A 115,343-nucleotide genomic window follows, 5' to 3' on the forward strand; every position below is an offset into this window, starting at 1 on the left:
TCTGGCATCGGAGATCAAGGCACCGGAAAGGAAGGCCTGGGCACTGGCGCAGTGTGCGCGTCAGGCCTTCGTTTCCGGGCATCGGGATGCAGCGATGAAGTGTCTTGAGGCAGCGCGCGAGCCCATCTCCGGATTGATGGATGCCGTGGCACGCGGGGGGCTCGATCATGATCGGCGCTCCGAGATCGATACTGCTCTGGGTGCCGCGGCGGACGCAGAATCGCTGGCCGGTGACGATGCGGCGGTCGCCGAAATCATCGAGGTGTCCGGACTTTACGGCCGTGGCATGAGTGACCAAATCATCGTTGCGCATGTAGATGCCGGCGAATATACGCTGGCGATGCTGCTGGCGTACCATGAGCGCGACAACTTCAGACGGGCGAAAGCACTGTCGTACCTTGCACGCGCGCTGGCAATGCAGGAGTTCCGCGGAGACTGAGTCTCTTTGCTCCTCTCGCGCCCTAACATCTTCACCGTGTTGCGGGTCCGATCCAGGTTAGGCACCGCGATCTTACAGCCGGTTACACGGTCGGCCATTAATGCCGCGCAAGCACACGGTGATTTGGTCCGCATTGCCTCCATCTGATGGTAAGCCGACTATAGGATGCAGCGAATGATGGCTTTGGCGGGCTGCGCCGAGGCTGCATATCAGCAGATGAATGACCGATCTGGGACGATTGAGGCGATCAGGCGCCAGCCAAGGTCAGGACCGGGATTGCTGTACCGCGGCAAGCCCGCTTCAAGCCATAACGGCAGCTGATATATGATCCGGAATTGGTTGAAGGATCCCCGGTTTGCGCCAGAGCCGGACGTTTCGGTCAGTGATCGGATCTCTAAATGCTCCACTGTTCACGCTATCGCCGGGGCACATCAGCTGCCTGGAGATTGTCTCTAAGCGCCTCAACGAATTCAGGCGTCAGCCGGCTTTTCGGCAGCGCATAAAACCTACCAGGGAGGAAATCCGGATAAATCAACCTAGTACTGTCGTCTTCAGAGAAAGCTTCAAGCTCGCTCCATCTGGCAGTGGTTTGTCTGTGCTTGCTTCGTTGAGTTAAACACTTGGGCTGAATTTCATATGTGAACTCATCCCTTAGAACAGGCTGTGTCTTCATAGCAAGCCTACCATTCATCGCTATTGAGCCTCTTTGAGACAGCCAACAAACGCCACGCTCGGCGACAGTCAGCAGCCACAGGTCTGGCTGACGACCCTGTCCCGATTCCTCTGCTTCAGGTCTTCCGGATTGAGGCGGCCACCTCCTCGCTTTTCAAGCCACTTCGTTTTCGCGAAAAACTGGCGCCGCTTTCCCACGGCCTCCGCCATCGGGGGTCGCATCTTCAGGCCTGCATCTCCAGTGTTTCGAAAAATACTCCAGGTGTGAACACGTTCACATCACGCAACGGAAACATTTGTTACGCAAGAGCCATTGCCAGGAGGAAAGATGTCTACCGAAATATGGTTTGCCCTTGCGGCGACAAAATTTGCTTCATCGATTGCGCCTGGGCAGAACGTTGCCTTTGTCAGCGCCGCGACAACCCGCTCAGGTTTTCTGGGCGGCGTTGCTTCGCTTACCGGCATTCTTGTTGCCGAGTTCGTATGGGTGGTTCTGGCGGTTTTCTTTGCGGTCAGACTACTGGAAGTCAGTCCTTTTCTTATTCACACCATGCAATTGGCCGGTGGACTCATGCTTGCCTATTTTGGCTTCAGCATTTTGCGGGAAATGAATTTCAGCAAGATGGCACACGCCCCCACTTGCCGCTACGCCCATTATGCCGTGAAAGGGGCCTGGATCGGTCTGGCAAACCCGCTTGCGTTCATGTTTTTTGCCGCCCTTTTTCCCGGGTTCCTGTTTCAGATGACAGACGAGCCCGACACCGCAAGCCTGATTTTATGCATACCCGTTGTCCTGACCTCCTCCGCATGTGGCCTCATACTCTGGATGGTGGCCACCAGAGTTTTGTCCGTAAACAAAAGTATTGCCAACGTCGTAAACTATATTTCTGGCACAACACTATTGATTTTGGGCGCGCGCGCATTCCTGAAGTTCTTCTAATACGCCAATATTTATACTCATCAAATCGTCTGAATGCTTGAAACGGTATCGCAATACCAGGTCCCGGACCAGATCAGAACCAAGTCGTTGAACGACGTGATTGGAGACAAACAAGGGGTGAGCGCCGCGTGGGTGCTCACTGACAAGACAACATCACCGGCCCCAAAGGCAACCTGGAAGAGTATGATTGATATGATCAATACAGCTAGTCATTTCCAAGAGAGAAGTACCATAAGAAATCGCTCTTCAGGCGGCTGCCTCGTGAAAGTGGTCTCTTATCTCCTCAAGATTGTCATTCCAGTTCTGTTGCTCGGACAGGTGTCTATCCATTCCGCGCAAGCCATGGATCCGAGCGATTACGAGAGAGATCTTCGTCGACAAATTGCAAACACTAACAACGCAATTCAGGAGTCTGAAAGGCGCATATCTGAAATACAAAGAAGAATGAAGACAATCGATGATAGATATCGGGAGACGATAAAAAGAGAAAAACTATCAGAACAAGAACAGAAAAATCTTCTCAAGAAAACAAATCAGGAAATGAATGCCCTTAGAACACAAGTCGGAATCGGAAGACAACATCTTAAGGATCTTCAAAACAACCTGAATTTCCAAATCGCCAAACACAAAAGACATTTACTAAAAAACCAGCCTCAAGGTGCAGGTGCCAACAACGGCTCATCAGCAAGCTCGAGCGCTGCAGCACAACCACCAGCGAACCGTCCAAGAGATCAAAGGCCCCCCGCCCAAGCACGAGTGGTCGCCTCGGCACCTCAGCCCTCCAGACCACCGCAACAACCATCGAAGGCGGCCAAAACAAATCTCAACCGGCCTCCTCAGCGGCCGCAGCCAGGTCCGGGCAACGCGCATTTTGGCAAATTGCCCGCACGACCGCCCGCCACGACGCGCGCCCCGGCGCCCCTGCCTTCAGCTCATAGGCTACCCGATGTTCCACCCCATCTCGCTCAAGGTGGAGCGGGTCAGACGACAGCGAAAGGGCAAGCAGCACCTGGTTATACACGCCCTCCTCCGCCCTCCACGCCACCCCAAACCGGCGCTGCGCCCCCCCAAACCGGCTCTGCGCCATGGTTGGATCAAATTGACAAGACAGTTAGGGGCGTGACCCGGGCACGGCAGGGGGACCCTCAAGGGATTTCCTCTCAGCAACGACGAACGTTGGGAGCAAACAACGCCCCATCTTCTGCCTCGGCGGCAAGCTCATCTGGACAACAGACAGGCAGCAGAGGGCGCGCTTCATCCGGACCCCGCAATGCCCAAGGCAACGCATCGCCTTCCACGCCACTGGCGCAGCCACGGGGTCAGGCCAGCCAACCGGCCCGCGGACCGCAGGCAAGCGGCAACGTCTCCAAGATGGTTGCAAATTTGGGCGCGCTACAGAATCCCGGAGGCAAGCCCAAACACCCTGGCAAAGGCCCCAGGTAACCTTAGGAGCGGAGGAAAGGGTAAAGGTCTTTTCCTGGACCCTTCCTTCCATAATTCGTGGCCACCGGATCAATTTCATTTTGGAAAAGAAGGTTTCTCATGCGATCTCAGTTTCTTCCCCTTCTCGGCCTGATTTCGGGGGTCTTGCTCTCCCAACCCGTGTTCGCGCAACAGACACCAACTGGTGCCATCATACAGGAGGTCGAAGGTGCTGCGACCGCGGCGACCGGAGCCACTGACGCAGAACCAGCGCCCGAAACGACGATGGAAGTCACGTTCGTCAACGACGGGGAAAGCGCTATCGACCTTTACGTCCGAGGTGCCGAACCGGATGCGGAACTGATCTCTACTGGCTTTTCCCTGCCCCCCTTTTATGAAGTGGCACTGAACCTGAAGACCGGTGACCGGGTCTTCGCCTACGAAAGTGACGCGGCTGCAGACGATGCCCGCGACAATACCCATTTTTTCGAATTCACGATCGGCGCCGATGCAGCGGACCTGCCTCTGCACGTCCCCGATGCACGGTATTTCCGCCCCGTGGAACTTCAGATCACCAATACCTACACAACGGATGTGGTGGTTTTCCTGCCAGATCCGCAGGAGCAGACGGATCAGACCGAGATCGACCGCATCCCTTCCGGAGAAACCGCGCGCTTCGACCTGCTACCTGGAACAGAAGTCTTCCTGCAGACGGACGACAAGTCCCTGTTCACAGTCTATACAGTCGGCTTGGACAAGACGCAGACCTTCTCTCTGGACAAGATACTCAGACCGGCAGAAGGCCTGGCGCCTGTTGAAGTATTCAACTTCTTCGACTTGCCGATCACCATAGACGAGGTAACGGATACTTCCTTGATGCGGCTCGCCAACCTCGATCCGGAAAAGAAGATCGAAATCAAGGCCAGGGCGGGTGCGGAGCTGAGAATTCTCTCCGGTGCAGAGTTCGATCAGGAAATCGGCACCTACCGCGTTCTCGACAGCAATGACCAGACCGTCGCGATCTTCGGTCCGGAAGATGACACTGTTGTTTCTCTGCCGCGCGGGATCGATCTGTCGGTCCTTGATGAACCCGACCGGACAAGGGCGGCCAAATTCCTGGAAGCATCAAAGCAACTCGCTGAAGACAAGACTGCCGGTGTGCTGCCCTACATCGGCTACAACCGCAGTGACGAAACACTCTGGTTTTCGGGTTTGAAAGGGACCGAACTCGTAGGCCCGAAACAGGTGAAGCCGCATTCCACCGTTAATGTGCTGGCGCGCCTGGGAACGAAATCAATCGTCTGGCCTGGAGATATCGATCCGGAAGACGTGACCGTTCGTGATATTTTCACATCGATCGATGTCACGAGAAAGATGAACCGGGTTGTCGATCTTTCCCGGCCTCGCGATGTCACGTTTCAATTGGCCAATTCCGCTTGCAAGCCTCTGGATGTCTATGCCGTTACGCCTTTGGGAAATGAAGAACTCCTGACCCGGCTGGAACCGCTTGAACAGCTCGACAAGAACTTCAGCCGGCCAGAGAACACGGCCCTGATTGCCCGCGCTGGCTCCGAAAGCGTCTTTGCAGGTCAGAGGATCTGGAGCACCGCACTCGGGGGTGAAGATGGTCAGGTACTGAACATCAACCTGAAAATGACGGCTTTCGACGACCCGCTTCTCGTTTCGACACCGGACGAGAACGACAAGAAGGCGAAGAACGTCCGTTTGTACAACTCGTCGAGCCGCGCGCTGGAACTTTATTATGTCGACACGGAAGGCCGTGAAGTTGCCATCCCCGAAGGCGCGATCGAGACCGGCAGCAACATTCCATTCAAACTCTACAAGGGCGACCTGATCGTCCTGCGTCGTCCAAATGTGCCCCATTCCATCAGCGAATACGCCCGCTTTCGTGTGACGGAGGACGTCAACCAGGAAATCGACACCAAAGACCTTGCCAAGTCGGTTGCAATCACAGGGACCTGGATTGATGAAAAGAACTCTGCCATTCCGGAACCGAACATGATCGGCACGAGATACGTGACCTTTGTCGAAGAGGGCGATGGCAAGATTGCCGGTTCGATGAATATTGGCGACGGAGCATTCAATGACGCTTCGGCTTTCAAGGGCTGTGCCGACCAGAGAGAAGCTTTCGGCAGGTGGATCCCTGTTGGAGACGGCGGTTACGAGTGCAAAGACGGGTTTTCGCCCGAACCTGGCAAGAAATTCGCCGGTGGTTTGTTTTCCGCACGGCGGGTGGGCGAAAACGGTCTGGTGTTAAAGCGCGGCATCTGCAGCGCGGCCCCCCGCTATGAAAGCGAGTGGTACAATCTGCCGCTCCACTTTGACGACATGGACCCCTCCAAGGCCGCCTTCGAACGGGGGATGTTCAACCTGACCTGGGCGCCACCCAGCTTTGATTGGCTGGGACGAGGCTACAATCTTCTGAAGACCGACCCTCTCAACTTCGGCTCCGGCGAAGCCGGCATCAACAGCGACGCGCCCCTGTTCAGCTTTGTCTATCAAGACGCAGCCGGACAGGCGGTCGAACTCAATTCCAAGAAGATCTTCGGGGTCAACAACCAGAACGAGGGCGGCAGTTCGGGCGAGTGCACGGTCGAATCCAAGATGGTCAAGACCATGGACGACTTGCGGGACTTTTCCAGCACAAGCTACAGCGGGTCCGTCGGTGTCCCGAGCGTCGGCTCCTTCTCATTGAGCAAGTCTCACAAGGAGGTCAACACTGCAGCCACCGGCAGCGAGAAACTCTATATTCTGGACCGCTGCGACGTACGTCTGCACGTCCTGAAAATGCAGATGCGCTGGCTGCAATTCGGCAATGATCTTCTGCGCCAAAGGCTTTCCCCCGATTTCCGCAAGGCCGTGGAGCAACTTCCCGTCAATTGGCAGCCCGATGACCTTCTCGCCTTTCTGGAGAGGTTTGGCACCCACTTTTCCGAGCGGATCGAATATGGCGGTACGTTTTTCGCGAAGACCGAGGTTACCAAGGATATCTATCAGCGCGGCACCCAGGTGGGCGACACGCTTGCCGTGGAAGCATCGGGGACGCTCAAGAAGGTGCAGCTCGGTGGCGGCCTGAAAAAAGAAGACGAAAGCGCCGCCGAGAACAAGGACATCAACGAGGTCGCGAACTACGAGAAATGGACTGTCGGTGGAGACCTGTCCGAAGTCTACAGCTCCTGGATCAAGACCGTGCCGGAACGCCCGGCACCCGTGAATATCTCCTTTCGGCCGATATACGACATTCTGACCCCGGTCTTCTTTCCCGACGACCCGGAAATCGGGCTCAAGAACGCAATCTTGAGAAAAGCGGTCAGCGCCTATTTCAAAAGCTTTGGCGTCGAAGAAGTGACCTCCGACCCCCGGCAGCTCGACGTGCTTGATCCATCGAAGGAACGAAAGATCTGTTTTCAGATGGACTTGCTGGAGGTCAACCTGGGCCCTGTGGGAGATATTACAAGGGCGGACGGCGAACTGTTTCTCAGCGTTGCCGGTACGAATGGAAAACCGCTCAACAGCGAGGCTTATTCTGTCGTCGACCTGAACAACTCGCAGTTCAGCAAAAATCTGAAGTACATATTTTTGGACCAGAACCCTTATCACTGCCTGCCAAAAACCTCGGCAGACTATATCCGCAATGGTTCACTGTATCTCCATGGGCAGGTGTCACTGAACCGCGGAAACGCCGGCCGGAAGAGATTCAGCAAGAACATCCCGGAGAAAACCTTCCCCCTGAGCGAGGTTGTCCCGGGAGAGGTAACCTTTTTTGAAGGCAAAATCCCGCTTGAGGGCAGCCAAGCTCACTACGAGCTTTCGATCTGGGAGGAATAGGCGAGGCATTCATGTCCTCCTCGCACGATGGAAAAGAAGGATTGCAGGCGCCCCCCGCGCGCCTGCATGAACGCCAACCGCCTTTGTCGTGAAAGTGTTTGGTGCGGGAGCGCCCGGTTGCCAAGCGGCCCGCCACACGCCCTTCCTCAGGCAGGGATCAACGTTTCGGCAATGGACTTTGCGGTTCTGGAGGCAGCCGGCATCCCGCGCACCTGGGCCGTTGCGATGGCACCTTCCTTCAAAAGGGCGAGCTGCTCAGCAAGGGCCACGGGATCTTCCGCCCCCGCCTGACGGCAGAGCGGCTCCAGATAATCGACGATCCTCTGCTTGTGCTCGGCCGCGGTGCGGTGGATCGGATGCTGATGGTCGCCGAATTCGCTCGCGGCATTGATAAAGGCGCAGCCATTGAAGCCCAGCCCCTTGAACGCACGGCCGTTGAACCAGTCCTCAAGCGCATCGAACATCGCCAGAAGCCGCTCCCTTGGGTTGGCTGAGGCTTTTTCCATTTCGCTCATCAGCCAGTTGCGAAATTGCTCGTCCCGGCGGTTGAGCGCGGCCAGGATAAGTTCCTCCTTCGAGCGGAAGTGTTTGTAGAGCGTCATCTTGGCCACCCCCGCCTCGGCGAGGATCTTGTCTATTCCGGTCGCGTTGAACCCGCGGGTGTAGAACAGCCTGAGGGCGGTATCCACGAGCTCGTCTCGGCGTGATTGCACCATCTTCTCCATATACAGACAGGTTTGTCTATTTTCTTATCTCATTCGCCGCCTGCTCGTCCATCCTCACACGAGCGTATCACAGCATATTGACAACTAGACAGACCTGTCTGTATAAATTCTTTAACGTCACGATTTCGGTCAGAAAGACGGGAGGGGAACATGTCGGGAATCCAGATCGCAATGCGTACCGGCACAGGTCCGGAGTGCTGCCTTTCCTGCCCAACACCCCCCGTTTTCTTCCGGGGCCCTGTCCTGGCTCACCCTCCCGCACAAGGGGTTTGACGATGCCCAGTGTCATTGCAGCCTTTGCCCGTGCCATGGCCACCACCGCCGGCCTGACCATGACCAGCGACGGCAAGCTCGTTTCAGCTGATGGCACCGTTCGCTACGTCCTTCGCACGGAGGATGACCGGATACCGGACACGGCCCATTTCGATCTGCTCACCTGGATTCGCAGTTGGTATCCGGACGAGACCGGACTGGTGTTTGCCTATGCGCAGAAGATCAAGCCGGACGATCTCGGTGTGCTGGGTCTTGCCGTCAAGACCGCCCCCACCCTGCGCAACACGCTGCAATTGATCGAGCGTTACTTCCGGCTGGTGACCGACACGGCCGTCTATTGTCTTGAAACGGACGGCCCGCTTGCCGTCTTCTCCATTGCCGGGCAGACCTCGCCCCAACCTATCCTGCATCTTCGCAATGAATGTGCCCTTGCCGGCTTTGCCCATAATCTGCTGTCCCAGATTGGCCCGCGCCTGCAGTTTGAGGCGGTCACCTTTCGCCACCCCTGCCGGGGTGAGGCGGAGCGCTACGCGGCCTTTTTCGGCTGCCCTGTCCACTTCGGTGCGGCAAAGGACGCGATCTTGATGAGGCGGCCGATGCTGGACCTACCGAACCGGCTTGGCGATAAGGGCGTCTGCAGCTTCCTGACGGATCATCTGGATACGGAAATCGACGCGCTGCCTGCCGGCAGCGCCTTGACGCGCGATCTTCTGAACCGCCTGTCGAAAACCCTCAGCAGTGGAGTGCCTTCAGCGGCCGCCATCGCCCAGGACCTCGGCATGAGCGAACGCACCTTGTATCGCCGCCTGGCAGAAGAAGGTCTGACCTATCGCGACATGCTGCGCGAAGCGCAGACGAAACTGGCCCGGGAGCTGTTGGCCGGCAGCAGCTGCTCCATTGCCGAAATCGCCTTTCTGACCGGCTTTTCCGAACAGAGCACCTTCACCCGCGCCTTCAAGCGCTGGGTCGGCCAGCCTCCGGCGCAATTCCGCCAGCAGTCTGCGACCGCCTGAAACTATCGGCTACCACCGGCTGTCACCAAGCCCCCGCGATCCCCATTAGATCCCTCCCCTGCAGGACAGGAAAAGACCCGGCCAAGACTGGCCGGGTCTTTTCCTGTTTACCTGCTTTTGGCAGGTTTTGCCCGGCTTGGCAGATAGGGCCAAAACAGTGGCAGGCCGGGCCGATACCGCACAGGCCATTCCAGCTTATTCAAGGGTCATCGAACGACGGAGCGGTCACCCCCGGGCAATTTCCCGCAGCGCTCCAGGGCTTTTGAGACAAGGAGCGCCTCATGTTTATCGAACAGATCACGGCCCGCAGTCCGGCCACCCTTGATTTTGCAACTGCGCCGGGCCCGGCGGTACGGACCCTGCCCGACAGGGCCACCGATAAATCAGCCGACAACAATGCCTACGGCAGAACGCTTTCCATCGTCGCCCATGATCTGAGAGGACCGCTGGCAAACCTCTCGCTGCTGATCGAGGACATTGCCCAATGCGCCACGTGGGAAGGTCAGCCCGCAATTGCCGAAAACGCTGCCAAGGCCGACCGCATCCTAGACCATCTGACAGCCAGCCTCAGTGCCCTGGTCAGGCGAGGTTCGGAAGGCCGCGACCCTCTGTCCTGCGTGTTGCGTCCGGTCGATCTGGCCGAGGTGCTGTCACTGGCCGCCTCCGTCAACCAGCCCCTTGCCCGCCGCCATGCAGTCACTCTGGAGATAGCTTCCCTTTCGCCCTGCCTGATCTGCGGCGATGCGGAACTGTTGTTCGAGGCACTCGACAATCTCATCGTCAACGCCGTGCGCCACAGCCCGGAGAACGGAACCGTTCTTTGCGCTATCGCTACGGACGAAGATGGCACGGTCACCATCCGCATCAGCGATCAGGGCCAGGGCTTCACCGCCGCCGATCTTGCGCGGGCCTTCCGTCCCTTCACCCGGTTGTCCGCAAAAGCCACTCGGCCCGGCCCCTCCTCCGGCCTCGGGCTTTGGATCGCACGGCTGATTGCCGAACAGCATGGCGGCAGGATTTCCGCCAGGAATGGTGGCAGCGCTAACAATACGGGCGCCGTTTTGACGGTGCGCCTGCCGGCCCTGCCCGCCAATGACGCGAAACCGGCATCGATCCGCCGAAAGCTTCCCGGGCGCGCCGCCAAGGCGCAGGACCTCGCCGCACTCTGATTTCAACTTCCGGCACCGGCGCGCCGGTGCCGCTTCCCCAAGGAACGTCGCCCCCACCCGACACCGCCCCGGCTCCCTTGCCGGGAACGGGAGAGCCGTGCCTTCGGGCACCCGGAGACCGGCAACGGACCTGACAGCGTTTCAAGGCGATGCGCTGTCCAACTCAAACCTCGCCAACCCCAGTAAAGGAGACTCACATGGACAACGAAAAGGACAAGGCCTGCGGTTGCTGCGCGACCCCGGAAACGGTCGACCACGCCCGCCGCCGGCTGCTTGCAGGTGCTGCAGGTGCAGCAACGGCAGGTGCCGTCGCCATGGCCACCGGCCCTGCCACGGCCGCAACCGAAGAAGCCCGTGCGCTTTACGCCGATCCGGAAAAGCCCGGCCTGCCGCAGATCGACATGGAAATTGCCGCCGGGCGCACCGCACTCGTGGTCACCGACCCGCAGATCGACTTCCTGTCCGAAGATGGCGTTACCTGGGGTGTTGTTGGCGAAAGCGTCACCGAGCAGGGCACGGTCGACAACATTGAACGGTTGTTCAAGGCGGCAAAGGCCGCGTCGATGCCGGTGTTCATCTCGCCTCACTATTACTATCCGCACGACCACAAATGGCAGTTCGAAGGCACGCTGGAAAAGACCATGCATTCCATCGGCATGTTCGACCGCCCGGGCCCGCTTTCCCTGGAGAATTTCGAAGGCTCCGGCGCCGACTGGATGCCGCAGTACAAGAAATACATCGAGGACGGCGAAACCGTCATCTGCTCGCCGCACAAGGTCTACAGCCCGGCGCAGAACGACTTGAACCTGCAACTGCGCAAACGCGGCATCGACAAGGTGATCCTGGCCGGCATGTCCGCGAACCTGTGCACACAAGCCCATCTTTATGAACTGCTGGAACTCGGCTTCGAAGTCGCAGTGGTTCGTGATGCGACCGCAGGCGCCAAGGTGCCCGAGGGCGACGGCTATCTCGCCGCCATCATCAACTTCCGCATGGTCGCCAACGGCGTCTGGTGGACCGACGACGCGATTGAGCGCATCGGCCGTTCCGCCTGACCGTTCTCTCTCTCTGAAACCTTACTTTCTCCAAACCAAGACTGGATCAAACCGATGAAATTCAAATTTGCACTTCCGGCCCTGGCCGCAGCCCTTGTTCTGTCCACCGCCGCCCTCGCCTCCGATGAATACAACGTCGCCAATGGCCTGACCCTCAACGGCAACCCGCTGGGCATGCATGGCGTCGACCCCGTGTCGATGTTCGCAGGCACCGCGCCGGGCACGGGGGATGCGGTCCACACCTCCAGCCATGATGGCGTCGACTATTACTTCGCCACCGCCGAAACCAAGGAACAGTTCGACGCTGCACCGGAAAACTTCCTGCCACAGTTCGGCGGCTTCTGCGCCTTCGGCATCTATGTTGGCAAGAAACTGGATGGCGACGTCCGCTTCGCCGACATCGTCGACGGCAAACTGTACCTCTTCGTCAATGCCGTCATCTTCGACAAATACCTGGAACAGAAGGACGAGGTTCTCGCCGGCGCCTACGCCAAATGGCCGGAAATCCGCGAGACCGCGATCAGCGATCTCTGATCGGCCATTGCCGCTTCAAAAAAGGACGGGCCCCAAGCCGGGGCTCGTCCTGCATGGCTTCAAACCGAGGTTGGCAGCGCGCCTGCTAGCTCGCGGCACGCAGCCTGAAAGCTTCATAGGTCAGCACGTTCACGCTGCTCTTCTTGGCTTCATACATCGCCTGATCGGCATGGATGATCAGTGACTTGGCGTCATCTGCATCATCGGGAAAGAACGATATGCCGACGCTGATACCGATATTGATCCTGTTGCCCTTGATGTCCATCGGCCTTGAGACTTGCCGGACAATGCGCTCCGCACAGGCCAGGACGTCCTTTTCCTGTTCGTAATTGCCGACAATCACCGCGAACTCATCTCCGCCGAGCCGGGTCACAACGTCCCCCTCGCGTGTGCAGCGCTTGATGGTGGAGGCAACGACCTGCAGCAGCGCGTCTCCCACCGGATGTCCGTGGCGGTCGTTGACCGGTTTGAACATGTCCAGATCCAGCATCATCAGCGCAAATTTGCGGTCTTCCCCGACTGCGACAGCAATGGCGTCCTCAAGGCTCTCATTGAAATGCGCCCTGTTCGAAAGTCCGGTCAGATGATCCGTCATCGCCAGGCGCCTGACAGCCTCTTCCGTCTTCTTCAGACGTGTTATGTCCGTGTGAGTTCCCGACATGCGCAAGGGCTTTCCGTCCTTGGTCCACTCGACCACGCGTCCCCTGTCCAGCACCCAGACCCACCGGCCTTCCTTGTGTTGCATACGGACTTCACTGTCGTAGGCTTCCCTCTCGCCGGAAATGACTTCAGCCAGTTTCTGTTCCGATTTTTCAACGTCTTCCGGGTGGGTCAGCCTCCGCCAGGTCTCCGTGTTGACCGGGCGCAGTTCCGCCAGCGTGTAGCCGACGATCTCTGCCCAGCGTTCGTTGTAGATCGCCTCTCCGGTCTGCAGGTTACGCTCCCAGGTGCCCACGTTGGTGCCGAAGATGATATCCCGCAAACGCTGCTCGGAAGTCCGCAACCTCTTGTGTGCGGTATGGCGCTCAAGCAACAGGAAACAGACACCAACGAGCAACACACCAAGCGTGGCGACCAAACCGAGCATCCACTGGTTATGCGCCTGATAGGCAGACGAGAGTTCCGCGCTCTTGCGGTCAACCATTTCCTCGAGGCGGTTCTTGTAATGCCACAGCTCCTCCTGCCGCTCCCGGTCGGCAGAGATGTCGTGCACCACGGAAAGCAGTGCCTTCTTGCCGGCGTAGTCGACCGGCGTCGAATGAACCTCCACGCTCCGGACAGACCCATCTGCCAACTTGTGGCGGAAGATGAAGAAATTGCGGTCCTCGCTCTTGGCAAGCTGGCGCTCGGCTTCAACCTGTTCGGGTGTTAGCTGGTTGATTTTCTGAATGGACATGCTTCGCAACGTGTCCCTGTCGAACCCGTAGAATTGTGCCGCCGCGTTGTTGGCGTCGAGAATATTGCCGGTTTCCGGATCGATGAGCATCATCGTTGCGCTGTGACGCAGGAAAAACTGTTCATAGGACAAGGACGCACGTTTGGCCTCGGCAGGCATGGCCAACCAAGACAAGCAAACGAACAGAGCCGAAGAAAGCAGTCTTTTACAAATTGCCGTCAACATTTACCGCCTTTTTCTGCAGTTAAACCTTCACTGATTAAATTTTAAACAACAAAAAAAACGCAATTGGCCCATTTCCCCAACGACAGAAGACTCAGAATTCCCTTAAGGAAGGAAACCAGCTTTCTTTATGCCGTATTCCGGTCCCAGTCCGTGGGTATTCCCTCTTCAAATTGTCGAGAGGTCTTAAATGAAACGGCGTACATTCCTGATCGGGTCCGGATTGCTGTCATCGGGCGGTGTTCTCGCGGCTTACGCCCCGCCCGTCTATCAGCTTGAAACCGGTTTGAAGCTGGTCAGTACGGCGCTTGCCGGGCCTTCCTCTCCGCCGCCGTCGGTTTCAGGGGCGAATGGTTTCGCCACTCCCGAGGCATGGGCCGGAGAACTCATCGCGGCGGCGGAAAGCCAGATCGGCGTCACCGTGATCTACGACCCGGCCTACGTCTCGCTGCCCTTTCCCGATGGCGATCTTCCGCGCGAACGTGGAGTCTGCACCGATGTGGTTGTCAGGGCCTATCGCGATGCCTTCAGCTATGATCTCCAGTCGGCCGTCAATGCGGACATGAAGTCGAATTTTTCTTCCTATCCCCAGATCTGGGGCCTCAAGCGACCGGACAAGAACATCGACCACCGCCGTGTGCCCAATCTTCAGGCCTTCTTCCGGCGGCAAGGAGCTGCGCTTCCGATCACCGAAACCGCCGAGGACTACGCCCCCGGCGACATCGTTTCCCAGATGCTGCCAGGCAACCTGCCGCATATCGCCATCGTCAGCCATCGCGCGTCCCGCGACGGCCAACGGCCGATGCTGGTACACAACATCGGAGCGGGCACGCAACTTGAAGACCGGCTCTTCGAATTCCGGATCACCGGCCATTACCGCTTCAGACCCGCCTGACGGAGCAAGGCTCTCGTTACTGTTCCGTCAGGGTCATGAGAATATCGGCATACCAGGCGCAGTTGAGGCCCAGCGCTTCATCCAGCTCAAGATCACGCGTACCGACATCCAGGCGGGCGGAGTGGACACCCAGCAGTTTCCACGGCAGGTCGCCAAGCGCCTCGTCACTGTTACGCATGACCACCGGTGCGCCACTTGTGCCGCGGTGCGTCCGGCCATCGGTGAGAAAATAGCCCATCCCTTGAAAACGAAAACCGAAGGACGAGGCAATGACGGCTTGGCGGACCACCGGCATGTGGTGCAGCGTGTCATGAAACCCGAGCGGAAACCCGACGACCAGAATGGAAGACCCTATCTCCACGTGCTCCTCGGGATCGCTGAGGTGCTCCGGTCCAAAGGCCCGGTAGAGGATGTTTTCAGGCAAGGCTGATCGTTCGATCTCGATCACAGCCACATCGATATCGCCAGCAGTATCCCCTCCCTGGCGCCAAAGGCTCTTGCCGTCCCGGAAAAGCGGGATCGAAAAGCCGATCGACTTGGCAAGGTTTTCAGGGTCGTTGTGCAGCTCGATTTCGATCCGGGACGGGTGGTGCCCACTGGGATCATCCACCATCACATGCCGGCTGGTGACCAGAAAAAGGCGCTCGTCACGCTCGAAAAAGAAACTGCTGGCGTTCGTCAGATAGGTTTGATCGTCAAACGTGGAAATGCGGGGGGACGTCAAAAGGACAGCGTCGATCATCTTCAGTAGGTTCTCCGGAAAAGAGGGAAGCCCTGCCGAGGATCGACAGACTGCCTGCGGAACCACCATAGGGCAGTCGTGGGTAAACGATACAGCCGCGTGTTTTGTTCCGCGCAAGTGTTGCCTAATCGGAAAAATTCACGAGGGTGTGACGGCACCGGCCGTATTTCCCGACGGCCTCCCAACTTGCGGGCCAAGAAAGCAAAACTGCGTCAAGGAGATGGCGGAAGGCACTGCGGTGGCCGTGAAGCGGCCCAGGCGCCACTGTCGCGAAGATCCAGAATGACATCGCGCAGCACGCTGTGCACGGCCTCAACCGCACGCGTGACCGGCCGTCCGCCGGGCGACATCAGGTGCGCGCCCCGCCAAAGCCCCGGTGCCGCGATACGGCTGACACAAAGAGCGCCAGCCGCCACCTCCTCCGTCACCGCATAAAGCGGCAGGATCGACGGGCCGAACCCGGCAGCAACCAGACGTTTGATGTTGTTGAAGGAATCGATTTCAATCGCGATATCGGGCGCAAAGCCCAGCGCCTGGAATGTACTGTCGATCAACACCCTGAGACCATGCGCGCCACTGGGCAGAACCATCGGCACCGATTCAAGATCGCCAAGGCTCATGACAGGCGGGCATCCGGCCTCGCCGGACCACAGCACCACAAGCTCTTCTTCCAGCAGCAATTCAGACCGGATGCGCTGCTCCTTCGACCGGCTGTAGAGCACGGCAAGGTCAACCTTGCCTTCGCTCAGCCAATCCCCCACGAAGCCGCTCATGGCCTCATTGATGTTGAGCGTAATCCGCGGATAGCGCTCACGCGCTGCCATTATCAGCGGCAGGGACACCATGGCGCTGATCGTGCCCGGAAGGCCGATGCGCACGATGCCGGACGGATCAGCTTCCAGATTGCGGATATCGTCTTCGGTGCGCGCCAGATCCTCAAGGATCGTCCGCGCCCTTTGCAGCAGCAGGTCACCTGCTTCCGTCGGCGTGACGCCGGAACGACTGCGCGTCAGCAGCCTGGTGCCCAGTTGCTCTTCCATGTTCTTCAGGTGCAACGACAGGGCCGGCTGTGCCACATGCAGGCTTTCGGCGGCCCGTGTCAGCGAGCCCTGCGCAACGATTTCCTGAAAGTAGCGGAGTTGGCGGATATCCATTCCCACAAACTATCATATCAAAATTGTATGGAAACTATCCAAAACATATATTTGTTCAATATCAGTCCACCGGCTTAACTGAGGTCACCAAACACCCAGATGAAAAGCCGACATGACTAGCCAAACCGACACCTACCAGGAAATTCGCGACGGCATCCGCGCGCTGTGTGCCCAGTTTCCCGCCGAATATCACCGCAAGATCGATGAGGCACGCGGTTATCCGGAGGAATTTGTCAACGCTCTGACGCACGAAGGCTGGATGGCGGCGCTGATCCCGGAAGACTACGGCGGCTCCGGCCTCGGGCTCACCGAGGCCTCGGTCATCATGGAGGAAATCAACCGAGCGGGCGGCAATTCCGGTGCCTGTCACGGCCAGATGTACAACATGAACACACTGGTGCGGCACGGGTCGGAGGAACAACGGCGGACATACCTGCCGAAAATCGCCAGAGGCGAGCTGCGCCTGCAGTCCATGGGCGTGACCGAGCCGAGCACGGGCACCGACACCACAAAGATCAAGACCACCGCCGTGAAGAAGGGCGACCGTTATGTCGTCAACGGCCAGAAGGTCTGGATCAGCCGTGTGCAGCATTCCGACCTGATGATCCTTCTGGCGCGTACGACGCCCCTTGCCGATGTACAGAAAAAATCGGAAGGCCTGTCGATCTTCCTCGTCGATATCAGACAGGCCATGAAATCGGGAATGGAAGTGCGCCCGATCCTGAACATGGTCAACCACGAGACCAACGAGCTGTTTTTCGACGATCTGGAAATCCCGGAAGAAAACCTCATCGGCGAGGAAGGCATGGGGTTCAAATACATCCTCACCGGCCTCAACGCAGAGCGCACATTGATTGCTGCCGAATGCATCGGCGACGGTTACTGGTTCACCGACAAGGTGACAGACTATGTGCGAGAGCGGAAAGTCTTCGGCCGTCCGATCGGCCAGAATCAGGGGGTGCAATTCCCCATTGCCGAAGCCTTCATCGAACTCGAGGCGGCCAATCTCATGCGCTACAAGGCCTGCAGCCTGTTCGACGCAGGCGCGCCCTGCGGAGCGGAAGCCAACATGGCCAAATATCTGGCCGCGAAGGCAAGCTGGGAAGCAGCCAATGCCTGCATCCAGTTCCATGGCGGCTTCGGCTTTGCCTGCGAATATGACGTCGAGCGCAAGTTCCGCGAAACGCGGCTTTACCAGGTGGCACCTATCTCCACCAATCTGATCCTGTCTTATGTCGCCGAGCATGTGCTTGGCCTGCCGAGGTCGTTCTGATGGTCCTGCCGCTGGAGGGCGTGAAGGTTGTCGCCATTGAACAGGCGGTCGCCGCCCCCTACGCCAGCTCCCGGCTGGCTGATGCCGGGGCCGCAGTCACCAAGATCGAACGGCCCGAGGGTGATTTCGCAAGGGGGTATGACGATGTCGCCAACGGACAGTCGAGTTATTTCGTCTGGTTGAACCGGGGCAAGGACAGCCTCACGCTGGACCTTGCCTCCCACAAGGGCAAGCAAAAGCTGGCGAGCCTGATCGCGGAAGCCGATGTTCTGATCCAGAACCTCAAGCCCGGCGCCCTGGCCCGGCTCGGTTTTGATCCGGACCGGCTGGTGCGGGATTATCCGCGCCTGATCACCTGTTCCATCAGTGGCTTCGGCGAAACCGGGCCGATGTCCGGCCGCAAGGCCTACGATCTGCTGATCCAGGCGGAAACCGGCCTTTGCTCGATTACCGGCGGACCGAACGAACCGGCCCGTGTCGGCATCTCCATCGTCGATATCGCCACTGGCGCAACGGCCTATACCGCCATTCTGGAAGCTCTGATTCAGCGTGGCATCACCGGCAAGGGCACGCAGATCTCCGTTTCCATGTTCGATGTTCTGGCCGACTGGTTGACTGTGCCGCTTCTCAACCATGAAGGTGGCAAGAGCCCGCAGCGGGTCGGCCTCGCCCATCCCTCGATCGCACCTTACGGTGTCTTCCGGCCGAAAGAAGGCCCGGCAATCCTGATCGCCATTCAAAGCGACCGCGAATGGCGAACCCTTTGCAGCGACTTTATCGGAAAACCCGAACTTGGAACCCACCCCCGGTTTGCAACCAATGTGGCACGGGTGAACAACCGCAAGGAAACGGACGCCGCGGTTGCCGAAGCCTTTGCGAAATTAGACGCAGCAACGGCCATCAGGCAGCTGACAGACGCCAACATCGCATTGGCCTCCGTCAACGACATGGAAGGCCTGTCGACTCATCCGCATCTGAGGCGGATCACCGTGGACAGCCCGAACGGGCCTGTCTCCTTCCCGGCCCCCGCTGCCCTCTTTTCAGGTGAACAACGCAGCTACGGCCCGATCCCGGCCCTGAAGCCTCTGGAGGCATGACCATGCACCTCGACATTGACCATCTGCGCGGCTGGATCGGACACGACGACAGGTCCTCGGAGGTGCTGAGCCCGGCACTGGTTCGCCAGTTCAATGCAACCTTCGACAGGACGTCCGGCGAGCCCCCCACCGAAAATCCAGGCGACGTCGCGCCGCTGCTGATCCATTTCTGCCTTGCCCAGCCCACGGTCCCGACCGCTGGTCTTGGGCCGGACGGCCACGCCGCCCGCGGCGGGTTCCTGCCCCCCGTGCCTCTGCCCCGACGCATGTGGGCTGGCGGTGCGTTTACCTTTCACGATGACATCCGCATTGGCGAAGAGATCAGACGGGTCTCGACCGTCAAGGACGTGGTCCTGAAACAGGGGCGCACCGGCCCGCTCTGTTTCGTCACGGTCAACCACGAACTCACGTCAAATGGCCGTCCTGTCTTGAGCGAGCGCCAGGACATCGTTTATCGCGAGGCGCAGGGCGATGCCGCCGCCAAAACAACTCCGGAGGCTGCCCCGGCTGGCGAGCACGCTGTCCAGATCACGCCGTCGGCTGCCTACCTCTTCCGCTACTCGGCCATGACCTTCAACGGCCATCGCATCCACTATGACAAGGACTATGTCCGCGACGTCGAAGGTTATCCCGGCCTCATCGTTCACGGGCCCTTGCAGGCAACGCTGCTGTGCCAGTTCGCGGCAGATCTCAAAGAGCAAGCGCCGAAAACGTTCCAGTTCCGCAGTCTCTCGGCCATATTCGACACGGCAGATTTCACGGTGAATGCGCAAGCGGAGGGCGAAACCATGAAGCTCTGGACCGCGCAACTTGGCGGCCCGGTTGCCATGGAATCGGTAGCCACATGGTGACGGCAGTAAAGGCACCGCTGTTCGTTCCGGCAAACCGGCCTGACAGGTTCGCAAAAGCTGCCGAGACACAAGCCGACGCGATTATCCTGGACCTGGAAGACGCCGTCCCCGCGTCCAAGAAGGACATTGCCCGCGCCAATCTGACGACGGGCTTTACCGGCAAACCCGTCTTCGTCCGCATCAACGCAGCTGGGACCGCATGGCATGAGGAAGATGTGCTTGCCCTTCGCCAATCGATGCCCACTGCCGTCATTCTGCCAAAGGCGGAAGACCCGGATGAGATTGTGGCCCTCCACGCCTCTCTGGGTGGCGCGGTGCCGATCATCGCGCTCGTTGAAAGCGCCAGGGGGCTTGCCAATGCTCGCCGCCTTGCGAGCACCGATGGGGTCGTTCGGCTGGCCTTCGGCTCCATCGATTATTGCGCCGACCTCGGCTGCGCCCACTTGAAAGACGTGCTGCTGCCAGTGCGCTCCGAACTGGTTCTGGCCTCCCGGCTAGCCGGCATTGCCGGCCCGATAGATGGCGTCACGGCTCAGCTCGACGATCCTGCGCAGACTTTGGCGGACGCTGCCCATGCGCGCGATCTCGGCATGACAGGCAAGCTCTGCATTCACCCGAAGCAGGTTGCCGAGATCAGACGCGCCTTCGCCCCGAGTCAGGACGAAATCGCGTGGGCCAGACGTGTTCTCGCCTCGGGAGACGGCGCTGCCAACGTTGACGGGGCGATGGTTGATGAGCCTGTTCGCATCCGTGCCCGCACGATCCTCGCCGCCACGCAGGAAACCGATACCTGAGCCTGCCGGGAGAACCGGACAGCAGCACCACGCGCGTCGGCAATGCCATGTCAGCAACTGGCAGCAGTCCCCTAAATTGGCGCGTGCGTCTGCGGGCCTGTCCTTATATCTTTCCTGGAATCACTCGGGAAAGCACACGCAATGCCAACGATTTACCAACTGAAATCCCGCTTTCAGGACCTGCTTCGGCCGTTGTGCAGATCGCTCGCGGCAAACGGGGTGACCGCCAATCAGGTGACGCTGGCAGCTCTTGGGCTTTCGGTAGGCGAAGGTGTGCTGCTCTGGATGTTTCCCGGCGCTTTCCTGCCCTTGATCCTGCTGCCGCTGGTTCTCTTCATCCGCATGGGTCTCAATGCCATCGACGGAATGCTGGCGCGCGAGCACGACCAGAAATCCGACCTCGGCGCGGTGCTCAACGAGCTGGGCGATGTTCTGTCCGACGCAGCGCTCTACCTGCCCTTCGCGCTCCTGCCCTTTGTCGATGGACCGATTGTCGTCGGGGTGGTGGTGCTGGCACTCATCGGCGAGATGACCGGCGTGATCGGCGTCCAGATCGGTGCAAGCCGGCGGTATGATGGTCCCTTCGGCAAAAGTGACCGGGCGGTTCTTTTCGGCCTCTGCGGATTTCTGATCGCACTCGGGCTTACCGCACCTCTGCTTTACCAGATCCTCTTCAGCGCCGGACTGGTGCTGTCCGCAGTGACCGTCTTCAACCGTGCAAGAGCCGCGATCAGGGAGAAACAATCCGCATGAACCTCCTGACCATCCATTGGGCCCTGATTGGTATCTGGGGCGTGCTCTGCCTTGCCAGCCTCATTGTCTTCGTGATCTCGAAGCGCTCCGCCAGGAACATGAGCGAACTGGTGCAGCGCACCGTCAGCTGGTGGGTGATGGTGGCGATCTTCACCGTCTCGTTTCTTGTCAGCAACACGGTCTCGATCATCGTCTTTGCGCTGATCAGTTTCCTCGCGCTGAAGGAATATTTCTCGATGATCCCCACCCGCCGGGCCGACAGGCGGGTGCTGTTCTGGGCGTATCTGTCGATCCCCGTCCAGTATTTCTGGGTCTATGACAGCTACTACGGCATGTTTGCCGTGTTCATTCCTGTCTACATGTTCCTGTTCCTGCCCTTTGTCAGCCTTCTCACCCAGCAGACCGAAGGCTTCCTGCGGGCCGTCGGCACACTCAACTGGGGCCTGATGCTGTGCGTCTTCTCCATCAGTCATGCGGCCTTCCTCCTGATCCTGCCGGCGACCGAGACCAACAGCACCGGTGGGCCGGGCCTGCTGCTGTATCTCCTGTTCCTGACGCAGTTCAATGACGTGGCCCAATACACCTGGGGCAAACTGCTCGGCCGACACAAGATCATTCCGGGCGTCAGTCCCAACAAGACCTGGGAAGGCTTTCTGGGCGGCGTCGCGACCACCTTCGTGCTGGCGCTTCTGACCGCGCCGCTTGTCACGCCCTTTGACATGATCCACGCTGCCGCCGCAGGCCTGCTAATCCCGGTGGCCGGTTTTGTCGGTGATGTCACCGTATCGGCCCTGAAGCGCGATCTCGGCGTCAAGGACACTGGCAGCCTGATCCCCGGCCACGGCGGCATTCTCGACCGTATCGACAGCCTGACCTACACCGCACCGCTGTTCTTCCACTTCACCCGTTATTTCTATTACTGAAGAGGATGTCAGGATGACCGCTTTCACGCTGCGCACGCAGTTGACAGGCTTCTCTTTCTCTCTTCTCCATGCTCACGCTCCTCTCCTCTCGTCATCCCGGCCAAGCGCAGCGCGAGCCGGGATCGGGGAGCCGTTCAATCGGCTGAAAGGTGCAGCCACTGATCATGCGCCTGGGTTCCCCGGCCCCGGATCTCCGCTTCGTTGCGTCCGGGGTGACCATAGAGAGGACGAACCTGGAACAAGCGCTCGATTGTCAGCATTCAGGAACCTCCACTGATGCTCCAGAAGATCTTCTATATCTTCGTCAAGATCGCCGTCCTTTTCCTGCTGGGGCTGAACGTGCGCCGCAAGGAGCTGCTGCCGGCGAGCGGTCCGGCCATCATCGTCGCCAATCACAACAGCCACCTCGACACGATGGTGCTGATGGCCTTGATGCCGCTGTCGAAGCTGAAGGACATCAAGCCGGTGGCCGCAGCCGATTATTTCTTCTCATCGCCGCTCAAGGCTTGGCTGTCGGAACATGTCCTCGGCATCATTCCGGTGGAGCGAGGCCGGAAGGAGAAAAATATCGACCCGCTGAAAGGCTGCTACGAGGTCCTGCGCCAGGGCAAGGTTCTGATCCTGTTTCCGGAAGGATCGCGCGGCGAACCGGAACAGATGACGGATCTCAAGAAAGGTGTTTCCTTTCTTGCCGAACGGTTTCCGGAAGCACCGGTGGTGCCCGTCTTCACCCATGGCCTCGGCAAGGCCTTGCCGAAGGGGTCGTTCCTGCTGGTCCCGTTCTTCTGCGATATTTTCGTCGGGGAACCAATAACTTGGAATCAGGACCGGACTCATTTTATGACCGAATTGAAGGAGCGCTTTAACGCGCTCTCGACGGAGAAGACCTTCGCGCCCTGGGAGTAGCCCAAGGGCGTGGCCCCATAAAGGAAGATGAAACGGTTTGAGGCGGATTGGTCTTCGTCAAGGCGCGAAAGCGCAGGAGATGTGACTCATTTTCAAGCTTTCGCAACGCTGAGGAGGACCAATCCGGTCAAATCCGAAAGACATCAAATGGCTTCATCGCGTGTCGTCAGCATGCATGACCGGGGATCAAGCCCGCTCCGCGCCACCTCCTGACGCGGTTTCGCCATGTCTCATGCGTTTTCGTCGTCCTTTATGGGTCCACACCCTAACCTATCTGAGACAGAAACACGCCGCCGAGCGCTGCGGTCAACAGCACCCAGATCAGACCGACATGGAAGCGCAGCAGCAACAGGCCGCACAACGCCGCCAGCACCGGCACGCGCCAGTCGAGACTGGCAAGGTCCGGGATCCAGAGCGTCACGACACCCCACTTCGTGGCGGTGACAACCTCAAAGAAGACATGCAGCGCGAACCAGACCGACAGGTTGAGCACGACGCCGACCACCGCTGCCACGATGGCCGACAATGCCGACTTGAGCCTTGGCTGCGCAGAGATCCACTCGATGTAGGGTGCGCCTACAAAAATCCAGAGAAAGCAAGGAGCGAAGGTCGCCCAGAGCGCAACCAACCCGCCAGCAAGACCGAGGAGCAGGCCTCCCTCGTGAAAGGCCGCCAGAAAGCCGACGAACTGGGTCACCAGAATGAGAGGCCCCGGGGTCGTTTCCGCAAGGCCGAGCCCGTCCATCATTTCACCCGCGCTCAGCCATCCGTGAATGGCGACCACATCCTGGGCCATATAGGCGAGCACCGCATAGGCGCCGCCAAATGTGACGACTGCGAGCTTGGAAAAGAACCAGCCGATATCCGCCAGCAAAGGCACGCCACTTGCCAGACCCAGCACTGCCAGCGGCGCGATCCAGATGAACAGCCAGAGACACACCGTCCGAAGCGTTTTCGCAAACGGTGTGGCAATAACAACAGCAGTCTTCCCGCCGCTTGCCGGCCGCGCCCCGCTGAACGCCGCGCCGTAAAGTCCGGCAACCAGAACAATCAGGGGGAAAGGCAGAGACAGGAAGAAAATGCCAACAAAGGCCAGGGCCGCAATCACCCATTGCCGCCTGATGGTGAGCGCGCGTTTGGAAAGGCGCAGCAGAGCCTCCAGAACCACAATCAGAACGGCCGCCTTGATGCCCAGAAAGAGCTGACTGACCAGCGGCACATTGCCGAAAGTTCCGTAGATAGCAGCAAGAGCGAAGATCGCGAGTGCGCCGGGCACGACGAAAAGGAGCCCCGCCAGCAGCCCACCGGGAACACCGCGCATTTTCCAGCCGGAATAGGTCGCAAGTTGCATGGCTTCCGGCCCGGGCAGCAACATGCAGAACCCGAGCGCGTTGACGTAGCTTTTTTCGGAAAGCCAGCCGGTCTCGTCAACCAGCTTGCGGTGCATCAGCGCGATCTGTGCAGCCGGACCGCCGAAAGACAGCAGACCAATGCTGCCAAAGACGGATATCAGCCGCCGCCAGGATGCCTCCTGGTCGAAAGCTGTTGCATCCTTGCCCGGAACACCTTCACCAGATGCATGATGTGCGGTCAACGTGTCAGCCCTTTTCGTCGCAGACAGCCTTTCGTGACCTTCCTCTAGCGCATTCAGGATGGAAGGGTAACTGCAATCCTCATCCGAATGCCGTCAGAGCTGAACCGGCGCAACGCAGTGGCAGGCGGCAACGCCCAAGGCCTGTATCAAGTGCTATCCCTTGACCGGATAGCGGTCAGGCTCCTCGAAGACATCAATCACCTTGGTTCCGGCCTTGATGACCGCACTGTGCTCCGCCCCGCTGGGAATGTCGTAGATAGCGCCCGGCCCCATCTTCCTGGTTTCACCAGCGATGGTAAATTCGATCTCGCCGCTCAGGACAGTGCCCCATTGCGCCAGATGCGAATGCGGAGGCAGGTCCATGTCTTTCACGAAATCGAAAAAAACGACCAGCCCGGTGTCCGAGCGCACTGCGTAGGATCTGACAACGTCCTCGGGAAAGGGAACATCGAGAGCGGGAAACTTTCGGATGAAATCTGGAAGCTGCATGGACTTCTTGCCTCGAACGGATGGTGTTGAGGCAAGTCTGGACCAGATCGACCTATCCGTTCAAGACATCCTTTACGGTCGTCGCCAGCTGCTTCAGCGTGAAGGGCTTGGGCAGGAAGAAGAACTTTTCGCCCGGAGGCAGGTTTTCCTCGAAGGCGTCCTCGGCATAACCGGAAACGAAGATGATCTTCAGATCCGGGCGCGTCTTGCGCAGCTCGACCAGAAGTGTCGGCCCGTCCATTTCCGGCATGACCACATCGGAGACCACCAGATCGATCTTGCCGTCAGTCTCTTCCATGACCTCAAGCGCCTCGTTGCCCGAGCCAGCCTCGTAGACCGTGTACCCGCGCGAGGCGAGCGCACGGGCGCCGAAGGCCCGCACCGCCTCCTCGTCCTCCACGAGAAGGATGGAGGCTGAGCCGGTCAGATCCTTGACCTTTTCCGGTTCGCTTTCCTTGGGCTCCGGCTTTTTCTGCTCCACAACCTTGGGAATGTAGCGCGGCAGGAACAGGCGGAACGTGGTGCCGACACCGACTTCGGAGGTGCAGAAGATGAACCCGCCCGTCTGTTTGACAATTCCGTAAACCGTCGACAGTCCGAGGCCCGTGCCCTTGCCCACTTCCTTGGTAGAGAAGAACGGATCGAAGATCTTTTCCATCACGTCCGGCGGAATGCCGTGGCCGGTGTCGTCCACCTCGACCAAGGTATATTCGCCCGGAGGCATGCCGCGCGTGTTCTCGAACTGGGTGCTTTCAGCTTCACTGACGTTGCGCGTGCGAATGGTCAGACGGCCGCCGTCGGACATCGCATCGCCGGCGTTAACCGCCAGATTGACGATCACCTGCTCGAGCTGGTTGAGATCGGCCATCACCGGCCACAGATCGCGACCATGGATCACCTTCAGCTCCAGCTTCTCGCCCAGCAGGCGATCCAGCAGGATGGAGAGATCCGCAAGAACGTCGTTCAGCTCCAGTTGCTGCGGACGCAGCGTCTGACGGCGCGAGAAGGCCAGCAGCTGCCGCACCAGGCCGGCGGCGCGGTTGGCGTTCTGCTTGATGTTCATGATGTCCTGGAAGGACGGATCGGTCGGCCGGTGGCTGGCCAGCAGCAGATCGGAAAAGCCGATGATGGCGGTCAGGACGTTGTTGAAGTCATGCGCGACGCCGCCGGCCAGCTGACCAATGGCCTGCATCTTCTGGCTCTGGGCGAACTGGGCTTCCAACGCCCGCTGCTGGGTGGTTTCCAGCGCATAGACAATGGCCGCTTCGCCGTCGCCCTCGCCTTCCTGCACCGCGGAGACATAGAAGGTCGCGGAGCGCGGATCGTTGCCCTCGACCAGCGGAATGTCGATGGGGGCTATCTCGCCGATACCATTTGCTGCGGCCTGCAGAGACTTCGCCAGTTCCCGGCGCCCGCTCTCGGCAACATAGGCCTCGAGCTTGGGAGATTCGTCATCCGAGTCGACGGCACCGAACAGTTTCAGGAACGGCGCATTGGTTCTCAGAACCCGGCCTTCCTTGTCGAGCGAGGCAATGGCAATGGGGGTGTTGTTGAAGAAACGGGCAAAGCGAACCTCAGCCGCCCGTAGCGCTTCGGAGGCTTCCTCACCGCGCGACCTGTTGAGCACCAGTGTCCGGCTGTCGCCCGGCTGACCGTTCTCGCCGAAAGGCACACGGTGGAGCAGACGCACTGGCAGACCCCGGCCATTGCGCGTCACGAAGTCGAGATCGAAGGTCTCGCTCTTGACGTCTCCTGCCTGTCCCTTGATGGAACGGATCAGCTCGGTGCCGTCGCCGCGCACGATGCTCGACAGATCCAGATCGCCAGCATCGAACTGGGCAAGATCGTAACCGAGCCAGTCGGCAAGCGTTGCGTTCAGATAGACGATGCGCCCTTCCGCATCGCAGGAAAAGAAGCCGGCCGGGGCATGATCCAGGAAGTTGATAACCCGTTGCAGTTCCTGGAACGAGTTCTCCTGTTCGGCCCGGTCGCGGGTGATGTCCGCCAGTTGCCAGACCGCCATGGGCTTGCCGCCACCGCGCTCCTTGGACACTTGCAGCGGCCGCACCGACACCCGGTACCAGCGCGCCGTGCCGTCCGACCGGCCGAGCGGGAACGGCATGCGAATTTCTTCCTGCGCCCTGCGGCTGTCGCGCATGGCCTGCGACAGGCGGAAAATGGCGTCGGTGGCATCCGGGTCGGACGAAAACACGCGCTCGACCACGCGGATGTCGGCAGCGGTTTCAGCGCCGGTCAGATCCGCATAGGCCTTGTTGGCATAGACGAGCCTGCCATCCAGATCGGTAATGAGCGCCCCGTCCTCGAGCGTATCGACAAAAGCGGACGCCAGCGGGTTGGCTTCGCCCGGGCGGGCGGACAGACGCAGAAACCCGATGGCTCCGGCAAACAGGCAGAAAACGCCGACGACGGCCAGGATACCGAGCAGCGCAAGAATAAACGGCTGCGCCACTTCGCGGTCCATGACCGCAAAGGCAGCAGCAGCGCCGACGAGCAGCAGTGCGAGACCTATGAGAAGGCCTATATTCCCGGAACGTTCCGGGCGGCTGATCATTGGCCCGCTCGGCGCCCCGTCCATGTCACTCATCAATCCTGTCTCCCGGGCCCGATTCGGTTCTTGAAGGGGCCGTTCATAAGCATTCTGTGCTTAATAACCGATTTCAACTGATATGCGACCAAGTCCTGTTGAAATTCACTTGTTTGCTGCGGACTTTTTCAGTCCGCTCTCCTTGAGAGCAACTTAGTTGGAGCGCCAGGACGCGCGCTTGCGCATGCGGAAGACGAAGCCGATGACTTCGGCAACCGCCTTGAAGTGCTCCTCAGGAACTTCCTGATCGATGTCGACCGTCGCATAAAGTGCTCGTGCAAGGGGCGGATTTTCGACGACCGGAATATCGCTTTCCTTGGCAACTTCACGAATTTTGAGCGCGGTCGCGTCCGTTCCCTTGGCAAGACAGAGCGGTGCACCCATGCCCTCTTCGTATTTCAGCGCCACAGCATAGTGCGTCGGGTTCGTCACCACCACTGTTGCCTGCGGCACGGCAGCCATCATGCGCTTGCGCGAGCGCTCCATGCGCAACTGACGGATCTTGCCCTTGACCTGCGGATCGCCCTCGGTCTGCTTGTATTCTTCCTTGACCTCTTGCAGCGACATCTTCTGCTTGTTGAACCATTTGTGGCGCTGATAGATAAAATCGGCTCCGGCGACGACGGTCATCACCGCCAGAACGGCGGACAGAAGCTGCAGGATAAGAACCCTGGCTTCCTCCAGAATGATGTGCGTATCGGCAAACACCATGACTTCCGCTTCATCGCGGTGTGGCCACATCACGGCCACCATGATGGCACCGACGACTGCTATCTTCACCATGCCCTTGGCGAAGTTCACCAGGCTCTCGGACGAAAACAGGCGCTTGAACCCCGACGCCGGCGAGACCTTGGACAGTTTCGGCTTGATCGTCTCCGCCGTCAGCAGTGGCTGGTGCTGCACGAGATTGCCCGCAACAGCCATGATCACCAGGGCCAGAAGCGGAAAGCCGACGATAAGGGCGACCGACTGACCTGTGTCCCGCCACAAGGCCTTGAGCGCATATCCGTCCACCGCGATCTGGTGCGCATGCTCCAGGTAGCCTTTCATCATGCCCCCAAGCGACACGGCGGTGCTGGGTGCGAAAATCGCAATCATCAGCGTTGCCCCGGCCAGAGTGAACCAGGTGCTGACTTCCTGAGATTTCGGTACGTCCCCCTTGTCATGCGCCTCTTTCAGGCGCTTGTGCGTGGGGTCCTCTGTTTTTTCAGAGTCGTCGCTATTGTCTGCCATTGCGCAGCGCTACCCCACGATGAACTTGCCGAGTGCTTGCTGAAAATGATCCAGATAGAACATCATCAGGGTCGTGATCAGCACCATGAGCATGAAAAGCCCGATCGCGATATTCACGGGCATGGCGATAAAGAAGATCTGCATTTGCGGCATCAGCTTGTTGAGCAAGCCAAGGCCGAAATAGAAAACCAGACCGACAACCAGAAAAGGCGCGCTCATGCGCACCGCTATGGAAAACACATGCGCGACGGTTTCCGCCGCGTTCTGGGAAAAATCGCCGACAGGCACACCCAGCCCCGGTGGAAAGAGCGTAAAACTGTCGTGGAGCGCGGCAATCACCAGGTAATGGCTGTCGCTGACGAAAACGAGCGTGATGCCGAGGATCGACAGAAAGTTGCCGAACAGAGCGCCCTGCTGGCCCTGGTTGGCGACATCCGTGCCGAGCGCAAACGCGAGGCCGGACTGGTTTGCCATGATCATGCCCGCGATCTGCAGAACGGATGTGATCATCTTGGCGCACAGACCAATGCCGAGGCCTATGGCCACTTCCCCGAACAGAAGCGCAATCATGCGGTAGGTGTTTGACGTCACGTCGGCCGGGTAATACTGCGACCCTACGGGATAAAGAACCATGGTCAGCGCCAGGGCGATGGTCAGCCGGAACCGGGTCGGGATCGTGCTTTCGCCAAGCGCAGGCAGCAGCATGACCATTGTGCCCAGACGCGCGAACATCAGCATGAAGATTGCAGCGACGTTCGGCAGATAATCCAGCTGAATGGTCATGAAGGGCCACGTCCTAACCGGTGGTCAGGATCATTTCGGCAACCCTGCTCATGAAGGCCTCCAGAACCTGACTCATGAACGGCAGCGAGATCAGGATTGTCACGAAGATCGCAAGGATCTTGGGCACGAAAACCAGCGTCATTTCCTGGATCTGCGTCAGAGCCTGGAACAGGGCAATGACGACGCCCACCAGAAGCCCGACAATCATCACAGGCCCTGCCACCAGGATCATGGTCCAGACGCCTTCCCGTGCGAGATCGAGAACTTCACCACCGGTCATGACAGCCCCCTGCGCCGCTTCATATCAGATCGGCATCCGCATGATTTCCTCATAGGCGGAGATCACCCTGTCGCGCACGGCGACCATCGTTTCCAGGGCAACTTCGGTCTCGGCGATGGCGGTGACCACGTCGACCACATCCGACTTGCCCTCGATCATGCCGACAGCCTTGTCATCGGCCACACGGCCCTTGTCGACAACGCCTCCGACGGCCTCATTCACCAAAGCACTGAAATCGAGACCGGCAGCTTCCGGAGCACCCGCCTTGTCCTCGATCGCCCGCGCCTGCTGCTGCAGCTTGGCGGCCATCTGATAGGCGTTATTTGCGATCGATGGAGTAGACATGGTTTTGGCTCCCTTGCCGAATTATGACTGCCGCTCAGGCACGCAGGATATCGATGGTCCGCTGCAGCATCTTCCGCGTGGAATCGATGACGTTCAGATTGGCTTCGTAGGACCGTTGCGCCTCGCGCATGTCCGTTGTTTCGATCAACGTGTTGACGTTGGGCTGAAGCACGTAGCCATTGGCATCGGCAGCCGGGTGGCCGGGCATCAGCACCGAGCGGAAATCCGTATTGTCTTCGGCAACCTTGCCCAACTCGACCACATCCGCGCCCATTTCCTTGTCGAAATGGCTCTTGAAGGTCGGGATCTTGCGCCGGTACGGCAGTTCATCCGGGGTCTTCGCGGTGGAGTTCGCGTTCGCGATGTTCTCCGCGATGATGCGCATGCGCCCGTTCTGTGCTCTCAGCCCGCTTGCCGAGATGAACAGGGATTTGATCAGGTCCATGTTATCGGTCCTTTAGCTTGTGCTGCCTTGCCTCATACACTTTTGGAAAGTGCCGTCCGGATGAGACCCAGTCCCTTGGTGTAAAGCGTCGTTGCGGCCTGGAAGTCCATCTGGTTCTCGGTGATTTGCATCATCTGCTCTTCCAGATTGACACTGTTGCCGCTCGGCGTGACTTCGAAGCTGTTTTCTTCCTCGACCTTTGCCGAATTCGTCGCGCCAAGACTGCCGCGAATATGCCCGGACGCCGTCGTCTCCGTTGACAGGTTAAGCGACTGGCGGCCGATATGGTCCTTGAAGGAATACTCCTTGACATCCCGCGCCAGGTAACCGGGCGTATCCGCATTGGCGATGTTCTGCGCCAGCACGCTCTGTCTCGTCTGGTGCCACTGCATCTTGGATTTCAACGCCTGGAACAGCGGCAGATCCGTTATGGCCATTCCGATTCACCATTCGTTAACCAACTCGGCAATGATTGCCGCTCAAATGGTTAATGAAAGGTTAACAGCCATTTACCACTTGCCGCACGAAACCTTCAAAAACCAGTGGAGGAGGCAATATTCCTTTGCATTTCGCAAAAAGAGCCGTGCCACCAACAGGCAAAATTTGCCTGCTTCTGTTAACTTCAAGTCCTAGAGAGATTCGAAGCGGATCAGCAAGCTGCCGAACCGGTGCCGGCGCGCCAAAACAGACACGCCACAGCCGGGAAACACGAAAAAGCCGAGAGGTTTGCGGCACAGGAGCCTGCACCGGCACAGCGGCCGGAATTACTGGGGATAAAGGCAAAGCTCCCCAATAGAGGCAAAAAGCCGGAGTAACCGGCAAACGCGATTACACCGCAAGCGGGGCGGCACGAGGATAAGATGAACAATTGGATTGAGACCACATTCAACGTGAGCGGGGGTATCACGCAGGCAATCGCAGTTATACTGGCATTGGCCGTTGTGCTGCTGCTGTTTGGCCTCTTCATTTTCATTCTGAAGCGCCTGATGGGCGCCAATGCCCCGCAGAGCCGCAACCGGCAGCCCCGGATCGCCATTATGGACAGCGCCACGGTCGATGCCCGGCGTCGTCTGCTGCTTGTGCGCCGGGACAACATAGAACATCTCATCCTCGTTGGCGGACCGAGCGACGTGGTTGTGGAGCAGAACATCGTCCGCAACACGCCCCTGCCCCAGGCCCGGACCGGGCACCACGCCCAGGCACCCTCAGGCATGGCCATGCCGGTGAAGGCCCCACTCGCGCCCGGGCCGGAAATTCCGGCGCGGCCTGACGAACTGCTTCCGGACGAGGAAGCCGCCGCTCCCGCCGTTCAGGCCCGCACACCTGTGCAGGCTTCCGAACCCGTACCGCAACAAGCCTCGCCAGCGCCGCAGCTGGCTGCGGCCTTAGCGGCGTCGCCTGCCCCGGCTCCACAGCCTTCAACGCCAGTGGCACCTGCCTACAAGGCACCCGTCGCCGCTGCTCCTGCTCCGTCTGCCGCGTCGGCACCGTCCGCAGCGAGCCCGACCCCGCCACCGGTAACCACGCCGACAGCCCCATCGCGCAATTACTCCGAACCCACGGTTTCCCGACCATTGGCAGCGCGTGCAGCCCAGACAGCTCCAGCACCAGCAGCCCCGTCCGCTCAACCGGCGACCGCGCAGACGACCACTCTAGAAGCAGGTGGGGGCTTGAACCGCGCGAGCGACCTCTTGCGCGCCGCGACGCAGAACGGCTTCAACAAGGCGATGCCAAAACCAGCCGCGCCTGTTCCTCCGGTGCAGGAGGTTCAGGTACCCCAGGATGCCGGTGAAGCAAAAGTGGAAATCACCGCTAGCTTGCAGCCCGAAATTCAGTCGGGCGAACCTGCCATGGCGGCAAAGGCACCAGAGGTGCGCCCAGACGTCTCGGCGGCATCAGCGCCGCAGGAAAGCAAGGCCACATCCACCTTGAAATCCCTCGCACGTCCTTTCACAGCCCGGGACCGTCCGTCTTATGGCGGCACCATTTCGCCGCCGGCGTCAGGTCCCGCAGCCCGAGCCAAGACCGCACTTTTAAAACCTGTTGAGCAGGTTCCACAGGGTCAGAAGGTGGAACCGGTGCTCGCGGCGGCCACGGTGACAGCGGCAAGCATCCAGCCCGCCGAGGAAGACACCCCCCCGCCTGAGGAAATCGCAACGACACCGGACCAGACCGCTTTTGCCGCGCAGCTGCCGGAAGACACATCGGATGCGACTGACCTGACACTGTCTGCGCACCAGACAGCAGACGACACTGCAGGAACTGACGAGGCTGCCTCATCCGAAGTCAGCGCGGATGCGACGGAAGAGACAGTGCAGGCCGCAGGAACGACGATCGAAGAGACCGCTGCGACCGAGGCACAAACGGCCGAGAAGGAAAGCCCGTCCCCCGAGCTTACTCTGGATATTGGCGATCTTCTGGAAGATGTTCCGGAACCCTCTGCCCCAACCTTGGCAATGGCTCCGGAAACGGCGCCCGTGGTGCAGGCACAGGAACAGGCGCAGGCTGAAAGCTTCAGCACGCCGGAGCAGCACGCCGAAGATCCAGAAGAAGACAACACCTCGGGGGCAACGATAACGCCCGTCCCGTCGGCAACGGTGACACCGCCCACACCGGCAGCAGGCAATCCCGTGACGACCTCCGCCCCGCCGGTCAAGGCACCGGTCAGACCATCGGCCAGTCTTGGCGACAGGAACCCGATCGAGGAAGAAATGGCGAAGATCCTGGACGAACTGGGTGGACAGTCAAACGGATGATACGCTTCCCATCGCTCCGGAGCCCTGGCGGCCTTCTCCGCCTGCTACTTATATTGACCGCACTCTTTGCGGTTTTCGCCGGGCCGGCTGCCGCGCAGGAAATCTCGGTTGGTTTTGGCGAAGACACCACCTTGACGGAACGCGCCGTCCAGATGGTCATCCTTCTGACCGTCCTGTCGCTGGCGCCGTCCATTCTCGTCATGGTGACCAGCTTTACCCGCATCGTGGTGGTGTTGTCGCTGCTGCGATCTGCAATCGGCTTGCAGACGGCTCCACCCAACATGGTGATGGTTAGCCTTGCCCTGTTTCTGTCGGCCTTCATCATGATGCCGACACTACAGGCCTCCTACGACGCCGGCGTTCAGCCGCTGATTGACGGGGACATTGAACTGGATCAGGCCTTCGAACGCGCCTCCGACCCCTTCCGCACCTTCATGCTGTCCCAGGTCCGTGAAAAGGATCTCGCCCTGTTTGAGGAATTGTCGGGAGCTGAGGAAGCACCGGAAGGCCCGGAAGACCTGTCGATGGCCACACTGATTCCCGCCTTCATGATTTCCGAATTGCGGCGCGCTTTCGAAATCGGCTTCCTTCTCTACCTGCCGTTTCTGATCATCGATCTGGTAATTGCATCCGTGTTGATGTCCATGGGTATGATGATGCTGCCGCCAGTGGTAATCTCTCTTCCGTTCAAGCTGATTTTCTTCGTACTCGTCGACGGATGGAACCTCGTGGCCGGTTCTCTGGTCAAGAGTTTCGGTGGCGGCTGACACAGCAAGCCAAGACGTTAAAAGTAGAAGAAAATTAAGATGAAACTGTAATAGTTACAGATGAGAGCGCGACATCTGCGCCCCATCTTTTATATCGGCAGGACAGTGTTAAGAGACCAGTTAGAACAGCTCGCCCGGATCAAAGAGCCGGAGGCGAGATCCAAGCTCATCCGCACCCTCGTCGGTGAATACGCGCGTTCGGAAGAAAACGAGCCGAGCGAGATGGAGCGGGAACTGTTCTCTCATATCGTTCTTTCGGTATTCGATCAGCTCGACCGCGCCGCACGCTACGAACTCGTGGTTCGCCTGGCAAAAACAGACCGCATCATCCCGGACCTTGCTGACAGACTGGCCCAGGAAGACTACGAACTGTCGGAACCGGTGATCGAATGCTCGCCGATGATCAGCCAGAACGGTCTCATGCAGATCGTAAAAGGCGGCGGCAACGACAAGCGCAAGGCCGCTGCAAAAAGGTCTGATCTTTCCGAAGAAATGTCCGACACCCTGATCGCTCGGGCCAGCCGCGATGTGGTGCATGAACTCCTCCACAATATGGAGGCTCCTTTTTCCGTCCGCGGCACGCTTGCCCTCCTCATCTTTGCAAACACCGAAGCCGACGTGCTCGCCGGCATCGCAAAGCGCGCGCTGGAAGACGAGGAATTCCTTCAGACCCAGATGGATATTCTGGAGTCGAATTGTCCGCTGATCCCACCTCCCCTCAAGAAGGCGTTGGAAACGGGCGAGCTTCAGCGTCTGGCGAAAACCATCGAAGAACGGCACGACGGCAGTATCGATCTCGACGGCGTTACCTATTCTCGCCACGAAGCCAGCATCCAGATTGCCAATGGGGAACTGTCCTTCGATGCAATTCTGCGGACGCTGTTCGAAGAAGGTCGTCTCGATGCGGCGATCTGGCTGATCAGTCGCAAGATCAACCTGGCTGACGAGGTTGTTTCAGACACTCTGAAATCCGATGCGGACGGTGCGATCATGCGCCTGATGCTGCAAACCGGCATCCACGAAAAGACCTATCGCGATTTTCTGAAGGCGCGCTGCGAATGGCTGGACCGGAGCACCCGCTCTATTCCAGAACTTGTCATGCGCTACAAGTCCGAACTCAAGAAGCCGCGCATGAACCCTGACGAGCCGCAGTCGCAGTCCCTCCTGGGAACGGCCACCTGATACACGTACATTTTCGCACCTTGTGATGGTTCCGCCTGTGCTCGGCACAGGTAATAGCGCTGAGCCACAGCGAACGTCTCCGCCCCGAACTCATCACGATCCGAGCAGGTGCCTGTCCAGAAACGACAGCAGATACTCGTGGTGCACGTTTTCAGCAGCACTGCTTGGAGTATGGTCGGCCATGCCCCGGCAACGAGAGCAGCATATTGCGCCAAATCTTCGTCAAATGGGCTGAGCTTCAGCCCGCCGCCTCATCCGTGACAGGACCAGCCGCGGACTGATCCGGGCTGCGGTCAGGCGACATATACTGGCGCCGGTATTCCTTCAGGAATGTTTCGAGGGAGTCGACATCGGCCAGACTGTTGGCAACTTCGAGAAACTCGACGCCCTGCGCCTCAATCGGCCGGGTGACGACCTCAAAGGCCATGGCCTCCGGGCTGTCGGACATCTTCTTCATGTATTTCGTTTGCAGCCGCTCCAGGCTGAGCTGATCGCCCGCCAGAGAATAGGCAATAGCGGCCCTCAGGATGTCGCGGCGTTCCAGCTCGTCCAGCGGAATATTGTCGGACCAGCGTGAGCCGTGCATGGCTTCAAGTTGTTCACCGGCGTCCCTCCAGCTTTCAGCTGCCCAGAAGGTATCCGCCCGCAGCCGGTCGACATCCGACCCGCGCATGTTGCGAACCAGCTCAAGCGCAAGATCGGGACGTCCGCTTTCGGTCAGCGCACGGGCCTCAACGATGTTGCGCTGGCGCTCCAGTGTCGAAGGCAGGCTCGCCTGCCGCGTCCGGTTGAGCACCCGCAAGGCTTCTTCGGCCTTGCGGTCCATCAGGTAGATCGCGGCCAGATCCGCTGCAATCTGCGCCCGGGCCCCACCTTTCAACCGATTGTCGACCTGGTGGCGCAGCAATTCAGTCGCCTGATCCAGCAAATCGACTTCCACCAGCTTTTTCGCCAGAAGGCGGACCATCTCGTCGCCCTGACGACCGATCGGCACCAGCTCACGGAAATCATAAAACAGTGCCAGCGCCTTCACTGGCGGCATTTCATCCGCCTTGCCGTCGAGGAACAGCGCGCTGAAAAGGCCGTTCATTTCTTCCTGCAGCAACCGCGTGGTGTCCGCATCGGGCTCGGCCTGAACCGCCGATTTCATGGCTTCGAACGCTTCGCGATACTGGCCCTGTTCGGCGTAGAGCTGCGCCAGAAACCGCAGGGTCTTCAATTCGATTTCATCGCCGCGCCAGGACGTTGCCAGTCCGGCAAGCTGGTCGATGGCCTCATCGACGGTAAGTTCACCATCCCGGTACCGGATCCTGAGGGCGCGGTATTCCGCTTCGGCGGCGCGCGGCCGATCCTCGGACTTGGTCACGAGGTCAAACACGGTCAACGCTTCCTGCGAGCGGCCGGAAGCATCGGCAACGCGGCCACGCAGAATATCGTAGCGGGCGGCCTGCGTCCGCGTCACTTCGGAAGGCTCGATCTCCGCCAGCATACCGTTGGCAACGCCGAAATCGTTGACTTCAACCATGGCCTGGGCGGCGGCGAGCTTGAATTCCGTCTGGATCGCCGAAGGATAGTTGCCGACAACGGCCCGTCCTCTGGGCATTGCAATGCGGGCGGATGTCCAGTTGCCCAGTTTGACATCGACAATCGTCTGCCAGACCGCAGCATCGGGGCTGTTCTTCAGGTCCGGCCGGTTCAGATGCGCAAACGCGATGTCAGGCCGGTTTGCCAGGGTCTGTGCAGCCCCCATCATGAGGTTGAACGAGCTGTCTTCGGCCAGGGCAGGTTCTTCCTCCAGCGCAAGCTTCATCAATCCCAGCGCTTCCTGCGCAAACTGATGCGCCAGATAGAACCGCGAGAGTGCCATCAACGCCTTGCGCCGCTTGCCTGGCTGAGCCTTCGCCAGTTTATCCTGAAGCTCCAGCAGGCGGGTGCGATAAGCGCCCGGGCCTTCCGTGCTCAGGGAAACGAATTCAATGAAGTTGCTTTCCTCCGGATCGACGATCGTGCTTCTCGAACCGGTGCCGCCGCGCAAACGATCGCTGGAAAGCGCAAGACCGCCTTCCTTTTCGATGATCACATCATCCCCGATGATCTTCATCTTCAGACCATCGGACTTGGGCACGACAGCAATGCCCTGAGCGGAACTCAGCGCATCCAGATCTACAAACGTCTGGGGCTTCAACAGACCCCGCGGCGGACCAAACCCGGTGACGAGCGAAATCGTGTCGCCCACGAAGGGGTCCGTCACCTGACGGATATTCTGCGGATCCTGATAGAGGACGCGCAGCACGGAGCCACCGTCGCCCCGCACGTTCCGCTCCAGTTGAAGCGGAATGGACGGCTCCAGGATCAGATCGCCAATCACAAGCGACCAGGCGTTTCCATCAACCCCCACGGTGGCCAGCACCGGATCGGTCATATCCATACGCAGGATCTGGTAATCCTCGTATTGCTGAACATCGATGGTTTCTGCTGTTTCGGCCAGCGCCGAAACCATCCCTCTGGTGTCGATCGTGGCATCGGTGTCAAACACCAGCCAGATGCTGTCGTTGCGGCGGAACACCGCGCTGGAGACCGGCTCGGAAAACGGAAACACCACCCGGACTGTGTTGCCGATGCGCCGAGCCTCGGCGGAAACGAAATTGCGGACTTCTTGGGCAAAATTTTCCGGCGGCTGTTCAGGTGACGGGCGCTGCTGGTTCAACTCCTGCCCACCGGTGGCACGCCAGGTTTCGGGCTCAGACTGCTGCTGGTCGGGAAGCTGTATCCCGGCCGGAACCTCACCGCTGCCGAGTGTCGGAGAGTTGAGGATCTGAACCGGCGCCGTACCATCAGGCGCATCGGGCTGGCTGCCCTGGTCCATCGCCTCAACCGGTTCCAGGGTCGGAATACCGTTATTCTCGGGCGCTGCTTCCTGCTGCTGGTCATTGATCTGCCGGGTCGATAGATCCAGCATCGGTGCCTCCCGGACGATTTCGCCATCTTCCGGAAGCACTTCGTTCAGTGGCAAAGCACCGGGATCTGTCGCCTGGGCAACAGTTATCGGGCCGTCGCCGGACTGGGTTTCGGCCGCGGTCTCGCCTGGTGCCTCCGTTGCAGGAATGGCAGCTGTCGTCAGCACATCTGCCAAAGCGTCAGCCGATACCGGCAGCACGGCGGCAACAAGCTCGGGGGCAGGAAGCGTTTCGACCGCCGAAGCGGTCGGGAGTGCGTCAACACCAGCGGCTGCGATCTCGATCCCGCCGTCCAACCCGGGCGGCGGATCGTCCTGCAAGCGCGGCTTGGCGCGCGGAACCATGGCAAGCTGTGTTTCAGCAGGCGCTTGAGCGCGGCCCGATTCCGGATCCGGCTCGGCCTGCAGCGACGCGGACGGGCCTGGAACCTCACCAGGCGACGGCTGCGGTGTTTGTGGAGCCTGCGCGCCTTCGTCGGGCTTGCTGCTTTCAAGCGGAACCACGATATAGGCCGGCGATTCATCGGCCCTGGATTCCTTCAACGCCCCGCCACTCGCCGACGAGGCTGCCTTGGTCTGCGGATTTCCGCGCGGATTCTTGACTTCGCGCATGTCCCGCAGGCCCGGCGCGGTAATCATGTTCTTGCGGTTTTCATTGTCCTCGACGGACAGTTCCTTGTTGATCAGCGCATTTGCCGGATCGTTGACTTCCATGTTCTCCGGCGTCACGTCGATGACATAGGTCTGTTCCTCACGGAACGCCCGGATGTCGACCGACGGCTCGACGCGCATCAGGAACTTCAGCTTCCCCTGGTCCAGGAAGGACGTCGCGTCGATCACGCCCTGGGGCAGATGCGCGCGCAAATGGGCAATGTCGAGCTGTGCAGGGTGATTGAACGTCACCTTGATGATGTCGTTTTCACGCACGAAAGCGGTGTCGAACCTGATCGACCAGTCGAACACCAGACGGGTAAACGTCGGATGCTCGCCCACATGCAGCGTTACCTCGGGACCTTCCTGGGCCTTCAGGCGCGCCTGCTCAAGCGCACGAACCTTGCGCATTGCCTCTTCGGCGCGCTTGGCAAGATCGCGCACGACGTCATCCGGAAGCCCCGGCGGCAAGCCCTGCCAGTTCAGCGGCAGCAAGTCGATAAACAGCTTTTCACCGGCTTCCAGCGTATTGATCTGGAACTGGTTCTTCAGCGCAAACCGGATGGCACTGCCGTCCGGGTCACGGCGGGCGATGGTCACGTAATTGCCGAGGTCCAGCGGAACGTCGTCGACATTGATGTCGATCGGATCTTCGAACGAGATCCGCAGGACCCCGCCGGTAATGACCGCGTCATAGATCGGTAGCAGGGTGCGATCCTTGAAGGTCAGGACGATACGGCCATAGCCCTCTTCCTGGGAAACGCTCAGATCGACCGGTTCAAGATTGTCGGATTGGGCCAAGGCGACCCCGGTCAGACAGACAAGGCCAAGCCAGACAGCAGCCAGCAGATGAGCGAAAACGCGCACCCCGTCCGCAAACGCGGGAATTCTGCCGGTCTGGTATGTCAGGATAGGTCCTGGCAAGATGCTCTGTCCTCGGATGACGCCAACACACTATTGTTAGTCAGGTCTTGTTAACGTGCCCTTACGCGGTACGCGGGAATCCGGCCTTTCCGGTCAGTTTGACGGAATTTTCGGCAGCGCCTCCGGCACTTGCGCCTGAGCCTGCGTCGGTTCTGTGTCCGCGGAAGGCATCGGAGAGGCATTGGCGATGGCCACAGTCATGCGTTCGGCTGCTTCCGGATCCATTTTTCCGAGGATATCCGCCATCTTGCGAGGCTTCATCTGCCGCACCACCTTCAGCAGGACCGGCAGGCTCAACCGATTGAAGATCCGCGCGGCATCCTTTGGCTTCATGCTTTCATACATGGTCACCAGGCCGGCGATCTCGCTTTCTTCCTGCTCCTGCTTCTGTCCGACCGCTGCCTCGATGCGTTCCTCAAGCTTCTTCAGCTCGTTGACCCGCTTTTGAATGCGCTCTTCCGTGGCCTGAAGCAGCTTCTCGCGAAGGTCCAGCTGGCCTTCCTGCTCCTGCAGTGTTTCACGCCGCCTGCCAAGGCTTTCCAGAACCGCGCGCTCGGCGGCCGAACCACCGATTTCCAGACTGTCCGGCAAGGCCGGTTCACCAGGAACTCCGCCACCAGGCGGCGGCGGCGGTGGCGGTGGACCGTCCATGGCCGCCTCCCCGGTTGGCTCAGCCATGTTTCCGTTGCCGTCTCCCGGCGTTTCCTGTGCGACTGCGCCATTGATGGGAAGGTTGCTGCTTTGCGGACCCAGCGCAAAGCCAAGCAGCTTCAGGGCCAGCAGAGCGCTTGCCGAGATTCCCAACAAAGGCAGCAGTCTCAGGTTCATGCAGCAGCACCGTTCCTCTTACGGAATTGTTCCAGCCGCGCCGTTGCCTCCGCCGCTGCACTGCGGATATCGGAAGCCCGGCTGCTTCTGCGGCGCTCCGGCTCCACGGCCGGAGCTGCCTGGGCATAGGCAGCAGCCTGAGGCGCATATTGTTGCGGCGCCGGTTGCGGCTCCAGTTGCGGCGGGGCCGCATAGGGATCGCTTCTCGTCACCGCTTCTCTTTGCGGTGCGGCCGAACGGGCCGCCTCTGCAATCTGCGATATCCTGGTAAACACTAACTCACCTTCGCCGACTTGTTCGGCGAGAGTATGAGACATGGTTTCTGCTTGCTTAAGACGGCTTCCGAGAGTCTTGTCAGCCTCCGCGGCGGTCGTCTTGAGGCCGAGAATGGCACGCTCGGCAATTTCCGTTGCCGTCATCAGCTCCGAAATGGTTGCCCGCAGGACCTCTTCATCGGCTCGCAACCGTTGCAGGCGGCTGTTCAGCGTGAAGCAATAGCCGATGGTGATCACCAGAAGAACAGCAACCAGTCCTTCAATGATCATTCCGAGTGGCAATGTGCTCATTGGTCCCCCATTTCGCTTTGCATGGCGCGTTCGAAGGCGGCCAGCGTCATTTTTGGCTTGCGCAAATTCTTTGCGACACGGATGGCAATGGCATCGTCCACCTTGCCGAGTGTGCCCTCGGTCAGGGGAATGTTGCCGCATTTGATCGTCACCGGATCGGCCGGCTCCTTGTCGAAGACAAGCGTCTGACCGACGTCCAGACTGAGCACCCGTCCGAGTGGCAGGTAAGTTTCGTAAAGAACAGCATCGACTTCGACTTCGGCGGCGTGAATTTCAGTCGCCAGGTGGCCTTCCCAGATCGGGTCGCGGCCAAACTTTTCCCCCATGAACATTTGCAGCAGCAGATCGCGGATCGGCTCCAGCGTTGCATAGGGCATCATGATTTCGACGGACCCGCCCCGATCTTCCATGTCGATTCTGAGTTCGACGAGAATGGCGGCGTTGGCGGGCCGGGAGATCGCGGCAAAGCGCGGGTTCGTCTCCAGACGTTCCAGGTTGAAGTGAACCGGCGACAGCGGTGCGAAGGCGTGCTCGGCGTCCTGCAGGATCAGCGCCACCATCTGCTGAACCAGACCGGTTTCGATCGTGGTGTAAGGCCGGCCTTCGACACGTACCGCAGAGGTTCCCCGCCCACCGCCGAGAAGCACGTCGATGATCGAATAGATCAGACTGGATTCGACTGTGACCAGGCCAAAACCGTCCCATTCCTCGGCCTTGAAGACACCGAGAATAGCCGGCAGCGGAATGGAGTTCAGGTAATCGCCGAACCGGACCGAGCTGATGGAATCGAGCGACACTTCCACGTTGTCGGACGTGAAGTTGCGCAAAGATGTGGTCGTCAGACGCACCAGACGGTCGAACACGATTTCGAGCATCGGCAGACGCTCGTAGGAGACCATCGCCGAGTTGATCAGAGCGCGGATGCCGCTCTGGTCTCCCGCAATCGTGTCCTCGATGTTGAAGCCGAGGAGGTTGTCGATTTCTTCCTGGTTCAGAACACGATCGGCACCGCGCGTGGCGTTTTCCAGATCCGGCTCGCTGTCGTCGATCATGGCCGCCCACTGGGCCGCCATGTCGTCGGAACTGCCAGCGCCCTGCTCCTCTAGAGCAGCACCCCACGCCGCGGCGAGGTCATCGTCGTCGTCACTGCCCGCACCCTGCTCTGCAAGAGCGGCTCCCCAGGCATCGGCCATGTCCTCTTCGGACAGGTCGTCTTCGTCGTCGATATCAGACATCTATAAAGTCACTGGACAAGGATTTCCTTGAACAGCACCCCTTCAACTTTCGCCGGATAGACCGACAGATTGATCCGCCTGAGCAATTCTTCCTTCAGGCGGAACAAACCGGCAGACCCTTCCAGGTCCGCAGGGCGAAGCTCACGCAGATAGATCTGAAACGCATCCAGGATCCTCGGCAGATACGGCTGGATCTGATCGATCATCGCGCGGTTTTCGACTTCCAGGGCAATCCTGACCTTGAGATAGGTCGTGCGCCCTTCCGTCGCCAAATTCACCGTCATTTCCGGCAGATCGTAGAAGACCACCGGCTTTTGCACTTGCTGAGGCGCCTCGGGGTCTCCCGGAACCGGCGCAGGCGCGCTAGATCCCATCAGAAAATAATACCCCGCCCCACCCGCTGCGAGCAGAACCACCAGACCGATGCCGCCGAAAAGGATCAGCTTCTTCTTGCGGCCACCGCCACCAGCTTCAGCTCCATCCTCGCCGTCTTCTCCGGCTGCGGCATTTTCATCCGTCATTCCGCACTCCGATCCGCAGGCGCTCGCGCGCGCTTATTTATTACTAAAGTGTTAATGGTTAACGAATGGTTACCAGCCCATTAACGCGAGTCACTAGGCAAAAATTGCCAAGTGGTTAACTTCTGCCGGAATCTCTTGCCGCATGCACCCGCCCCATTTGCTTTTTACCCAGATTTCCCAAGGACTTAAAAACTGGCACACCTCGTGCATTAACCTTAACGAGCCAGCGGATCTGGGGAGATTGGCCGGCTCAATCGGGGAGCACGAAGGGAACCGTTCACTATGGAGAACGCTCAACTAGTTGCCTTATCAAGGCAATCGATCCTGCGGAACCATCTGGACGTGATCGCCAACAACATGGCGAACATCAATACGTCCGGGTTCAAATCGCAGAATCTGCATTTCGCGGAATACATCATGCCGGTGGCGGACGGCTCGGCCTTTGAGCCGCAGGACCGCGCCATTTCCTACGTCGACATGTTCACGACTCGGACCGACTTCACGGACGGTCCGGTCCATATGACCGGAAACGAATTCGATCTGGCCCTCAACAGCGAGGGTTTTTTCGCCGTGCAAATGCCCGACGGTACCGAAGCCTATACGCGCAGCGGCGCATTCAAGCTCGATGCAACCGGCCAGTTGATCTCCGCAGACGGCAGTCCGGTCATGACCGAAGCCGGTCCAATCACTTTTCGTGCCGAGGACGGCCGCGTCGAGATAGCCCAGGACGGCACGATCTCCACCCGTCTGGGCATTCGCGGGCGCATCAAGGTCGTTGATTTCGAGGATCCCCGGACGCTGGAGAAGATCGGTAACACGATGTTCAAGGGTGAAAACCCGATACCGGCCCAGGAAGTGCGTCTGGTGCAGGGCGCCGTGGAAGGATCCAACGTCTACGGCATCACCGAAGTCACGCGCCTCATCGAAGTGACGCGCGCTTACGACTCCACATCCAAAATGGTGAAAGACCTGGATGAGTTGCGCCGGCAGGCGATCTCGACCCTCGGCAAACTGCAGGCCTAAGAGCCTCTAAGGGATCACGACCATGAAAGCACTTCACATCGCCGCAACCGGCATGAAGGCCCAGGAACTGAACGTCGAAGTTATTTCGAACAACGTCGCCAACATGCGGACGACGGGCTTCAAGAAGCAGCGCGCCGACTTCCAGGACCTGCTCTACCAGAACCTTCGCCGCATGGGCACGGAAACATCCGATACCGGCACCATCGTCCCGACCGGCATCCAGATCGGGTCCGGCGTCAAGATCGCGGCCACCGGCCGTATCATGTCCCAGGGCTCTCTCGAACAGACCGGCAAGGAACTGGATGTTGCCATCCGCGGAGAAGGCTTCTTCCAGATCGACATGCCCGATGGGGGGACAGCTTACACCCGCGACGGTTCGTTCGAGCGCGATGCCAACGGGCAGCTCGTGACCATTGACGGCTATACCGTCAATCCGGGCATCAACATTCCGCAAGCGGTGAAGGACGTCACCATTTCAAACACCGGTGTCGTCCAGGGTGTCGACCAGGCCGGGAACACGGTGCAGCTCGGTCAGATCCAGCTTGCGCGCTTCGTCAACAAGGCCGGTCTCGAAGCCATCGGCGACAACCTTTACCTGGAAACCGACGCCAGCGGCGCCCCGGAAACGAGCAATCCGGGTGACGAGAGCTACGGCACGGTGCAGCAGTATTTTCTTGAAATGGCCAATGTGGATGCAGTGACGGAAATCGCAGACCTGATTTCCGCCCAGCGCGCCTACGAGATGAACTCACAGATCATCCAGGCCGCCGACGAGATGTATTCCACCACCACGAACCTCCGCTAAGACCGAGGCTTGAGACGATGATGAGACATCTGCTGAAAGCCGTATCCGGACTGTTGCTGGCGGGCGTCCTTGCCCTTCCGGCCCAGGCGGGTAACAAGGCGGACGAAAAGCCGGTCTTGCGGTCGCAGGTCATGACCCTGTCGGACATCGTGACCGTTGGCGACTTCTACTCAAACGCCGGGCTGCTGGCTTCCAAGCCTTTGTTCAGGTCTCCGGACATGGGGACTTCCGGCAATGTGCCGGCGGATGTCGTCGCCGAGCGGGCCCGCGCGGCCGGACTGGAAACGGCAGGCACCGACGGCCTGAGAACAGTTGTTGTCCATCGGGGTGCAACACGGCTGAACCATGACCAGCTCGCCGGGCTTGCCCGCCAGGCGCTGGCGGAGCGCAATGCCGGCCTCGACGCCGAGCGCCTGGATATCCGCCTGTTGCAGGCACCTGATGAGGTTCTCGCCGACCCCAAGGTGCACGATCCGATCCGGATTGACCGTGTTGAGTGGAACAAGTCGAGCGGCCGCTTCACGATCCAGGCAACCGTGGCTGTCGAAGTCGGCACCGAGCCTCTGACCTTGAGCGGCGTTGCCACCGAGATGGTCGATGTGCTGGTTCTGGTGCAGCCCGTGCGCCGGGGCGACATTGTCCGCGAAGAAGACGTGAACATCGTTCGCCAGGCACGCACCAAGGTTCCTGCAGGCGCCCTCACCGAGTACGAAGACATCGTCGGCAAGCAGGCCCGCTCCACCTTGCGCGCAAATGCCCCCCTGTCTCGCAACGACCTTCAGCGCCCGATCCTGATCGAGCGCGGTGAGAAGATAACCGTGACCTACGTCATGCCGGGCATGAAGCTGACCTCTCGGGCGCAGGCCATGGATCATGGCGCAAAGGGCGACGTGATCGATGTCATGAACCTGCAGTCGCGGCGCATCGTGCCCGCGATGATTACCTCCCGCGGCCAGGTCCGCGTTCACGCCGCCAATCCAATTGTTGCAAGCTTGAACAGCGAGAAAAAATAAAATGCTGAGCACCTTTCCCAGACACCTGCTGGCAAGCATCGCCCTTTCGACCCTCGCTGCAGGCTGCGGCACTGCCGACAAACTTGCGAATGTCGGCCAACAGCCAGCCCTGAATGCCATTCAGGATCCGACGACCACTCCGGGTTACCGGCCGGTGCAGATGCCCATGCCCGAACCGCAGCAGGCCCATTACAATCCGAACTCCTTATGGCAGTCCGGCAGTCGCGCGTTCTTCAGGGATCAGCGCGCCAGCCAGGTCGGCGATATCCTGACTGTTGTCGTGACCATCGATGACCAGGCCGAGATCGAGAACAAGACAGAGCGCAAACGCAGCGAAACCAGCGGCGCAGGCGTCGGTGGCGCCCTCGGCACCGCGATCGACACCATCTTCCTGCCGGCAAGTACTGCTGCCAGCGATCTGGCCAACGTCAATAGCGACTCCAGCTTCTCCGGCGACGGAAGTGTCGACCGCAACGAAACCCTGCAGACCACAGTCGCCGCCGTGGTGACCCAGGTTCTGCCGAACGGCAACATGGTGATCGAAGGTCGGCAGGAAGTGCGCGTGAACTTCGAAGTCCGCGAACTGATCGTCGCCGGTATCGTCAGACCAGAGGACATCACATCCGACAACCGCATCGCCAGCGAGCAGATCGCGGAAGCGCGGATCGGGTATGGCGGCCGTGGCCAGATTACCGACGTCCAGCAGCCCCGGGTCGGCAACCAGGTCCTGGATATCCTGCTGCCGTTCTGATCCCCAGCCTTTATCAGTCCCCCGGCCGAAGCCGGCGGCGTGTTCTAGAAGCGCCACCGGACCGGCTGATGACGGGCACGATGTCTCGCTCCCCGAGCATCGTGCCCGTTCTCATTTTCAGACCGGAACAGACCAGTTACAAAAGCCTTGTGTGATTTGCTGTTCCACCCGGAAGGTCCGACCGCGTGACCACAACCCTGATCGTTCTTGCCCATCCTGCGCATACCTCCTTCAACGCCGCCTGGGCGCACGCCACCGAAGCGGCATGCCTGTCTGAAGGTGGCGAGGTTCTTTGGTCAGACCTCTATCAGCTCGGTTTCGATCCGGCGGAACGGGCGGAGCATTATGCTGCAGACATCGTCAGCGATCCCTACGACATCCTGAAGACCCAGGAGGCCGCCTCCCAGGCCGATGATCTTCCGGCGATTGTCGGGCACGAAATCGAAAAGCTGCGCAGGGCCGACCGGATCGTGTTTCATTTTCCGGTCTGGTGGTTCGCGCCCCCTGCCATTTTGAAAGGCTGGTGCGAGCGTGTTCTGACCAACGGCGGCCTGCACGATACGTCCAATCGCTTCGATACCGGCCGCTTCCGGGGCAAACCTGCGCTTTTCTGCGTCACGATGGGCTCCAGGGCGAGCGAAAGTGCCAACAACGGCAAGGAAGGCGACATTCAGATGCTGCTTTGGCCGATGGCCTATACGCTGCGCTATCTGGGTTTCAGCGTTCTGGTGCCCCGGATTGTTCACGGTGTTCACGGCTATCACAAGGGCGCGGCAAAAGAAGAGCTGGAAACGCGCCTTCAAAACGAGCTCGACCACCACCGGGACACAATCGCCAGGTTCGAAACTCTGCCGAAAATCGCATTCAATGCCGACAGCGACTTCGACCGGGACGGAACCCTTCACCCCGACGCCCGCTCTTACACCCCCTTCATCCGGCACGAGCCGTGATTTTCCGGCGACGGGAAAAGACGGGGCCGGGTTTGTCCTCCGATAGATCTCTTTTTCCTCTATCTCCCCGATGACGCTACCGCTTTTTCGGATAGAATGGTGATTATCTTATATTGGCCCAGCGGGGATTCGATGCGCCTCCTTTCAGCAGTCGTCTTTGGTTTTGTTCTTCTGTCCGCCCCTTCCGCCTGGAGTGCTTCATGCGGCAACGGCCCGGGCGGTTTTGACGCCTGGAAACAGGCTTTCATTGCAAATTCTCAAAGCTACGGCCTCAAGAAAAGGGTCGTGGAATCGGCTCTCAAGAACGTGAAATACAACAAGAAGGTCATTTCGCTGGACCGGAACCAGAAATCCTTCAAACTCAGCTTCAAACAGTTCTATGCCAAGCGCGTCAACAACGCGATGATCCGGCGTGGCAAGCAACTCGGCAAGACCTACGCCCGCATGTTCCGGGGCATCGAAAAGAAATACGGTGTGCCCGCCCCCATCATCCTGTCGATCTGGGGCCTTGAAACCAACTACGGCAGTTTCTCCGGCAACATGCCGGTTCTTCGCTCTCTCGCAACGCTCGCCTACGATTGCCGTCGGTCGGCTTTCTTCACCGAGGAGCTGGTCGCCGCGCTGACGATCGTTCAAAGACGGGACATGCAGCCGGCGGAAATGAAGGGGGCATGGGCGGGAGAACTCGGGCAGACCCAGTTTCTGGCAACCAGTTATGTCCGCTATGCTGTCGACTATGACCGCGATGGCCGCAAGGACCTGATCCGGTCCATTCCGGATGTACTGGCCTCCACAGCCAATTACCTGGCAAAAAAAGGTTGGCGCCGCGGCCAGGGCTGGGGCCCGGGCACGGCCAACTACAAGGTTCTCAAACAATGGAACAAAGCCAGCGTCTATGTGGAAACGATCTCGGTCATGGCTGAACAGATCAGCGAATGAGCCTGCATTGACCGCAGACGATCCAGCTTGACAAAACTGCCGTTCCGGGCAGCAATTCCTGTCATACATGTGACACTCTTGCGGACCAATACCGTTAGTTGCGAACACATGGCGCACGGCTGGCACGGGCGGCTGCCGGCCTGTCTTTGCGCTGTTTCGCCAGGCAACATAGACACCAACCATTGAGCGGCCGAACAGGAGCCAACTCATGTCCACTCTCAAAGACTTTTCGATCTCGCGGCGCACGCTCCTGATGGGCGCAGCGGCAACAGGCTTCACGGCTGCGCTTCACCCTTATTCCGTTCTGGCCAAGGAAGGCACGGCGCACCTTCGTCTGATGGAGACCACGGACCTCCACGTCCATGTGTTTCCTTACGACTATTACAGCGACAAACCGGTCGATACCGCCGGCCTTGCCCGCACAGCCACACTGATCCGCGACATCCGGAATGAAGCGACCAATTCCGTTCTGGTGGACAATGGCGATTTCTTGCAGGGCAACCCGATGGGGGACTATGTCGCCTATGAACGCGGCATGCGCGAGGGCGACCTGCACCCCGTGATCAAGGGCATGAACGTTCTCGATTTCGACGCGGCAACGCTCGGCAACCATGAATTCAACTACGGCCTGGACTTCATGACGAAAGTGCTGGCCGGCGCCAATTTCCCGGTTGTGTGCGCAAACCTCGTCAAGGGAAGCACACTTGCGGGCAATCCGCGGGACGACACCCTGTTTTTGAAGCCCTATGTGATCGTCGAAAAGCAGGTCACGGATGGTGCAGGACAGGCTTATCCGATCAAGATCGGCTTCATCGGCTTTGTGCCGCCACAGATCATGAACTGGGACCGCCGCCATCTGGAAGGCAACGCCAATGCGCGCGACATTGTCGAGACCGCCAAGGCCTTCGTCCCGGAAATGCGCGAACAGGGCTGCGACCTTGTGATCGCCCTCTCCCACTCGGGAATCGACGCCAACGATTTTTCCGAAGGCATGGAAAACGCCTCGCTGCACCTTGCCGGTGTCGACGGCATCGACGCCGTCTTTACCGGTCACCAGCATCTTGTTTTCCCCGGCCCTCAATACGAGGGCCTGCCGGGTGTCGACAGCGAAAAGGGCACCCTGTTCGGCAAACCCGCCGCCATGGGCGGTTTCTGGGGATCGCATCTGGGCGTCATCGACCTGATGATCGAGCGCGACGGTAACGGCTGGCGTGTTGCCAATTTCATGACCGAAGCCCGCCCGATCTATGAAAAGGAAGGCCGCACCGTCACGCCGCTGGTGGAGAGCCAGCAAGATGTGCTCGACGCCGTGCAGGAAGACCATGAGGCAACCCTTGCCTATGTCCGCCGCCCCGTCGGCAAGACGTCCGCCCCCTTGCATTCCTACTTTGCCCTGGTGGCTGACGATCCGAGCGTCCAGATCGTGTCAAAGGCTCAGATCTGGTACATTGAGCAGATGCTGAAGGGCACCGAATGGGAGGGCCTGCCAGTGCTCTCCGCCGCTGCCCCTTTCAAGGCCGGTGGCCGTGGCGGCCCGGACTATTACACCGACGTTCCAGTCGGTGATGTCGCCATCAAGAACGTGGCCGATCTCTATCTTTATCCGAACACCGTACGCGCGGTCGCCATCAAGGGCAGCACGGTTAAGGAATGGCTGGAACGTTCTGCCGGCATTTTCCAGCAAATCGAGCCGGGCAAGACCGACCAGACGCTGATCAACCCGGAGTTTCCGAGTTACAATTTCGATGTGATCGACGGCGTCACCTATCAGATCGATCTGAGCCAGCCGTCGAAATATGACTCCAAGGGCGAAGTGATCAATCCGGATGCCAACCGCATCGTCAATCTGCAGTTTGACGGCGCTCCGCTCGACCCGGAAGCCACCTTCGTTGTTGCGACCAACAACTACCGCGCAGGCGGCGGCGGCAATTTCCCCGGTATCAACGACGACGTCGTCATATTTGTTGGCCCGGACACCAACCGCGACGTTCTGGTCCGCTACATCGTCGAACAGGGCACCATCAACCCGTCAGCAGATGCCAACTGGTCTTTCAAGCCGATGCCTGACACCACCGTTCTGTTTGAAACCGGCCAGGGCGGCACGGAACACGCCGCATCAGTAGAAGGGGTCAAGATCGAACCGGCCGGCGACGGCGCAGATGGCTTTGCCCGTTACCGGATCACGCTCTGACGTTCGCGACTGAGGTAATCCTGCTTTAACGAGCAAGCGTCCCCCAACCTTATCCTTAGGAAACACGAAGCACTGTCTCGAAGGATCGGCCGCCTGCACCTAGGTGTGCCAGCCATCCTTCGAGACGGATCTGACGGTCTTGTTCAGGATGACGTTGCGTGGGACTGTCCGCACGAGATGTCAGGCTGCAGACATAAAAAAACCTTCCCACAAGGGGAAGGTCTTGAAAGTCGTTACGGATCTGCCGTCTGTGCGGCAAACCGGCCGTTTCTGGAAATCAGTCGTCGCGATACACTTTTTCCCGACGCTCGTGGGCTTCCTGAGCCTCGATCGACAAAGTTGCGATCGGGCGCGCCTCGAGTCGCCGAAGAGAGATCGGCTCGCCGGTCTCTTCGCAATAGCCATAACTCCCGTCCGTAATGCGTTCCAACGCATCATCAATCTTCGAAATCAGTTTCCGCTGCCGGTCCCTGGCACGCAGTTCAATGGAGCGGTCTGTTTCGGACGACGCACGGTCGGCAAAGTCTGGGTGGTTCTGGCTTTCCTCCTGAAGATTGGCGAGGGTTTCCTTGCTTTCCTTCAGGATCTCTTCTTTCCACACAAGCAGCTTGTTGCGAAAGTACTCGCGCTGCCTGTCGTTCATGAACGGCTCGTCTTCCGAGGGTCGATATTCAGACTCAATTTCTACCGTCATCGATAGCTCCGGATTACCGTTATGCCGGGCGCAATATATAGACCGTTCCCCCAGCCGACAACGGTTCATTTGTTAAAAATGGCATCAAGGAAAGTTTATACCTTTCAAGACGTTGCGTTAATTTTAGTCGTTGTGATGGCAAATTTTACCGATATTCAGCTACGCTCAGTCCTGGAATCGCCCAAGCTTGGCGAGCTCGACTTTGACCCGCAATTCGATCTCTTCCAGCACTGAATCGACCTCCGGATCGCCGCTCGACTGGCGTTTGGAAACCTGCCTGGCAAGCAGTTCCAGCCTGTCTTCCGAGACGTGCCCGGCAAGCAGGTCGGTCCGAACGGATTCCAGCGTGTCCAGAAGATTGTGCCCGTGCTTGGCAGCGCGAGAGCGACGCTCGGCGCGGTCGTCGACCTCCTGCAAGGCCAGCAAGGCATCCATGCCCTGTATGGAGGCGCCGCCTGCGGTCTGGGAAGACTGCGAGACCTCTCCCCCCAGATCCGGCGCGAACTGGTTGCCGCCAGAGGAGACGCCCTTCTTGGCATCTCGGCCCCGAACGCCAGTAATGGGTTTGTTGCCTGTAATACGCATGATCGATCTTTCAGTCGGACTGACGGTAATTCTGGCGTACGGAGCAGCTCAGCCCGTCAGATTCTGCCGGTAAGGGTAAATGAGTCCTTGGGGGTGAGGCAATATTTGCCGACCGGCAGGTCCATTTCTTTAACCTCAAACGACAGTTTTACGTGGACATGCTGGCCATCATACCAGCAAAGAGCGCAGAATTCCGTCACTTTGATACAAAGACCCACCGCTTTTGCAAAAGTGGCACGGCTCTCGCATTGCACATTTCAAGAAATTGTCTCCCGGCACCTGCGCCGGAAACACAAAGACGGACCGGATCAGTAATGCGACAAGTTGGTGACATGATCTGCAGAGGGTTCAAGCGGGTGGCGCTTCTGGGAGCTGCCGCCGCAATTGCGGCAACAGCCTTGATGGCGCCGGCTCAGGCCGCGTCCCGCATCAAGGACATTGCCGATTTCGAAGGCATTCGCGAAAACCAGCTGATTGGCTACGGCCTCGTGGTCGGCCTGAACGGAACCGGCGACTCGCTCAACAACTCGCCTTTCACCCAGCAGAGCTTGCAAGCCATGCTGGAACGCCTCGGCGTCAACACCCGCAATATCGACCTCAACACCAACACTGTCGCCGCTGTCATGGTGACCGCCAATCTGCCGCCCTTCTCCACTCAGGGAACCCGGATCGACGTCAACGTGAGCGCGCTTGGGGATTCTGACTCGCTTCAGGGCGGCACACTGCTGGTCACGCCTCTGGTCGGCGCTGATGGCGAAGTCTACGCCATCGCCCAGGGGTCGATCGCCATCGGCGGCTTTTCCGCCCAGGCTGACGCCGCCTCCGTGGTACGCGGAGTTCCCACGGCAGGACGCATCGCAAATGGTGGCCTTGTGGAACGTGAGCTGGATTTCAAGCTTGCCTCTCTGACCACACTCCGCCTCGCCCTCCGTAATCCGGATCTGACCACAGCACGGCGCGTTGCGCTGTCCGTCAACGAACTGATCGGTATGCCGACCGCTGAGCCTCTCGATCCAGCCACCGTGCGCATCGATCTGCCCCAGCAGTACGACGGCAACATTGTCGATCTCCTGACCGACATCGAACAATTGATCGTCGAGCCGGATCTGGCCGCCCGTATCGTCATCGACGAGAATTCAGGCATCATCGTCATGGGCCAGGACGTGAAAGTGTCCATGGTCGCCGTTGCCCAGGGCAACCTGACCGTGACCATCGCCGAATCTCCGCAGGTCTCGCAGCCGCTGCCTTTCGCCAACGGCCAGACCGCCGTCGTACCGCGCTCTGACGTGAGCGTTGACGAGGACGGTTCCAAACTCGCCATCGTTCCGCAGACCGTGACACTGAAACAGCTTGTCGATGGACTGAACGCTCTGGGCATCGGTCCGCGCGACATGATTTCTATCCTGCAGGCCATCAAGGCCGCAGGCGCCCTCCAGGCCGACATCGAGGTGCTCTGATGGCCGAACTGGTTTCTCCCGCATCCTTTCAACAAAGCCCGCTGGACACGCTGCGCGGCGTTGACCGGACAAACAAGACACGGGTTCGCGAAGCAGCCGAGGAGTTCGAGGCCGTTTTCCTGAACACCATGCTCCAGAACATGTTCACGGGTCTTGAGAACGGCGGCACCTGGGGCAAGGGCCACGGGGCGGATGCCTGGCAGAGCCTTCTGGTTGACGAATATGCACGCAACATCGCCGCATCCGGCGGCATCGGCCTGGCCGACAGCGTGGAACGCGAACTGCTCGCATTGCAAGAGGGGTCAAGATGACCGCACAAGCCAACGCCTCCACCTTTCCGTTTTCCCTGGACCGGCCTGCCAGCCAGCAGGAAGCCGAGCAGTTCTGCTCTGCCCTGTCGAGCACGATGGAAGCCCTGTTGTCCGTGATTGAAATGGAAACCGATCTGGTCAGGGCAGGAAAACTCCGGGAGGCCGGCGAACTTCAGCCGGACAAGGCCCGTCTGATCCACGAGTATACGCGTGGTATGATGACCGCCAAGGAACACGCGGTTGCCCTGGGCAACCTGTCTCCGTCCTCCACCCAATCACTCCGTCGGCAGCATGCCGAGTTCCAGCCTGTCCTGCGCATCAACCTTGCTGTGCTTTCAACCGCAAGAGAGGTTGCCAACAACATCGTCGCATCAGTGGCCAAGGCGGCCGGTGCGAAAAACGCCAACGCACCGACAACATATGGACGCAACGGCTCCGCACCGGTTGGCCCACAGTCTGCCCGTGGCATTGCGGTCAATCAGTCGCTTTGAAGGTTACGACCAACCTTTAACGCAATCGAAGCAAAACCCTTCGAGAAGAAAAGCTCCCTTTTTGGGAGCTTTTCGTGTATTTACCAGACACGCTCAGCTCATCTGATTTTCTATTTTCGCGCCTGAACCTGCCTGCGGCAACGAATCAGGAACAGCGACAATCGGATAGATCGCAACCCTTAAAAGTCTAATCATTTCGTTAACGGAGGATTCATTCCCTTACGTTAGTCTTCTCCATCTATCGGGTAAAAGTTGTTAGTCACCCGGAGGAAAAGATGTTGGACACGGGATTGGCCCGGCCGCCATCGCCGACATACACGGCGATAACGCCGGTTACACGGGCTCCGGAGCGCAATGCTCCCTCTGTTGAGACGGACCTTCCGGTCGAAGAGACCGTCAGACCGTCCACCGAGACGCAAAACGGACAGCGTAGTGCGAACAACGAACGCGACCAGCGTTCGCTGAGCGAGCGGTTTTCTTCCACGGTCGAACGGCAGAATGTCTTCGATCAGGAATATGAAAGCCTGGTCTATGTCGCGACCAATACCGAAACCGGTCAGGTCGTTCGCCAGATTCCCGCTGAAACGCTGTTGCGGCTACGGGCTTACAATGAGTCCATCCAATCGCAACAGAGCCAGGCGACCACGGAACCGGTGCAGCGCGTCATCTGACCGGCACCTACCTGACGCTCGTCCCTCGCCTGTTTGCGACGGCAGGCATGCCCTTGGTAACTGTCTGCCGGTCATTTTCTGCTCTTTCCAGTGCATCCGGGTCACAAGCATCACCTCCCCTTGATGCACGTCAGGCCACGCCCCCTTCTTCAGCACACCGAACTGCGTTCTTCCCTCCCCCGGCGCCTCTGGCCCATTGCCTTGCGAAGCTCGCTCTTGGAAACTTGACGGCAATCACCTCCTGCAGATCTGCCTGACAGCACAGTAACGACAGTCTGTTGGTTCCCCCTTGTTTGCGCTGTTCCCGGCACTTTCATTGGCCGCACCTGGACCGCGGGTTAACAACTTTGTCAGGCTACCGGCAAACCGACTTTCTTCAGGGAAATTTGCAAGACCGAAGCGCCCTTTCAAACCGGGTCGTCAAGTATTCGACTTGCGCCGTTAAGAGTTTCACTTCAGTTGAAATATCTATTTAAAAACAATGAACTCAACTCTTTCTGGCAATGATTTTAGTTGCTCGGCTTAGGGCGCTGTTAAGGTTAATTCTCGCTAACCATCTTTGTTTAGAAGTTGTTACAAGAAACCGCCGATAGATGTTCCTCGGATCCAGGAAGGGTCCTCGTACCTAGTATTCCTAGAAAGGAAACATCATGGCTGATATTACTCTGTCCAGTGGGGTTCGCGCGAACCTCAACACCCTCCAGTCCACCGCTCAGTTCATGTCTGAAGTCCAGAACAAGCTGGCGACCGGCAAGAAGGTGAACTCTGCTCTGGACAATCCGAACAGCTTCTTCACGGCTTCCGGCCTGACCTCCCGTGCAAACGACCTGTCCACTCTTCTGGACGACATGGGCCAGTCCACACAGACGCTGAAGGCTGCCGATCAGGGCATCCAGAGCATCACGAAGCTCGTTGAATCTGCAAAAGCAAAGGCCAACCAGGCCCTGCAGACCCAGAGCCAGTATGAGCGCAAGCAGTTTGCCTCTCAGTACAACGACCTGCTGACGCAGATCGAAGACCTGGCGAAGGACTCCGGTTACAAAGGCAAGAACCTGCTCGCAGGTGAAGGCAACGACCTGAGAACCATCTTCAACGAAGACTCCACTTCGAAGCTCGACATTGAAGCTGTTGACTACACCGACACCGCCCTGTCCACCGGTCTGAACCTCTCCGACCTGGCAGAAGGCGAAGGCGCTTCCTCAACCCTGCAGCTCCAGGGTGGTTCAGCCACCTTCACCCTGCAGGATGCAGGCGGCTCCGCTCTGAACACCAGCTCGACTCTCTCCGAATCCACGCTGGTCGCTTCTACCACGAGCTCCCTTAGCTTCATCGACGACACCGCTACCACTCCGGCCGTTATCTCCGGTACGAGCGGCGTCTCCGGCGGGGCAACTGTTCAGGACCTCGTTGATGGCCTCAATGCCATTTCCGGTGTGCGCGCCGAATTCGACAATGACACCGGCGAACTGAGCATCTACTCGGATGAAGACTTCTACATCAGCAACGACTCGACAACGACTGTCCTGACGGGCTCCAATGTCGACGCAACGGCCTTCACTTCGACGACCGACTCGCTGATCGAATCCGGTTCGTTCTCTGTCGGCGATACGCTGACACTGACCGACGGCAACGGCTACGAACTCGGCTCCTTCGAGATCGAAGACGACAGCACCGTTGATGATCTGGAGAACTTCATCAACGACTTCAACGGCATTTCCGCCAACTTCGACACCGGCTCGGGCAAGATCACCATCACGTCCGAAACCGACCTATCGCTGACCAGTGACAACGCAGACTTCGCAAGCTCCGGCTTTGCGGCGGATACCGACGGGATCAACATCTCGGCGATTTCCGACAGTGGGTTTGCAACGGACAGCGACATTAACCGGGTCGTTGATCGCTTGAACACAGCTCTTGGCAACCTGAGAACACAGGCTTCCTCCTTCGGTACCAACCTCTCCATCGTTGAAAACCGTCAGGACTTCACCAAGAACCTGATCAACACGCTGGAAGAAGGTGCAGGCAAGCTGACGCTGGCCGATACCAACGAAGAAGGTGCAAACCTGCTGGCACTTCAGACACGTCAGCAGCTGGCTTCTACCTCGCTGTCCTTCGCAGCACAGGCAGACCAGAACGTTCTGCGTCTCTTCTAAGCCGAAAACTCCGGTTAAAACGACATTGGAAAGCGGGCTTCGGCCCGCTTTTCTCTTTTTAGGCGGAGCAAACGCGCTCGGCAGGTCGCCCTGATGACACGCTCGCCGGTCTTTGCGCCTCCTCCCTCTCTCCCATAGTCATGGCTGCCCTTCCCCTTCCATAGAACCGGCAACGCCGCTCACGGCCCGTTCGTTAAGGTTCTGCTGCGGGCAGATCAAAACCTGACTCGCAATATGCGCAGGCTCACTGGTTTGATTGCGGCCAGCACAGTCCATCCGAACTTCTGCCCACCTCCCGTCATCTGTTTCGGTGACCTTGATCACCACGACGAATTTTTTTCCGATTGCTTCGCCAAACGGGATGCAGACAAGTCAAACACCGCCAAATTCGGCGTTTTCTGCGCCTGCGGACCGCTGCTAGACTGCTCCTTCCGCAGTAAAGACACTGATATTTGTGGGCACCGTCACCCGGTTGCGCAGGACAATCTCACTGCCATTTCAGACAAGGTCCCGAAGGGGGTTAACGTCCCGATAACCAAATTTTTCAAGCATTTAACCATTGATTAAGGTTAACGCTCGATCATCGAACCCAACCTGCTCAGGAAGAGCAGATGAAATTTGACCCAGGAAAGGGATAATTCGATGCGTGACATTACGCTGTCAGCCGCCGTGCGGCAAAACCTCCTCACACTTCAATCAACCGCAGACCTGATGTCGGGTGTTCAGAACAAGCTGGCAACCGGTTTGAAGGTGAACTCCGCGCTGGACAATCCGAACAGCTTTTTCACGGCGTCCGGCCTGAACTCCCGTGCAGGCGATCTCAGCACCCTGCTGGACGACATGGGCCAGTCCCTGCAGACCATCAAGTCTGCAGACAAAGGCATTCAGACGATCACGGATCTGGTTGAAACTGCGAAAGCAAAAGCCAACCAGGCGCTGCAGACCCAGAGCCAGTACGAGCGTAAGACCTACGCAGCACAATACAATGCTCTGCTGGAACAGATCGAAGATGTCGCCAAGGACAGCTCGTACAAAGGCAAGAACCTGCTCGCAGGTGACGGCAACGACCTGACCACCATCTTCAATGAAGACGCAACGTCCAAACTGACTATTGAAGCGGTCGACTACACGGACACCTCTATTTCCACCGGTCTGAACCTTTCCGATCTGGCTGAAGGCGTGGGCTCTTCGACCACCATGCAGCTTCAGGGTGGTTCAGCCACCTTCACCCTGCAGGATGCCGGCGGTTCCGCTCTGAACATCAGTTCGGCCCTCGTCGACTCCACTTTGGTAGCCTCAACCACCAGCTCCCTCAGCTTCATTGACAACACTGCAACCACTCCGGCCGTTATCTCCGGTACGAGCGGCGTCTCCGGCGGGGCAACTGTTCAGGACCTTGTCGATGGCCTCAATGACATTGCAGGCGTACGCGCTGAATATGACAACAACACAGGCGAGCTGAGCATTTACTCGGATGAAGACTTCTACATCAGCAACGACTCGACAACGACTGTCCTGACGGGCTCCAATGTTGATGCAACAGCATTCACTTCGACGACCGACACGCTCGTCGATTCCGGTTCTTTCGCGGTGGGTGACACTCTCACGCTGACGGACGGCAACGGCTACGAACTCGGTTCCTTCGAGATCGAAGAAGACAGCACCGTTGATGATCTGGAGAACTTCATCAACGACTTCAATGGCGTTACCGCCAACTTCGACACCGGCTCGGGCAAGATCACCATCACGTCCGAAACCGACCTGACATTGACCAGTGACAACACGGACTTCGTCAGCTCCGGCTTTGCTGCGGATACCGACGGGATCACGCTCTCCGCGATCTCCGACAGTGGGTTCGCAACCGACACGAACATCAACCGTGTCATAGACCGGTTGAACACCAGTCTGTCTAACCTTCGATCCCAGGCTTCCGAATTCGGTACCAACCTCTCCACTGTAGAGATCCGGCAAGACTTCACGAAGACCTTGATCAATACTCTGCAGGAAGGTGCAGGTCTTTTGACCCTGGCAGATACCAACGAGGAAGGTGCAAACCTGCTGGCCCTGCAGACTCGTCAGCAGCTTGCCTCAACCTCTCTGTCCTTCGCCTCGCAGGCGGACCAGACCGTGCTATCCCTCTTCTAATTCACAGAGAATCAGTCGGACGCACGACTCACAAACAAGCAACGGAAACGGCGGGCCACTGGTCCGCCGTTTTCGTTTTTGGCCTGAATTACTGTCGAAAAGTGATATTTTTTATCGTTGAAAATCAAAGCCTTAAAAGAAAGCTTTTGGTAACTTTTATTTACAGCACGTTAATACGTGCATCAGCGATTAACTTTCCATTTAGATTTACGACAAAGGTGCATGCTCGACTTGAAATACCTGCATGATGCCTTTGGCGAGACCTGAATAGGGAAAGCGGTGAAGTCTGATGCCTGATATTGTTCTCTCCAGTGCTGTCCGGGACAATCTCCTGTCGCTGAAACAAACGGCTGATTTGCAGTCGATCACGCAAACGCGCCTGGCAACCGGTTTGAAGGTCAACACGGCGCTCGACAATCCGAACTCTTATTTCACCTCCCAGTCGCTCAACGACAGGGCAAGCGATCTCTCCAACCTTCTGGACAACATGGGCCAGGCGGTTCAGACGATCCGGGCCGCGGACAAGGGCATCACGTCCATCACCAAGCTGGTAGAATCCGCAAAGGCCATCGCGAACCAGGCCTTGCAGACATCCAGCGAGTATGAACGCAAGCTGTTCACCAGCCAGTACAACGATCTGCTTGAGCAGATCGAAGACATGGCGCGGGACTCCAGCTACAAGGGCAAGAACCTACTTGCCGGGGCCGGAAACGAGCTCGAGGTTATCTTCAACGAGGACAGCACCTCGAACCTCACCGTCAATCCGGTCGACTTCACCGACACATCTCTGGACGACGGGCTTAATCTTGACGATCTCGATGCAGGCGGGACCGGCACATCGTCGTTCAATCTGTTCGGCGGTACGAGCACCATTTCCCTGTCGGGCTTGCAGGCCTCCTCGAACCTGACGGATCTGGGTGACTGGGCGACCGGCAACATTGTCAGCATCACGGATTCCTCCGGCACCACCAACCTGACTGTCGGTACCGACATCACCACGGTGCAGGACTATGTGGATGCGTTGAATGATCTTAACGGCGTTCAGGCCACTTTCGACGAAGCAACGGATTCCATCACGATCACCTCCGGCCTCGATAACGCGCTGTATATTTCCAAGGACAATACTGGCGGCGGCGCAGCGACGGACGGCGGCGATACCGGTGGCACCACGACAACCATGACTGTGTCCGCACTCAGTTCGACGGCGACACTGGTCACGTCCGGCGGTTTTCAGGCCGGCGATACGATCACGATCACCGACGGTAACGGCTTCGAGCCAGCCTCGCTGGAAATCGATGAAGAAACCACGGTCAGCGATCTCGTGACCTTTATCGACAATGTGAAGGGTCTGGATGCGACCTTCTCCGGCGGCAGCATCAGCCTTATCGGCGAAGTGTCTTTCGACATTTCCAGCAGCAACAACGACTTCAACAGACTGACGCTCGGATCCTCATCCGGCACCGTGTCGCTGACGGCCGCAGCATCCGAGTTCAAGTCGGATACAGATATCGATCGAACGCTGCAGGCCATCAACGCGGCGCTCGATGAGCTTCGCAGCGCGGCCCGCTCCATGGGTACGGCGCTTTCAACTGTGGAAATCCGAACCGATTTCACACAAAATCTGATCAACACGCTGGAGGTTGGCGCAGGCCACCTAACAATTGCGGACATGAACGAAGAAGGTGCTAACATGCTTGCGCTGCAGACCCGTCAGCAGCTTTCTTCGACTGCTCTGTCTCTGGCCAACCAGGCAGATCAGAGCGTCTTGAGCCTCTTCGGTTAACACCGGAGGCGATTATCATTAAAGTATCGGGGGCAAACCGTTAACGGTTTCGTTAACGTTTCATGGCGATACTTCTGCGTGGAGGTCACGGAATGGCGCTCAAGGTCGAGCTAAAACCGGGCGAGCGAATTATCATTGGGGAAAGTGTCATCACCAATGACAACCAACGTACTCGCCTATTTATCGAAGGCCAGGCCCCCATTCTGCGAGAAAAGGATATTCTCACGCCGGCCACTGCGGATACGCCAGCCAAACGGGTCTACCTGGCCGTTCAGCTGATGTATCTGTCAACTGACTTGGAGAAGATTCAGGAGAGTTACTTCAGCCTCGTCAATGACATAGTGAAGGCCGCGCCGAGTACGATCCCTTTTGTCACCAGGATTAGTAACGCCATACTAACCGGCGCCTTCTATAAAGCACTGAAAGAAGCACGTAAGCTCATCGAGTATGAAGGGACGCTGATCGGTCATGTACAAACAGGCAGCGCAGGCTTACCAGAAAACGAGCCAGGTGGCGATGTCACCGAGGGAGCTGGAAGCGAATCTGCTGATGAAAGCCGCAGCCCGGCTTCAGTTGATCAAGGATGAATGGGCGAATTCCTCGCTTGCGGAAAAAGATGACGCCCTGGTTTACAATCGCAAGCTCTGGACAATTCTCGTGACGTCCGCGACCAGTGCTGAAAGCGAACTGCCTCAGGAGATCAAGAACAATATCGCCACGCTCGGCTTATTCGTGTTCAAGCAGACAATCACAATCATGTCGACTGATGATGAAACCAAGCTCGGAACCATCATCAACATCAACCGATCGATTGCCGAGGGTCTGAGAAGCTGATCCCGGCACTGCCGGTTCAAGAACAGTCTTGGAAAACACGACCCGTTATCAAGAAAGGCCGCCAGGGTAACCTCGGCGGCCTTTCTCTTGACTGCAACGTTCCAACTGCCCTCCCCCAGTAGAAACGGAGGAAGTCTCCGCCGGGGATCAGCGGATCCTCAAGCTGCGGGCAGAAATTGCAGCCGAGACAGGTGCATCACTTCCGGAAATACCTGCGTTCCATCGAACGCAGGCAACCGTTTCCGAACCTCCGGGGTGACCGGCCCCTGAAAACGCACGCTCCCGGAAGCCGGCCATCTCAGGACTACAGATTGCCGGCACTCATCTCCCGGGCGATGTGATCGGCCTGACGGATGGCCAGCGCCACGATTGTCAGGGTCGGGTTTTCAGAAGCTCCCGTGGTGAACTGGGACCCGTCCGACACGAACAGATTGGCAATATCGTGGGTTTGCCCCCAGCGATTGACCACACCGTCACGCGGGTTTTCCGACATCCGGTTGGTGCCCAGGTTATGGGTCGACGGGTATGGCGGTGTCGGGAAGGTCCGGGTCGCTCCGACCGCGTCATAAATGGCTTCCCCCTGCCTGTAGGCGTGATTGCGCATGGCAACGTCGTTCGGATGATCGTCGAAGTGAACATTCGCCACCGGCAGGCCCAGGGCATCCTTCACGTCGTGATTGAGCGTGACCCGGTTCGTTTCTTGAGGCATGTCTTCACCGACGATCCAAAGCCCGGCCATGTTTTCATAGCCGTCGAGTGCACTGGTGAATTCCCGGCCCCACGCGCCCGGATCAAGAAACGCCGCCATGAACGGCAGTCCGAGCGACAGGGTTTCAAGTTCATATCCCCCGACGAAGCCGCGGGAGGGGTCGTGACGGGCTTCATCCTGGATGATGCCGGCCATGGTGGTTCCACGCCACATCTTCACCGGTTTGTCGAAAATGGCGTAAACCGATCCGGTGGTGTGACGCATGTAGTTTCGTCCCACCTGGCCGGAGCTGTTGGCAAGGCCGTCCGGGAACATCGAAGATGCGGAATTCAGCAAGAGCCGCGGGCTCTCGAACGAATTTCCGGCAACACACACGACGCGGGCCTTCTGAAGCTGCAGGTTACCGTCCTTGTCGAAATACTCGACACCGGTCACCTTGCCCGTGTCGTCATGAAGGATCCGCGCGACCTGAGCGTGGTCGCGAACCTCCAGGTTTCCGGTTGCCTCGCCGCGTGGAATATCCGTGTAGGCGGCCGACCACTTCGCTCCCCATTTGCACCCCTGGAAACAGAAGCCTGTCTGCTGACAGGAGATACGCTCGTCATAATCGTCCGAGTTGATGGCCATCCGGCCCGTGTGGACTTCCTTGTAACCGAGCGCCTTGGCGCCTTTTTCGAAAACAAGGTAGTTGTTGTTGCCCGGCAAACCGGCCCGGCCACCTGTCCGCGTGACACCCAGCTTTGTTTCGGCAAGCGTGTACCAGGGGTCCATTTCCTCCCCATCGATGGGCCAGTCCAGCAGATTGGCACCCTGAACGTTGCCGTAGGTCGTTTTTGCCTTCCATTCGTGCGGCTGGAACCGGATCGAAGCCCCCGCCCAGTGAATGGTCGTGCCGCCAACCGCCTTGACGATCCAGGCCGGCAGACCGGAAAAGTCCTTGGCCACCCGCCAATCGCCAGATGTGGTTCTGGGATCGACCCAGGCAAGCTGCCCGAAGCTTTCCCACTCGTCGTTGACATAGTCTTCCGGAAGGTAGCGTCCGCCCGCCTCCAGAGCCACGACACTCACGCCTTTCTGCGCAAGTTCGTTGGCAAGCACACCGCCGCCGGCGCCTGTGCCGATTACAACGACAACCGTGTCGTCATTCAGGTCAAAAGGTGCAGCCATTGGTTTCCTCCCTCAGGCTCAAAGCCAGTTTATGTCGTTGAAGCCCCGGTCGATGTAGCCGCCCGACTCGTAGGAGGCCCCCTCGTAGCCAAACAAGGGCCAGACCGCTTTCTGATTGTAGAGACCGGTCACAAGACCGCCCCTGATCCGTTGAAAGAACGGGCTGTCCTCCATGGACCGCAGCAAATCGGCTCTGTCGCGCTCCCAGCCGATTGCAAGATAGGAGTCATACCCTCTCCCCTGGGCTGCTCCGTTCAGGGCCTCGATACCAGCTTCGATGTCCTCGGCATGGTCTGGCGTGTCGTATCCCTTGACGGCGATGACGTAGTATTCGTCGCCGACGTGGTCATGCGGATAGATATCCCGCGCCATCTGCACCAGCGTGGCGAAGCTGTCCGGCTTGAGTGCACTCAGTTCCGTCGCCCAGGCTCCGTCCCTGGCCGCCAGAAATCCCGATCCGGTCACGAAGGCAGCTCCCGCCGCCGTCGCCCGGGCCAGAAGCTGCCGTCTTGTCAAACCTTTCGGACTGTTTTCGGTTTTCATGCTCTCCTCCCATTCAAGTCACTCGTATCGACCGCCGCGCTGAAGCACCTCGATCTGATAGCCATCGGGATCCGCAACGAAGAAGAAACGTGCAATGACGTCCCCTCCCGGAGCGAAGTCGACCAGTTTTCGTGGATTAAGACCTGCAGCCTCGAAGCGCGCGTGCTCGCTGTCGAGATCATCGACGCTGAACGCCAGATGGCCATAGCCATCGCCAAGGTCGTAGGGTTCCGTCCGCCCCTTGTTGACCGTCAGTTCCAGCTCAAAGCCGGATTCGCTGTTACTGAGGTAGATCAGGGTAAAATCGGGAAAGTCCAGACGATCCGCTACGGTCAGTCCGAATGCTTTTTCATAAAAGGAAACAGACCTGTGTTCGTCCAGAACACGGATCATGGAATGAATTGCTTTTGCCACGCGTTACTCCGCTCTGCTTGAATTGGCATGCGGGAAGCGTATCGCGTGGCAACTATCGCCCGGGTAGTATGCTTATACTGCGAGCGGCAAAACTTGCGTTGCAGCGCAAAATATCATTCGGCGGCAATCGAAGCCGCGTGCTGGTTCGCCGAAATCTCAAGGAACTTCAGACAGGCGCAGCGCAGCAGCGATGTGAAGTTCTTCGGCTCGCCCCGCAGTTCAATCACTTCCGAATGCAAGGTCGAGATGAAATGGGGCGTCGTCACCCCTTCCGATGCGGCGATCTGATCCAGAATCGCCCAGAAGGAATTTTCCATACGAATACTTGTGCTCTGTCCGTTGAGCCGCAACCGCCGCGTCTGGCTGGCGTAGCGTTCCGGATCCTGTCCGGCGAATACATGACACATCGGCTCTCCCTCCCGTGGTGTCGATCTTTGCGCGGTATTCCGCGATCCGTTTTTTGAAAAGGGATAATGAAAAGAACGTGCCGTTGCCAAAAACCCCAACCGCCAACCGGTTGGTTCTGGACACCAGAAGATATCCGTCGGGGAAAAAGGCTACAGGGAGAGTGTTTCCCCAAAGGGGAAATATTTCAAGGCCTTTCCCCGCCCGGACCGGCAGTCCAGAGAGCCATGGGAGAAGACCATCCCTGAAAACGCTTGAAGTTCCGGGTGTTCTTACAGGTAATCGGACAGGGTCAGATTGAAGACGATCGACGAAGCCCTGTAGGAAACCTCGATATTGGTCTTCAATTGCAGGATCTCGGCCGCGACCTGATCCTGGTCAATGCCCTCGATATCCGCAATCGTGCCTTCGTAGCTGCTTTTCATCTGCACATGCCGGTCGTCGGTCAGAGACACTGTCCGGTGTGTGATGGCGATGTCCGTTGCAATGTCGGTGATGCCCGACTGATCGACACCCGGCGGCTGAAGGGTGGTCCGCAGGTTCGTCGACAAGGCGTTGTAATACTCTTCATCGAGCGTCGTACCGCCGGAAAAGTCCGCGGCAATGAAAGCCGAGAGGGACTGTACCAGCTCTCGCAAGGGCGTTTCGTTGGCCCTTACGCCGTATTCTACCGTCAGATTGCTGTCGATCACCGCGTTCTTGTCCGTACGCGGATCGTCCGTTGCCGTGTTGCGGCCGGTATACCAGGCGACAGTGGTCGATCCGCCGCCGGTCAGTGCGGTTGCGCTATCGAAGGGCGGTCCGTCGACCCGCTGCGGCTCCTCGCCGCCGAACGTCTTGAAGAACTCTTCCGCCGCCCATTCGTCAGACACCGATCGAAGAGTTGTCTGGGCCTGATGCTCGATCTCCGCCGCCAGGGCATCGCGCAGATTCTGCGCGGTTTCCTCAAGATCGGTCCCGATCGCAAATGTGCCCTCTTCAGCAGTGCTGTTTGCCGCCGTCAGCTCGATGGAAATCGTTTCGCTGTGGTCGGGAGGCAGGGAGAGCTCCACCGTGATGGTCTCGCCGAGTTCCGGTTGTCCGGTAAACTGCACATCGAAACTGTCCGGGTCCGTGGCCGACGGCCCGGTGATGGACACGTTGGTCAGGGTCGTGACGGCTGAGGCAATATCGAAACCGAAATCATGCGCCCCATCCTCGGCAATCGTGAAGGTGGAATCGGTCGGCACCAGACCTGCATAGTTGGTCGTCAGCGCTGAGGTGGTGGTGCGGCCGTTGTTGCCCGCCCCCAGGTTTGCCTGGGAATATTCGCTCATGACGGTTTTCAGCCCGTCGAGACCGTTCGCTCCGTCCAGAATGGCGTCAATCCTGGCAACCGGATCCTGAACGGCATCCGTGCCGCCAAAGACGTAAAACCCGGCGACTTCCGTGTTCAGAATGTTGAGAGCTTCGTTCAGCAGCAATTTGGCGCGAGACTGGGTCTGTGTCTGTCCGTCGTCCTGCAGCACGAAATCGTTAGTGTCGAGGGCCGATTTTGCATCCTGGCGGATGTCCTCAAGGCGTTCCAGAGACATGGTCGAGGTTTGCAGGTGCAGATTGGCTATGGTGATCGTTTCCTGATAGCTCTTGATCATGTTGACCTTCTGGGTCAGCTCGATATCCAGAAGCCGGCGGTCGCCCACCTCGCCGTAGGTCGTGCCGACCTTGCCTCTGGCGAGCTGAGTTGTCTTGCTTGCCAGCAGATCGTTGAGCTCGCCAAGCTGGCGGGTCAGATAAGTCCGGGAGGTGGTGATATTCGAAACTGCCATAACGCACCCAACCTTAAACGATGTTCAGGAGCTCTTCGAAGAGATCCTTGATGGTCTGCATGACGCGGGCATTGGCCGCATAGGCGTTCTCAAGCTGAACCATGAAGGCCAGTTCGGCGTCGAGATCGACCGAGTAGCTCTCTTCGTACCGGATGGCGAGGTTCATGGTCAGCGCTTCCTTTGAATCCGCATAGGTCGCTGCGTCTTCCGCCTGGTTGCCCTGAAACGCGACTGTCTGATTGACGTAGTTTACGAGTGTCCCCTCGAACGGGGTAGACGCACTGCCGATCCCTGACCCCGGATCATAATGTTTGGTCCCGACACTGAGCGCATCCGACAGGAACTTGGCCCGTGCCGGATCGTTGGATGTGTTCGCGGTTGGCGTGGTCTGGTAATTTACCAGAAGCGCGCTGTCGGCAAGAAGATCCGGATTGACGCTGATCCCGGAGGCATAGCCAAGCCGCTGACCACCACCTTCAAGCGCATCGGTGAAGATATCCGTTCCGACCCGCTGGTCGACGAAGATCGCAAGCCCGAGCCCCTGATCGGAATTGGCCGTCACGGTGACATTCGCGCTCAGGCTCTCCACGCTGGTCGGCGCAGTGTTGTCGCCCAGAACGCGCAGGTTGTCCGAGCCGTCGTTGCTGACCAGAAGACCGGTCCCGGACAGTGCCGCGGCGATGTTGGTGATGTAAGTCGCCGGAACGCCGCTGGAAATATCGATCCCGAAGACCGTATCTCCCGGCTTGGCGGTTGCGGAATTGTCCAGCGGCAGCAAGGTGGGATCGTCCACGGCCACCAGGGTGACGGTCTGCGGATTGCCGCTGGTATCGGTATAATCCAGCGTGATCGTGTTGCCCGGTTGAAGCGCGGACACATCGAGGTCGAAACCGCTGTCCAACCCGACCGTCGCAGCCGTGCTTTCAACATCCACATTGGAAAAGGCGAGCGACAACTCGGCGGCGATTGTGTCGAGCTGTGTCTGCGCCTCGACCAGAATATCGTCGCGAAGTTCAGCGGACGCCAGCATCGAACCGGATTTCGACGACTGGAAGAGATCATATTCGGTCCCGCCCGGCGTTCTCACCATCACCGAGTTGCCTGCCTGGCCAGGCTGCAGCAGATGCGTGGCATCGAATGTCAGTGTCGAGGCCTGGTTGTCGTCATAAAGCTGGTCACCGTTGGCGGTGCGAATGGAAATCGAACTGTCGCCGTTCTTGGTAACGTTGATATCGAGATAGCCTGACAACTGCTCAATCAGCCGGTCGCGCTCGTCTTCCATGTCAGCGGTCGAAACCCCGGACTGGGCGGCGGCCTGGATGGCTTCGTCAATGTCCTTGATGCTAGAGAGCAAGCCATTCACGCTGTCTGTCTGTGCGACCAGCGCATTGTCCGCTTCCTGACGCAGACCCGCGATCTGCTCATGGGACGAGTTCAGTTCCCGAGCGAAAGCTTCCGCAGCCGAGACCACATCCTTTTGCACGGCATAATTGCCCGGATCGTTCACCAGGCTGGCAAGAGAGGAGGCCAGGTTGCCTGCAAGGGACGACAAGGAACTCTTGTCGTCGATGGTGCCGAAAATATCGTCCAGCCTGTCGGTAAAGTCCGCAATCTGGCGGGAATAGCTGGTGTCGGCGAGAGAGTTGAAATAGTCGGACTGGATCTGCTCGTTGACAACGCGGCGCACTTCAGTTGCGTTCAGTCCCGCAACATTGCCGTTTCCGTCGAAATAGACATTCGCCGAAACTATTTTCTTGGAATAGCCGGCCGTATCCGCGTTCGCGACGTTGGACGCAGTTACGTCCAGCTGACGCTGATTATAGGTGATTCCGAAAACCGCGGTATTGAGGGCGCTTGTAAGACCCATGGCGGCTTCTCCTTCGTACTACGCGAAAAGGCCAGGCTGGCCGGCGGGTCTAGACCCCGCCGGCCAAGGCGGGATTACCGAACCATATTCAAGGCATCATCGAGCATTTCGTCCGCAGAGGTGACGATCCTCGAGTTCGCTGAATAGGCTTGCTGGGTGATGATCAGTTTGGAAAACTCGTCCGCGATATCGGCGTTGGAGAGTTCCACCTTCTTGGCCAGGATCTGCCCGCCACCGGAAAGATCAGCGTCCCCCGATCCGGCGGTTGCCGCAAACGCGGCACCGTCAACACGCTGCAGGTCCTGCTCGGCCTCGAACGTCGCGAGCGGGATCTGGTAAACGGGACGCTGCTGGTTGTTGGAATAGCTGGCGATCACGCGGCCGGAAGCATCTACAGCCACCCCGATCAGTTCACCTGCCGGATAGCCATCCGGATCCAGCGACACGGAGCTGGCCCTGCCATCCTTGTCGGAATACTGGGTCAGGGACCCGTCGGCGAAGGAAAACTCGACGTCCGTAGCGGTAGTACCACCGATGGTGAGCGAGGAAATGGTGAAACCGTCGCCCGAACCGTTCACCGCTGAACCTGTCATGGCACCAGCAGTCAGGGTGGTCATTTCACCTGTGTCGTCAAACTGGATGGTTCCCACATCGTACCAGGCATCGGTCGCATCGCCGCCAGTGCCGATATACATCGACCAGGCATCCTCCACGATGGGGGGACCGGCGTCATAGTTCGCGGTCTTGGCATACCGGATCTCGACGGCCATCGCTGTGCCGTTCTGGTTATAGATCGTGGTAGACCCGCCCGAAATGGAGCTGTTTATGAAGTCGCCTTCGTCCGCAACAGCAACGTTACCGGCCCCGACGGAGGCATTCAGAAGAGCCGTGGATTCATCAGTGCCATCATAGTCGGTAGTCGCAGGAACACGCGGCAGGTTGGCCTGGTAATCGACTGTCGTGGTGGCGGACGCCGCCAGAGGCTGGTTCTCGATCTGGACCACGGTCGGGTTGTCGCCGATCGCATTGCCGGTGTTCGGGTCCAGCGGAAAACCTTCCAGGTAGTAGCCCGAGCTGTTGATCAGATAACCTTCCTTGTCACGCTCGAAGTCGCCGGCGCGGGTATAGTAGGTTTCGTCTGCGAAGGTGGTTGAGCCATCGACAACATCGGACGCCTTGGTCACGACAAAATAGCCCGGACCATTGATGGCCAGGTAGGTGTCTACATCGACCGACGTGATGTCGCCCTGCACCGTATTGGTGGCACGGGATGTAGCGAAAGTGGTTCCGGACACCTGCTGAGCCTGCTTGGACCCGCCACCGGAAACCAGATCGGAAAAAGTGGTGTCGAGACGCTTGTAACCGGTCGTCTGCGAGTTTGCGACGTTACCGGAAATATTTTCCAGAGCCTTAGCCTGCGCAGCCAGTCCTGAGACAGCCGAGTTGATAGCCCCATAAATACCCATTTTCGGTCCTCTTTATAGATCGGGCACTGCGACGCGGGCTTCCGCCCATGATCGGCCTTCCTCCGCAAAGGCCGTGCCAGTTTGAGGAATTCTGACATTCTCTTTTTATTTCAGATACTTGGTTAGATTTGCTCTCACCAAAAGGGAAAAACCAACCCGGCAGGTCATGACCCAACAGGCAAAATCTACCGCGCCGACCAGCCACAGAGGTTCAAAATTGCCGCGCGCCGGTGCTCCTGCCTTTTACGGGCTTGCACAGCCGCGCGCGGCCTGCCACCTTGCGCCCGACTGAGGAAAAACGGACGGCCAAATGCGCTTCGAAGGAACTGAAAGCTATATCGCCACGGAAGATCTGCGGGTTGCGGTCAATGCCGCAGTCGCCCTGGAGCGACCGCTACTGATCAAGGGGGAGCCCGGCACCGGCAAGACCGTGCTTGCCGAACAGGTTGCGGCTGCCCTGAAAGCCCCGTTGATCGAATGGCATGTCAAATCCACCACAAAGGCTCAGCAGGGTCTTTATGAGTATGATGCGGTCTCGCGCCTGCGCGACAGCCAGCTCGGCGACGAGCGCGTCAAGGACATCAACAACTACATCCGCAAGGGCAAGCTCTGGGAGGCGTTCGACGCAGCGCAGCGGCCGGTTCTGCTGATCGATGAGGTCGACAAGGCCGATATCGAGTTCCCGAACGATCTTTTGCTGGAACTCGACCGCATGGAGTTCCACGTCTACGAAACCGGCGAAACCGTGCGCGCAAGGCAGCGCCCGATCGTCATCATCACGTCCAACAACGAAAAAGACCTGCCCGACGCCTTCCTGCGCCGGTGTTTCTTCCATTTCATCAAGTTCCCCGATGCCGAAACCATGACGGAAATCGTCGAGGTGCATTTCCCGGGCATCAAGCAACGCCTCCTGTCGGAGGCCCTGCGCCTCTTCTATGATGTGCGAGACGTTCCGGGGCTGAAGAAGAAGCCGTCCACCTCTGAGCTGATCGACTGGATCAAGCTGCTTTTGAACGAAGACATCGACCCTGAAACCCTTCGTCAACAAGATAGCTCCAAACTGATACCACCGCTGCACGGCGCGCTGCTGAAGAACGAGCAGGACGTGCATTTGTTCGAGCGCCTGGCGTTCATGGCGCGCCGGGAGCGGTCGTGAAGTCCGGGCTGCGACCAGGATAGCCAATCGACCCTGATCGCTCTTTTGCCTGGCGGCAAGACGGCGATCTTCGGGATCGGGTGACGAGGAGACTGACTTGGCGAAACAGGCCGCCGCCCTTCTAGTGCTGGCGATGCTCGTACTGCCGACGGCCACGGGTGCGCCTGTTCGTGCGCAGGTGCCGCCCGAAAAGGACGCGGGCTGGCAAAGCGACGTCGGCGGATTGCGTCATTTCACCGGCCTGCGCTGCCCCGACATGATTGGCGATTACTACCGCATCAAGGTGATGGAGGGTGATGCTGTCAGCCAGGCGGGATGCATCTACACCGGCCGTGACGGCATAACCGCGGTCCTGCGCAAGCATCTTCAGGGCACCGGCCGCAGAGAAGCGCTGACCTTTTCCCGCAATTACAAAGCGGCCGGCTTTGAACCGATCAAGCTGACCGGGGTAGCAGGTTCCGGCGTATCCTTCCGGACCCGTAGCTGGACACCGACGAGCCTGTGCGAAACGCTGTGGTACTTTTCCGGTGCCACATCGGACTATACATTATGGCTGTCTTACACACTGCCGACCCAAGAAGTGGAGATCGGACCGGCTGTCGGCGCCTTCACCAAGGCGCTTTCCAACCAGAATTGATCCGGAAACCCGGTCCTTGCGCGCCGGTACGTCTCCAACATCCAGAGAACCAGGAAAGACGATGCGGCTCCTCTTGTTCAGACATGCGAAATCAGACTGGGGCGATCCGAACCTGGACGACATCGACCGGCCATTGAACAGCCGCGGCAAAACCGCATCCGTCAGGATGGCCCGCTATATGCAGGAACAGGGCCTGAAGCCAAACCAGATCCTGTGTTCCACCGCGCAGCGTACGCGAGAGACCCTCGCCCGCCTTCTGCCCACCCTCACCCAGGAAACCCAGATCCACCTGGTGTCCGACCTCTACCAGCAAAGCGAAGACAACTATGCCGGTTTGATCCGCCGCTACGGCGGCCGTGCGCAGAACGTCATGGTGATCGGTCACAACCCCGCCACTCAGGACACGGCACTGGACCTGATTGGCACGGAATCTTCCGGTGCGCTTACCGACATCCAGGAAAAATTTCCGACCGGTGCTCTTGCGGTGATTGATTTCGATATTGCCGACTGGTCGGAGCTGCAGCCCGGGACCGGACATCTGGAGCGGTTTGTCAAACCGCGAGACCTGAAGGACGATACCGCCTAGGGCTTCGGATGACATCCGGATTGCACTTGGCACCGCCCGCGCCTACATGAACGCGCTGGAGGCCCTTGTGAACCCATTGACGACACTTGCAGAAGAAACCCGGCTGACACTGGCCAACCTTGCCGATGCGGCAACCGATCTGGCCGTGCCAAGCGTGAGGCTGGGCGTGACGGGCCTTGCACGGGCAGGCAAGACCGTTTTTCTCACCGCGCTCGTGCACAATCTTGTTCACGGCGGCCGTCTGCCGCTGTTCAGCGCGGCCTCCGGCCACCGGATGACCGGTGCAAAGCTTCAACCGCAACCGGATGATGCCGTACCTCGCTTTGACTACGAGGCGCATGTGCGCGCCCTTGTCAGCGAACGGATCTGGCCGGAATCGACCCGTCAGGTTTCAGAACTGCGCCTGACCATAGACTACGAAAGCGCCTCCTATTTTTACCGCAAGCTCGGCCCCGGGCGGCTGCATCTCGACCTGATCGACTATCCCGGCGAGTGGTTGCTGGACCTGCCCCTGCTCGGCAAGGATTACGCCACCTTCTCCGCCGAAGCCATGCAACGCGCCCGGGCGGACAACAGGGCGGAGATTGCAGAACCGTTTCTGAAGATCCTCGCGGCCACGGATGCCAACGCACAGGAAAGCGAGCCGGCAGCACAGGAACTGTCTGCAAGCTTCAAAACCTATCTGGCGGCGTGTCGTGCGGATGCCCACGCCCTGTCCATGCTTCCCCCTGGCCGTTTCCTGATGCCGGGCGATCTGGACGGCTCCCCGGCACTGACCTTTGCCCCGCTGGACATTCCCGCAGATGCCTCCCCCGCCAGAGCCGGTACCTTGCGCGCGATGATGGAACGGCGGTACGAAGCCTACAAGACCCATGTGGTGCGGCCGTTTTTTCGAAATCACTTCGCACGCTTGGACCGTCAGATCGTGCTGGTCGATGTGCTGCATGCCCTGAACGCCGGCCCACATGCAATCGCGGATCTGGAAACAGCGCTCACCGAAGTTCTGGGGGCCTTCCGCCCTGGCAAACGAAGCTGGCTGTCTTCGATCCTGTCTCGCCGGATCGACCGCATCCTGTTCGCGGCGACCAAGGCAGACCACCTGCACAGATCGGACCATGACCGGCTGGAACTGATCCTGAAAAGACTGGTTGCCCGGGCCGAGGAACGGGCAACGTTCAAGGGGGCCGAGGTCGAGGTCCTCGCCATGGCCGCCGTGCGCGCAACGCGCGAGGCGACGGTCAAACATCGCGGTGAAGCGCTTCCCGCCATCCTCGGAACGCCGTTGCCGGGGGAACGTCTCAACGGCGACACCTACGATGGCAAAACCGAAATCGCCATGTTTCCCGGTGACTTGCCGGACAATCCTGAATCACTTTTTGGACAAGCTGATTTAGTTTCTGAAGCGCTTCGAGCAAGTTTTCAAACCGCACAGGCAGATCTTCAGTTCCTGAGATTCCGGCCACCGGAACTCGACAAGACCGCCGAGGGCCTGACATTGTCTCTGCCTCATATCCGGCTTGACCGCGCCCTAGAATTCCTGATCGGAGACCGCCTGGCATGACCGGTTCACAGCCCCCGTCCCATCGCAAACCGGCCGCCTTTCGTCTCGACGACGCCAAGGTCCGCGTGACCGATGACGAAACACGGATGCCCACGGCTGGCGAAGCGCTGGTCACACAGGCTTTTGTCGACGAGGAAGAGCCTCGCCTGCCCCGCGCCGCCAGCACGCCCAGATCTGGATTTCGCTTCGGCAAGTGGTTGATGGTCGGCTTGTCCGGTCTTGTCTCGCTCGCTGTCGGCCTTGCGGTCGACAGCCTGATACGGGATCTCTTCGCCCGAACCGACTGGCTGGGCTGGCTGGGTCTTGCCCTTGCCGCCCTGGCCGCACTCGGCCTTCTCGGGCTGATTGCCCGCGAGATTGCGGGCCTCATGCGCCTTGGCCGCATTGACCACCTTCGGGACGGGCTGCAAAGCGCCGCCGAAGCGGATGATGCAGAGGCAGCATCTGCGGGCCTGAAGGAGCTCCTCACGCTCTACAAGGATCGTCCTGAAACCGCGCAGGGGCGCAAGGCCCTTGCAGGGCACATGCGGGAAGTGATCGATGGCCGCGACCTGGTCAAACTGGCCGAACGCGACCTGCTCGGCCCGCTCGATCTGGAAGCCCGGCGCATCGTGATGAACAGCGCAAAGCGCGTCTCCATCGTCACCGCTGTCAGCCCGCGGGCGCTTGTCGACCTTCTGGCGGTTCTGTTCGAAAACCTCCGCACAATCCGGCGTCTGTCCGCGCTTTATGGCGGGCGGCCCGGTACGCTTGGCTTTCTCCGGCTTGCCAAACACGTCATGGCACATCTGGCGGTCACCGGTGGCATGGCCGCAGGCGACAGCCTCGCCTCTCAGGTGCTGGGCCATGGGCTCGCGGCACGGCTTTCCGCCCGCCTGGGCGAAGGCGTGGTCAACGGGCTGCTCACAGCCCGTATCGGCATTGCGGCAATTGCCGTGTGCAGGCCTGCCCCGTTTGTGGCCAGCACCGGCCCCAGCATTTCCGAATTCATGGGCGAACTGGTCTCGTTTGCCAAAAAAGAAGAAGATCCATCCGGTAAGTCCTGAGACCTGGACGTGAAGTCATCCGGCCGAACGGCCGGCCCCCCGGCGACTTGGCGAGCTTCTGACGTTGTCAGACAGGCAAGTTTTGGTCGTGAGTTTCTGTGCATGACCTCATCTTCGCGAAAGGCCTACGGTTCAATGCATCAAACGAGCCCATTTACAGGCTGAACTAACCAACTGAAGCACCGCCACGACACCATCCTCGCTTCGACGTCCTGGAAGATAACCGACCCGTTACGCTCCAGTCGCAAGAGGCTGCGAAGCCTCGTGTCAAAGCGTCCGTTTTGCCCCTCGACAGGCACCTGCCGGGAACTTACCTTTCACAGCATGTTCATTACCTTCTTCACCGAACTGAAATCGGCCGGCATTCCGGTCTCGCTCCGCGAATATCTGACGCTTATGGAAGCGCTGGACAAGGATCTGGCGGAAAAGAGCGTCGAGGATTTCTATTTCCTTGCCCGCCTCACCCTGGTGAAGGACGAGAGCAATCTGGACAAGTTCGACCGGGTCTTCGGCCATGTCTTCAAGGGGCTCGACCTCATGAGCGACGTACCGACCACCGAAATACCGGAAGAGTGGCTGCGCCGCCTGGCCGAAAAACATCTGAGCGAAGAGGAAAAGGCGCAGATCGAGGCTCTTGGCGGCTTTGAAAAGCTGATGGAGACCTTGCGGGAACGGTTGAAGGAACAGCAGAAACGGCACCAGGGCGGCAACAAGTGGATCGGCACAGCCGGCACGTCGCCTTTCGGTGCCTATGGTTACAACCCCGAAGGCGTACGCATCGGCCAGCACGAAAGCCGGCACCGGCGCGCGGTCAAGGTGTGGGACAAGCGCGAGTTCAAGGATCTGGACGACACCCAGCTGCTGGGCACGCGCAACATTCAGGTGGCCCTGAAACGGCTGCGCAATTTCGCACGCACAGGCGCCGCGGAGGAACTGGATCTCGACGACACGATCCGGGCCACCGCCCACAAGGGCCTTCTGGATATCAAGATGCGCCCGGAGCGGCACAACGCGGTCAAGGTACTGCTGTTCTTCGACATCGGCGGGTCGATGGACGACCACATCCGGGTCTGCGAGGAACTGTTTTCAGCCGCGCGTTCCGAATTCAAGGTGATGGAGCATTTCTACTTCCACAACTGCCTTTATGAATATGTCTGGAAGGAAAACCGCCGCCGACACACGGAGCGCATCCCGACCATGGACGTGCTGCACAAGTATCCCTCCGACTACAAGATCATCTTCGTCGGCGACGCCTCGATGAGTCCCTACGAGATTGCCTACCCCGGAGGCTCGGTGGAACATTGGAACGAGGAAGCCGGTGCCGACTGGATGCAGCGGGTCACCGGGCTTTACAAAAGCGCGGTCTGGCTGAACCCGGTCCGGCAGGAACACTGGCACTACACCCATTCCATCCAGATGCTGAACGAACTGATGGAAGGTCGCATGTTTCCCATGACCGTCGAAGGCCTGACAGAATCCATGAAGGAACTGGCCAAGTAGATTTTCCATTCATAAGGCGCAGAAAGGGAATACATGGCACGGACCACAAAACCCGATCCCCCTTTCTCGCAACCTGTTGCCCATGCAACCACAACCGGCATGTCGGGCGGAAGGTTCTACAACGCCAACTCGGCCACCCAATGGACTGCCATTGAAACGATATTGCCGCTGATAGAAGAGGCGATTGCGACCTTGATAGACCAGGTATCGAGCGGCCGACGTGATGTATGACGCTCCAGGGTGTCGCCTCATAAATGAGGATGAAAATGGCTTAACCGCGTGTCGTCACCATGCTTGACCGGGCATAAAGCCCGCTCCGCGCATCCTTCCTAACGCGGTTGCGCCATGTCTCATGCCGTTTCGTCTTCAGTTTTGGGTCCACACCCTAGCTGCGCAGCACCATGACCGAGCACGGTGCGTGCCGCACGATATGAGCGGCATTCGAGCCGACGAAATAGGTCGACAGGCCCGGCTTGTGAGATGTCATCAGCACCAGATCGCAGCTTGCGCGTTCCGCTTCCTCGATGACTTCATGGTACACAGACCCCATGCGCACGGTCAGATCAATGGCGCCTTCGGGAACGTCCAGATCTTCGGCGATCTTGTCGAGGATTTTCGAGGTTTCCTCGAATTCACGCTTCTGCCAGCCATCCGGAAGCTGGCTTGCCACAAAGCTCTGAACCTCCGGACACACCGCCATCAGGTGGATCTTGGAGCCGTAGTCGCGGGCAAATTGCGAGGCTTTCGCAAGGGCTTCCGCGGCAAAGCCGGTTTCAGCGGGATCAACGGGTACGAGGATTTTCTTGAACATCTTTTGTCTCCCCAAAAAGCAGGTGAACCTTTTTTGCGCCCGGGAGAGCTGGGTCGCCATGACAAGGATCAATCCGCGTCAACACCGTCGAAGTAACGACCGGGGGTGACCCCGAAGGCCTTTTTGAAGGTCGACACAAATGCGCTCGGTCCCTCGTAGCCGAGTTTGTGAGAGACGTCGGAAACGCTTCGCCCGGAGGCAAGCAACTCAAGCGCCCGGAACAGCTTCACCTGCCGGCACCATGTCCGGTAGCTGAGGCCAGTTTCCGCCTTGATCCGCCGCTCGAACGAGCGCACGGACGTCGCACAGCGGTCCGCAGCCTCGCTCAGCGAGGGAATATGCGCCGGGCATCGCACCACGCCTTCGCACAGTTCACGCAGCCGGGCATCCTGCGGCATTGGCAGTTGCAGGGGAGCGACCGGCAGCATTTTCAGCTGATCCAGGATAACCGCGGCAATGCGCGCTGCCGGCCCCTTGTCCGTTTCCGAACGTGGATAGGACATGAACTCCAGGATGAGCGCTCTCAGCAGGGTCGTCACCTGCATCACCTGCGGCGTTTGTGGCAGATCCCGCGTGTAATCATATTGGACGTAGATGTAGCGCAGCTCGGTGTCGGTCAGATACCGGGTCTGGTGGCTGACCCTGGGTGGCAGCCACACGGCCCGCTCGGGTGGCACGAAATAGGTGCCCATTTCCGTGTCGATGGCAATCGATCCGCGTAACACATGAAACAGCTGTGCAGCGTCATGCGAATGCCAGCCGTTGTTCCGGCCCTGAAGCTGGGACCGCGCATACCCGATGATCGGCGCGGCCACCATCTCTTTCGGAAACTCGGCAAGTTCAGGATGAATGCTCATGCGCCGGATCGTATACCTTCACCCCGAAATTTCACAGTCAGGCCTCTCCGGTCCGTCACCTTCAGCATCGCCGGATGCCTCCCCCCAGAAGAAACCTCGAACCATAAAGACGATTTCTTCACCATGCCCCACCGGACTGCGGTCGTCTTTACATCCGAATTTTGGCGCTTCGGAAACATCTGATGACAAAACAGCGCTAACACGCAAGATGTAATTGAGTTTAGAAACGGCTTATAACACCGGCAAACGTTCCCAATTTCCCACGGCTACAGAATGTCCTATTTCACTCAGAATGCCCACCCGAACGAGGCAACCGGCTGGCGGTCGCCAGTGGTTCTCCTGATGATCATGGCAGGCGCCATGCAGCTCTCCTTTGCTGCGTGGTGGAACCTGATGAACAACTTCGCCGTTCAGGAGCTGGACTTCACAGGCCGGGAGATCGGCATCCAGCAATCGATCCGCGAAATTCCAGGCTTCCTGAGCTTCCTCGCGGTCTATCTACTGTTGATGATGCGCGAACAGACGCTGGCCTATGTCTCGCTGCTGCTGCTGGGCGTCGGTGTGGCTGTCACGGGGTATTTTCCGACCGCCATCGGCTTTTATGTAACGACGCTGATCATGTCGATCGGCTTCCATTACTACGAGACCATGGCGCAGTCGCTGTCGCTGCAATGGCTGCCCAAGGCGACGGCCGCCGCCAGCATGGGCAAGATCCTGTCTGTCGGCGCCTTCGCCCAGCTGATTGCCTATGGCGTCATCTTCGTGGCCTGGAAGATGTTCGAACTGTCCTTCACGGTGGTCTTCGCCATTGCTGGCGGCCTGACGCTACTCGTCCTCGTCTTCCTCGTTATCGCCTATCCACATTTCCGCGAAGGCGTGCCGCAGCACAAGAAGCTGATCCTGAGACGCCGTTACTGGCTGTATTACGCCCTCACCTTCATGGCCGGTGCCCGCCGGCAGATCTTCACGGTTTTCGCCGGGTTCCTGATGGTGGAGCGGTTCGGCTACGACGTTCACGAAGTCGCGGGGCTGTTCCTGCTGAACGGCGCCTTCAACATGGTGTTGGCGCCCAAGATCGGACGGTTGATCGTCCGTTTTGGCGAGCGCAAGGCGCTGGTTCTGGAATATATCGGGCTGATTCTGGTGTTCCTCAGCTACGCCTTTGTCACCAATGCAACGCTGGCGGCCAGCCTGTACGTGGTTGACCATGCCTTCTTCGCCATCGCCATCGCCATCAAGACCTACTTCCAGAAGATCGCCGATCCGGCCGACATCGCGCCAACCGCCGGTGTTGCCTTCACGATCAACCACATCGCCGCAGTGTTCATTCCCGTGGCGTTCGGGCTCATCTGGCTGGTTTCTCCGTCAGCGGTATTCCTCGCCGGAGCCGCCATGGCGGTGGTCAGCCTTTTGCTGGCAACCCTGATCCCGAGCAATCCGGAAGAAGGCCGAGAAGTCGACTTCTGGTACCGCAAGCCATCTGCCCAGCCGGCGGAGTAACCGTCAGGCGCTCAACCAAAACAAAAGGCCCGCCGGTTCACGCCGGCGGGCCTTTTGTTCGAAATCCTGTCTGCAGTCAGCTGATCAGGCCTGGCGTTCCGGCACGTGAACCACGAGGCCGTCGAGATCGGAGGTCACCTTGATCTGGCAGGACAGGCGCGAGGTCGGCTTCACGTCATAGGCAAAGTCGAGCATGTCCTCTTCCATCGGCTCCGGAGAGCCGGTCTTGCCGCTCCAGGCTTCATCGACATAAACGTGGCAGGTTGCGCAGGCGCAGGCGCCGCCGCACTCCGCTTCGATGCCCTGAACCATGTTCTTGATGGCATTTTCCATCACGGTCGAGCCTTCAGCAGCGTCAACGTCGGTCCGGTTTCCATCGGCGGTTACAAATGTGATTTTCGGCATATGTCGCGTCCAAGCCTGAATTGCGGGTTTTCGATCCACGACATAAAGAATTACGGCGAAAGGTCAAGGACCGTGCCGTTTCCACGCGGCAATCTGCCCTGCCCCGCCATCAGCGGGAAGTTGGCCTTCAGCCTTCCAGAAGGTCGCGGATATAGCGGTTTGCCTCATCCACCGCCGCGATCAGGTTTTCGGTGGCCGTATCCGTGCTCGCCCGCATCTTGCCTTCCAGATTTTCGCAAACAATCGCGACCCGTTCCGCACCGATGGCACGGGCAGACCCTTTGAGCGTATGTACCAGGTCAAGACGAACGGCGTTGTCGGTTTCCTGTTTCAGCCGCTCAAGAGTCGAGATGGACTGGGACTTGAACAGATACAGGACCTGCACTTCAAGATCCCTGTTACCGAGCGTGTTTGTCGCCAGTTGCACCAGATCGATCGGTGCTTCCGGACCGGCGCGTCCGGCGACGCGGGCCATGGAAGAAGGGGCCATAAGGGTGCTCCACATTACTCTGTACCTGCCTGACGGCACCCCGCCGCAAGCTGTAGAGACCAAACAATGCACCCGAAGCCCAAACACCCGGTTAAACCGGTCGTTCAAACCCTCCCTTTCGGGCCATGTCCCCAAAAAATTGATTTCATGGTTAATGCGTTTTAACGCAGGTTACGAAACAGGATTAAAAAAGTCCTTGCGTTTCCGCCGGTTTCCTGAATCGCTAAAATTTTAATGACCTGATTCGGCGTTAACGTTCTTTGGCTTTTTGACTTGCGGTAAGCGCTTCGATAGCGGCGGGCGTCAGCTTGCAGACCAGCCAGTCGGGCTTGATTGGGTTGGAAAACCAAGGCTCTGCCCATCCCGCATCGATGCAGGCGCGAATTGTTCGCGCCGGAATTTCGCGGCCGTTGTCGTCGAACAGAGGCAACTTGCCACCGGCCTGCTCAAGCCCTTTTTGCAACCAGCGCTTTTGCGCGGCCGTCAAATTTCCCGCTTTGAGAGTGGGTTTCAGGGTGCCTTTTTCCGCACCCGCCGTTACGTCAACATGCTTTAAATCCGGCATTCAATCCGCCCCCTAAGTGACTCACGCTATTGCCGTTTCTTGTTCGTTAGGAGAGATTGTGCCATTACAGTTACTGATGCGGCAAGGTGGGGAGTGTACCGTCGAACGGAAAGTTCACGGTCGGTCAGCGGCGGCCCTCCCTCACGAACAGGTTTTGCGGTGGTGCCACAGGTGGGCAGCGCCCGCAACAAGGACGCATCCGGTAGATAGCTGTAAAGAGCTGCGCCAGTGGCTCTGCATGATTACCGGTGTGTAATGAGTACGGATGTGAGGCGACCCTAAATGGCAAATCCGACAAAGGCGAAAGATCCGGCAGAAGCGGCTCTCTCAGCAGTTGAAGAAGCCCTGAAACTCGATTTCGGCGGCCCGGATACCACAGAAACAACCTCGGCGGCAGAGGCCAGCCCTGCCCAGGCGGAACCGGCACGCCGGTCCAAGGGGGAAACGCGCGGCCAGGCCCAGCGCGAAGAACAGCGCCAGTCTAGGCGCCGTGGCCGCGGCGGACGCCCGCCCGCTGCCAACGATGACCGCCGGAACATCGGCAATCTGATCTATTCCTTGCAGCGCCGTCCGTCGTCCGCGCCGTTCTGGGGGGCCCTCGCCCTCAGCGCCCTTTGGGCCGCGCTCGGCAGCAGCCTGTTCATGACCGCGTTTTCCGACAAGGTCGGATCGCTGACCGATCCCCAGACCCTGATCGGCTCGCCGGAAATGATCCTGGCTGTCGTCGGCATCGTCGTTCCCATCATTTTCTTCTTCGTCATGGCCATGATGATCTGGCGCGCGCAGGAAATGCGCATCGTCGCCCGCGGCATGACCGAAGTCGCCCTGCGTCTGGCCGAGCCGGAAGACATGGCCAAGGAAAGCATCCTCAGCGTTGGCCAGGCCATCCGCCGCGAAGTCTCCGCCATGGGAGACGGTATCGAACGCGCGATTGCGCGCGCGAGCGAGCTGGAAGTTCTCGTCCATAACGAAGTGTCCTCGCTGGAACGCTCCTATAACGACAACGAATTGAAGATCCGCGCGCTGATCGATGAACTGATCAGCCAGCGCGAGTCCATCGTCATGAATGCCGAACGCGTGCGCGAGACCATCGCCGGTGCCCACGAGAGCTTCGCCTCACAGCTCTCCAACACATCCGGCGAACTCGGCAGCACCGTGGACCACGCGACCCAGCGCATGATCGATGCGGTCAACAGCCGCGTCGAGGAACTGACAACCACAGTCGACAGCCGCATCGAGTCCCTTGGCGCAACGCTGAACGCTTCCGGCAACGAACTGGTCGACAGCCTGACTGTCCGCGCGGAAGACTACGTTGCCCGCCTCTCCTCCACCGGCAACGACCTGGTCGACAGCCTGGGAGAAACCGGCGCCACCATGTGGGAAACGCTCACCGCCCGTGGGAACGACGTCAACGAGCGTTTTGCCAATACGGCGAACACCTTCGTGGAAACCCTGTCCGAACGCAGTGCGACAATCAACGAGACCCTGGCTTCGTCCGGCAACTCGGTGATCAACACCTTGAGCGAAAAGGCCGACGAGTTCCGGGTTACCCTGGAAACCACCGGCACCAATGTCGGCGAGATCATCACGGCGCGCGGCGAAGAGATCAACGCCAACCTGTCGCTCACCTCCGGCCGTCTCATCGACACCATCACCTCGCGCACCGAGGAACTGGTGTCCACCGTCGACAACCGCGTCACGACGCTGGACGAGTCGCTTGCAGAAACCGGCAACCGCGTTGTCGAGAGCATTTCCGAAAAAGGCCAGGCGGTCAGCGACACGATCTCCATTCGGGGTGCGGAAATCGTCGACACCCTCTCCAGCCGGTCCACGGAAGTTGCGGAAATCCTGCGCGGCACTGGCGAAAGCATTGTGGTCGACCTGTCTCTGCGCGGTGGTGAAATTGCCTCCAAGCTCGACGAGACCGCAGGCTCCCTCACCCAGACCATCTCCGTACGCGGTGGTGAGCTGGCCGAGAAACTCGACAGTATCTCCGAGCGCATCTACACCGCCATCTCCATCAACGGCAGCGAACTGGACAAACGTCTGGCCGCCCGCAGCGACGAGATGGCTTCCGTCCTGGAACAGCAGACCACCGGCTTCCGGGAAGTCCTGGAAAGTGTCTCCGGCGAGTTTTCCGCGAGCCTCGGCGACCAGACCGGTGCACTTACCCAGAAACTGGCCGAAACCGGAACCCAGCTTGCCGAACTCATCGGCAGCCGCGGCGACCGTGTGGCCGGGGACATCAACCAGATCAGCGGCAAGATTACCGAAACCCTGGAAGTCCGCGGCCAGGCGCTGCAGGACGGTCTGTCCAGTCGTCTTTCCGAACTGGAAACCATCGTCACCGACCGTGGCGGCCAGTTGATCGACGCTTTCGACACCAAGACACTGCTCTTGTCCGAAGCACTGGACTCACGCCTGTCCACGCTGGACACAACCTTCGCCACCCGCATCGACTCCATGGACGCCTCCCTGGGCAACCGCATCGAAGCCATGGATGCATCGCTCGAACAGCGCTACTCGGCAATCGATACGACCCTGAGCGAGCGCATCGCGGCCATGGATGAATCGCTTGACCAGCGTTACACCGCAATCGATACGACCATGGGCGATCGCATCGCCTCCATGAACGCATCGCTCGACCAGCGTTACACCGCAATCGATACGACCCTGGGTGAACGCATCGCGGCCATGGACGCATCGCTTGACCAGCGCTACACGGCAATCGATACGACCCTGGGCGACCGCATCGCGTCCATAAATGCATCGCTCGACCAGCGTTACACGGCAATCGATACGACCCTGGGCGACCGCATCGCGGCCATGGACGCATCGCTTGACCAGCGTTACACGGCAATCGACGCGTCCCTGAGCGAGCGTATCGCTGCCATGGATGCAACGCTCGAGCAGCGTTACACCTCCATAGATACAACCTTGACCGATCGCATCGCCACGATGGACAGCTCTCTGGAGCATCGTTTCACCACCATGGATGCAAGCCTTGGCGAGCGTATCTCCACGATGGATACCTCGCTGGAACAGCGCTACGCCATGATGGACGCCACGCTGAGTGACCGCATCAGTACGCTGGACAACTCGCTCGAGCATCGCCTCTCGTCGATGGATACTTCGCTCGGCGAGCGTATCTCCACGATGGACTCCGCGCTCGGCAGCCACATCAACACTCTGGACCTGACACTCGATCAGCGCACTGCGGCCTTCGAGGCCACCCTTGAGACGCGTACGCAGATCCTGTCCGATGCCATCGAGAACCGCACCACCGGCATCAGTGATGCGCTGGAAGAAAAGACCCGCAACATCACCGATGTGCTTGCGGACCGTTCCGACGCCATCACGCTGCAGCTCGGTCAGCGTATCGAGGCGGCCGGCAACACCCTTGCCGAACGTGCAGAGGAAATCGGGGAGACCCTGTCGCAACGCGTCGATACAGCGACGTCTGCCATGGCCGGCAAGGCCGAGTTGATCTCCGCTTCCATGACCAGCGGTACCGAGCGGATCGACGAGACGCTCGATGCCCGTGCCCGCCAGATCTCCGAAACCCTGATTTCCCGCACCAAGGAAATCGCCAAGGCCTTTGTCGAAGGTCAGGACGAAATGACGTCTGCCCTCGACAACCGTCTGGCGGAAGCCGGAAGCGTCCTGGGCAAGCAGAGCGAGCAACTGACGGAATCCCTGTCCGAGCGCATCGCCGAGATCAACGTTTCCCTGGGCGCCAAGGTGTTCGAGGTCGCAGAAACTCTCGACAGCCGCGCCAGCCAGCTCGAAACAGTGCTCAACGAGCGCCTGGAAAGCATTTCCGGCACGCTCACCGGCGAAAGCGAACGCGCCCGTGACATTCTCACGGCCGTGATTTCCGAAGCCGGGGCAACGCTCTCAACCGAAAGCACACGCCTGCGCGACGTGGTTCAGGAAGCGGTCACCGCCGCCGTCCAGACCCTCTCCGACGAACGCAACCGCACCGTGGAGATCGTCGACAGCGCTCTCAGCCAGGCGACGGAAAAACTCTCCGGCGAAGGCGACCGCATGCGCCAGATCGTTCTGGGCTCCGTTGGCGAAGCCCGCGGCGTTCTGGCTGGCGAAAGCCAGAAGGCAGCCGACGTCGTCACCTCTGCAATGAACCAGGCCACCGGCGCAATGTCGGGTGAAAGCGGCAAGATCCGCGAACTGGTGCTCAGCGCAGTTGGCGATGCCGCCCGCGCTATGACCGCTGAAAGCGAGAAGGCCCGGACGCTCTATGCCGGCACGCTGGCAGAATTCTCCGGTTCGCTGACCGGCGAGAGCGAAAAGGTCCGCAACGATCTGTCCGGCCTGATTGCCGAGATCTCCGGCAACCTGTCCGCGGAAAGCGAGCAGGCCCGCATGACATTGGCAAAAACGCTGGAGGAAATCCGCGGTCAGATGTCCAGCGAAGCCGGTATGGTTCGTGCCCGCGTCAACAGCGCCGTGACCGAGGCTGCCGACCTTCTGGTAGGCCGCGGCAACGAGGTCGCCAACGAGCTGCTCGACAAGGCAACCGCCCTCAACGAGGCCTTTGGTGCTCGTTCCGGCGAACTGGCCAAGATCGTCGGCACCGATGGCAACGAACTCATCAACGCCATCGAACTGCGTGCCAACGACCTTACCGGGCGCCTGTCCGAGGTTCACGCGGCGATCCTGGATGCCATCACGGTCAAAGGCCGCGATGTCACCGACACATTCGCCCACACCGGCCTCGACGCCACCCGCTCGCTGGTGGAAGCCGGCGACCGTATCGTCGCCAGCATCAACGAGCGCAGCGAACAGGCAACGACCCTGCTAACCGATACCAAGCGGCGCCTGGAAGAGGACGTTACCGATATTCTCAACAAGATCGAGACGTCCAACTCCAACCTCCAGGGTATCGTCGCGACTGCAGGCGACAACCTCACAGAGGTGGAGGGCAACCTGGCCCGTCGTGCCGGCGAGTTCCGCTCCGCCGTCGACCGGGCGGTTTCGGAAACCAATTCCACCACGGCCCTCATCACCGAACAGGTCGCGAACCTGCGCGATGTGACGGATACGACCCTGGTCGACATCAAGAACCTCACCGGCCGCTTCGGCGACCAGTCCGAGGAACTGACCAAGGCTGCCCGTCATCTGGAAGACACCAACCGCTCCGTCGAGAGCCGTGTCTCCGAGCGCCGGACCGCGATTGAGGAAGTCGCAGACACGCTTCTGGCCAAGACCGAAGCCGTCGACACGCTCATGCGTTCCTTCACCAAAACCCTGTCGGAGACGCTGGAAACGGCGGACGACAAGGCCCGTGATGCAGCCAATATGCTGTCCGCGGCGGCAGAAGCTGCGTCCAAGCAGGTGTCCGAGCAATTCGAATCCATGCGCCTCACGGCCGGTATGGAGGGCCAGAAGGCCCGCGATGCGATCCGCTCGGCACAGGACGACATCATGACCGAGATGACCCGCACCGTCACCGAAGCGTCGGATCGCTTCAACGATGCGGCCGCCCGGATGCGTGATGTTGCCCGCGAAGTACACCGCGAACTGGAAGCGACCCGCGGCGAACTGAAACAGGGCGTGCTGAACCTGCCGGAAGAAGCAGAAGAATCTTCCGCAGCCCTGCGCAAGGTGGTCAACGAGCAGATCCGCGCTCTGACGGAACTCTCCGAGATTGTCGCCAAGCAGTCCAACGCTCTGGACATCTCGCGGCCGCAAGCTCAGGCAGCAACGGCAAGCGCTGCTCCTGCCCCGGCCCCTGCCCCGCAGCAGCCGGCACCGCAGGTGAATTATGCTCCTGCCCCGACCGCACCTGCACGTCAGCAGAGCGCCCCTGCCAGCGAACCGCGTCCGGCACCAGTCAACACGCGCCGTCAGCAGCCTGCTCCGGCCGAAACCACCAGTTCCGGTGGCAAGGGCTGGGTCGCCGACCTGTTGCGCCGCGCTTCGCGTGACGAGGACGCCAATGCAGACACGGACATGAGCCGGACGCCGCTGCAGACGGTTGAAAGCCTCAACTCGCTGTCGGTCGACATTGCCCGCGCCATCGATCACGAAACCTTTGTCGATCTGTGGAACCGCTACCGCGATGGCGAGCGTCACGTGTTCACCCGCCGTCTCTACACCCTGCAGGGTCAGCAGACCTTCGACGAGATCCGTCAGAAGTACTCGCGCGATCCCGAGTTCCGCACCGCCGTTGAACGGTATGTGGCCGACTTCGAGCAGCTTCTGGCCCAGGTGTCGCGCAACGACCGCGACAACATGCTTGGCCAGACCTATCTGACGTCGGATACCGGCAAGGTCTACACCATGCTGGCCCACGCCAGTGGCCGCCTCGACTAAGCGCCGGAAACAAGCAGACACGAAAAAGGCGGCCACTGGCCGCCTTTTTTATTGTCTCGCAGGAAGGCTGGATTTCGCCAGCACTCTTCAATGGCCCTCCCCGCATCCGATTGCCTCTCGGCATCAATTTGGCTGCACGCTATCAGCCACTATTGAGGTCTCTTCCGATCCCTCTGCAAACGAGTAGGACCCGGGTTCTCACGATACGCTAGGCGCGTTCCCTCACGGTTCTGCATTATCGTGCAAGACCAGGCCATCCCCTCAATCGATCACGCCTTGCAACTCGTCCGCCAGGTTTTCCCGAATGCGCCGGGTAATCGCGAGAAACCCATCGATTTCCTCGGCGGAGAGACCGCTGAGCATTTTCTGTTCGACGGCTTTCAGTTTGGGGGCCAGATCCTCGAAAGCGGCCCGGCCCTCGTCGGAAAGCTGCAACAGGAAGCTGCGCCCGTCGGCCTCGTTGCTTTCGCGCGTCAAAAACCCACGGTCTTCCATACGTTTCACCGCACGGCTGACCACCACCTTGTCCATGCTGGAGCGGGCAACGATTTCGCTCGCCTGCAGCCCGCTGGAGGCAGAACCCAGGATCGCCATGGTCCGCCATTCGGCCGGCATCATGCCGTAGTCCCGCTGGTAAACCGCTGAAAGCGCGCGCGTCACGTCGGAATAGAACACGCGTACCAGGTAGGGAAAGAATGTTTCCAGCTCGAAGTTCGGCAGGGAAGCGTCCGGCGTTTCGCTCGTAATTCCAACAGCTTCTTGGGTATCGGTATCCAGGTCGGTCAGCTTTGGCATCGGCACTCAACACACTCGGTTAGGTCGTCAGAACGATTTTGCGATTGACTTGGTTTCATATGCAACTATTTTGTTTCATATGTAACTATGTTTGGTGTCGCGTTTCAAGTGCGAGAGCATACCGGCAAGAACGGCCTTCATGAAATGAAGGGGAGGAGAAAATCATGAAACAGTTTAAGTGTCTTTCCATATGGGCAGGCGTCGCCGCCTCCGCATTGACAGGTTTCATCGTCAGTGCGTCTGCAGACGAGCTGGTTATGTCATCCTGGTTGCCGCCGAAGCACCCGCTTGTCACCGAGGTGATGGAGCCTTGGGCAGAGGAAGTCGCCAAGGTTACCGATGGCCGTGTGACCGTGCGCATTCTGCCAAAGCCGGTCGGTTCGCCGCCGGAGCATTTCGACCTCGCCGCGGAAGGCATTGTCGACATCACCTACGGGCTGCACTCCTTTACCCGAGACGACCGTTTCCTGCGCTCACGCATTGGCCAGTTTTCGTTCATTGCCGACACTGCAGTTGAAGGCTCCAAGGCCTACTGGGACGTCTACGGTGGCACCCTGGATGCACAAAGCGAGCACAAGGGCACCAAGCTGCTTGGCCTATGGGTGCATGGCCCGGGCATGTTCCACAACAACCAGCGCAAGATCGAGACGCCAGAAGATTTCGCCGGCCTCAAAATCCGCACACCAGGCGGCTACATCGCGGACCTGTCTCAGGACCTCAACATCACCACCCAGTTCATGGGCCCCGGCGAGGTTTACGAAAAACTCTCGCGCGGCGTCATCGACGGTGTCACCTTCCCGATGGAAGCTCTGCAGGCGTTCAACCTGACCGACTACATCAAATACTCCATGCGCCTGCCGGGCGGTTTCTACAACACCTCCTGGTTCATGGTCATGAATGAAGACGTCTGGGACGGCCTGTCGGAAGAAGACCAGGCGGCCATCGAGACGATTTCCGGTGAAGCCCTTGCCGAAAAGGCGGGCATCGTCTGGGATGGCTCGGACGCCCGCGCAGCCGCCTTCATTGCCGACAAGGACATTGAGATTTACGACGCGCCCGCTCCGGTTCTGGACGCTGTCAAGGAACTTGCAGCCAAACACGAGGCCACATGGGCTGCAGCCGTTGCCGAAACCGGCTTCGACGGCACCGCCGCGCTGGCTGAGTTCCGCGACAAAACCGGCATCAAGCCCTAATCATGTCTGCCGAACCCAATGGCCGGGCACCTCGCCGGATCTATACGAACCGGCGAGGTGCCGGCTTCCTGCTTGGCCTGGCCTGTTTACTCGTTTTGGCCGGTCTGATCGGGCTCACCTGCGTCGACGTCGTCGCACGCTATGCCTTCAATAGCCCCGTCAACGGCGCCTATGAACTGACAGAACTGCTGCTGGCTACTCTGATCTTCCTCGCGCTACCGCTGACCACGGCCGCCGGCGAACACATCGAGGTGGAACTGCTGGACGGGCTCAAGAGTGCCTTTCTCAAGCGGTTCGGCACTCTGGTTGCTGCCGTTTGTACCGTCGGCGTTCTGGCACTAATCGCATTCAAGCTGTTCGAGCATGCCGAAAAGATGGACCGCCGCGGACAAGTGACGGATTCCCTGCAGATCCCGCTCTCGCTGATCGGCTGGCTGGGCGCTGCGTCCTTCGCGATATCTGCCCTTGCCGCCATCTTCTTTGCGGTCAAACGGTTCCGTGAAAAGGCCTGAAACCAGTGAGTATTGATTATGCTTGAAGCTCTGATCGGTTTCATTGCGCTGTTTGCACTTGTGCTGCTGCGCGTTCCCATTGCGATTGCCATGATCATCGTGGGCACGGCAGGGTTTGCCGCCCTTCGCAACTGGAACGCCGCGCTCAACCTGCTCGGCAATGCGGCTTTCGACACAGGCTTGTCGTTCACCCTGTCGGTGATCCCGCTGTTCATCCTGATGGGCAATCTCCTGACCATCTCCGGCGTCAGTCAGTCGCTGTTCTCGACCGCCCACCACATGCTTCACCGCATGCGCGGCGGCCTTGCGATGGCGGCAATTGTCGCCTGTGGTGGCTTTTCCGCCGTCTGTGGCTCGTCACTGGCAACGGCTGCCACCATGTCGAAGGTGGCCATGCCGTCCATGCGCAAGGCCGGCTATGCCGACAGCCTGGCGACCGGATCCATTGCCGCCGGCGGCACGCTCGGCATCCTGATCCCCCCGTCCGTTATCCTGATCATCTATGGACTGCTCACCGAGGCCGATATCGGCAAGCTCTTTATCGCTGGCATCATTCCGGGCCTGCTCGGCGTTTTGTTTTACCTCGCCGCCATCTATATCACCGTTTGGCTGAAGCCCGAGTTGGCGCCTACTTCATCCGAGGAGATGAAGCTCGAAAGACGGGACGTCTGGGGCGTTGTGGCAGTTGTCGGCCTGTTTGCCGTCATCATGATCGGAATTTACGGCGGCTTTTTCACCCCGACAGAAGCCGCAGGCATTGGCGCGGCGACCTCCTTCGTGATTGCGCTTGTGTCGGGTGGCCTGACCTTCGAGAGGCTTTACACCGCCGCCGTCAACTGCGCGCGCACCACCGCCATGATCTTCGCGATCATCATTGGCGCGGAGGTCTTTTCCAACTTCATCAGCTATGCCGGCGTGCCGGACGCACTCCTGACGTTCGTCCAGTCGCTCGACGTCAACGCCTATGTGGTCATCCTGGTTCTGGTGCTGATCTACGTGGTGCTGGGGGCGGTGCTGGAAAGCCTGTCGATGATCCTACTGACGGTACCGGTCTTCTTTCCACTGGTCAGCTCGCTCGACTTTGGCGGCGGTCTGCTGGCAGATCCGGAAATGGTGCTGATCTGGTTCGGCATCATCGTGGTGGTGGTCACCGAAATCAGCCTGATTTCGCCCCCGATCGGCCTCAACGTCTTCGTGCTGCGCTCGGTACTGACAGACGTCCCGCTCAGAACCATGTTCGCCGGCATCCTGCCGTTCTGGCTGGCCGATATCCTCCGCCTGGCGCTGCTGATCGCCGTTCCGCTGCTGTCGCTGGCCCTCATCTGAGGCCAGCCATTCGGCGCATAACCTTGACGTTCAGCGCCAGAGAGATCCGCCGGGCGGCAGCCAAGCTGCCCGGCAAGCCGGTCCGCAAGCCACAAACGCCTCTGCGTTGCTGTCTGCAGGCCGACGGACAGCACACGATGGATCGGTGCCCCACCCCCGATGGCTCTCAACATATCTTAAGATGGGAACGGTTGGTCTCAGACGTTCTGAAGCGTCCAGGCGGCCATTTCCGTGAACACGCGGTCCGCTGAAGCGTTCATGGCCTCAACCGCCTTGTCGACAGATGTACTGCCGGCAGAGGTTTCCGCACGGAAGACCTTGTTGGCGACTGTGCGTCCGTTGCGGTCGTTGACGATACGCGCCGAAATTTCCACAACACCACGATTGGCGCCGGCCACCTGAAGTTCGAAAGCCCGGATTTCGGTCTGGAGCTGATAGTCGATCAAGAGCCCGTCGCCCGGCAGACCGACACCGCGCAGACGGTTGGTGTTCTGCAGGGTTTCCACCAGTTTCAACTGCACCACATTGGGCAGCGAGTCCGCCCAGGCAGAACCCGGGAAGTAGCTGTAGACCGGACCCTTGTCGACCACGGCAATGTAACTGGTATCCAGCGCCTTCAAGGCCCGGGGTGCGGACACCAGAACCTGGACGCGGCTGGAGCGGCCCTGCAGGCCTCCGACATCGGCTGCACCGATGCTGTAATAGGCCGATGGCCCGGAACTGGCGCATCCCGACACCAGCACGCCGAGCCCGAGAGCGGTCAAGACGCCCCGGCGGCTCATGTCAGTGGTTGCCTTCGTCATACGCCCCTGCCCCTGCACTTTCAGTCTCATCGGCGCCGCCCACCGTTATAGGTCGGCACATCCTCACCTCCGAAGATGATCCGGTTCGGATTGCGCTCAAAGCTTTCCGCTGCCCGCTGGATCGAAATCAGTGTCCGGTTGACCTGCCCAAGTGCCGCGCTAAAATCTGCGGAGCCCTGAGTGGCAAACTTGGACAGCCCACCCGCAATCGCATCCGCCCGGCTTTCGAAGGCAACCGCAACCTTGCGGATCGCCTGCGCGGCCAGTGTCGCTTCCTTGATCAGGCCCTCGCCATCGCCATCAACCATGGTGGAAACCTTCTCCACCAGGCTTTCGACACGAACAGACGTGGAATTCAGCGTTGCGGTCATCTGCTTGGCATCGGTGATGATCTGGTCGACATCAGGTGTCCGCCTGGACAGATTTTCCGTCATCTGCTGAACGTTGTCTGCTGCCTTTCGAGCACTTTCCAGAATGGCCGGAATGCCGTCATCCGGATTCGCAAGACCTGAGGTCGCCGTCTCGACTGAACCGACGATATTCGCGACCTTTTCCGGATCCACGGCCTTCATCAGGTCGTTCGCGGTTTGAAGCGTCGTTGCGAAGCGTTCCGCCGCTGCCTGAACATCAGTGATCAGCGCCGCGATCCGGTCATCCTGGCCGCGAACTGTTGCCGATACGGCCTCGAAGTTCTGAACGGTGGACTTGGTGGAAGCGATGATCTCGTTGATCTGGCTCTGCTGCGTGTTGAAGTTGTCGATGATGCTGGAAACGTTGTCGACGGCCTTGCTGACCTTTTCCGGATCGACACTCGCCACCAGGTTATCGACCTTGCTCAGCGATACGTTGAGGCTGTCGGTGAAGGTGCTGACAGAGGCAACCACCTGCTCAACCTTGAGCGGATCAATGGCAGAAGCGATTTCCACGCCGCGCGTCATGATGGCATCCACCTTGACCACGATTTCACGCCCGCCCTGCACGATATCCTTGATCGCACCTTCCTGGGCACTGATCGTCTTGACCACCGAATTGACGTTCTGCATGGTTTCGCTGGTGGAAGAGATCAGCTTGTCGATATCGCCAGTCCGGTTCTGCAGTACCTCGCCAAGGGCCGCGGCCCCTTGCACCACCTTCTGAACGTCTTCAGGATTCACGGCGCCGACGATCTTGTGAACGCGATCCAGCCCTTCGTTCAGGTTCACCGTGAAGGTTTCCAATTCCTTCGCCGCACGCTGCGCGTCGGCCATCAGAAGATCAATGTCGCCGCTGGCCTTGCCAAGGCTTGCGGAAAATTTCGACAGATCATCGACAATGACGGTCACCTTGTCGGACGGGACGGCGGCCAGAAGGCGCTCGCCTTCCTGCACCAGTGTCTCAAGACGGCCGGAAAGGCTGGAGAATGAGTCCGATGCCTTGCCGATGCTGGCCATGAAATCCTTCACACCATCGGAGTTGGCAGCCAGCGCGGCGGAAAATGTCTCGGCGTTGTTGACGATCTCGGTGATCGCCGGTCCATTGTCCTTCAGCAGGTCATCGACCGTCTTCATGGTGGTATCTGCACGCTTCAACACATCGCGCGCACCATCGACGATATCGTCGAAGAAAGACCGTTCGGCATAGATGACCGGAATATTGTCTTCGTCCTGATCGCCATCCGCATTGAGCAAGAGAGGCGATTCTGAGGACCCCCCGCTGAGATCGACATAGGCGACACCTGTCAGGCCGGTGAAATTAAGCGTTGCCTTGGTGTCTTCATGCAAAGGCGTGGAGGGTCTGATCCCGACGGTGGCCACAACCTTGGTCGGATCGCCCGGAGCAAAGTCCAGCGACTTCACATCGCCGACCTTGATGCCGTTGAACAGCACCTGCCCGCCCACGGGAAGACCTGTCACCGGTCCAGGATAGACGACCTTCAGTTCAACGTTCTGCCTGGATTCCGAAGTAACGGCGAGCCAATACACAAAACCGAACGCACCGATCAGGACTGCCACCATGAAGGCACCGATCAGGATATAGTTCGCGCGGGTTTCCATTCAGTCCAACCTATGCTCGGCGTAGGGCACGTTCACCCCTGAAGTAAGATTTAATCCAGGGATCATCATTTTTCATCATGTCGTCCATCGTTCCGATGGCCAGAACACGCTTTTTCCCAAGAACAGCAACCCGATCACAGATAGAATGCAAACTATCAAGATCATGGGTGACCATATAAACGGTCAATCCGAGGGTCGAACTGAGATTTGCGATAAGCGAATCAAAGGCCGCCGCTCCGATCGGATCGAGCCCGGACGTCGGCTCGTCCAGAAACACCAAATCCGGATCGAGTGCAAGGGCACGGGCAAGGCTCGCCCGTTTGACCATGCCCCCGGAAAGCTCAGAGGGAAGCTTGTCGCCGGCATCTTGCGGCAGTCCGACAAGTTCGAGCTTCAAGGTTGCGAGTTCATCCATCAGCTGCGGCGAAAGCTTCAGGTGTTCCCGCATGGGCACCTGAATGTTCTGTTTGACCGACAGTGACGAAAACAGCGCGCCTTGCTGAAAAAGCACGCCCCAGCGGCGCTCGATGGCCGTGCGCTCCTGCCGGCTTGCAGTCGACAGGTCGTGCCCGAAAACAGATATCTTGCCGCTTCGCCGCGGCGTCAGGCCCAGGATTGTGCGCATCAACACCGATTTGCCGGTACCCGAACCACCCACGAATCCGAGCACTTCGCCCCGGCGCACATCCAGGTCGAGATCCTTCAGGACGATCTTGGAACCGAACCCGACGGTGATGTCGCGCACCGACAGGACGTTGTCCGATTCTTCTCCCGTCGCGGCGGTCTCTTTTTCAGGCGTCTCGCTCTGGCTTTGCGTCATCGGCTGGTCAAACTCCAATCGCGGCAAAGAAAATGGCGAAGAAACCATCCACCACGATGACAAGGAAAATAGCCTTCACCACCGACATGGTTGTGTGACGGCCAAGAGATTCGGACGAACCTTCGACCTTCAGCCCCTCCACACAGGCAATCAGGCCGACGATCAGCGCCATGAAGGGCGCCTTTACCAGTCCGACGATCAGCGTATTGATGGTGATGGCCGCCTGCAACTGCGTCAGAAAGGCCGCAGGCGGAATATCGAGATACGCCCAGGTCACGATTCCCGAGCCGAAAAGGGCCGAAACGTCGGCAACGAAGGTCAGGATGGGCAGCGCAATCATCAGCGCCAGAATGCGGGGCAGCACCAGGACTTCAGTCACGCTGAGGCCAATCACATGCAGCGCGTCGACCTCCTCCTGCATCCGCATGGACCCCAGTTCCGCTGTAAAGGCGGACCCCGAACGGCCTGCCACCATGATAGCGGTCAGAATCACCCCGATTTCCCGCAGAACCAGGATACCGGCAAGGTCGACGACGAAAATGTCGGCCCCGAACTGCTTCAGATAGAAGCCGCCCTGCTGCGAGATGATAGCTCCGATGAGAAAACTCATCAGCGCAACGATAGGCACCGCGCCGATGCAACTCCGGTCGAACTGAACCGCAATCGATATGCTGCGCAGGCGTTTAGGCACAAGAAGAACCGTCGACAGAACCAGGCCGAGCGACCCGAGAATGTGCAGCATCGCCAAGGCGTCGTTATAAACCCCGACCATCTGCCGGCCGGTGGCTTCCAGAAAGCCGACAACGGACAACCCGCCCGGATCCGGCTTCCAGCTTGGCGGATGGTGGTTCTCTATCTCCTGGAACAGGGTCTTTCGAACATCGGAGACACCGGTCAGGCCAACCCTGCGTCCCTCGAATTCCAGATGTCCACGCGTGCGATGGATCAGCCATGCACCGCTGGTGTCCAGATGTTCGATCTTGGAAACATCGATGCAGGTGAGCCGTTTCTTGTCGAGAGACAGCCTGTTCAGCTGATTCTCGGCGTCGGCAATGGTGCTGATGGTCCAGTCACCTGAAAGGGCAAGGTACTGTTTATCCGACCCGTCTGCCTTCAGAGCCGATTCCGGCGCAATGTTTTTTTCCAAGAATGCCATTCCGGCTGGCTGCCCTCTTGCCGCTGGTTCACCATCCCCCGTATACCTGATGGAGAAGTTCAATACCAACCGTCATTCACCATGAAGTTGGTACCTCCCTCCAGTAGCCACTTGAAAGCTCTATCCATGGAAATCGCACGTCCTTACCTGTTGTTTCTCGGTGATGTTCCCGACGCCCTTGCCGCCAAGACCGCCATTGGCATCGTTGACTGGCGCAAGAACTGGTGCCTGGGCCAGGTCCGCCTGCCCGGCTGCGCCGCCGACACCGGCCTTACCGACATGTCGATTGCAGAAGGGGCGGACGCTGGCGCCAAGACTTTCATCATCGGCGCCGTGAACGCCGGCGGCCGCTTGCCTGAGCATTGGGTCGAATCTGTTGTCGAGGCGCTCGATGCCGGTATGGACGTGGCGTCCGGCCTGCATGTACGCCTTGCCAGCGTGCCTGCGATCAAGGAAGCCGCAGAACGCAACGGCCGCCTGCTTCACGACGTGCGCCACAATGACATGGCCTTTGCCACCGGCAAGGGCACCAAACGCGCCGGCAAACGCATTCTGGCCGTCGGCACCGATTGTTCAGTCGGCAAGAAATACACTGCCCTTGCCATGGACAAGGCCATGAACGACCGCGGCTTTTCCAGCACCTTCTGCGCGACCGGCCAGACCGGTGTGTTCATTTCCGGCCGCGGCGTCGCACTCGACGCGGTGATTGCCGACTTCATTTCCGGCGCCGCCGAATGGATCTCGCCCGAGACCGATCCCGATCACTGGCAGATCATCGAAGGCCAGGGCTCGCTGTTTCACCCGTCCTTCGCCGGGGTCACGCTTGGCCTTCTGCATGGCTCCCAGCCGGACGGTTTCATCGTCTGCCACGAACCGACCCGCACCAAGATGCGCGGTGTCGAAACGCCACTGCCGACGATCCAGCAGGTTATCGACATGACGATCGCCTGCGGAAAACTGACCAATCCGGACATCCGCTGCGTCGGCATTGCCGTCAACACCACTGCGCTTGGTGAAGACGAGGCCCTCGCGTATCTGGCCAAGATCGGCGAAAAGCACGGCCTGCCTGCAACCGATCCAGTCCGCTACGGCATGGAAGCCATCGTCGACAAGGTTTCGGCAGAGTTCGGTGCGCCATGAGCCTTGAGGTCAACATCGAGGCACAGCGCTTCGAAATCGCGGGAGGTTTCAAGATCTCCCGCGAAACCCGCACCCATGCCCAGGTAGTCGTCGTTACCCTGAACGATGGCTCCGCGACCGGCCATGGCGAATGCGTGCCCTATCCGCGTTACGGCGAATCGCTTGAAACCGTGCAGACACAGATCGAGGAAATCGCCCCCCTTCTGAAAAACGGCCTCAGCCGGGAAGAGCTTCTGGAGGCTATGCCTGCAGGAGCAGCCCGCAATGCCGTCGACTGCGCCCTTTGGGACCTGGAGGCCAAGCGTTCTGGAAAGTCGGCAACAGACATTGCCGGTTTCGGCACGCTGAAACCGGTCACGACGGCCTTCACCATCAGCGTCGACACGCCGGAAAAGATGGCTGAAAAGACCCACGCAGCAGCGCATCGTCCACTCTTGAAGGTCAAGCTTGCCGGCCCCGGTGACGACGAACGGATTGCTGCCGTACGCCTTGCCGCCCCCGACAGCACCCTGATCGTCGACGCAAACGAAGCCTGGGACGAAAGCTGTTTTGAAACCAACATGGCTGCCTGCCAGGCGGCAGGCGTTGCCCTGATCGAACAGCCGCTCCCTTCCAAGAACGACGATCTTCTCGCAGGGCTCGAACGGAGTGTGGTGATCTGCGCCGACGAAAGCCTCCATCCGGGCAAGAGCATCGACGGATTGCGGGCGAAGTATGATGCGGTCAACATCAAGCTCGACAAGGCGGGCGGCCTGACCGCCGCGCTGAAACTTGTCGAAGATGCACGCGCTCAGGATCTGAAAATCATGGTCGGCTGCATGGTTGGCACGTCTCTGGCCATGGCACCGGCGGTGCTGATCGCGCAGAAGGCGGATTTCGTCGACCTCGACGGGCCACTCCTGCTGGCCGAAGACCGCTCGCCGGGTCTGAAGTTTGAAGGCAGCACCCTTTTCCCGCCCCTGCCGGAGCTGTGGGGGTAAGGCAAAAGCCTGTATGGAAAAGAAAAACGCCGGTTTCCCTGATCTGGGACCGGCGTTTTTTGTTGGCCTGCGCATCCTGGATTTCGGAAGGGCAGAGACATCTGCATTTCAGAGATGATCGTCAGGCAAAAGCCAACGGATGCCGCCTTGAAGGTCAAGTGGAGCGATCTCACTCCGCCGCCATGCGCCTTCGCAGCATCGGCGTCAATGCCAGCGTCAACAGTGTGCCGATGGCCGCAATCACAGCCATCAGGAAAAAGGGCCAGTTCGGATTGATCTCGTAAAGGGCACCGGAAATGCTGAGACCGATTGCCATCTGAATGCCAACAGACGTTGCCAGCAGCCCCTGCCCCGTTCCCGCCCACCGGCTGGGCACGACGCGCGCAAGAATCGCAACGGCCCCCAGATGCGCCGCGCCGAAAGAAAGTCCGTGCAAGGTCTGGAGGGCAGCCATGGCAGGCACCGTATCGGCGAAGGGAAACAGAAGCCACCGGACGGTAGCCGCCGTACCTGCTGCCAGCAGAAAGACCGGCGGATCGAACCGTTGCGCCACCTTTCCGGCAACCGTGAACAAGGCGATTTCAGCCGCAACGCCCGTTGCCCACAAGAGACCAATGGCAAAATCAGGAACGTCCATGGCCTGCCAATAGAGCGTTCCGAAGCCGTAAAAGGCCGAGTGGCTCGCCTGGTAAAGGCCGAGCACCACAAGCAACGGCCAGAACCAGACGCTTTTGAACGGCGTGTCGTTGTCGTCGTCCTCAGCGCCAGTCCCGCTCTCCTTCCCTGACCCGCCAGGCGCTTTACCCCGCTTTTGACGAGGCAGCGACATGGCAACAGCACCTGTTGAGAGAGAGGCCAGGCCCACGGCAACCACGATGAGCCACGATGTGGCTTCCGCGGCCAGGGAGCCTCCGACAATGCTGGCAACCACAAAACCGGCCGAGCCCCAAAGCCGCATGCGGGCATAATCAGCCCCGGTATTGCGCTGGACATCCAGCGCATAGGCATCGCTGAGCGGCACCACAGGTGCATTCATGACCATGTAGCCGATCACCGCAATGGACAGAAACACAAGGCCCAGGGGAAGAAAGTAAAGCCCGATGAAGGCTGCTGCCGCCAGCGCATAGATCAGAATCGAAAGACGGCGCTGACCGGTGCGGTCGGAGAGATTCGACAGAAGCGGGCTTGCTGCGATACGGGCAATGGTGCCTATCCCCAGAACAAATCCGATTTCAGCGGCCGTCAGCCCGCGAAACCCGAGGACGACCGGAAAAAACGGCAGAAACAAGCCAACGCCAAAGAAGTGGCTGGCGAACAGGGCCGAGACACGGCTGCTGATACTGGAACGGTCGAGCGACATGGGATACCGGGCGTGGGACTGCCCTAAAAGGATGTTAACGATTTACGCCTTACCTTAGAGCGAAGTTGTCCGTGTTACGGCAATAAACGACACTTAGGCAAGTTGAGAAGCGCGTCCATATGAAAGCGGCAGCAGCACAGGAACAACCGGAGCCGATCGGCGAAGCCGAATACCAGACTCTCGAACAGACCCTGATGGAGTCCGATCGCGGGCGCAGGTTCTTGAAAGAGTTTCTCAATCGCAACAAGACACCGGAAACAACCGAGATCCTGACTGCGATTGGTCGGCTAGAGAAAATGATGACCCGGCAACGCAAGGTGCCGGACCTCGACACGATCCGTCTCGACATCGCGGACATGCACGAGGCCATCGAGCGCACCAAGTCGGAGATCGCCAACATCAAGGCAGAAGGCGAGGAAAGCAATCGCTTTGTCGACGCCTCTCACGAACTCGATGCCATCGTCACCCAGACCGAAGGGGCAACCCAATCCATCCTGGAAGCCGCCGAGCAGATCCAGGAAAAGGCCTGGATTCTGCGCGAGAATGGCGCCGAAGACGCGGTTTGCGACGACATCGATGCCAAGGCAACCGAAATCTTTATGGCCTGCTCCTTCCAGGATCTGACCGGCCAGCGGACGAACAAGGTTGTGCAGGTGCTGCGTTACCTTGAAAGCCGCATCAACCTGATGATCAACATCTGGGGCATCGAAGAAATGGACGCCGACGCGACGGCCGGTCCCGTCGACGAACGTCCGGATGCACATCTCCTGAACGGTCCCCAGCTTGCCGGCGGCGTTTCCCAGACAAACGTCGATGAACTGATGTCCGTCAGCAACGACGTATTCGACGCTGCGCTGAAGGAAACCGGGACTGACGAGGAAGCGCCCAAAGCCGCATCCCACGCCAGCGCGGCCGATGTTGACGCGATCATGGCGTCCGCGACCGACGTAGATGCCATCATGGCGTCCGAGACGGATGTCGATGCCATCATGGCTGGCGGCGATGAGCCGATGGACGCTGCAGCCATCGACGACATGTTTGCCTCTGCTCCCGCTGCAGAGGAAGAAGACGACGACACTGAACTCACCACTGAAGATCCGGAAAGCACTCTGGACGAAGCTGCCATCGAAGCCCTGTTCGACAGCGAAGTCAGTGAAACGGCCGACGAATCCCACGACGAAGCTGAAGCTGAAGCCGATGCAGAGTGGGAACTGACCGAGGAAGTCGCCGGAGAAGATAGCGAAGACCCGCTGAAACAGCTCTCCGAAGCAGAGCGCCAGGCACTCTTCAACTAAGGCCAAATCCCACAAGACGTTTGAAAAAGGCGCCCACTGCGGCGCCTTTTTTGTGTCTTCTTCCCCCAACAAGCCCCGGTACGATGCCGCAAGGCCTGGATCTATAGACGGATGAGGGTGAGAGAAAGGTGCGAGACAACAGGATTGTCTGCACCTGGGGCGTCCCGGCACAAGGCCGGGACAAAATCTCGGGCGGGTTAATTGCGACAGTTTGCCGGAATGGTCTCAGTGCCCGATGTTGATCTTCGCGAAGAACTGTTCCGCCTGCTGACCGAGCTGACCGGCCTGGTCCTTCAGCGCCGCCGACATGTCCTGAATGGTGACGACAGCTCCGTCGACATTTTCCACCGACCCGCGCACGGCAGTGATCTCTTGCGTGAAAGCCTGAGTGCCCTGCGCCGCGATCTGCACATTGGAGGATATTTCGGCCGTTGCCGCCGCCTGCTGTTCCACTGCCGACGCAATCCCGGTCGCGATTTCGGACAGCGCGCCGATGATCGACGTGATGCCGTCGATATCCTGAACCGACTGCTTGGTCGCCTGCTGGATGCTGGCAACCTGTTCGGTGATTTCGTCTGTTGCCTTTGTGGTCTGGCTGGCAAGCTCCTTGACCTCGGCTGCGACGACCGCAAATCCCCGCCCCATTTCACCGGCCCGTGCCGCTTCGATGGTGGCGTTCAATGCCAGAAGGTTGGTCTGTGCCGCGATTTCCGAGATCAAACCAATTACCGAGCCGACCTGGTCCGCAAAGCCGGCAAGCTTGGTAACGGATTCGTTGGTGTTGCGTGCCCCCGCCACGGCCTTGACAGCCATTTCGCGCGACTGCTCCGCCTGACGTCCGATCTCGACAATCGACGCGGACATTTCCTCTGTCGCCGTCGCGCTGGACTGCACACCGCTCGCTGTCTCCGCCGAGGTATTATCCATCCTGATCATTCGTTCGCCAATGTCGACGGTTTCGCGGCGCAGACTGCCTGAAGATGCCTCAAGCTGTTCGGAGGCCGTGCCGAGCGTGCCAACCGTACCACCGAGCACATCCTGAAATTCCTGGATGGCAGCCTTCAATTCGGCTTCACGACCGACTGCATCGGTCACCATTTTATCGTGATAGGTGGAAATCGCCACATCCATATCGAGCATGACCAGCTTCGTCATCACCTGCACCGCCTGCGAGCGCTTGCCTGCCGACATGAAGCGCTTCGACAGGATCATCTCCGTCAGCTGTGTCAGGGCGTAAGAATAACCGCCGATGTACCAGCTGGGATCGAGACCGATCCGTTCGTGGGTAAGACCGATCTTCACCGCGCGTTCCTGGTAGGCCTCATCGGGGCCTGTTGCGAACAGCCCTTCCCAGTGGCTCATCTGCGCTTTCACCAGGCCGGCCTGCCTGTCACCAACAAGCGTCGCAAGATGCGGAACTGTTTTCACATGCGCATAAAACCCGTCGAGGATCTTCGGCAAGGCTTCCTTGATTGTCGGCCACAGGGACTGCGCCAAAACCCGGTCTTCATCAGTGTAACGGAAAAACGTCAGCCGATCTTTCAAAGTATTTGTCTGCATAAATGCCTCTTGGAACAGCATGCTGACGGCCGAAGTACCGGCTGCCGGAGCTGATCTCTTTACAGTTTCCGCACCACCGGCCAATGCCTGTGAAAAGGCGCGGGATCCCTACCCAATCAGCGCGTACCACCCGCCCCTCCGAAGCCGCTTTGGGCTTTGAAAGGCAACATACGGCGAACCGCGCCATGTGTGACGCGTCGGGAACTCTGACAATGAACAGGCGAGAAAAGGAGAAAACGCCGCACCGTTGCCGGCACCGCGCGTTACAATTCGATTTTCAGCAAACCCGTTCACATCGTCCCGGCGAAAAGGCAAACAGGCCGCCGCATCCGATAGTCTTCCTTGCCCGGATTCGACAAGCCATGCTTGTAGCCCCCGCTATAGCGAACAGGCCCTAAGGTCACGTTAACGGGACAGCGCCGTCATCAGCATTTGTGGATCGATATTTCCGCCGGTTAGCACGATGCCTACAGTCTTTCCCGTAACAGGCAGTTTGCCGGCCAGCAGGGCCGCAAGTGCAACCGCCCCTCCCGGCTCAACGACAAGCTTCAATTCGGTAAAGGCAAAAGCCACGGCCGCAAGGGCTTCCTCGTCGGTGACGGTTACCCCTTCACCTGCGACGCGTTGCAGGATTGAAAAGCCGATATTCCCTGGCGAGTCAGTCAGGAGTGCATCGCAGATAGACCCGGTCTTGACCGGGTTCGACAATCGCTCACCAGCCTGCAGAGACCGCTTGTAATCGTCAAACAAGGCCGGTTCAGCTGTGTGAAAGACCGTACCCTGCGATTTGCTTTCCAGCGCCAGCGCAATGCCGCTGGACAATCCGCCGCCACCGGTACAAGCCAACACGTGGTCCAGATGAAGACCCAGCGCAGCCGCCTGCGCCGCCATTTCCAGCCCGACAGTGCCCTGCCCCGCGATAACGCCGACATCATTGTAGGGGTGGACAAGCGTGGCCCCGGACCGGGAACACAAGTCACCTGCGACCGCATCGCGATCCTCGGTTTCCCGGTCATAGGTGATCACGGTCGCCCCGTAGCCGCGCGTCCGGTCCAGCTTGATCCTGGGAGCATCCGCCGGCATGACGATGGTTGCAGGCATACCCAGCAACTGCGCGCTTGCAGCAACGCCCTGCGCGTGGTTGCCTGACGAACACGCGACCACCCCCTTGGGACGATCCGATTCCGGTATGAGGTTGAGCCGGTTGAAGGCGCCGCGGAACTTGAACGAGCCGCTGCGTTGCAGGTTCTCCGGTTTGATAACAACAGTGGCCCCGGTCCTCTCGTCGAGCAGGGGATGGCGCAGCAGCGGCGTCACCAGGGCCTCGGCACGGATCCGCTCCGCTGCAGCTTCTACATCCTCGATGGACACGGTCTGTCCAGCCATCTTCGATCCAGCTTCAGACACAGGCTGCGATTGTGTTGTCGACATCGGAACTCGCTCTATACGTCAAACCATTGTATGGGTACCCAAGCCGCATCAGGTCACGGCGCAACGCGCCGGGCCTGTTTTGGGGTCAGGGTCTTCATGCAAGTGTTTTCACAGGAAGGCGGGCAGTTCCAGCGGGAACTTGTCTTGGTGTCAATTTCGTGCGCGGACACGCGGCCTGGCTCGAAACGCACGATCAGCGACCTTATTCGGCAGCTTTTCCCCGCACCAAACGGCCATTGAAAATGTCCTGCGCCTCAATGCAATTGTCCAGGAACTGACGAGCGCTGGCCGCCCAGGTGTAGTTCATGGCTATCGCCCGGCAATGGTCGCGTGGAATATCCAGTGCCGCTTCCGCCGCTTCGCGAAGGTCCTCGGACAGAACGCCAGCACCCGTATCGCTGATGACGTCGAGCGGCCCCATCACCGGAAAGGCGGCAACCGGCACGCCGCAGGCCAGTGCCTCCAGCATCACGTTGCCGAAGGTATCCGTGAGGGATGGAAAAACGAAGACATCCGCGTCCGAGTAATGCCTTGCAAGATCCTCACCCACCTTCGACCCGGTGAAATGCGCTGCCGGATACTCCCGGCGCAGATTGTCGAGTTGAGGACCGTCGCCGACCACCACCTTCGATCCGGGCAGGTCGAGATCCAGAAATGCCTTGATGTTCTTTTCGACGGCAACCCGGCCGACATACATGAACACCGGGCGCGGCAGGTCGGCAGGCAGCACGGATCCCTCATAGGGCTTGAACTGCTGTTCATCGACCCCGCGCGACCAGCGCATGAGATTGGTAAAGCCACGGCCGCGCAGATCCTGCTCCAGCGACCGTGTCGCAACCATGCAGCCGCAGCCGGAATTATGAAAACGGCGCAGCCAGCTGTAGGACCACGTCAGCGGCACCGGCAAACGGGCCGACACATACTCCGGAAACCGGGTGTGGTAACTGGTGGTGAAGGGACGCCTTGCCTTGTTGGCCACGCTAGCGGCCAGAAGACCGAGCGGGCCTTCCGTTGCAATGTGAAGATGCTCGCAGCCGTATTCCTCGATTTTCCGGCGCACGATGCCCCGGTGGGTCAGCGACAGGCGGATTTCCGGATAGGTCGGACACGGCAGGGTCGTGAACTCCTGAGGGGTCAGAAACTCCACCCGCACGCCGATCTTTTCCAGTTCCTCGGCCGTGCGTTCCAGCGAGCGAACCACGCCGTTTATCTGGGGATGCCAGGCATCCGTCACAATCAGAATGGAACTCATGCGGCGACCGGCGCTTCCTTGGCTTTCGCCGGCACAGCCTCCTGCTGCGTATGGTCCACCCATCGGATCACCTCAAATGTTCCATCGTGGTGCTCGGCAACCGCAGTGCAGCTTTCCACCCAGTCACCCGTGTTGATGTAGTGAATGCCATCCAGATCTCGATCCGCGGCGTGGTGAATATGCCCGCAAATGACGCCGTCGACACCCTGACGGCGGGCTTCGTCGGACAGCGCCTCTTCGAAACGGCCGATAAAACTGACCGCATTCTTGACCTTGAGTTTGGCCCAGGCGGACAGTGACCAGTAGGTCAGCCCAAGGCGGCGGCGCACCATGTTGAGCCAGGTATTGATGCCGAGCGCGGTCACATAGGCCTTGTCGCCAAAGAAGGCCAGCCACTTGGCGTGGCGGATCACCACGTCGAACTGATCGCCATGAATGACCAGGTAGCGTTTTCCGTTGGCCGCTTCGTGAATGATGCTGTCGGTCACTTCAACGCCGCCAAAGTGGGTACCGAGGAAACTGCGCAGAAACTCGTCGTGATTTCCGGGAATGTAGACGATGCGCGCGCCCTTGCGGCCTTTGCGCAGGATCTTCTGAACCACGTCGTTATGAAACTGAGGCCAATACCACGACCGCCGGAGACGCCAGCCATCGGCAATGTCGCCAACCAGGTAAATGGTCTCGGCGTCATTATCCTTCAGAAAGTCCAGTAGCATCTCCGCCTGACAACCGCGCGTGCCGAGATGGACGTCGGAAATAAACAAGGCCCGGTAATGCCGCGATGCCTCTGCGGTAGACATAGCACTTCTCCAAATTCCCTTTGGAGCGCTTTAGACGCGATTCAAGTATCACTATTATGACAAATGGCGGGACTTCCCCGGCGGTGGTTATTTTCAAGCCTTATGATTGACGCCGACACGCCCGGAAAAATGGCCTCGCGGAGACCACCTGCCGGTTACCAACAGGCAGCCCCCCTGCCCCAAGGGCATTTGACATCGTCCGCTTTTGCCGGTCACAAAGCCTATCCAAATTGCAGCAAGGAGATCGCTCATGGACCTCGGCCTCAAAGGCAAAAAGGCAATCATCTGTGCGTCGAGCCGCGGCCTCGGCAAGGGCTGCGCTCAAGCACTGGCGGAAGCCGGCTGCGATATCGTGCTGAACGGCCGCACCGAAACGGTTCTGGAAGAAACCCGTTCGCAGCTTCACAGCCGCTACGGGGTGAGCGTTACCGCCATCGCAGCAGATGTTTCCACTTCAGAAGGGCAAAAGGCGCTTCTGGCGGCCTGCCCCAATCCGGACATTCTGGTCAACAACAACGGCGGCCCGCCCCGGCGCGACTATTCAGAGCTGGATCGTGAAGCGCTTCTGGAAGGTGTGGTGCAGAACTTCGTCACCCCTATCGAGCTCATGCAGGCCGTTGTACCCGGCATGAAGGAGCGTGGCTTTGGCCGTATCGTCAACATCACCTCGCTGTCTGTGAAGATGCCCATAGAGGGGCTCGACCTCTCCAGCGGCGCGCGGGCTGGTCTCACAGCGTTCCTGGCAGGCGTCTGCCGCCAGCTCGCTCCGCACGGCGTAACGGTCAACAACCTTCTGCCCGGCAAGATGGATACGGACCGGCTGAAGGGGGGCTTTGAACGCGCTGCGCAGCAGAGCGGGAAAAGCGTTGAGGATGTTCGCGCGGCTCAGGCTGCCGAAATTCCGGTTGGACGGTTCGGCTCGGCAGAGGAATTCGGCCAGACCTGTGCTTTCCTGTGCTCCCGTCACGCCGGCTACATCACCGGTCAGAACATCCTGATGGATGGCGGGCTTTACCCGGCAGCCTTTTAAAGCTGGTGAAATAGCAAAAGGCCGGAGCGTTTGCCCCGGCCTTGTTGTGTTTTGTCAGCGAGTTCCCGCTCAGTAGGTGTATCTGAGCGAGGCCGAGATGATGTTCACCTGGCTGTCGACCTTACCGGTGTAGGTACCGATGTTGGAATTGTAGTCCTGGTGGTTGCCAGAAATGTCGATCTTGGTGTCGGCCGGGATCAGGTGCGAGTAGCCGATATCGAAAGCGAGGTTATCCGCCGGCGACCAGGTCATACCCGCCGACAACCACAGACGGTCGTTGTCCGGCAACCGTGTGGAGCGAATGTTCTCGTCAATCGGCGAGAGCTCATAGCCGACACCTGCACGCAAGGTAACCTGCTGGTTCCAGTTGTATTCCCCACCGACCGCGAAGAACCAACCGTCATCGTAGTTGAATTCCAAGTTGGGCAGACCGGTCGGATTGGTGGTCGCCGTACCGCCATCGCTGCTCGGATGCACGGTTTTCAGCCGGGACCAGTTGGTCCATTCAACCGTACCGGCGATCTTGAAAGCGTCGTTGATGCGGTGACTTGCCGACAGGGTCACGGTGTCCGGTGTAACAACTGTCGCATTGATGCCTGCGCGATTGCCCGCAAAGGAAACCGGGGTCGTGCCCACAAAAAAGCGCCCGCCCGGATTGGTGTAGGAGCCATCAAGATCGTTGGCGACCGCAGACCGGTAGCCAAGACCGATTTCAGTCCCTTCCCACGGCCGGATGGTCAGACCGGCGGTCACGCCAAATCCATAGCCCTCCCCCTTGAATTCAGTCGTCGCAGCGGAGGTGGAGAACGGATAGGCCGATTTCAGTCGGACTTGCAGATATTGCGCCTGAATCCCGACACCGACAGCGAACATATCGTTGATCTGATAGGCGATGGCCGGATTTACGTTGACCGAAAACACTTCGGACGACCGGGAATAGTATTGGCCCGCCCAGTTCTGTTCCGGTTTGGTGCTGAGCCCGAACGGCGCGTTGACGGCAAGACCGAACACCAGCTGATCGTTGAAGCGGTAAGCGGTGTATGTGGACGGCACCCAGGCATCCGATGCGATGTCGCCACTGCCCACAGTGCTGGTGGTCGCACCGTTGACGGTTGTCAGCGCACCTGGCGTAAAGGTTCCGTCGATATCGGATTCAGGCATGATGAAGGAGCTATGCGATTCAATCGTAAGCCCCTTGCCGGCGCCAATAAGCGTTGCCGGGTTCCAGAACATCGAGGAGATGGACTCACCCGTCGTTCCGTTCCCTGCGAAAGACATCCCCTGGTAATAAGCGCTTTGTTCTCTCAGCGCGAAACCGCCAGCGAAGGCCGAACTTGCAATCATTGATAGAGCTACTGCTGTTGAAGCAAGTAGAACTGTTTTCTTGTTTACCCACGGCATTGAGTTTCCTCCCATCCCCTAGCCCCCGGATGAATGATGACTACCTGAGACAGGATTTTAGGAGAACGCCGTTCGTTTCAACCGAATATTTACGTCAGTTCTGCGAACAGTTTTTCATGCTGCAATGCGAAATAAGCAGAATTTTTCACAGAGAATGCTGCCTCGATGGTCAAAACACTTCAAAAAGGACAAGTTAAGAGTCTGTTCGTTATCCAAACGACACACACCCAAACATTTGCCCAAAAAATAGGCAGCTCAGATATCAGTTTCCCATAACGTAATTTAACGCTGCATGGTTGCGGCTTTGCCACAGATCTCGCAACGGAACGCGAAGGATTTGTAGGACAAACCCTTTGGTGCTCCTTGGTAAAATCACCAATCAGCTTCCTTAGCGGAAACAGGACCATGCAGACTCAGTTCCGCAATTTTTTGCTCCGAAAACACTTTTAGTCAGGAAATTTTCCAGCGTGCAGCCCCTTCGTTTCGCCCGGAAGTGTTCGCTTTGCGGTCCGCTGGTTTCAAACTGCCAATCGGTCGAGTGTACCAGCCCGCAAGGAGATCGGCTGCGGACAGGACCGGTGTTCAGCCCGCAGCACTGGCAAGAAAGTTAGCCGTCCCGGGCTTCCATGAACCGGCGCATGGCGACATCGCTCCAGGGAGCCAGACGGGACCGGGCAGCGATGTGGCTATCGTAGATCCTCTGACTGAGCGCATCCTTGCTTGCAAATTCGGCCAGCACCTCGGCAGAGGTCGCCCGCAGCGCCTCCAGCACATCATCCGGATAGGGGCGAACAACGACGCCGTCTTCCTCCTGCAACAGCTGCAGCGCGCCCGCATTTTCCCAATCGCTTTCGGCAAGCGACCGGCCGTTTTCGGCTTTGCAGGCTTCCAGAATGATCGCGCGAAGGTCTTCCGGCAGACCTTCCAGCGCCACTGTGTTGAAGATCGCTTCACCGGTTCCGTTGGGCTCATGAAACCCGGGCGTATAGTAGGACTTGGCAGCTTTCTGGAAGCCCATTGCACGGTCCGACCATGGCCCCAGGAATTCCGTGGCATCCAGCACCCCGCTGTCCAGCGCCTGGAACAGCTCGCCGGGTGGCAGACTGATAGGCGTTGCCCCAAGCCTGCGCATCACTTCGCCGCCAAGACCCGGCATGCGGATCTTCAGCCCCTTGAGATCGTCCAGCGTGTTGATCTCGCGCTTGAACCAGCCCCCCATCTGAACGCCGGTATTTCCGGCCATGACGGGCCGTAGCCCGAAGGGAGCATAAAGCTCGTCCCAGAGCGCCTGACCGCCCCCCTGTTCGATCCAGGTAATGTGTTCATGCGGCAGCAGGCCGAACGGGATGGCCGTGAAATAGACCGAGGCCGGGATCTTGCCCTGCCAGAAAAACGAGGCCGTATGCGCCATCTGCGCCGTACCCGCGGAAACTGCCTCGAACACGCCCAGCGCCGGCACCAGTTCACCGGCTGCGTAAAGCCGGATGCGCAGCCGTCCTCCGGACATAAGTTCGATCCTGTCCGCAATGCGCTGCGCCGTCATCCCGGGACCCGGCAGGTTTTTCGGCCAGGATGTCACCATCTTCCATTCCAGCGTCGCCTGTTCCTGCGCCAGCGCAGGGGCAGCCAATGCGCTGGCTCCGACGGCGGCGGATGCCCCCAGAAGCCCTCTGCGACTGATCCGTCCGGTTTCGGTCTTTGGCTGACTGGTCATCTCACTTGCTCCAGAACGCGTGGAAATGATGAACGGGGCCATGACCACTGCCGATGTGCAATTCATCGGCGGCGGCGATTGCGGCCTGAATATAGGATTTGGCGGACCGTACGGCCGCTTCCATGTCCTGCCCCTTGGCAAGTCCCGCGGCTATGGCCGACGACAGCGTACAGCCGGTTCCGTGGGTGTTGTCGGTCTTGACCCTGTCGGACCGGAGCCAGATCGCATTGCCTTCACGGTCCAGCAGCAGGTCCGCACTTTGCGCGCCGGCCCCGTGCCCGCCCTTGAGCAGAACCGAGTTGGCTCCGAGGCCGAGAAGACGCTCTGCCTGTGTGTGCATCTGCGTTTCGTCTGCCGCCACATCGGCCTGCAACATGCGGGCAGCTTCATGCAGGTTCGGTGTCACGATGTCGGCCAGCGGCAGCAACAGGGTGATCAACGTGTCCACGGCACTGTCCGCCAACAGGGGATCCCCGGATGCGGCAACCATCACAGGATCAAGCACCACTGTGCCCGTCTCGAGCGTCTGCAGCCCTTCCGCCACGGCCTCGATCGTATCGACCTTCGACAGCATGCCGATCTTGGTTGCCTTGACGGTCAGGTCGGTGAAGACTGCGGTCATCTGGGCGCGGACGAAATCCGGCGGCACATCGTGAATGGCGCTGACACCCAGCGTGTTCTGCGCTGTTAGTGCCGCAATGACGCTCGCGCCATAGACACCATTGGCGGAGAAGGTCTTGAGATCCGCCTGAATACCGGCTCCGCCGCCGGAATCCGATCCTGCAATGGTCACCGCGATTGCGGTCATGAAAGCCTCCAGAATGTAAAATGACGGCAAGCGCGCATCAGCCGGTCTTGAGACGGGTTTCAATGTCGCGGTCGGTCAGTGAATAGAGCGCGTCGAGCAATTCCGGCACGAGACTGCCCGGCCCGGCCGACTGGCCCGCGGCAATTTCGCCGGCAATGTTAAAGACGGACAGTCCGCAAGCGGCGGCCAACGCCCGGTCGTTTTCGACACTCAGGAACGCTGCCAGAACCGCACCACCAGCACAGCCGGTGGCCGTCACGCGCGACATCAGCGGATCACCGTTGCGCAGCAGGAAGTCTTCACCCCGGCTTTCGATCCTGTCCTCCGGGCCGGTCACGGCAAAAACCGTTCCCGCCTCTATCAGGTTATCGACATCCGCCCGATCCGGCAAAAGCGCGGCAAGTTCATCCGAATTCAGCCGCACCAGATCCGGTTTCGGCTCCAGAAGCTCACGCGCAAAGGCACAGCGAACGGGGGACCGGTTGACGAAAACCGGATCGACACAGACCGGCCGGCCGGCCTTCCTGGCAGCTTCGATGGCAAGCGGGATGGCCGCGCGGCGTTCCTCGTCGAGCGTGCCGAGGTTCACCAGCAGCGCGTCGGCGCCGCCAGCAAAGGCGGCAACTTCCTCCCGCGCGATCGTCATGGAAGGGATGGCGCCAAGTGCCAGCAGCACATTGGCAGTGAAATTCTGCGCGACAGCGTTGGTTATAGCGTGAACACGCGGCGTTTTCTGCCGCACTCGCTCCAGCATGGTGAAGACAAGTTCAGCGCTCAACGCCTGCGTGGAAGCGGCGACGGACAGGCTCATAACGGCTCTCCTGTGACGGAAAACCCATTGCCGGTATTCCGGAAAAGACGTGTTGCGGGAAGTGGTGTTTGCATCATGATCTCAAATCCCTCCGCCGGTATCAGCCGGATCAGGTTCAAGGAGTTGGCAAGCCGCCTCTCAGCCCGAACCTGAATGGCCGGGCACCCCCATGAGATGTTTGCACTGCTAACAAGCTGGCAGCGCGATTGCAAGACCCGGCATGTGCAGAGCCGCCACTCCGCAATTGACTGGCGCAAGGAGATGGGCGATGTCCTAGTCTACTTTTTGTGAATCTGTCGCCCGGCCCTTTTTCGAAACCGAACGGCCCGGTGAACGGTTCAGGTGACACGCTCACCCACTTCAAACCCCAACTGCCGGAGCGCCCCATGGTACCGTTTTTCGTGATGATCAAATGCCAGTTGGGCAAGACCTATCAGGTTGCCAACGCAATTGCGGACGCTGAAATTGCGTCCGAAGTCTATTCGACCTCCGGCGACTACGATCTCCTGGTGAAATTCTATGTCGAGGACGGTTCGGACATCGGTCATTTCGTGAACGAGAAGGTCCATCCGATCGACGGCATTCAGGACACCAAAACCATCATAACCTTCAAAGCTTTCTAAGGTCAGACCCGGACAATTTCCATGCAGCTTCTTAAATCCGCAGCCCTTTGCCTGAGCCTTGCTCTTGCCCCCCTCAGCACCACCGCATCCGCGCAAGGCATGCCGCCGGAGCAGATCAAGCAGATCCTGGACATGACCAAGGCCAACTGGGTGTCATTCCGCGACTGGCAGGGCCAGGAGCTGATCTATTTCACCCACCTGGAATCCTGGAAGTGCGGTATCGACTATGTCTTCTACGGACTGAACGACGGCCCGATTGACCAGGAATGGCAACTGGAAGCCTGTGATCCGGACAACCCCAACGTCGTGCTCAAGGAAAAACCGTACCTGGAACTTCCCGCCGGGTCGGCCCAGTCGATCAGCGTGCAGCTGATCTACAAGGACGGCACCAAGAGCGCGACCGAGCGGTTCGAGTACAAGCCGCAATAAGGCTGAATTAAGAAACCACCCGTATTCGCCGTCATTCCGGACAAGCGCAGTAAAGCTGCGCGCAGATCCGGAATCCAGCGCATCAGCGTGAGCGGAGCGAACTCTTTTCTATTCGTGTAATGCCGCGCCAAAGGCGCGAAATAAGTCTGGATTCCGGATCAGCGCTCGGCTTCGCCTCACTTGTCCGGAATGACTCAGGAAAGGCAGTGTGACCTGCCCTCTTGTCTCTCCCGCCTACGAACGCGACGGCGACGACGCCCGGCGGGCCTTGGTCCGGTCCAGGCCGAGCTTGTGTTCACGGTAGATGACGAAGATACCGGCGGCAATCACGATTGCCGCCCCCAGCACCACCGTCGGCAGCGGCGTTTCATTGAAGATCACCCAGCCGACAATGATCGCCCACAGCATGTTGACATAGTCGAACGGTGCAACGGTGGAGGCATCGGCAAAGCGGTAGCTCTGCGTGAGCAGGATCTGGCCGACACCGCCGGCAAGACCGATCAGCAACAGCAGCCCGGCCGTGGGCAGATCCGGCACGATCCAGGCCTGCCCCGGCAGCAGAAGACCAAGCGGCAGGGTGAGCAGAGACAGAAGCGAAGACATGCCTGCGAACCAGGTGACGATGGTTGACGTGCGCTCCGTCTCGCACAACTTGCGCACGGTGATCATGGCAAGCGCCGCAAAGCCTGCCCCCATCACGCCAATCAAGGCACCTATCATCGAATTGTTGTCTATTTCCGCGTCGCCCAGATGCGGCGACAACACCACCAGAATGCCGACAAAGCCGACACCGACCGCGCTCCAGCGATAGACCCGCACCTTTTCGCCAAGCAGCAGAAACGCCAGCACCACGACGAAAAGCGGCGAGGCAAAGCCGATGGCTGTCGCATCCGGCAGAGGCAGCAGGGACAGCGCGGTGAACCCGCAGACCATCGCCGTCAGCCCGACGGACGCCCGGGTGAGATGCCCCAGCGGGTTGCCTGTCTTGAAGGCAAGCCCCAGCTCCCGGCGCATCGCCACCATGATCAGCACCGGAAACAGGCCGAAGAAATTGCGTGCGAACACGAGCTCACCGATCGGCACCGTCTCGGCAGCGACCTTCAGCGCCGTTGCCATGACGAAGAACACCATGGTGGAGGCGACTTTAAGCGATATTCCGATAAGAGGTGCCTGCCGGGTCATCCCGGTGGGCGCCGGAGGTCCGGAGAAACGGGACTTCTGGCTCAAGAACGCCATAACAACTTCCAGGCCCGGCTTTTAAAAGAAAAATCCCACGGCGTACCGGTCCGAAAACCGTGGGAAGAACCAGTTCGACTGGCCCTTCAAGTGCAGCAGATCAAGAATTGTCCCGCGAATGGGATGCGATGAGGCGGCAGTGAGGTGAAGGGCCTTCAGTATTTGACCAAACGAGGCTTGCGGCAAGCCCAGTTGCAGAAAAATTGCCGCACACTCAAAAGAGCGGCGGCAATCCCTGATGTGTGAACGTTCCCGCTACAGAGGCCCGCTACACAGGTAAGCCTCAGAGCTTCGATTCTTTCTCCGCAACGATCTTTGCAAGCTCTTCCGGCGACATTCTCTCGTGTTCGGCAATCGAGACCTCAAAGCCCTTCAGACGTTTGTAGATGGACAGGAGTTCGATGATCGTCGTCCAGGAATTGACCAGGTACTGGAACGAATTCGACACCTGGCCGAAGGCGGTCAGGATCTGCTGCAGGATACCGTAGGTAATTGCGCCGGAGACAATGGTAGGAACGAGAATGAAATAGGTGAACAGGTTATCCGCCTGAAGGTAGATGCCTCGGGCCAGGTTGAAGTAAAGATAGTGGCGGTAAAGCCGGAAATAGTTCTTGCGAACGTTGGCGAACAGTTCCGTCAGCGTTATCGGCTGCGCCCTGTGCTCGTAGTCCTCTCCGTAGACCAGTTCCTTACGATAGGCCGCCTCAACACGCTGGTTGTGAAACTCCAGCCCTGGCAGCTTGATGCCGACAATCGCCAGCAGACCTGTGCCGAACAGCGACCACAAGATGACCGCCGTGAACAACGGGGCTGGAATGGCACCGACGATCGGCAGTTCGGAAACGTAGCTCGACAGGGACAGCAAGACGGGCAAAAAGGCGATCAATGTCATGACCGAGTCGATCATCGCGACCCCAAGCCCTTCCATGATCGCTGCAAACCGCATCGTATCT

101 protein-coding genes and 1 riboswitch (2 of these 102 only partly in view) are annotated in these 115,343 nt (G+C 59.2%); of the genes, 52 read left to right on the forward strand and 49 right to left on the reverse strand.

What is annotated here, in order from left to right; genetic code table 11:
• The 3 genes from AC2A6O_RS13610 to AC2A6O_RS13620 all read left to right on the forward strand — a co-directional run.
• Positions 1–439, forward strand: the 3' end of a protein-coding gene (locus tag AC2A6O_RS13610) for a hypothetical protein (protein WP_498927791.1). It extends 875 nt beyond the left edge of the window; 439 of the gene's 1,314 nt are visible here — the last part of the coding sequence; its start codon lies beyond the left edge, outside the window; it ends in the stop codon at positions 437–439.
• 1,000 nt (positions 440–1,439) lie between these two features.
• Positions 1,440–2,051: a LysE family translocator gene (locus tag AC2A6O_RS13615; RefSeq protein ID WP_498927793.1), complete on the forward strand. Its 612-nt coding sequence runs from the start codon at positions 1,440–1,442 to the stop codon at positions 2,049–2,051.
• A 1,542-nt stretch (positions 2,052–3,593) separates the two neighbouring features.
• Entirely contained in the window at positions 3,594–7,322 is a 3,729-nt protein-coding gene (locus AC2A6O_RS13620; protein ID WP_498927795.1) for an MAC/perforin domain-containing protein, read from the forward strand.
• A 146-nt stretch (positions 7,323–7,468) separates the two neighbouring features.
• Here AC2A6O_RS13620 and AC2A6O_RS13625 read toward each other — a convergent pair whose 3' ends face one another.
• Positions 7,469–8,038, reverse strand: coding sequence for a TetR/AcrR family transcriptional regulator (locus tag AC2A6O_RS13625; RefSeq protein ID WP_498927798.1), 570 nt, complete (start codon positions 8,036–8,038; stop codon positions 7,469–7,471).
• A 284-nt stretch (positions 8,039–8,322) separates the two neighbouring features.
• Here AC2A6O_RS13625 and AC2A6O_RS13630 point away from each other — a divergent pair, with 284 nt between their 5' ends.
• From AC2A6O_RS13630 to AC2A6O_RS13645, 4 genes are all read left to right on the forward strand, one after another.
• Positions 8,323–9,333, forward strand: coding sequence for an AraC family transcriptional regulator (locus tag AC2A6O_RS13630; protein WP_498927800.1), 1,011 nt, complete (start codon positions 8,323–8,325; stop codon positions 9,331–9,333).
• A gap of 281 nt (positions 9,334–9,614) precedes the next feature.
• A complete protein-coding gene (locus tag AC2A6O_RS13635) occupies positions 9,615–10,502 on the forward strand; it encodes a sensor histidine kinase (protein ID WP_498927802.1) in 888 nt (295 codons plus the stop codon).
• A 197-nt stretch (positions 10,503–10,699) separates the two neighbouring features.
• Positions 10,700–11,557: a cysteine hydrolase family protein gene (locus AC2A6O_RS13640; protein ID WP_498927803.1), complete on the forward strand. Its 858-nt coding sequence runs from the start codon at positions 10,700–10,702 to the stop codon at positions 11,555–11,557.
• A 54-nt stretch (positions 11,558–11,611) separates the two neighbouring features.
• A complete protein-coding gene (locus tag AC2A6O_RS13645) occupies positions 11,612–12,091 on the forward strand; it encodes a YHS domain-containing (seleno)protein (protein WP_498927805.1) in 480 nt (159 codons plus the stop codon).
• Between the two features lie 85 nt (positions 12,092–12,176).
• On the opposite strand, the gene AC2A6O_RS13650 is transcribed toward AC2A6O_RS13645, so the two are convergent.
• On the reverse strand, positions 12,177–13,646 hold the full coding sequence (locus tag AC2A6O_RS13650) for a diguanylate cyclase domain-containing protein (protein ID WP_498927807.1): 1,470 nt from the start codon (positions 13,644–13,646) through the stop codon (positions 12,177–12,179).
• A gap of 253 nt (positions 13,647–13,899) precedes the next feature.
• Between AC2A6O_RS13650 and AC2A6O_RS13655 the strand changes: the two genes are divergently transcribed.
• Complete coding sequence (locus AC2A6O_RS13655) at positions 13,900–14,604, forward strand: DUF1287 domain-containing protein (RefSeq protein WP_498927810.1); 705 nt, start codon at positions 13,900–13,902, stop codon at positions 14,602–14,604.
• Between the two features lie 16 nt (positions 14,605–14,620).
• Here the strand turns inward: AC2A6O_RS13655 and AC2A6O_RS13660 are convergent, their stop codons facing one another.
• A complete protein-coding gene (locus AC2A6O_RS13660; RefSeq protein WP_148586242.1) occupies positions 14,621–15,346 on the reverse strand; it encodes a S1 family peptidase in 726 nt (241 codons plus the stop codon).
• 212 nt (positions 15,347–15,558) lie between these two features.
• On the reverse strand, positions 15,559–16,500 hold the full coding sequence (locus AC2A6O_RS13665) for a LysR family transcriptional regulator (protein WP_498927812.1): 942 nt from the start codon (positions 16,498–16,500) through the stop codon (positions 15,559–15,561).
• Positions 16,501–16,612: 112 nt separating this feature from the next.
• Between AC2A6O_RS13665 and AC2A6O_RS13670 the strand changes: the two genes are divergently transcribed.
• The 6 genes from AC2A6O_RS13670 (at position 16,613) to AC2A6O_RS13695 (ending at position 22,191) form a co-directional block, all read left to right on the forward strand.
• Entirely contained in the window at positions 16,613–17,773 is a 1,161-nt protein-coding gene (locus tag AC2A6O_RS13670) for an acyl-CoA dehydrogenase family protein (protein WP_498927814.1), read from the forward strand.
• Positions 17,773–18,870, forward strand: a complete 1,098-nt coding sequence (locus tag AC2A6O_RS13675) for a CaiB/BaiF CoA transferase family protein (RefSeq protein WP_498927816.1) — start codon at positions 17,773–17,775, stop codon at positions 18,868–18,870. Before AC2A6O_RS13670 ends, AC2A6O_RS13675 begins: the two co-directional genes overlap by 1 nt.
• 2 nt (positions 18,871–18,872) lie before the next feature.
• Positions 18,873–19,721: an HTD2 family dehydratase gene (locus AC2A6O_RS13680; protein WP_498927819.1), complete on the forward strand. Its 849-nt coding sequence runs from the start codon at positions 18,873–18,875 to the stop codon at positions 19,719–19,721.
• The gene (locus AC2A6O_RS13685) at positions 19,715–20,515 is read left to right on the forward strand and encodes an HpcH/HpaI aldolase/citrate lyase family protein (RefSeq protein WP_498927821.1); all 801 of its coding nucleotides are present in this window, start codon (positions 19,715–19,717) and stop codon (positions 20,513–20,515) included. The genes AC2A6O_RS13680 and AC2A6O_RS13685 overlap by 7 nt, the downstream gene beginning before the upstream one ends.
• A 141-nt stretch (positions 20,516–20,656) precedes the next feature.
• Positions 20,657–21,268 (forward strand): CDP-alcohol phosphatidyltransferase family protein, encoded by a 612-nt coding sequence (locus AC2A6O_RS13690; RefSeq protein WP_498927823.1) that lies wholly within the window; start codon positions 20,657–20,659, stop codon positions 21,266–21,268.
• Positions 21,265–22,191, forward strand: coding sequence for a phosphatidate cytidylyltransferase (locus AC2A6O_RS13695; RefSeq protein WP_498927825.1), 927 nt, complete (start codon positions 21,265–21,267; stop codon positions 22,189–22,191). Before AC2A6O_RS13690 ends, AC2A6O_RS13695 begins: the two co-directional genes overlap by 4 nt.
• A 134-nt stretch (positions 22,192–22,325) precedes the next feature.
• On the opposite strand, the gene AC2A6O_RS13700 is transcribed toward AC2A6O_RS13695, so the two are convergent.
• On the reverse strand, positions 22,326–22,451 hold the full coding sequence (locus AC2A6O_RS13700) for a hypothetical protein (RefSeq protein ID WP_286192724.1): 126 nt from the start codon (positions 22,449–22,451) through the stop codon (positions 22,326–22,328).
• Positions 22,452–22,467: 16 nt separating this feature from the next.
• Here AC2A6O_RS13700 and AC2A6O_RS13705 point away from each other — a divergent pair, with 16 nt between their 5' ends.
• Positions 22,468–23,097 carry a lysophospholipid acyltransferase family protein gene (locus tag AC2A6O_RS13705; RefSeq protein ID WP_148586234.1) on the forward strand — a complete coding sequence of 210 codons (630 nt, stop codon included), beginning with the start codon at positions 22,468–22,470 and terminating at the stop codon, positions 23,095–23,097.
• 265 nt (positions 23,098–23,362) lie between these two features.
• Here the strand turns inward: AC2A6O_RS13705 and chrA are convergent, their stop codons facing one another.
• From chrA to flgB, 9 genes are all read right to left on the reverse strand, one after another.
• Entirely contained in the window at positions 23,363–24,691 is a 1,329-nt protein-coding gene (chrA, locus tag AC2A6O_RS13710; protein ID WP_498927828.1) for a chromate efflux transporter, read from the reverse strand.
• 153 nt (positions 24,692–24,844) lie between these two features.
• The gene (locus AC2A6O_RS13715; protein ID WP_498927830.1) at positions 24,845–25,180 is read right to left on the reverse strand and encodes a cupin domain-containing protein; all 336 of its coding nucleotides are present in this window, start codon (positions 25,178–25,180) and stop codon (positions 24,845–24,847) included.
• 52 nt (positions 25,181–25,232) lie between these two features.
• Positions 25,233–27,785: a cell cycle histidine kinase CckA gene (gene cckA / locus AC2A6O_RS13720; RefSeq protein WP_148586232.1), complete on the reverse strand. Its 2,553-nt coding sequence runs from the start codon at positions 27,783–27,785 to the stop codon at positions 25,233–25,235.
• Between the two features lie 153 nt (positions 27,786–27,938).
• Positions 27,939–29,018 (reverse strand): flagellar biosynthesis protein FlhB, encoded by a 1,080-nt coding sequence (gene flhB / locus AC2A6O_RS13725; protein ID WP_148586231.1) that lies wholly within the window; start codon positions 29,016–29,018, stop codon positions 27,939–27,941.
• Between the two features lie 9 nt (positions 29,019–29,027).
• A complete protein-coding gene (fliR, locus tag AC2A6O_RS13730; protein WP_498927833.1) occupies positions 29,028–29,801 on the reverse strand; it encodes a flagellar biosynthetic protein FliR in 774 nt (257 codons plus the stop codon).
• 13 nt (positions 29,802–29,814) lie between these two features.
• Entirely contained in the window at positions 29,815–30,081 is a 267-nt protein-coding gene (gene fliQ / locus AC2A6O_RS13735; RefSeq protein WP_006932649.1) for a flagellar biosynthesis protein FliQ, read from the reverse strand.
• A 24-nt stretch (positions 30,082–30,105) separates the two neighbouring features.
• Positions 30,106–30,426, reverse strand: coding sequence for a flagellar hook-basal body complex protein FliE (gene fliE, locus AC2A6O_RS13740; RefSeq protein ID WP_148586229.1), 321 nt, complete (start codon positions 30,424–30,426; stop codon positions 30,106–30,108).
• 34 nt (positions 30,427–30,460) lie between these two features.
• Positions 30,461–30,871, reverse strand: coding sequence for a flagellar basal body rod protein FlgC (gene flgC / locus AC2A6O_RS13745; RefSeq protein ID WP_498927836.1), 411 nt, complete (start codon positions 30,869–30,871; stop codon positions 30,461–30,463).
• 32 nt (positions 30,872–30,903) lie between these two features.
• Positions 30,904–31,308: a flagellar basal body rod protein FlgB gene (gene flgB, locus AC2A6O_RS13750; protein WP_498927838.1), complete on the reverse strand. Its 405-nt coding sequence runs from the start codon at positions 31,306–31,308 to the stop codon at positions 30,904–30,906.
• A gap of 423 nt (positions 31,309–31,731) precedes the next feature.
• Here flgB and AC2A6O_RS13755 point away from each other — a divergent pair, with 423 nt between their 5' ends.
• From AC2A6O_RS13755 to AC2A6O_RS13765, 3 genes are read left to right on the forward strand one after another with little or no spacing between them, the layout of a single operon-like run.
• Positions 31,732–33,627, forward strand: a complete 1,896-nt coding sequence (locus AC2A6O_RS13755; protein WP_498927840.1) for a hypothetical protein — start codon at positions 31,732–31,734, stop codon at positions 33,625–33,627.
• Complete coding sequence (fliP, locus tag AC2A6O_RS13760) at positions 33,624–34,394, forward strand: flagellar type III secretion system pore protein FliP (RefSeq protein ID WP_205514217.1); 771 nt, start codon at positions 33,624–33,626, stop codon at positions 34,392–34,394. The genes AC2A6O_RS13755 and fliP overlap by 4 nt, the downstream gene beginning before the upstream one ends.
• Before the next feature lie 60 nt (positions 34,395–34,454).
• Complete coding sequence (locus tag AC2A6O_RS13765; protein WP_498927842.1) at positions 34,455–35,576, forward strand: DUF2336 domain-containing protein; 1,122 nt, start codon at positions 34,455–34,457, stop codon at positions 35,574–35,576.
• A gap of 238 nt (positions 35,577–35,814) precedes the next feature.
• On the opposite strand, the gene AC2A6O_RS13770 is transcribed toward AC2A6O_RS13765, so the two are convergent.
• The 5 genes from AC2A6O_RS13770 to AC2A6O_RS13790 all read right to left on the reverse strand — a co-directional run bounded on the left by AC2A6O_RS13770 (position 35,815) and on the right by AC2A6O_RS13790 (position 43,257).
• The gene (locus AC2A6O_RS13770) at positions 35,815–40,107 is read right to left on the reverse strand and encodes a hypothetical protein (protein WP_498927843.1); all 4,293 of its coding nucleotides are present in this window, start codon (positions 40,105–40,107) and stop codon (positions 35,815–35,817) included.
• 93 nt (positions 40,108–40,200) lie between these two features.
• Positions 40,201–40,935 carry a MotE family protein gene (locus AC2A6O_RS13775; RefSeq protein WP_498927846.1) on the reverse strand — a complete coding sequence of 245 codons (735 nt, stop codon included), beginning with the start codon at positions 40,933–40,935 and terminating at the stop codon, positions 40,201–40,203.
• Positions 40,932–41,501 carry a DUF6468 domain-containing protein gene (locus AC2A6O_RS13780; protein ID WP_498927848.1) on the reverse strand — a complete coding sequence of 190 codons (570 nt, stop codon included), beginning with the start codon at positions 41,499–41,501 and terminating at the stop codon, positions 40,932–40,934. Before AC2A6O_RS13780 ends, AC2A6O_RS13775 begins: the two co-directional genes overlap by 4 nt.
• On the reverse strand, positions 41,498–42,694 hold the full coding sequence (gene fliM / locus AC2A6O_RS13785; protein ID WP_148587297.1) for a flagellar motor switch protein FliM: 1,197 nt from the start codon (positions 42,692–42,694) through the stop codon (positions 41,498–41,500). Before fliM ends, AC2A6O_RS13780 begins: the two co-directional genes overlap by 4 nt.
• A gap of 50 nt (positions 42,695–42,744) precedes the next feature.
• Positions 42,745–43,257: a flagellar basal body-associated FliL family protein gene (locus AC2A6O_RS13790; RefSeq protein ID WP_205514199.1), complete on the reverse strand. Its 513-nt coding sequence runs from the start codon at positions 43,255–43,257 to the stop codon at positions 42,745–42,747.
• 282 nt (positions 43,258–43,539) lie between these two features.
• Between AC2A6O_RS13790 and flgF the strand changes: the two genes are divergently transcribed.
• The 7 genes from flgF to AC2A6O_RS13825 all read left to right on the forward strand — a co-directional run bounded on the left by flgF (position 43,540) and on the right by AC2A6O_RS13825 (position 50,929).
• A complete protein-coding gene (gene flgF, locus AC2A6O_RS13795) occupies positions 43,540–44,280 on the forward strand; it encodes a flagellar basal-body rod protein FlgF (protein WP_148586221.1) in 741 nt (246 codons plus the stop codon).
• A gap of 22 nt (positions 44,281–44,302) precedes the next feature.
• On the forward strand, positions 44,303–45,085 hold the full coding sequence (gene flgG / locus AC2A6O_RS13800; protein ID WP_148586220.1) for a flagellar basal-body rod protein FlgG: 783 nt from the start codon (positions 44,303–44,305) through the stop codon (positions 45,083–45,085).
• A gap of 17 nt (positions 45,086–45,102) precedes the next feature.
• Entirely contained in the window at positions 45,103–46,098 is a 996-nt protein-coding gene (gene flgA, locus AC2A6O_RS13805; RefSeq protein WP_498927851.1) for a flagellar basal body P-ring formation chaperone FlgA, read from the forward strand.
• Position 46,099: 1 nt separating this feature from the next.
• Complete coding sequence (gene flgH / locus AC2A6O_RS13810) at positions 46,100–46,849, forward strand: flagellar basal body L-ring protein FlgH (RefSeq protein WP_148586218.1); 750 nt, start codon at positions 46,100–46,102, stop codon at positions 46,847–46,849.
• Between the two features lie 185 nt (positions 46,850–47,034).
• Complete coding sequence (locus AC2A6O_RS13815) at positions 47,035–47,799, forward strand: NAD(P)H-dependent oxidoreductase (RefSeq protein WP_498927854.1); 765 nt, start codon at positions 47,035–47,037, stop codon at positions 47,797–47,799.
• Positions 47,800–47,931: 132 nt separating this feature from the next.
• Complete coding sequence (locus AC2A6O_RS13820; RefSeq protein ID WP_148586216.1) at positions 47,932–48,738, forward strand: lytic murein transglycosylase; 807 nt, start codon at positions 47,932–47,934, stop codon at positions 48,736–48,738.
• 208 nt (positions 48,739–48,946) lie between these two features.
• A complete protein-coding gene (locus AC2A6O_RS13825; protein ID WP_498927856.1) occupies positions 48,947–50,929 on the forward strand; it encodes a bifunctional 2',3'-cyclic-nucleotide 2'-phosphodiesterase/3'-nucleotidase in 1,983 nt (660 codons plus the stop codon).
• A gap of 277 nt (positions 50,930–51,206) precedes the next feature.
• Here the strand turns inward: AC2A6O_RS13825 and dksA are convergent, their stop codons facing one another.
• A complete protein-coding gene (gene dksA, locus AC2A6O_RS13830; protein ID WP_006932683.1) occupies positions 51,207–51,623 on the reverse strand; it encodes an RNA polymerase-binding protein DksA in 417 nt (138 codons plus the stop codon).
• Between the two features lie 165 nt (positions 51,624–51,788).
• The gene (locus AC2A6O_RS13835) at positions 51,789–52,208 is read right to left on the reverse strand and encodes a flagellar assembly protein FliX (protein ID WP_162855081.1); all 420 of its coding nucleotides are present in this window, start codon (positions 52,206–52,208) and stop codon (positions 51,789–51,791) included.
• A gap of 332 nt (positions 52,209–52,540) precedes the next feature.
• Between AC2A6O_RS13835 and AC2A6O_RS13840 the strand changes: the two genes are divergently transcribed.
• The 9 genes from AC2A6O_RS13840 (at position 52,541) to flaF (ending at position 62,053) form a co-directional block, all read left to right on the forward strand.
• Complete coding sequence (locus tag AC2A6O_RS13840) at positions 52,541–53,665, forward strand: flagellar basal body P-ring protein FlgI (RefSeq protein ID WP_162855105.1); 1,125 nt, start codon at positions 52,541–52,543, stop codon at positions 53,663–53,665.
• The gene (locus tag AC2A6O_RS13845; protein ID WP_148586213.1) at positions 53,665–53,976 is read left to right on the forward strand and encodes a rod-binding protein; all 312 of its coding nucleotides are present in this window, start codon (positions 53,665–53,667) and stop codon (positions 53,974–53,976) included. The genes AC2A6O_RS13840 and AC2A6O_RS13845 overlap by 1 nt, the downstream gene beginning before the upstream one ends.
• A complete protein-coding gene (locus AC2A6O_RS13850) occupies positions 53,973–54,467 on the forward strand; it encodes a flagellar protein FlgN (RefSeq protein ID WP_148586212.1) in 495 nt (164 codons plus the stop codon). The genes AC2A6O_RS13845 and AC2A6O_RS13850 overlap by 4 nt, the downstream gene beginning before the upstream one ends.
• Positions 54,468–54,742: 275 nt before the next feature.
• Positions 54,743–55,138 carry a hypothetical protein gene (locus AC2A6O_RS13855; RefSeq protein WP_148586211.1) on the forward strand — a complete coding sequence of 132 codons (396 nt, stop codon included), beginning with the start codon at positions 54,743–54,745 and terminating at the stop codon, positions 55,136–55,138.
• 650 nt (positions 55,139–55,788) lie between these two features.
• Positions 55,789–57,291: a flagellin N-terminal helical domain-containing protein gene (locus AC2A6O_RS13860; protein ID WP_148586210.1), complete on the forward strand. Its 1,503-nt coding sequence runs from the start codon at positions 55,789–55,791 to the stop codon at positions 57,289–57,291.
• A gap of 642 nt (positions 57,292–57,933) precedes the next feature.
• Positions 57,934–59,436, forward strand: coding sequence for a flagellin N-terminal helical domain-containing protein (locus AC2A6O_RS13865; RefSeq protein WP_148586209.1), 1,503 nt, complete (start codon positions 57,934–57,936; stop codon positions 59,434–59,436).
• A 289-nt stretch (positions 59,437–59,725) separates the two neighbouring features.
• Positions 59,726–61,219, forward strand: coding sequence for a flagellin N-terminal helical domain-containing protein (locus tag AC2A6O_RS13870; protein ID WP_148586208.1), 1,494 nt, complete (start codon positions 59,726–59,728; stop codon positions 61,217–61,219).
• A 92-nt stretch (positions 61,220–61,311) separates the two neighbouring features.
• A complete protein-coding gene (gene flbT, locus AC2A6O_RS13875) occupies positions 61,312–61,806 on the forward strand; it encodes a flagellar biosynthesis repressor FlbT (RefSeq protein WP_148586207.1) in 495 nt (164 codons plus the stop codon).
• Positions 61,736–62,053 carry a flagellar biosynthesis regulator FlaF gene (flaF, locus tag AC2A6O_RS13880; RefSeq protein ID WP_286192723.1) on the forward strand — a complete coding sequence of 106 codons (318 nt, stop codon included), beginning with the start codon at positions 61,736–61,738 and terminating at the stop codon, positions 62,051–62,053. The genes flbT and flaF overlap by 71 nt, the downstream gene beginning before the upstream one ends.
• A 304-nt stretch (positions 62,054–62,357) precedes the next feature.
• On the opposite strand, the gene AC2A6O_RS13885 is transcribed toward flaF, so the two are convergent.
• From AC2A6O_RS13885 to AC2A6O_RS13915, 7 genes are all read right to left on the reverse strand, one after another.
• Positions 62,358–63,929 carry a GMC family oxidoreductase gene (locus tag AC2A6O_RS13885; RefSeq protein WP_498927861.1) on the reverse strand — a complete coding sequence of 524 codons (1,572 nt, stop codon included), beginning with the start codon at positions 63,927–63,929 and terminating at the stop codon, positions 62,358–62,360.
• An 18-nt stretch (positions 63,930–63,947) separates the two neighbouring features.
• Positions 63,948–64,472, reverse strand: a complete 525-nt coding sequence (locus AC2A6O_RS13890) for a Twin-arginine translocation pathway signal (protein WP_498927863.1) — start codon at positions 64,470–64,472, stop codon at positions 63,948–63,950.
• 18 nt (positions 64,473–64,490) lie between these two features.
• Complete coding sequence (locus tag AC2A6O_RS13895; protein ID WP_498927865.1) at positions 64,491–64,886, reverse strand: VOC family protein; 396 nt, start codon at positions 64,884–64,886, stop codon at positions 64,491–64,493.
• 113 nt (positions 64,887–64,999) lie between these two features.
• Complete coding sequence (locus AC2A6O_RS13900) at positions 65,000–65,293, reverse strand: ribbon-helix-helix domain-containing protein (protein ID WP_148586202.1); 294 nt, start codon at positions 65,291–65,293, stop codon at positions 65,000–65,002.
• Positions 65,294–65,563: 270 nt separating this feature from the next.
• On the reverse strand, positions 65,564–67,099 hold the full coding sequence (locus AC2A6O_RS13905; RefSeq protein ID WP_148586201.1) for a flagellin family protein: 1,536 nt from the start codon (positions 67,097–67,099) through the stop codon (positions 65,564–65,566).
• 13 nt (positions 67,100–67,112) lie between these two features.
• On the reverse strand, positions 67,113–68,966 hold the full coding sequence (flgK, locus tag AC2A6O_RS13910) for a flagellar hook-associated protein FlgK (protein WP_498927868.1): 1,854 nt from the start codon (positions 68,964–68,966) through the stop codon (positions 67,113–67,115).
• A 74-nt stretch (positions 68,967–69,040) separates the two neighbouring features.
• The gene (locus tag AC2A6O_RS13915; RefSeq protein ID WP_498927870.1) at positions 69,041–70,432 is read right to left on the reverse strand and encodes a flagellar hook protein FlgE; all 1,392 of its coding nucleotides are present in this window, start codon (positions 70,430–70,432) and stop codon (positions 69,041–69,043) included.
• Between the two features lie 310 nt (positions 70,433–70,742).
• Between AC2A6O_RS13915 and AC2A6O_RS13920 the strand changes: the two genes are divergently transcribed.
• From AC2A6O_RS13920 to AC2A6O_RS13950, 7 genes are all read left to right on the forward strand, one after another.
• Complete coding sequence (locus AC2A6O_RS13920) at positions 70,743–71,588, forward strand: AAA family ATPase (RefSeq protein WP_498927871.1); 846 nt, start codon at positions 70,743–70,745, stop codon at positions 71,586–71,588.
• Positions 71,589–71,685: 97 nt separating this feature from the next.
• A complete protein-coding gene (locus tag AC2A6O_RS13925) occupies positions 71,686–72,225 on the forward strand; it encodes a hypothetical protein (RefSeq protein ID WP_498927874.1) in 540 nt (179 codons plus the stop codon).
• 61 nt (positions 72,226–72,286) lie between these two features.
• Positions 72,287–72,811, forward strand: a complete 525-nt coding sequence (locus tag AC2A6O_RS13930; RefSeq protein WP_498927876.1) for a SixA phosphatase family protein — start codon at positions 72,287–72,289, stop codon at positions 72,809–72,811.
• A gap of 46 nt (positions 72,812–72,857) precedes the next feature.
• Positions 72,858–74,372, forward strand: a complete 1,515-nt coding sequence (locus tag AC2A6O_RS13935) for a YcjX family GTP-binding protein (RefSeq protein WP_498927878.1) — start codon at positions 72,858–72,860, stop codon at positions 74,370–74,372.
• Complete coding sequence (locus AC2A6O_RS13940; RefSeq protein ID WP_498927880.1) at positions 74,369–75,418, forward strand: YcjF family protein; 1,050 nt, start codon at positions 74,369–74,371, stop codon at positions 75,416–75,418. Before AC2A6O_RS13935 ends, AC2A6O_RS13940 begins: the two co-directional genes overlap by 4 nt.
• 324 nt (positions 75,419–75,742) lie before the next feature.
• A complete protein-coding gene (locus AC2A6O_RS13945) occupies positions 75,743–76,918 on the forward strand; it encodes a vWA domain-containing protein (RefSeq protein WP_498927882.1) in 1,176 nt (391 codons plus the stop codon).
• A 33-nt stretch (positions 76,919–76,951) separates the two neighbouring features.
• Positions 76,952–77,149, forward strand: a complete 198-nt coding sequence (locus tag AC2A6O_RS13950) for a hypothetical protein (protein WP_498927884.1) — start codon at positions 76,952–76,954, stop codon at positions 77,147–77,149.
• Between the two features lie 154 nt (positions 77,150–77,303).
• Here AC2A6O_RS13950 and AC2A6O_RS13955 read toward each other — a convergent pair whose 3' ends face one another.
• Together AC2A6O_RS13955 and AC2A6O_RS13960 are read right to left on the reverse strand one after the other, a co-directional pair.
• The gene (locus AC2A6O_RS13955) at positions 77,304–77,729 is read right to left on the reverse strand and encodes a universal stress protein (protein ID WP_162855080.1); all 426 of its coding nucleotides are present in this window, start codon (positions 77,727–77,729) and stop codon (positions 77,304–77,306) included.
• A 68-nt stretch (positions 77,730–77,797) separates the two neighbouring features.
• Positions 77,798–78,586, reverse strand: a complete 789-nt coding sequence (locus AC2A6O_RS13960) for an AraC family transcriptional regulator (protein ID WP_498927886.1) — start codon at positions 78,584–78,586, stop codon at positions 77,798–77,800.
• 273 nt (positions 78,587–78,859) lie between these two features.
• Between AC2A6O_RS13960 and AC2A6O_RS13965 the strand changes: the two genes are divergently transcribed.
• Complete coding sequence (locus AC2A6O_RS13965; RefSeq protein ID WP_498927888.1) at positions 78,860–80,086, forward strand: MFS transporter; 1,227 nt, start codon at positions 78,860–78,862, stop codon at positions 80,084–80,086.
• Positions 80,087–80,170: 84 nt separating this feature from the next.
• Here the strand turns inward: AC2A6O_RS13965 and AC2A6O_RS13970 are convergent, their stop codons facing one another.
• The 3 genes from AC2A6O_RS13970 to AC2A6O_RS13980 all read right to left on the reverse strand — a co-directional run bounded on the left by AC2A6O_RS13970 (position 80,171) and on the right by AC2A6O_RS13980 (position 81,546).
• Positions 80,171–80,491 (reverse strand): 2Fe-2S iron-sulfur cluster-binding protein, encoded by a 321-nt coding sequence (locus AC2A6O_RS13970; RefSeq protein WP_148586189.1) that lies wholly within the window; start codon positions 80,489–80,491, stop codon positions 80,171–80,173.
• Between the two features lie 127 nt (positions 80,492–80,618).
• On the reverse strand, positions 80,619–80,981 hold the full coding sequence (locus AC2A6O_RS13975) for an Hpt domain-containing protein (RefSeq protein WP_209001264.1): 363 nt from the start codon (positions 80,979–80,981) through the stop codon (positions 80,619–80,621).
• A 250-nt stretch (positions 80,982–81,231) separates the two neighbouring features.
• Complete coding sequence (locus AC2A6O_RS13980; RefSeq protein WP_148586188.1) at positions 81,232–81,546, reverse strand: hypothetical protein; 315 nt, start codon at positions 81,544–81,546, stop codon at positions 81,232–81,234.
• A 282-nt stretch (positions 81,547–81,828) separates the two neighbouring features.
• Between AC2A6O_RS13980 and AC2A6O_RS13985 the strand changes: the two genes are divergently transcribed.
• The gene (locus AC2A6O_RS13985; RefSeq protein ID WP_498927891.1) at positions 81,829–87,882 is read left to right on the forward strand and encodes an apolipoprotein A-IV repeat region-like domain-containing protein; all 6,054 of its coding nucleotides are present in this window, start codon (positions 81,829–81,831) and stop codon (positions 87,880–87,882) included.
• A gap of 261 nt (positions 87,883–88,143) precedes the next feature.
• Here AC2A6O_RS13985 and AC2A6O_RS13990 read toward each other — a convergent pair whose 3' ends face one another.
• On the reverse strand, positions 88,144–88,677 hold the full coding sequence (locus AC2A6O_RS13990; RefSeq protein ID WP_498927893.1) for a MarR family winged helix-turn-helix transcriptional regulator: 534 nt from the start codon (positions 88,675–88,677) through the stop codon (positions 88,144–88,146).
• 164 nt (positions 88,678–88,841) lie between these two features.
• Here AC2A6O_RS13990 and AC2A6O_RS13995 point away from each other — a divergent pair, with 164 nt between their 5' ends.
• The 3 genes from AC2A6O_RS13995 to AC2A6O_RS14005 are packed head-to-tail and all read left to right on the forward strand — an operon-like array spanning position 88,842 to position 91,708.
• Entirely contained in the window at positions 88,842–89,870 is a 1,029-nt protein-coding gene (locus AC2A6O_RS13995) for a TRAP transporter substrate-binding protein (protein WP_498927895.1), read from the forward strand.
• A 2-nt stretch (positions 89,871–89,872) separates the two neighbouring features.
• A complete protein-coding gene (locus AC2A6O_RS14000; protein ID WP_498927897.1) occupies positions 89,873–90,382 on the forward strand; it encodes a TRAP transporter small permease in 510 nt (169 codons plus the stop codon).
• Between the two features lie 18 nt (positions 90,383–90,400).
• Positions 90,401–91,708: a TRAP transporter large permease gene (locus tag AC2A6O_RS14005; RefSeq protein WP_498927899.1), complete on the forward strand. Its 1,308-nt coding sequence runs from the start codon at positions 90,401–90,403 to the stop codon at positions 91,706–91,708.
• 197 nt (positions 91,709–91,905) lie between these two features.
• Here AC2A6O_RS14005 and AC2A6O_RS14010 read toward each other — a convergent pair whose 3' ends face one another.
• Genes AC2A6O_RS14010 through AC2A6O_RS14025 form a run of 4 tightly spaced genes read right to left on the reverse strand, consistent with a single transcriptional unit; the run spans position 91,906 to position 96,520 of the window.
• Positions 91,906–92,541, reverse strand: coding sequence for an ABC-type transport auxiliary lipoprotein family protein (locus tag AC2A6O_RS14010; protein WP_209001263.1), 636 nt, complete (start codon positions 92,539–92,541; stop codon positions 91,906–91,908).
• Positions 92,538–94,544: an MlaD family protein gene (locus tag AC2A6O_RS14015; protein WP_498927902.1), complete on the reverse strand. Its 2,007-nt coding sequence runs from the start codon at positions 94,542–94,544 to the stop codon at positions 92,538–92,540. Before AC2A6O_RS14015 ends, AC2A6O_RS14010 begins: the two co-directional genes overlap by 4 nt.
• 10 nt (positions 94,545–94,554) lie before the next feature.
• Positions 94,555–95,364: an ABC transporter ATP-binding protein gene (locus AC2A6O_RS14020; protein WP_148586181.1), complete on the reverse strand. Its 810-nt coding sequence runs from the start codon at positions 95,362–95,364 to the stop codon at positions 94,555–94,557.
• Between the two features lie 7 nt (positions 95,365–95,371).
• Complete coding sequence (locus AC2A6O_RS14025) at positions 95,372–96,520, reverse strand: ABC transporter permease (RefSeq protein WP_498927904.1); 1,149 nt, start codon at positions 96,518–96,520, stop codon at positions 95,372–95,374.
• Positions 96,521–96,646: 126 nt separating this feature from the next.
• Between AC2A6O_RS14025 and dgcN the strand changes: the two genes are divergently transcribed.
• Both dgcN and dgcA read left to right on the forward strand, forming a co-directional pair.
• Complete coding sequence (gene dgcN, locus AC2A6O_RS14030; RefSeq protein WP_498927906.1) at positions 96,647–97,660, forward strand: N-acetyltransferase DgcN; 1,014 nt, start codon at positions 96,647–96,649, stop codon at positions 97,658–97,660.
• A complete protein-coding gene (gene dgcA, locus AC2A6O_RS14035; protein WP_498927908.1) occupies positions 97,657–98,640 on the forward strand; it encodes an N-acetyl-D-Glu racemase DgcA in 984 nt (327 codons plus the stop codon). The genes dgcN and dgcA overlap by 4 nt, the downstream gene beginning before the upstream one ends.
• A gap of 169 nt (positions 98,641–98,809) precedes the next feature.
• Here dgcA and AC2A6O_RS14040 read toward each other — a convergent pair whose 3' ends face one another.
• On the reverse strand, positions 98,810–100,000 hold the full coding sequence (locus AC2A6O_RS14040) for an MFS transporter (protein WP_498927910.1): 1,191 nt from the start codon (positions 99,998–100,000) through the stop codon (positions 98,810–98,812).
• A 119-nt stretch (positions 100,001–100,119) separates the two neighbouring features.
• On the opposite strand from AC2A6O_RS14040, the gene AC2A6O_RS14045 reads away from it, so the two are divergent.
• Complete coding sequence (locus AC2A6O_RS14045) at positions 100,120–101,295, forward strand: protein phosphatase CheZ (protein WP_498927912.1); 1,176 nt, start codon at positions 100,120–100,122, stop codon at positions 101,293–101,295.
• Positions 101,296–101,520: 225 nt separating this feature from the next.
• Here the strand turns inward: AC2A6O_RS14045 and AC2A6O_RS14050 are convergent, their stop codons facing one another.
• The 4 genes from AC2A6O_RS14050 to AC2A6O_RS14065 all read right to left on the reverse strand — a co-directional run bounded on the left by AC2A6O_RS14050 (position 101,521) and on the right by AC2A6O_RS14065 (position 106,338).
• Positions 101,521–102,855 (reverse strand): protoglobin domain-containing protein, encoded by a 1,335-nt coding sequence (locus AC2A6O_RS14050; protein ID WP_498927914.1) that lies wholly within the window; start codon positions 102,853–102,855, stop codon positions 101,521–101,523.
• 405 nt (positions 102,856–103,260) lie between these two features.
• Entirely contained in the window at positions 103,261–104,241 is a 981-nt protein-coding gene (locus tag AC2A6O_RS14055; protein ID WP_498927916.1) for a threonine ammonia-lyase, read from the reverse strand.
• A 247-nt stretch (positions 104,242–104,488) separates the two neighbouring features.
• On the reverse strand, positions 104,489–105,538 hold the full coding sequence (locus AC2A6O_RS14060; RefSeq protein ID WP_498927918.1) for a glycosyltransferase family 4 protein: 1,050 nt from the start codon (positions 105,536–105,538) through the stop codon (positions 104,489–104,491).
• Positions 105,535–106,338, reverse strand: coding sequence for a UDP-2,3-diacylglucosamine diphosphatase (locus tag AC2A6O_RS14065; RefSeq protein ID WP_498927920.1), 804 nt, complete (start codon positions 106,336–106,338; stop codon positions 105,535–105,537). The genes AC2A6O_RS14060 and AC2A6O_RS14065 overlap by 4 nt, the downstream gene beginning before the upstream one ends.
• Positions 106,339–106,588: 250 nt before the next feature.
• Here AC2A6O_RS14065 and AC2A6O_RS14070 point away from each other — a divergent pair, with 250 nt between their 5' ends.
• Entirely contained in the window at positions 106,589–107,368 is a 780-nt protein-coding gene (locus AC2A6O_RS14070) for an SDR family oxidoreductase (protein WP_148586172.1), read from the forward strand.
• Between the two features lie 69 nt (positions 107,369–107,437).
• Here the strand turns inward: AC2A6O_RS14070 and AC2A6O_RS14075 are convergent, their stop codons facing one another.
• The 4 genes from AC2A6O_RS14075 to thiM all read right to left on the reverse strand — a co-directional run bounded on the left by AC2A6O_RS14075 (position 107,438) and on the right by thiM (position 112,102).
• A complete protein-coding gene (locus AC2A6O_RS14075) occupies positions 107,438–108,712 on the reverse strand; it encodes an OmpP1/FadL family transporter (protein WP_498927923.1) in 1,275 nt (424 codons plus the stop codon).
• A 664-nt stretch (positions 108,713–109,376) separates the two neighbouring features.
• Positions 109,377–110,483, reverse strand: a complete 1,107-nt coding sequence (locus AC2A6O_RS14080; RefSeq protein ID WP_498927925.1) for a TRAP transporter substrate-binding protein — start codon at positions 110,481–110,483, stop codon at positions 109,377–109,379.
• A 1-nt stretch (position 110,484) separates the two neighbouring features.
• Positions 110,485–111,291 (reverse strand): bifunctional hydroxymethylpyrimidine kinase/phosphomethylpyrimidine kinase, encoded by an 807-nt coding sequence (gene thiD / locus AC2A6O_RS14085; RefSeq protein ID WP_498927927.1) that lies wholly within the window; start codon positions 111,289–111,291, stop codon positions 110,485–110,487.
• A 37-nt stretch (positions 111,292–111,328) separates the two neighbouring features.
• The gene (gene thiM, locus AC2A6O_RS14090) at positions 111,329–112,102 is read right to left on the reverse strand and encodes a hydroxyethylthiazole kinase (protein WP_498927929.1); all 774 of its coding nucleotides are present in this window, start codon (positions 112,100–112,102) and stop codon (positions 111,329–111,331) included.
• Positions 112,103–112,170: 68 nt separating this feature from the next.
• Positions 112,171–112,281: riboswitch (TPP riboswitch) on the reverse strand.
• Positions 112,282–112,488: 207 nt separating this feature from the next.
• Between thiM and AC2A6O_RS14095 the strand changes: the two genes are divergently transcribed.
• Together AC2A6O_RS14095 and AC2A6O_RS14100 are read left to right on the forward strand one after the other, a co-directional pair.
• Positions 112,489–112,725 (forward strand): Lrp/AsnC ligand binding domain-containing protein, encoded by a 237-nt coding sequence (locus tag AC2A6O_RS14095; protein ID WP_148587290.1) that lies wholly within the window; start codon positions 112,489–112,491, stop codon positions 112,723–112,725.
• A gap of 21 nt (positions 112,726–112,746) precedes the next feature.
• Positions 112,747–113,154 (forward strand): hypothetical protein, encoded by a 408-nt coding sequence (locus tag AC2A6O_RS14100; RefSeq protein WP_148586167.1) that lies wholly within the window; start codon positions 112,747–112,749, stop codon positions 113,152–113,154.
• A 234-nt stretch (positions 113,155–113,388) separates the two neighbouring features.
• Here AC2A6O_RS14100 and AC2A6O_RS14105 read toward each other — a convergent pair whose 3' ends face one another.
• Complete coding sequence (locus tag AC2A6O_RS14105) at positions 113,389–114,390, reverse strand: DMT family transporter (protein WP_498927931.1); 1,002 nt, start codon at positions 114,388–114,390, stop codon at positions 113,389–113,391.
• Positions 114,391–114,673: 283 nt separating this feature from the next.
• Positions 114,674–115,343, reverse strand: partial view of a peptide antibiotic transporter SbmA gene (sbmA, locus tag AC2A6O_RS14110; RefSeq protein WP_148586166.1) — the 3' portion only. Its footprint extends 593 nt past the window's final position; the window shows 670 of its 1,263 coding nt (coding positions 594–1,263); the start codon falls outside the window, past its right edge — the gene reads right to left on this strand; its stop codon occupies positions 114,674–114,676.

The sequence above is a fragment of the Labrenzia sp. ATLA3 genome, assembly GCF_057180185.1.

Excerpts from the sequence above, each read along its gene's own strand:
- AC2A6O_RS14020 (WP_148586181.1), bottom strand. The coding sequence starts at position 95,364 with ATGACGCAAAGCCAGAGCGAGACGCCTGAAAAAGAGACCGCCGCGACG.
- dgcN (WP_498927906.1), top strand. The coding sequence starts at position 96,647 with ATGGAAATCGCACGTCCTTACCTGTTGTTTCTCGGTGATGTTCCCGAC.
- flgF (WP_148586221.1), top strand. The coding sequence starts at position 43,540 with ATGGAGAACGCTCAACTAGTTGCCTTATCAAGGCAATCGATCCTGCGG.
- flgA (WP_498927851.1), top strand. The coding sequence starts at position 45,103 with ATGATGAGACATCTGCTGAAAGCCGTATCCGGACTGTTGCTGGCGGGC.
- AC2A6O_RS13755 (WP_498927840.1), top strand. The coding sequence starts at position 31,732 with ATGAACAATTGGATTGAGACCACATTCAACGTGAGCGGGGGTATCACG.
- AC2A6O_RS13900 (WP_148586202.1), bottom strand. The coding sequence starts at position 65,293 with ATGTGTCATGTATTCGCCGGACAGGATCCGGAACGCTACGCCAGCCAG.
- AC2A6O_RS13945 (WP_498927882.1), top strand. The coding sequence starts at position 75,743 with ATGTTCATTACCTTCTTCACCGAACTGAAATCGGCCGGCATTCCGGTC.
- AC2A6O_RS13625 (WP_498927798.1), bottom strand. The coding sequence starts at position 8,038 with ATGGTGCAATCACGCCGAGACGAGCTCGTGGATACCGCCCTCAGGCTG.
- AC2A6O_RS14105 (WP_498927931.1), bottom strand. The coding sequence starts at position 114,390 with ATGGCGTTCTTGAGCCAGAAGTCCCGTTTCTCCGGACCTCCGGCGCCC.
- fliE (WP_148586229.1), bottom strand. The coding sequence starts at position 30,426 with ATGTCTACTCCATCGATCGCAAATAACGCCTATCAGATGGCCGCCAAG.
- dgcA (WP_498927908.1), top strand. The coding sequence starts at position 97,657 with ATGAGCCTTGAGGTCAACATCGAGGCACAGCGCTTCGAAATCGCGGGA.
- AC2A6O_RS13645 (WP_498927805.1), top strand. The coding sequence starts at position 11,612 with ATGAAATTCAAATTTGCACTTCCGGCCCTGGCCGCAGCCCTTGTTCTG.
- AC2A6O_RS13685 (WP_498927821.1), top strand. The coding sequence starts at position 19,715 with ATGGTGACGGCAGTAAAGGCACCGCTGTTCGTTCCGGCAAACCGGCCT.
- flgB (WP_498927838.1), bottom strand. The coding sequence starts at position 31,308 with ATGGCCATAACGGATCTGCCGCTGTTCCAGGCGTTGAAATCCAAGATG.
- AC2A6O_RS13670 (WP_498927814.1), top strand. The coding sequence starts at position 16,613 with ATGACTAGCCAAACCGACACCTACCAGGAAATTCGCGACGGCATCCGC.
- AC2A6O_RS13995 (WP_498927895.1), top strand. The coding sequence starts at position 88,842 with ATGAAACAGTTTAAGTGTCTTTCCATATGGGCAGGCGTCGCCGCCTCC.
- AC2A6O_RS13695 (WP_498927825.1), top strand. The coding sequence starts at position 21,265 with ATGAACCTCCTGACCATCCATTGGGCCCTGATTGGTATCTGGGGCGTG.
- AC2A6O_RS13985 (WP_498927891.1), top strand. The coding sequence starts at position 81,829 with ATGGCAAATCCGACAAAGGCGAAAGATCCGGCAGAAGCGGCTCTCTCA.
- AC2A6O_RS13870 (WP_148586208.1), top strand. The coding sequence starts at position 59,726 with ATGCCTGATATTGTTCTCTCCAGTGCTGTCCGGGACAATCTCCTGTCG.
- AC2A6O_RS14080 (WP_498927925.1), bottom strand. The coding sequence starts at position 110,483 with ATGACCAGTCAGCCAAAGACCGAAACCGGACGGATCAGTCGCAGAGGG.
- AC2A6O_RS14005 (WP_498927899.1), top strand. The coding sequence starts at position 90,401 with ATGCTTGAAGCTCTGATCGGTTTCATTGCGCTGTTTGCACTTGTGCTG.
- AC2A6O_RS14060 (WP_498927918.1), bottom strand. The coding sequence starts at position 105,538 with ATGAGTTCCATTCTGATTGTGACGGATGCCTGGCATCCCCAGATAAAC.
- AC2A6O_RS13885 (WP_498927861.1), bottom strand. The coding sequence starts at position 63,929 with ATGGCTGCACCTTTTGACCTGAATGACGACACGGTTGTCGTTGTAATC.
- flbT (WP_148586207.1), top strand. The coding sequence starts at position 61,312 with ATGGCGCTCAAGGTCGAGCTAAAACCGGGCGAGCGAATTATCATTGGG.
- AC2A6O_RS13780 (WP_498927848.1), bottom strand. The coding sequence starts at position 41,501 with ATGAGCACATTGCCACTCGGAATGATCATTGAAGGACTGGTTGCTGTT.
- AC2A6O_RS14065 (WP_498927920.1), bottom strand. The coding sequence starts at position 106,338 with ATGTCTACCGCAGAGGCATCGCGGCATTACCGGGCCTTGTTTATTTCC.
- AC2A6O_RS14015 (WP_498927902.1), bottom strand. The coding sequence starts at position 94,544 with ATGGAAACCCGCGCGAACTATATCCTGATCGGTGCCTTCATGGTGGCA.
- fliQ (WP_006932649.1), bottom strand. The coding sequence starts at position 30,081 with ATGACCGGTGGTGAAGTTCTCGATCTCGCACGGGAAGGCGTCTGGACC.
- AC2A6O_RS13630 (WP_498927800.1), top strand. The coding sequence starts at position 8,323 with ATGCCCAGTGTCATTGCAGCCTTTGCCCGTGCCATGGCCACCACCGCC.
- flhB (WP_148586231.1), bottom strand. The coding sequence starts at position 29,018 with ATGGCAGACAATAGCGACGACTCTGAAAAAACAGAGGACCCCACGCAC.
- dksA (WP_006932683.1), bottom strand. The coding sequence starts at position 51,623 with ATGACGGTAGAAATTGAGTCTGAATATCGACCCTCGGAAGACGAGCCG.
- thiD (WP_498927927.1), bottom strand. The coding sequence starts at position 111,291 with ATGACCGCAATCGCGGTGACCATTGCAGGATCGGATTCCGGCGGCGGA.
- AC2A6O_RS13665 (WP_498927812.1), bottom strand. The coding sequence starts at position 16,500 with ATGGATATCCGCCAACTCCGCTACTTTCAGGAAATCGTTGCGCAGGGC.
- AC2A6O_RS13650 (WP_498927807.1), bottom strand. The coding sequence starts at position 13,646 with ATGCCTGCCGAGGCCAAACGTGCGTCCTTGTCCTATGAACAGTTTTTC.
- AC2A6O_RS13765 (WP_498927842.1), top strand. The coding sequence starts at position 34,455 with ATGAGAGCGCGACATCTGCGCCCCATCTTTTATATCGGCAGGACAGTG.
- AC2A6O_RS13790 (WP_205514199.1), bottom strand. The coding sequence starts at position 43,257 with ATGACGGATGAAAATGCCGCAGCCGGAGAAGACGGCGAGGATGGAGCT.
- AC2A6O_RS13890 (WP_498927863.1), bottom strand. The coding sequence starts at position 64,472 with ATGAAAACCGAAAACAGTCCGAAAGGTTTGACAAGACGGCAGCTTCTG.
- AC2A6O_RS13640 (WP_498927803.1), top strand. The coding sequence starts at position 10,700 with ATGGACAACGAAAAGGACAAGGCCTGCGGTTGCTGCGCGACCCCGGAA.
- flaF (WP_286192723.1), top strand. The coding sequence starts at position 61,736 with ATGTCACCGAGGGAGCTGGAAGCGAATCTGCTGATGAAAGCCGCAGCC.
- AC2A6O_RS13950 (WP_498927884.1), top strand. The coding sequence starts at position 76,952 with ATGGCACGGACCACAAAACCCGATCCCCCTTTCTCGCAACCTGTTGCC.
- AC2A6O_RS13960 (WP_498927886.1), bottom strand. The coding sequence starts at position 78,586 with ATGAGCATTCATCCTGAACTTGCCGAGTTTCCGAAAGAGATGGTGGCC.
- flgK (WP_498927868.1), bottom strand. The coding sequence starts at position 68,966 with ATGGGTCTTACAAGCGCCCTCAATACCGCGGTTTTCGGAATCACCTAT.
- AC2A6O_RS13850 (WP_148586212.1), top strand. The coding sequence starts at position 53,973 with ATGACCGCACAAGCCAACGCCTCCACCTTTCCGTTTTCCCTGGACCGG.
- AC2A6O_RS13915 (WP_498927870.1), bottom strand. The coding sequence starts at position 70,432 with ATGGGTATTTATGGGGCTATCAACTCGGCTGTCTCAGGACTGGCTGCG.
- AC2A6O_RS14045 (WP_498927912.1), top strand. The coding sequence starts at position 100,120 with ATGAAAGCGGCAGCAGCACAGGAACAACCGGAGCCGATCGGCGAAGCC.
- AC2A6O_RS13635 (WP_498927802.1), top strand. The coding sequence starts at position 9,615 with ATGTTTATCGAACAGATCACGGCCCGCAGTCCGGCCACCCTTGATTTT.
- cckA (WP_148586232.1), bottom strand. The coding sequence starts at position 27,785 with ATGAGTGACATGGACGGGGCGCCGAGCGGGCCAATGATCAGCCGCCCG.
- fliP (WP_205514217.1), top strand. The coding sequence starts at position 33,624 with ATGATACGCTTCCCATCGCTCCGGAGCCCTGGCGGCCTTCTCCGCCTG.
- AC2A6O_RS14010 (WP_209001263.1), bottom strand. The coding sequence starts at position 92,541 with ATGAGACTGAAAGTGCAGGGGCAGGGGCGTATGACGAAGGCAACCACT.
- AC2A6O_RS13615 (WP_498927793.1), top strand. The coding sequence starts at position 1,440 with ATGTCTACCGAAATATGGTTTGCCCTTGCGGCGACAAAATTTGCTTCA.
- AC2A6O_RS13930 (WP_498927876.1), top strand. The coding sequence starts at position 72,287 with ATGCGGCTCCTCTTGTTCAGACATGCGAAATCAGACTGGGGCGATCCG.
- flgG (WP_148586220.1), top strand. The coding sequence starts at position 44,303 with ATGAAAGCACTTCACATCGCCGCAACCGGCATGAAGGCCCAGGAACTG.
- AC2A6O_RS13775 (WP_498927846.1), bottom strand. The coding sequence starts at position 40,935 with ATGAACCTGAGACTGCTGCCTTTGTTGGGAATCTCGGCAAGCGCTCTG.
- AC2A6O_RS13620 (WP_498927795.1), top strand. The coding sequence starts at position 3,594 with ATGCGATCTCAGTTTCTTCCCCTTCTCGGCCTGATTTCGGGGGTCTTG.
- AC2A6O_RS14040 (WP_498927910.1), bottom strand. The coding sequence starts at position 100,000 with ATGTCGCTCGACCGTTCCAGTATCAGCAGCCGTGTCTCGGCCCTGTTC.
- AC2A6O_RS14100 (WP_148586167.1), top strand. The coding sequence starts at position 112,747 with ATGCAGCTTCTTAAATCCGCAGCCCTTTGCCTGAGCCTTGCTCTTGCC.
- AC2A6O_RS13965 (WP_498927888.1), top strand. The coding sequence starts at position 78,860 with ATGTCCTATTTCACTCAGAATGCCCACCCGAACGAGGCAACCGGCTGG.
- fliM (WP_148587297.1), bottom strand. The coding sequence starts at position 42,694 with ATGGCCGATGCCTGGGGAGCCGCTCTTGCAGAGCAGGGTGCGGGCAGT.
- AC2A6O_RS13825 (WP_498927856.1), top strand. The coding sequence starts at position 48,947 with ATGTCCACTCTCAAAGACTTTTCGATCTCGCGGCGCACGCTCCTGATG.
- AC2A6O_RS13940 (WP_498927880.1), top strand. The coding sequence starts at position 74,369 with ATGACCGGTTCACAGCCCCCGTCCCATCGCAAACCGGCCGCCTTTCGT.
- AC2A6O_RS13655 (WP_498927810.1), top strand. The coding sequence starts at position 13,900 with ATGAAACGGCGTACATTCCTGATCGGGTCCGGATTGCTGTCATCGGGC.
- AC2A6O_RS13920 (WP_498927871.1), top strand. The coding sequence starts at position 70,743 with ATGCGCTTCGAAGGAACTGAAAGCTATATCGCCACGGAAGATCTGCGG.
- AC2A6O_RS13990 (WP_498927893.1), bottom strand. The coding sequence starts at position 88,677 with ATGCCAAAGCTGACCGACCTGGATACCGATACCCAAGAAGCTGTTGGA.
- AC2A6O_RS14075 (WP_498927923.1), bottom strand. The coding sequence starts at position 108,712 with ATGATTGCAAGTTCGGCCTTCGCTGGCGGTTTCGCGCTGAGAGAACAA.
- AC2A6O_RS13690 (WP_498927823.1), top strand. The coding sequence starts at position 20,657 with ATGCCAACGATTTACCAACTGAAATCCCGCTTTCAGGACCTGCTTCGG.
- AC2A6O_RS13840 (WP_162855105.1), top strand. The coding sequence starts at position 52,541 with ATGATCTGCAGAGGGTTCAAGCGGGTGGCGCTTCTGGGAGCTGCCGCC.
- AC2A6O_RS13700 (WP_286192724.1), bottom strand. The coding sequence starts at position 22,451 with ATGCTGACAATCGAGCGCTTGTTCCAGGTTCGTCCTCTCTATGGTCAC.
- AC2A6O_RS13835 (WP_162855081.1), bottom strand. The coding sequence starts at position 52,208 with ATGCGTATTACAGGCAACAAACCCATTACTGGCGTTCGGGGCCGAGAT.
- AC2A6O_RS13860 (WP_148586210.1), top strand. The coding sequence starts at position 55,789 with ATGGCTGATATTACTCTGTCCAGTGGGGTTCGCGCGAACCTCAACACC.
- AC2A6O_RS13970 (WP_148586189.1), bottom strand. The coding sequence starts at position 80,491 with ATGCCGAAAATCACATTTGTAACCGCCGATGGAAACCGGACCGACGTT.
- AC2A6O_RS13975 (WP_209001264.1), bottom strand. The coding sequence starts at position 80,981 with ATGGCCCCTTCTTCCATGGCCCGCGTCGCCGGACGCGCCGGTCCGGAA.
- AC2A6O_RS14000 (WP_498927897.1), top strand. The coding sequence starts at position 89,873 with ATGTCTGCCGAACCCAATGGCCGGGCACCTCGCCGGATCTATACGAAC.
- AC2A6O_RS14070 (WP_148586172.1), top strand. The coding sequence starts at position 106,589 with ATGGACCTCGGCCTCAAAGGCAAAAAGGCAATCATCTGTGCGTCGAGC.
- AC2A6O_RS13855 (WP_148586211.1), top strand. The coding sequence starts at position 54,743 with ATGTTGGACACGGGATTGGCCCGGCCGCCATCGCCGACATACACGGCG.
- AC2A6O_RS13715 (WP_498927830.1), bottom strand. The coding sequence starts at position 25,180 with ATGCAGCTTCCAGATTTCATCCGAAAGTTTCCCGCTCTCGATGTTCCC.
- flgH (WP_148586218.1), top strand. The coding sequence starts at position 46,100 with ATGCTGAGCACCTTTCCCAGACACCTGCTGGCAAGCATCGCCCTTTCG.
- AC2A6O_RS13905 (WP_148586201.1), bottom strand. The coding sequence starts at position 67,099 with ATGGCAGTTTCGAATATCACCACCTCCCGGACTTATCTGACCCGCCAG.
- AC2A6O_RS14095 (WP_148587290.1), top strand. The coding sequence starts at position 112,489 with ATGGTACCGTTTTTCGTGATGATCAAATGCCAGTTGGGCAAGACCTAT.
- AC2A6O_RS13705 (WP_148586234.1), top strand. The coding sequence starts at position 22,468 with ATGCTCCAGAAGATCTTCTATATCTTCGTCAAGATCGCCGTCCTTTTC.
- AC2A6O_RS14050 (WP_498927914.1), bottom strand. The coding sequence starts at position 102,855 with ATGCAGACAAATACTTTGAAAGATCGGCTGACGTTTTTCCGTTACACT.
- AC2A6O_RS13955 (WP_162855080.1), bottom strand. The coding sequence starts at position 77,729 with ATGTTCAAGAAAATCCTCGTACCCGTTGATCCCGCTGAAACCGGCTTT.
- AC2A6O_RS13660 (WP_148586242.1), bottom strand. The coding sequence starts at position 15,346 with ATGATCGACGCTGTCCTTTTGACGTCCCCCCGCATTTCCACGTTTGAC.
- AC2A6O_RS13680 (WP_498927819.1), top strand. The coding sequence starts at position 18,873 with ATGCACCTCGACATTGACCATCTGCGCGGCTGGATCGGACACGACGAC.
- AC2A6O_RS13820 (WP_148586216.1), top strand. The coding sequence starts at position 47,932 with ATGCGCCTCCTTTCAGCAGTCGTCTTTGGTTTTGTTCTTCTGTCCGCC.
- thiM (WP_498927929.1), bottom strand. The coding sequence starts at position 112,102 with ATGAGCCTGTCCGTCGCCGCTTCCACGCAGGCGTTGAGCGCTGAACTT.
- flgC (WP_498927836.1), bottom strand. The coding sequence starts at position 30,871 with ATGGACCTGATCAAATCCCTGTTCATCTCGGCAAGCGGGCTGAGAGCA.
- AC2A6O_RS13935 (WP_498927878.1), top strand. The coding sequence starts at position 72,858 with ATGAACGCGCTGGAGGCCCTTGTGAACCCATTGACGACACTTGCAGAA.
- AC2A6O_RS13980 (WP_148586188.1), bottom strand. The coding sequence starts at position 81,546 with ATGCCGGATTTAAAGCATGTTGACGTAACGGCGGGTGCGGAAAAAGGC.
- AC2A6O_RS14025 (WP_498927904.1), bottom strand. The coding sequence starts at position 96,520 with ATGGCATTCTTGGAAAAAAACATTGCGCCGGAATCGGCTCTGAAGGCA.
- AC2A6O_RS13845 (WP_148586213.1), top strand. The coding sequence starts at position 53,665 with ATGGCCGAACTGGTTTCTCCCGCATCCTTTCAACAAAGCCCGCTGGAC.
- AC2A6O_RS13865 (WP_148586209.1), top strand. The coding sequence starts at position 57,934 with ATGCGTGACATTACGCTGTCAGCCGCCGTGCGGCAAAACCTCCTCACA.
- fliR (WP_498927833.1), bottom strand. The coding sequence starts at position 29,801 with ATGACCATTCAGCTGGATTATCTGCCGAACGTCGCTGCAATCTTCATG.
- AC2A6O_RS13675 (WP_498927816.1), top strand. The coding sequence starts at position 17,773 with ATGGTCCTGCCGCTGGAGGGCGTGAAGGTTGTCGCCATTGAACAGGCG.
- AC2A6O_RS14055 (WP_498927916.1), bottom strand. The coding sequence starts at position 104,241 with ATGGCTGGACAGACCGTGTCCATCGAGGATGTAGAAGCTGCAGCGGAG.